Source organism: Cryptosporangium sp. NPDC048952 (assembly GCF_043197895.1).
Lineage (GTDB): Bacteria > Actinomycetota > Actinomycetes > Mycobacteriales > Cryptosporangiaceae > Cryptosporangium.
On record NZ_JBICTY010000001.1, the window covers coordinates 793,423 to 900,010 of the forward strand.

112 protein-coding genes, 2 tRNA genes and 1 pseudogene (1 of these 115 cut by a window edge) are annotated in these 106,588 nt (G+C 68.9%); 56 read left to right on the plus strand and 59 right to left on the minus strand.

Annotation, left to right across the window (positions count from 1 at the left end; genetic code table 11):
- Positions 1-670, plus strand: partial view of a diguanylate cyclase domain-containing protein gene (locus ACGFY5_RS03670; protein WP_392716932.1) — the 3' portion only. The gene continues 836 nt to the left of window position 1, outside the view; 670 of the gene's 1,506 nt are visible here — the last part of the coding sequence; its start codon lies beyond the left edge, outside the window; the stop codon is at positions 668-670.
- Between the two features lie 166 nt (positions 671-836).
- Here the strand turns inward: ACGFY5_RS03670 and ACGFY5_RS03675 are convergent, their stop codons facing one another.
- On the minus strand, positions 837-1,247 hold the full coding sequence (locus ACGFY5_RS03675) for a VOC family protein (RefSeq protein WP_392716934.1): 411 nt from the start codon (positions 1,245-1,247) through the stop codon (positions 837-839).
- 5 nt (positions 1,248-1,252) lie between these two features.
- The gene (locus ACGFY5_RS03680; protein WP_392716936.1) at positions 1,253-1,690 is read right to left on the minus strand and encodes a helix-turn-helix transcriptional regulator; all 438 of its coding nucleotides are present in this window, start codon (positions 1,688-1,690) and stop codon (positions 1,253-1,255) included.
- A 201-nt stretch (positions 1,691-1,891) separates the two neighbouring features.
- On the opposite strand from ACGFY5_RS03680, the gene ACGFY5_RS03685 reads away from it, so the two are divergent.
- Positions 1,892-2,581 (plus strand): SDR family NAD(P)-dependent oxidoreductase, encoded by a 690-nt coding sequence (locus ACGFY5_RS03685; protein WP_392716938.1) that lies wholly within the window; start codon positions 1,892-1,894, stop codon positions 2,579-2,581.
- Here ACGFY5_RS03685 and ACGFY5_RS03690 read toward each other — a convergent pair.
- The gene (locus ACGFY5_RS03690; protein ID WP_392716940.1) at positions 2,578-2,829 is read right to left on the minus strand and encodes an FAD-dependent oxidoreductase; all 252 of its coding nucleotides are present in this window, start codon (positions 2,827-2,829) and stop codon (positions 2,578-2,580) included. The genes ACGFY5_RS03685 and ACGFY5_RS03690 overlap by 4 nt on opposite strands.
- A gap of 88 nt (positions 2,830-2,917) precedes the next feature.
- Here ACGFY5_RS03690 and ACGFY5_RS03695 point away from each other — a divergent pair, with 88 nt between their 5' ends.
- The 5 genes from ACGFY5_RS03695 (at position 2,918) to ACGFY5_RS03715 (ending at position 8,136) form a co-directional block, all read left to right on the plus strand.
- Positions 2,918-3,565 (plus strand): TetR/AcrR family transcriptional regulator, encoded by a 648-nt coding sequence (locus ACGFY5_RS03695; protein WP_392716942.1) that lies wholly within the window; start codon positions 2,918-2,920, stop codon positions 3,563-3,565.
- A 218-nt stretch (positions 3,566-3,783) separates the two neighbouring features.
- Positions 3,784-4,017, plus strand: coding sequence for an SRPBCC family protein (locus ACGFY5_RS03700; RefSeq protein ID WP_392716944.1), 234 nt, complete (start codon positions 3,784-3,786; stop codon positions 4,015-4,017).
- Between the two features lie 109 nt (positions 4,018-4,126).
- Positions 4,127-5,173 (plus strand): glycine betaine/L-proline ABC transporter ATP-binding protein, encoded by a 1,047-nt coding sequence (locus ACGFY5_RS03705; RefSeq protein ID WP_392716946.1) that lies wholly within the window; start codon positions 4,127-4,129, stop codon positions 5,171-5,173.
- Between the two features lie 13 nt (positions 5,174-5,186).
- Positions 5,187-7,142 carry an ABC transporter permease gene (locus ACGFY5_RS03710; RefSeq protein ID WP_392716948.1) on the plus strand — a complete coding sequence of 652 codons (1,956 nt, stop codon included), beginning with the start codon at positions 5,187-5,189 and terminating at the stop codon, positions 7,140-7,142.
- Positions 7,143-7,167: 25 nt separating this feature from the next.
- Positions 7,168-8,136 carry an ABC transporter substrate-binding protein gene (locus ACGFY5_RS03715; RefSeq protein WP_392716950.1) on the plus strand — a complete coding sequence of 323 codons (969 nt, stop codon included), beginning with the start codon at positions 7,168-7,170 and terminating at the stop codon, positions 8,134-8,136.
- A 19-nt stretch (positions 8,137-8,155) separates the two neighbouring features.
- Here the strand turns inward: ACGFY5_RS03715 and ACGFY5_RS03720 are convergent, their stop codons facing one another.
- Complete coding sequence (locus ACGFY5_RS03720) at positions 8,156-8,722, minus strand: hypothetical protein (RefSeq protein WP_392716952.1); 567 nt, start codon at positions 8,720-8,722, stop codon at positions 8,156-8,158.
- On the minus strand, positions 8,719-9,165 hold the full coding sequence (locus tag ACGFY5_RS03725; protein ID WP_392716954.1) for a MarR family winged helix-turn-helix transcriptional regulator: 447 nt from the start codon (positions 9,163-9,165) through the stop codon (positions 8,719-8,721). The genes ACGFY5_RS03720 and ACGFY5_RS03725 overlap by 4 nt, the downstream gene beginning before the upstream one ends.
- 73 nt (positions 9,166-9,238) lie before the next feature.
- Here ACGFY5_RS03725 and ACGFY5_RS03730 point away from each other — a divergent pair, with 73 nt between their 5' ends.
- The gene (locus tag ACGFY5_RS03730) at positions 9,239-10,078 is read left to right on the plus strand and encodes an SDR family oxidoreductase (protein ID WP_392716956.1); all 840 of its coding nucleotides are present in this window, start codon (positions 9,239-9,241) and stop codon (positions 10,076-10,078) included.
- On the opposite strand, the gene ACGFY5_RS03735 is transcribed toward ACGFY5_RS03730, so the two are convergent.
- Entirely contained in the window at positions 10,027-11,214 is a 1,188-nt protein-coding gene (locus ACGFY5_RS03735; RefSeq protein WP_392716958.1) for an amidohydrolase family protein, read from the minus strand. The genes ACGFY5_RS03730 and ACGFY5_RS03735 overlap by 52 nt on opposite strands.
- A gap of 76 nt (positions 11,215-11,290) precedes the next feature.
- Here ACGFY5_RS03735 and ACGFY5_RS03740 point away from each other — a divergent pair, with 76 nt between their 5' ends.
- Entirely contained in the window at positions 11,291-11,788 is a 498-nt protein-coding gene (locus tag ACGFY5_RS03740; protein WP_392716960.1) for a MarR family winged helix-turn-helix transcriptional regulator, read from the plus strand.
- Here ACGFY5_RS03740 and ACGFY5_RS03745 read toward each other — a convergent pair.
- The 3 genes from ACGFY5_RS03745 to ACGFY5_RS03755 all read right to left on the minus strand — a co-directional run bounded on the left by ACGFY5_RS03745 (position 11,785) and on the right by ACGFY5_RS03755 (position 14,481).
- Positions 11,785-12,540, minus strand: coding sequence for an SDR family NAD(P)-dependent oxidoreductase (locus tag ACGFY5_RS03745; RefSeq protein WP_392716962.1), 756 nt, complete (start codon positions 12,538-12,540; stop codon positions 11,785-11,787). The two genes, ACGFY5_RS03740 and ACGFY5_RS03745, sit on opposite strands and share 4 nt — an antisense overlap.
- 44 nt (positions 12,541-12,584) lie before the next feature.
- Complete coding sequence (locus tag ACGFY5_RS03750; RefSeq protein ID WP_392716964.1) at positions 12,585-13,424, minus strand: helix-turn-helix transcriptional regulator; 840 nt, start codon at positions 13,422-13,424, stop codon at positions 12,585-12,587.
- An 85-nt stretch (positions 13,425-13,509) separates the two neighbouring features.
- Positions 13,510-14,481 (minus strand): AraC family transcriptional regulator, encoded by a 972-nt coding sequence (locus ACGFY5_RS03755; protein ID WP_392716966.1) that lies wholly within the window; start codon positions 14,479-14,481, stop codon positions 13,510-13,512.
- Between the two features lie 185 nt (positions 14,482-14,666).
- On the opposite strand from ACGFY5_RS03755, the gene sigK reads away from it, so the two are divergent.
- Together sigK and ACGFY5_RS03765 are read left to right on the plus strand one after the other, a co-directional pair.
- Positions 14,667-15,272, plus strand: coding sequence for an ECF RNA polymerase sigma factor SigK (sigK, locus tag ACGFY5_RS03760; protein WP_392716968.1), 606 nt, complete (start codon positions 14,667-14,669; stop codon positions 15,270-15,272).
- On the plus strand, positions 15,269-15,991 hold the full coding sequence (locus ACGFY5_RS03765; RefSeq protein WP_392716969.1) for an anti-sigma factor domain-containing protein: 723 nt from the start codon (positions 15,269-15,271) through the stop codon (positions 15,989-15,991). The genes sigK and ACGFY5_RS03765 overlap by 4 nt, the downstream gene beginning before the upstream one ends.
- Here the strand turns inward: ACGFY5_RS03765 and ACGFY5_RS03770 are convergent, their stop codons facing one another.
- Positions 15,992-16,678 (minus strand): TetR/AcrR family transcriptional regulator, encoded by a 687-nt coding sequence (locus ACGFY5_RS03770; RefSeq protein WP_392716971.1) that lies wholly within the window; start codon positions 16,676-16,678, stop codon positions 15,992-15,994.
- Between the two features lie 62 nt (positions 16,679-16,740).
- Between ACGFY5_RS03770 and ACGFY5_RS03775 the strand changes: the two genes are divergently transcribed.
- Positions 16,741-17,595 carry an SDR family NAD(P)-dependent oxidoreductase gene (locus ACGFY5_RS03775; protein WP_392716973.1) on the plus strand — a complete coding sequence of 285 codons (855 nt, stop codon included), beginning with the start codon at positions 16,741-16,743 and terminating at the stop codon, positions 17,593-17,595.
- Between the two features lie 40 nt (positions 17,596-17,635).
- Here the strand turns inward: ACGFY5_RS03775 and ACGFY5_RS03780 are convergent, their stop codons facing one another.
- Genes ACGFY5_RS03780 through ACGFY5_RS03800 form a run of 5 tightly spaced genes read right to left on the minus strand, consistent with a single transcriptional unit; the run spans position 17,636 to position 23,109 of the window.
- The gene (locus ACGFY5_RS03780) at positions 17,636-19,735 is read right to left on the minus strand and encodes a molybdopterin cofactor-binding domain-containing protein (RefSeq protein ID WP_392716975.1); all 2,100 of its coding nucleotides are present in this window, start codon (positions 19,733-19,735) and stop codon (positions 17,636-17,638) included.
- The gene (locus ACGFY5_RS03785) at positions 19,732-20,775 is read right to left on the minus strand and encodes an FAD binding domain-containing protein (protein WP_392716977.1); all 1,044 of its coding nucleotides are present in this window, start codon (positions 20,773-20,775) and stop codon (positions 19,732-19,734) included. The genes ACGFY5_RS03780 and ACGFY5_RS03785 overlap by 4 nt, the downstream gene beginning before the upstream one ends.
- Entirely contained in the window at positions 20,772-21,278 is a 507-nt protein-coding gene (locus ACGFY5_RS03790) for a 2Fe-2S iron-sulfur cluster-binding protein (protein ID WP_392716979.1), read from the minus strand. The genes ACGFY5_RS03785 and ACGFY5_RS03790 overlap by 4 nt, the downstream gene beginning before the upstream one ends.
- A 27-nt stretch (positions 21,279-21,305) precedes the next feature.
- Positions 21,306-22,139, minus strand: coding sequence for a polyphosphate kinase 2 (gene ppk2, locus ACGFY5_RS03795; RefSeq protein WP_392716981.1), 834 nt, complete (start codon positions 22,137-22,139; stop codon positions 21,306-21,308).
- A 4-nt stretch (positions 22,140-22,143) separates the two neighbouring features.
- A complete protein-coding gene (locus ACGFY5_RS03800; RefSeq protein ID WP_392716983.1) occupies positions 22,144-23,109 on the minus strand; it encodes a 2-hydroxyacid dehydrogenase in 966 nt (321 codons plus the stop codon).
- 54 nt (positions 23,110-23,163) lie between these two features.
- Here ACGFY5_RS03800 and ACGFY5_RS03805 point away from each other — a divergent pair, with 54 nt between their 5' ends.
- Positions 23,164-23,589: a Fur family transcriptional regulator gene (locus ACGFY5_RS03805; RefSeq protein ID WP_392716985.1), complete on the plus strand. Its 426-nt coding sequence runs from the start codon at positions 23,164-23,166 to the stop codon at positions 23,587-23,589.
- Between the two features lie 55 nt (positions 23,590-23,644).
- Entirely contained in the window at positions 23,645-24,064 is a 420-nt protein-coding gene (locus ACGFY5_RS03810; RefSeq protein WP_392716987.1) for a hypothetical protein, read from the plus strand.
- A 43-nt stretch (positions 24,065-24,107) separates the two neighbouring features.
- Here ACGFY5_RS03810 and ACGFY5_RS03815 read toward each other — a convergent pair whose 3' ends face one another.
- Complete coding sequence (locus ACGFY5_RS03815; RefSeq protein WP_392716989.1) at positions 24,108-24,662, minus strand: TIGR03086 family metal-binding protein; 555 nt, start codon at positions 24,660-24,662, stop codon at positions 24,108-24,110.
- Between the two features lie 48 nt (positions 24,663-24,710).
- On the opposite strand from ACGFY5_RS03815, the gene ACGFY5_RS03820 reads away from it, so the two are divergent.
- The gene (locus ACGFY5_RS03820; RefSeq protein WP_392716991.1) at positions 24,711-25,526 is read left to right on the plus strand and encodes a DUF6597 domain-containing transcriptional factor; all 816 of its coding nucleotides are present in this window, start codon (positions 24,711-24,713) and stop codon (positions 25,524-25,526) included.
- Between the two features lie 36 nt (positions 25,527-25,562).
- On the opposite strand, the gene ACGFY5_RS03825 is transcribed toward ACGFY5_RS03820, so the two are convergent.
- A complete protein-coding gene (locus ACGFY5_RS03825; RefSeq protein WP_392716993.1) occupies positions 25,563-26,102 on the minus strand; it encodes a flavoprotein in 540 nt (179 codons plus the stop codon).
- 18 nt (positions 26,103-26,120) lie between these two features.
- Here ACGFY5_RS03825 and ACGFY5_RS03830 point away from each other — a divergent pair, with 18 nt between their 5' ends.
- Complete coding sequence (locus tag ACGFY5_RS03830; RefSeq protein WP_392716995.1) at positions 26,121-26,597, plus strand: hypothetical protein; 477 nt, start codon at positions 26,121-26,123, stop codon at positions 26,595-26,597.
- A gap of 182 nt (positions 26,598-26,779) precedes the next feature.
- Here the strand turns inward: ACGFY5_RS03830 and ACGFY5_RS03835 are convergent, their stop codons facing one another.
- The 10 genes from ACGFY5_RS03835 to ACGFY5_RS03880 all read right to left on the minus strand — a co-directional run bounded on the left by ACGFY5_RS03835 (position 26,780) and on the right by ACGFY5_RS03880 (position 35,046).
- Positions 26,780-27,901: an NAD(P)/FAD-dependent oxidoreductase gene (locus tag ACGFY5_RS03835; protein WP_392716997.1), complete on the minus strand. Its 1,122-nt coding sequence runs from the start codon at positions 27,899-27,901 to the stop codon at positions 26,780-26,782.
- Between the two features lie 14 nt (positions 27,902-27,915).
- A complete protein-coding gene (locus ACGFY5_RS03840; protein WP_392716999.1) occupies positions 27,916-28,692 on the minus strand; it encodes an amino acid ABC transporter ATP-binding protein in 777 nt (258 codons plus the stop codon).
- Complete coding sequence (locus tag ACGFY5_RS03845; protein ID WP_392717001.1) at positions 28,689-29,495, minus strand: amino acid ABC transporter permease; 807 nt, start codon at positions 29,493-29,495, stop codon at positions 28,689-28,691. The genes ACGFY5_RS03840 and ACGFY5_RS03845 overlap by 4 nt, the downstream gene beginning before the upstream one ends.
- Positions 29,496-29,582: 87 nt before the next feature.
- Positions 29,583-30,494, minus strand: a complete 912-nt coding sequence (locus tag ACGFY5_RS03850; RefSeq protein ID WP_392717003.1) for an ABC transporter substrate-binding protein — start codon at positions 30,492-30,494, stop codon at positions 29,583-29,585.
- Between the two features lie 30 nt (positions 30,495-30,524).
- Positions 30,525-31,238 carry a GntR family transcriptional regulator gene (locus ACGFY5_RS03855; protein ID WP_392717005.1) on the minus strand — a complete coding sequence of 238 codons (714 nt, stop codon included), beginning with the start codon at positions 31,236-31,238 and terminating at the stop codon, positions 30,525-30,527.
- A 110-nt stretch (positions 31,239-31,348) separates the two neighbouring features.
- A complete protein-coding gene (locus tag ACGFY5_RS03860; RefSeq protein WP_392717007.1) occupies positions 31,349-32,950 on the minus strand; it encodes a phospholipase D family protein in 1,602 nt (533 codons plus the stop codon).
- A gap of 46 nt (positions 32,951-32,996) precedes the next feature.
- Entirely contained in the window at positions 32,997-33,479 is a 483-nt protein-coding gene (locus tag ACGFY5_RS03865) for a MarR family winged helix-turn-helix transcriptional regulator (protein WP_392717009.1), read from the minus strand.
- Positions 33,480-33,588: 109 nt separating this feature from the next.
- Complete coding sequence (locus ACGFY5_RS03870) at positions 33,589-34,071, minus strand: DUF421 domain-containing protein (RefSeq protein ID WP_392717011.1); 483 nt, start codon at positions 34,069-34,071, stop codon at positions 33,589-33,591.
- 10 nt (positions 34,072-34,081) lie between these two features.
- Positions 34,082-34,600 (minus strand): hypothetical protein, encoded by a 519-nt coding sequence (locus ACGFY5_RS03875; protein ID WP_392717013.1) that lies wholly within the window; start codon positions 34,598-34,600, stop codon positions 34,082-34,084.
- Positions 34,601-34,608: 8 nt separating this feature from the next.
- Positions 34,609-35,046 (minus strand): MarR family winged helix-turn-helix transcriptional regulator, encoded by a 438-nt coding sequence (locus tag ACGFY5_RS03880; RefSeq protein WP_392717015.1) that lies wholly within the window; start codon positions 35,044-35,046, stop codon positions 34,609-34,611.
- A gap of 87 nt (positions 35,047-35,133) precedes the next feature.
- Here ACGFY5_RS03880 and ACGFY5_RS03885 point away from each other — a divergent pair, with 87 nt between their 5' ends.
- The 4 genes from ACGFY5_RS03885 (at position 35,134) to ACGFY5_RS03900 (ending at position 38,527) form a co-directional block, all read left to right on the plus strand.
- On the plus strand, positions 35,134-36,381 hold the full coding sequence (locus tag ACGFY5_RS03885; protein WP_392717017.1) for a multidrug effflux MFS transporter: 1,248 nt from the start codon (positions 35,134-35,136) through the stop codon (positions 36,379-36,381).
- Between the two features lie 79 nt (positions 36,382-36,460).
- Positions 36,461-36,533 (plus strand) — tRNA-Arg (locus ACGFY5_RS03890).
- Between the two features lie 76 nt (positions 36,534-36,609).
- A complete protein-coding gene (locus ACGFY5_RS03895) occupies positions 36,610-37,728 on the plus strand; it encodes a glycosyltransferase (RefSeq protein WP_392717019.1) in 1,119 nt (372 codons plus the stop codon).
- Positions 37,729-37,753: 25 nt separating this feature from the next.
- Entirely contained in the window at positions 37,754-38,527 is a 774-nt protein-coding gene (locus ACGFY5_RS03900; protein WP_392717021.1) for a class I SAM-dependent methyltransferase, read from the plus strand.
- A gap of 244 nt (positions 38,528-38,771) precedes the next feature.
- Here the strand turns inward: ACGFY5_RS03900 and ACGFY5_RS03905 are convergent, their stop codons facing one another.
- The 5 genes from ACGFY5_RS03905 to ACGFY5_RS03925 all read right to left on the minus strand — a co-directional run bounded on the left by ACGFY5_RS03905 (position 38,772) and on the right by ACGFY5_RS03925 (position 43,878).
- Positions 38,772-39,809: a YbhN family protein gene (locus ACGFY5_RS03905; protein WP_392717023.1), complete on the minus strand. Its 1,038-nt coding sequence runs from the start codon at positions 39,807-39,809 to the stop codon at positions 38,772-38,774.
- On the minus strand, positions 39,806-40,813 hold the full coding sequence (locus tag ACGFY5_RS03910; RefSeq protein ID WP_051569737.1) for a glycosyltransferase family 2 protein: 1,008 nt from the start codon (positions 40,811-40,813) through the stop codon (positions 39,806-39,808). Before ACGFY5_RS03910 ends, ACGFY5_RS03905 begins: the two co-directional genes overlap by 4 nt.
- Before the next feature lie 199 nt (positions 40,814-41,012).
- Positions 41,013-41,285 (minus strand): hypothetical protein, encoded by a 273-nt coding sequence (locus ACGFY5_RS03915; RefSeq protein ID WP_392717026.1) that lies wholly within the window; start codon positions 41,283-41,285, stop codon positions 41,013-41,015.
- A gap of 63 nt (positions 41,286-41,348) precedes the next feature.
- On the minus strand, positions 41,349-42,659 hold the full coding sequence (locus tag ACGFY5_RS03920) for a D-arabinono-1,4-lactone oxidase (protein WP_392717028.1): 1,311 nt from the start codon (positions 42,657-42,659) through the stop codon (positions 41,349-41,351).
- A 28-nt stretch (positions 42,660-42,687) separates the two neighbouring features.
- Entirely contained in the window at positions 42,688-43,878 is a 1,191-nt protein-coding gene (locus ACGFY5_RS03925) for an amino acid deaminase/aldolase (protein ID WP_392717030.1), read from the minus strand.
- 530 nt (positions 43,879-44,408) lie between these two features.
- Between ACGFY5_RS03925 and ACGFY5_RS03930 the strand changes: the two genes are divergently transcribed.
- Positions 44,409-45,089, plus strand: a complete 681-nt coding sequence (locus ACGFY5_RS03930; protein WP_392717032.1) for a TetR/AcrR family transcriptional regulator — start codon at positions 44,409-44,411, stop codon at positions 45,087-45,089.
- Between the two features lie 124 nt (positions 45,090-45,213).
- Here the strand turns inward: ACGFY5_RS03930 and ACGFY5_RS03935 are convergent, their stop codons facing one another.
- Entirely contained in the window at positions 45,214-46,215 is a 1,002-nt protein-coding gene (locus tag ACGFY5_RS03935; RefSeq protein ID WP_392717034.1) for an MBL fold metallo-hydrolase, read from the minus strand.
- Between the two features lie 198 nt (positions 46,216-46,413).
- Between ACGFY5_RS03935 and ACGFY5_RS03940 the strand changes: the two genes are divergently transcribed.
- Together ACGFY5_RS03940 and ACGFY5_RS03945 are read left to right on the plus strand one after the other, a co-directional pair.
- Positions 46,414-49,038: a penicillin acylase family protein gene (locus ACGFY5_RS03940; protein WP_392717036.1), complete on the plus strand. Its 2,625-nt coding sequence runs from the start codon at positions 46,414-46,416 to the stop codon at positions 49,036-49,038.
- 80 nt (positions 49,039-49,118) lie between these two features.
- Positions 49,119-49,286 carry a hypothetical protein gene (locus ACGFY5_RS03945; protein WP_392717038.1) on the plus strand — a complete coding sequence of 56 codons (168 nt, stop codon included), beginning with the start codon at positions 49,119-49,121 and terminating at the stop codon, positions 49,284-49,286.
- A 49-nt stretch (positions 49,287-49,335) separates the two neighbouring features.
- Here ACGFY5_RS03945 and mscL read toward each other — a convergent pair whose 3' ends face one another.
- The 4 genes from mscL to ACGFY5_RS03965 form a co-directional block, all read right to left on the minus strand.
- On the minus strand, positions 49,336-49,728 hold the full coding sequence (gene mscL / locus ACGFY5_RS03950; RefSeq protein ID WP_392717040.1) for a large conductance mechanosensitive channel protein MscL: 393 nt from the start codon (positions 49,726-49,728) through the stop codon (positions 49,336-49,338).
- Positions 49,729-49,808: 80 nt separating this feature from the next.
- Positions 49,809-50,312 (minus strand): hypothetical protein, encoded by a 504-nt coding sequence (locus tag ACGFY5_RS03955; RefSeq protein WP_392717042.1) that lies wholly within the window; start codon positions 50,310-50,312, stop codon positions 49,809-49,811.
- Positions 50,313-50,455: 143 nt separating this feature from the next.
- Positions 50,456-50,794 carry an FmdB family zinc ribbon protein gene (locus ACGFY5_RS03960; protein WP_392717044.1) on the minus strand — a complete coding sequence of 113 codons (339 nt, stop codon included), beginning with the start codon at positions 50,792-50,794 and terminating at the stop codon, positions 50,456-50,458.
- A gap of 114 nt (positions 50,795-50,908) precedes the next feature.
- The gene (locus ACGFY5_RS03965; protein WP_392717046.1) at positions 50,909-51,595 is read right to left on the minus strand and encodes a 5-formyltetrahydrofolate cyclo-ligase; all 687 of its coding nucleotides are present in this window, start codon (positions 51,593-51,595) and stop codon (positions 50,909-50,911) included.
- A 33-nt stretch (positions 51,596-51,628) separates the two neighbouring features.
- On the opposite strand from ACGFY5_RS03965, the gene ACGFY5_RS03970 reads away from it, so the two are divergent.
- The 6 genes from ACGFY5_RS03970 (at position 51,629) to ACGFY5_RS03995 (ending at position 57,435) form a co-directional block, all read left to right on the plus strand.
- On the plus strand, positions 51,629-53,050 hold the full coding sequence (locus ACGFY5_RS03970) for a HAMP domain-containing protein (RefSeq protein ID WP_392717048.1): 1,422 nt from the start codon (positions 51,629-51,631) through the stop codon (positions 53,048-53,050).
- Between the two features lie 60 nt (positions 53,051-53,110).
- Complete coding sequence (gene galU, locus ACGFY5_RS03975) at positions 53,111-54,037, plus strand: UTP--glucose-1-phosphate uridylyltransferase GalU (RefSeq protein WP_392717050.1); 927 nt, start codon at positions 53,111-53,113, stop codon at positions 54,035-54,037.
- Positions 54,034-55,329 (plus strand): gephyrin-like molybdotransferase Glp, encoded by a 1,296-nt coding sequence (glp, locus tag ACGFY5_RS03980; protein ID WP_392717052.1) that lies wholly within the window; start codon positions 54,034-54,036, stop codon positions 55,327-55,329. The genes galU and glp overlap by 4 nt, the downstream gene beginning before the upstream one ends.
- 91 nt (positions 55,330-55,420) lie before the next feature.
- Positions 55,421-56,059 (plus strand): GNAT family N-acetyltransferase, encoded by a 639-nt coding sequence (locus tag ACGFY5_RS03985; RefSeq protein ID WP_392717054.1) that lies wholly within the window; start codon positions 55,421-55,423, stop codon positions 56,057-56,059.
- A gap of 204 nt (positions 56,060-56,263) precedes the next feature.
- Positions 56,264-57,283, plus strand: a complete 1,020-nt coding sequence (locus ACGFY5_RS03990) for a hypothetical protein (protein ID WP_392717056.1) — start codon at positions 56,264-56,266, stop codon at positions 57,281-57,283.
- A gap of 75 nt (positions 57,284-57,358) precedes the next feature.
- A tRNA-Ala gene (locus ACGFY5_RS03995) sits at positions 57,359-57,435 on the plus strand.
- 390 nt (positions 57,436-57,825) lie between these two features.
- Here ACGFY5_RS03995 and ACGFY5_RS04000 read toward each other — a convergent pair.
- Positions 57,826-58,698, minus strand: coding sequence for a hypothetical protein (locus ACGFY5_RS04000; protein ID WP_392717058.1), 873 nt, complete (start codon positions 58,696-58,698; stop codon positions 57,826-57,828).
- A 327-nt stretch (positions 58,699-59,025) separates the two neighbouring features.
- Here ACGFY5_RS04000 and ACGFY5_RS04005 point away from each other — a divergent pair, with 327 nt between their 5' ends.
- The 7 genes and pseudogenes from ACGFY5_RS04005 (at position 59,026) to ACGFY5_RS04035 (ending at position 64,307) form a co-directional block, all read left to right on the plus strand.
- Positions 59,026-59,427, plus strand: coding sequence for a hypothetical protein (locus ACGFY5_RS04005; RefSeq protein WP_392717060.1), 402 nt, complete (start codon positions 59,026-59,028; stop codon positions 59,425-59,427).
- 415 nt (positions 59,428-59,842) lie between these two features.
- Positions 59,843-60,037: pseudogene (locus tag ACGFY5_RS04010) on the plus strand (helix-turn-helix domain-containing protein); the annotation flags it as partial.
- A gap of 617 nt (positions 60,038-60,654) precedes the next feature.
- A complete protein-coding gene (locus ACGFY5_RS04015; protein WP_392718698.1) occupies positions 60,655-61,203 on the plus strand; it encodes a hypothetical protein in 549 nt (182 codons plus the stop codon).
- On the plus strand, positions 61,200-61,829 hold the full coding sequence (locus ACGFY5_RS04020) for an HAD-IA family hydrolase (RefSeq protein ID WP_392717062.1): 630 nt from the start codon (positions 61,200-61,202) through the stop codon (positions 61,827-61,829). The genes ACGFY5_RS04015 and ACGFY5_RS04020 overlap by 4 nt, the downstream gene beginning before the upstream one ends.
- 314 nt (positions 61,830-62,143) lie before the next feature.
- Positions 62,144-62,944: a TIGR04255 family protein gene (locus ACGFY5_RS04025; protein WP_392717064.1), complete on the plus strand. Its 801-nt coding sequence runs from the start codon at positions 62,144-62,146 to the stop codon at positions 62,942-62,944.
- Positions 62,934-63,605 carry a hypothetical protein gene (locus ACGFY5_RS04030; RefSeq protein WP_392717066.1) on the plus strand — a complete coding sequence of 224 codons (672 nt, stop codon included), beginning with the start codon at positions 62,934-62,936 and terminating at the stop codon, positions 63,603-63,605. The genes ACGFY5_RS04025 and ACGFY5_RS04030 overlap by 11 nt, the downstream gene beginning before the upstream one ends.
- Before the next feature lie 3 nt (positions 63,606-63,608).
- Complete coding sequence (locus ACGFY5_RS04035) at positions 63,609-64,307, plus strand: hypothetical protein (protein WP_392717068.1); 699 nt, start codon at positions 63,609-63,611, stop codon at positions 64,305-64,307.
- Positions 64,308-64,986: 679 nt separating this feature from the next.
- On the opposite strand, the gene ACGFY5_RS04040 is transcribed toward ACGFY5_RS04035, so the two are convergent.
- From ACGFY5_RS04040 to ACGFY5_RS04050, 3 genes are all read right to left on the minus strand, one after another.
- Positions 64,987-65,496 carry a DUF6221 family protein gene (locus ACGFY5_RS04040; protein WP_392717070.1) on the minus strand — a complete coding sequence of 170 codons (510 nt, stop codon included), beginning with the start codon at positions 65,494-65,496 and terminating at the stop codon, positions 64,987-64,989.
- A gap of 204 nt (positions 65,497-65,700) precedes the next feature.
- Positions 65,701-66,189 carry an SAM-dependent methyltransferase gene (locus ACGFY5_RS04045; protein ID WP_392717072.1) on the minus strand — a complete coding sequence of 163 codons (489 nt, stop codon included), beginning with the start codon at positions 66,187-66,189 and terminating at the stop codon, positions 65,701-65,703.
- 66 nt (positions 66,190-66,255) lie between these two features.
- Positions 66,256-67,311, minus strand: coding sequence for a Tat pathway signal protein (locus ACGFY5_RS04050; RefSeq protein ID WP_392717074.1), 1,056 nt, complete (start codon positions 67,309-67,311; stop codon positions 66,256-66,258).
- Positions 67,312-67,503: 192 nt separating this feature from the next.
- Here ACGFY5_RS04050 and ACGFY5_RS04055 point away from each other — a divergent pair, with 192 nt between their 5' ends.
- The 6 genes from ACGFY5_RS04055 (at position 67,504) to ACGFY5_RS04080 (ending at position 73,946) form a co-directional block, all read left to right on the plus strand.
- The gene (locus ACGFY5_RS04055) at positions 67,504-68,733 is read left to right on the plus strand and encodes a helix-turn-helix domain-containing protein (protein ID WP_392717076.1); all 1,230 of its coding nucleotides are present in this window, start codon (positions 67,504-67,506) and stop codon (positions 68,731-68,733) included.
- Positions 68,734-68,983: 250 nt separating this feature from the next.
- Positions 68,984-70,153: a glycosyltransferase gene (locus ACGFY5_RS04060; protein ID WP_392717078.1), complete on the plus strand. Its 1,170-nt coding sequence runs from the start codon at positions 68,984-68,986 to the stop codon at positions 70,151-70,153.
- On the plus strand, positions 70,150-70,863 hold the full coding sequence (locus ACGFY5_RS04065) for a hypothetical protein (RefSeq protein WP_392717080.1): 714 nt from the start codon (positions 70,150-70,152) through the stop codon (positions 70,861-70,863). The genes ACGFY5_RS04060 and ACGFY5_RS04065 overlap by 4 nt, the downstream gene beginning before the upstream one ends.
- Positions 70,860-72,116, plus strand: a complete 1,257-nt coding sequence (locus ACGFY5_RS04070) for a hypothetical protein (protein WP_392717082.1) — start codon at positions 70,860-70,862, stop codon at positions 72,114-72,116. Before ACGFY5_RS04065 ends, ACGFY5_RS04070 begins: the two co-directional genes overlap by 4 nt.
- 22 nt (positions 72,117-72,138) lie before the next feature.
- Positions 72,139-73,011 (plus strand): hypothetical protein, encoded by an 873-nt coding sequence (locus ACGFY5_RS04075; protein WP_392717084.1) that lies wholly within the window; start codon positions 72,139-72,141, stop codon positions 73,009-73,011.
- Positions 73,012-73,142: 131 nt separating this feature from the next.
- The gene (locus ACGFY5_RS04080) at positions 73,143-73,946 is read left to right on the plus strand and encodes an FkbM family methyltransferase (protein WP_392717086.1); all 804 of its coding nucleotides are present in this window, start codon (positions 73,143-73,145) and stop codon (positions 73,944-73,946) included.
- Positions 73,947-73,949: 3 nt separating this feature from the next.
- Here ACGFY5_RS04080 and ACGFY5_RS04085 read toward each other — a convergent pair whose 3' ends face one another.
- The 10 genes from ACGFY5_RS04085 to ACGFY5_RS04130 all read right to left on the minus strand — a co-directional run bounded on the left by ACGFY5_RS04085 (position 73,950) and on the right by ACGFY5_RS04130 (position 80,947).
- The gene (locus ACGFY5_RS04085) at positions 73,950-74,447 is read right to left on the minus strand and encodes an AAA family ATPase (RefSeq protein WP_392717088.1); all 498 of its coding nucleotides are present in this window, start codon (positions 74,445-74,447) and stop codon (positions 73,950-73,952) included.
- Positions 74,448-74,696: 249 nt separating this feature from the next.
- On the minus strand, positions 74,697-74,933 hold the full coding sequence (locus ACGFY5_RS04090; RefSeq protein WP_392717090.1) for a hypothetical protein: 237 nt from the start codon (positions 74,931-74,933) through the stop codon (positions 74,697-74,699).
- Positions 74,934-74,964: 31 nt separating this feature from the next.
- Complete coding sequence (locus ACGFY5_RS04095) at positions 74,965-75,834, minus strand: SAM-dependent methyltransferase (protein ID WP_392717092.1); 870 nt, start codon at positions 75,832-75,834, stop codon at positions 74,965-74,967.
- A complete protein-coding gene (locus ACGFY5_RS04100) occupies positions 75,831-76,589 on the minus strand; it encodes a GNAT family N-acetyltransferase (protein ID WP_392717094.1) in 759 nt (252 codons plus the stop codon). The genes ACGFY5_RS04095 and ACGFY5_RS04100 overlap by 4 nt, the downstream gene beginning before the upstream one ends.
- On the minus strand, positions 76,586-77,788 hold the full coding sequence (locus tag ACGFY5_RS04105; RefSeq protein ID WP_392717096.1) for a nitric oxide synthase oxygenase: 1,203 nt from the start codon (positions 77,786-77,788) through the stop codon (positions 76,586-76,588). The genes ACGFY5_RS04100 and ACGFY5_RS04105 overlap by 4 nt, the downstream gene beginning before the upstream one ends.
- Positions 77,785-78,486 carry a globin domain-containing protein gene (locus ACGFY5_RS04110; protein ID WP_392717098.1) on the minus strand — a complete coding sequence of 234 codons (702 nt, stop codon included), beginning with the start codon at positions 78,484-78,486 and terminating at the stop codon, positions 77,785-77,787. The genes ACGFY5_RS04105 and ACGFY5_RS04110 overlap by 4 nt, the downstream gene beginning before the upstream one ends.
- A 590-nt stretch (positions 78,487-79,076) precedes the next feature.
- Positions 79,077-79,403, minus strand: coding sequence for a DUF6879 family protein (locus tag ACGFY5_RS04115; protein ID WP_392717100.1), 327 nt, complete (start codon positions 79,401-79,403; stop codon positions 79,077-79,079).
- A complete protein-coding gene (locus ACGFY5_RS04120; protein WP_392717102.1) occupies positions 79,400-80,275 on the minus strand; it encodes an SAM-dependent methyltransferase in 876 nt (291 codons plus the stop codon). The genes ACGFY5_RS04115 and ACGFY5_RS04120 overlap by 4 nt, the downstream gene beginning before the upstream one ends.
- 85 nt (positions 80,276-80,360) lie before the next feature.
- A complete protein-coding gene (locus ACGFY5_RS04125; protein WP_392717104.1) occupies positions 80,361-80,576 on the minus strand; it encodes a hypothetical protein in 216 nt (71 codons plus the stop codon).
- The gene (locus tag ACGFY5_RS04130) at positions 80,573-80,947 is read right to left on the minus strand and encodes a hypothetical protein (RefSeq protein ID WP_392717106.1); all 375 of its coding nucleotides are present in this window, start codon (positions 80,945-80,947) and stop codon (positions 80,573-80,575) included. Before ACGFY5_RS04130 ends, ACGFY5_RS04125 begins: the two co-directional genes overlap by 4 nt.
- A gap of 275 nt (positions 80,948-81,222) precedes the next feature.
- On the opposite strand from ACGFY5_RS04130, the gene ACGFY5_RS04135 reads away from it, so the two are divergent.
- Complete coding sequence (locus ACGFY5_RS04135; protein WP_392717108.1) at positions 81,223-82,116, plus strand: DUF5753 domain-containing protein; 894 nt, start codon at positions 81,223-81,225, stop codon at positions 82,114-82,116.
- 13 nt (positions 82,117-82,129) lie between these two features.
- Positions 82,130-82,330, plus strand: coding sequence for a DUF397 domain-containing protein (locus tag ACGFY5_RS04140; RefSeq protein WP_392717110.1), 201 nt, complete (start codon positions 82,130-82,132; stop codon positions 82,328-82,330).
- Positions 82,331-82,467: 137 nt separating this feature from the next.
- Here ACGFY5_RS04140 and mobF read toward each other — a convergent pair whose 3' ends face one another.
- Positions 82,468-87,126, minus strand: coding sequence for a MobF family relaxase (gene mobF / locus ACGFY5_RS04145; RefSeq protein WP_392717112.1), 4,659 nt, complete (start codon positions 87,124-87,126; stop codon positions 82,468-82,470).
- 372 nt (positions 87,127-87,498) lie between these two features.
- Here mobF and ACGFY5_RS04150 point away from each other — a divergent pair, with 372 nt between their 5' ends.
- Both ACGFY5_RS04150 and ACGFY5_RS04155 read left to right on the plus strand, forming a co-directional pair.
- Positions 87,499-87,771, plus strand: coding sequence for a hypothetical protein (locus ACGFY5_RS04150; protein WP_392717114.1), 273 nt, complete (start codon positions 87,499-87,501; stop codon positions 87,769-87,771).
- Positions 87,772-88,229: 458 nt separating this feature from the next.
- Positions 88,230-88,535 (plus strand): hypothetical protein, encoded by a 306-nt coding sequence (locus ACGFY5_RS04155; protein WP_392717116.1) that lies wholly within the window; start codon positions 88,230-88,232, stop codon positions 88,533-88,535.
- On the opposite strand, the gene ACGFY5_RS04160 is transcribed toward ACGFY5_RS04155, so the two are convergent.
- Positions 88,532-89,134: a helix-turn-helix domain-containing protein gene (locus ACGFY5_RS04160; protein WP_392717118.1), complete on the minus strand. Its 603-nt coding sequence runs from the start codon at positions 89,132-89,134 to the stop codon at positions 88,532-88,534. The genes ACGFY5_RS04155 and ACGFY5_RS04160 overlap by 4 nt on opposite strands.
- 268 nt (positions 89,135-89,402) lie before the next feature.
- Here ACGFY5_RS04160 and ACGFY5_RS04165 point away from each other — a divergent pair, with 268 nt between their 5' ends.
- Positions 89,403-89,624: a helix-turn-helix domain-containing protein gene (locus ACGFY5_RS04165; RefSeq protein WP_392717120.1), complete on the plus strand. Its 222-nt coding sequence runs from the start codon at positions 89,403-89,405 to the stop codon at positions 89,622-89,624.
- A gap of 95 nt (positions 89,625-89,719) precedes the next feature.
- Here ACGFY5_RS04165 and ACGFY5_RS04170 read toward each other — a convergent pair whose 3' ends face one another.
- From ACGFY5_RS04170 to ACGFY5_RS04185, 4 genes are all read right to left on the minus strand, one after another.
- Positions 89,720-91,075, minus strand: coding sequence for a tyrosine-type recombinase/integrase (locus tag ACGFY5_RS04170; protein ID WP_392717122.1), 1,356 nt, complete (start codon positions 91,073-91,075; stop codon positions 89,720-89,722).
- 241 nt (positions 91,076-91,316) lie between these two features.
- Positions 91,317-92,324: a hypothetical protein gene (locus ACGFY5_RS04175; RefSeq protein ID WP_392717124.1), complete on the minus strand. Its 1,008-nt coding sequence runs from the start codon at positions 92,322-92,324 to the stop codon at positions 91,317-91,319.
- A gap of 22 nt (positions 92,325-92,346) precedes the next feature.
- Positions 92,347-94,008 (minus strand): SCO2525 family SAM-dependent methyltransferase, encoded by a 1,662-nt coding sequence (locus ACGFY5_RS04180; RefSeq protein ID WP_392717126.1) that lies wholly within the window; start codon positions 94,006-94,008, stop codon positions 92,347-92,349.
- A 23-nt stretch (positions 94,009-94,031) separates the two neighbouring features.
- Positions 94,032-94,514 carry a GNAT family N-acetyltransferase gene (locus ACGFY5_RS04185; protein WP_392717128.1) on the minus strand — a complete coding sequence of 161 codons (483 nt, stop codon included), beginning with the start codon at positions 94,512-94,514 and terminating at the stop codon, positions 94,032-94,034.
- Between the two features lie 391 nt (positions 94,515-94,905).
- On the opposite strand from ACGFY5_RS04185, the gene ACGFY5_RS04190 reads away from it, so the two are divergent.
- The 5 genes from ACGFY5_RS04190 to ACGFY5_RS04210 all read left to right on the plus strand — a co-directional run bounded on the left by ACGFY5_RS04190 (position 94,906) and on the right by ACGFY5_RS04210 (position 100,142).
- Positions 94,906-96,741 carry an SCO2524 family protein gene (locus tag ACGFY5_RS04190; RefSeq protein WP_392718643.1) on the plus strand — a complete coding sequence of 612 codons (1,836 nt, stop codon included), beginning with the start codon at positions 94,906-94,908 and terminating at the stop codon, positions 96,739-96,741.
- Positions 96,742-96,747: 6 nt separating this feature from the next.
- On the plus strand, positions 96,748-97,659 hold the full coding sequence (locus tag ACGFY5_RS04195; RefSeq protein WP_392717130.1) for an SCO2523 family variant P-loop protein: 912 nt from the start codon (positions 96,748-96,750) through the stop codon (positions 97,657-97,659).
- On the plus strand, positions 97,656-98,624 hold the full coding sequence (locus ACGFY5_RS04200) for an SCO2522 family protein (protein WP_392717132.1): 969 nt from the start codon (positions 97,656-97,658) through the stop codon (positions 98,622-98,624). Before ACGFY5_RS04195 ends, ACGFY5_RS04200 begins: the two co-directional genes overlap by 4 nt.
- Positions 98,625-98,659: 35 nt before the next feature.
- Positions 98,660-99,574, plus strand: a complete 915-nt coding sequence (locus ACGFY5_RS04205) for an SCO2521 family protein (RefSeq protein ID WP_392717134.1) — start codon at positions 98,660-98,662, stop codon at positions 99,572-99,574.
- Between the two features lie 232 nt (positions 99,575-99,806).
- Positions 99,807-100,142, plus strand: coding sequence for a hypothetical protein (locus ACGFY5_RS04210; RefSeq protein ID WP_392717136.1), 336 nt, complete (start codon positions 99,807-99,809; stop codon positions 100,140-100,142).
- A 75-nt stretch (positions 100,143-100,217) separates the two neighbouring features.
- Here ACGFY5_RS04210 and ACGFY5_RS04215 read toward each other — a convergent pair whose 3' ends face one another.
- Positions 100,218-100,685, minus strand: coding sequence for a MarR family winged helix-turn-helix transcriptional regulator (locus ACGFY5_RS04215; protein ID WP_392717138.1), 468 nt, complete (start codon positions 100,683-100,685; stop codon positions 100,218-100,220).
- Positions 100,686-100,740: 55 nt separating this feature from the next.
- Here ACGFY5_RS04215 and ACGFY5_RS04220 point away from each other — a divergent pair, with 55 nt between their 5' ends.
- Together ACGFY5_RS04220 and rsmI are read left to right on the plus strand one after the other, a co-directional pair.
- Positions 100,741-101,922: an FAD-dependent monooxygenase gene (locus tag ACGFY5_RS04220; RefSeq protein ID WP_392717140.1), complete on the plus strand. Its 1,182-nt coding sequence runs from the start codon at positions 100,741-100,743 to the stop codon at positions 101,920-101,922.
- Positions 101,919-102,770: a 16S rRNA (cytidine(1402)-2'-O)-methyltransferase gene (gene rsmI, locus ACGFY5_RS04225; RefSeq protein ID WP_392717142.1), complete on the plus strand. Its 852-nt coding sequence runs from the start codon at positions 101,919-101,921 to the stop codon at positions 102,768-102,770. Before ACGFY5_RS04220 ends, rsmI begins: the two co-directional genes overlap by 4 nt.
- 284 nt (positions 102,771-103,054) lie before the next feature.
- On the opposite strand, the gene ACGFY5_RS04230 is transcribed toward rsmI, so the two are convergent.
- Positions 103,055-103,732, minus strand: coding sequence for a hypothetical protein (locus ACGFY5_RS04230; RefSeq protein ID WP_392717144.1), 678 nt, complete (start codon positions 103,730-103,732; stop codon positions 103,055-103,057).
- A gap of 106 nt (positions 103,733-103,838) precedes the next feature.
- Here ACGFY5_RS04230 and metG point away from each other — a divergent pair, with 106 nt between their 5' ends.
- Together metG and ACGFY5_RS04240 are read left to right on the plus strand one after the other, a co-directional pair.
- The gene (gene metG, locus ACGFY5_RS04235; protein ID WP_392717146.1) at positions 103,839-105,629 is read left to right on the plus strand and encodes a methionine--tRNA ligase; all 1,791 of its coding nucleotides are present in this window, start codon (positions 103,839-103,841) and stop codon (positions 105,627-105,629) included.
- A complete protein-coding gene (locus ACGFY5_RS04240; protein ID WP_392717148.1) occupies positions 105,626-106,456 on the plus strand; it encodes a TatD family hydrolase in 831 nt (276 codons plus the stop codon). The genes metG and ACGFY5_RS04240 overlap by 4 nt, the downstream gene beginning before the upstream one ends.
- Positions 106,457-106,588 lie beyond the last annotated feature (132 nt).

Genomic DNA, 106,588 nt, shown 5'->3' on the forward strand with positions numbered 1-106,588 from the left:
CGTCGGTGTAGTGCAGCTGCTGCTGTTCGGCGCGTTCGCCATCGACCAAGAGCTGACCATGCGCTGCTGGGGGATGCTGATCGCGATGTGCCTGGTCACCGGGCTGGTCGTCGTCCGCCAGCTGTTGGCGTTCGGCGAGAACGCGCGTCTGATCGGGCAGCTGGACCACGCGAACCAGCAGCTGCGCTACCAGGCTGATCACGACGTGCTGACGCAGCTGGCGAACCGGCGGCTGTTCACCGAGCGCCTGGACGCGACCACCGACCACGACTCGGACTCCGTCGCGCTGCTCGCGATCGACCTCGACGGCTTCAAACCGATCAACGACCGCTACGGCCACCACATCGGCGACGCCGTGCTGGTCGCGGTGGCCGAGCGGATCCGCCGGTGCGTGCGGCCGACCGACACCGCGGCGCGCCTGGGCGGCGACGAGTTCGCGGTGCTGATGCCCCGCACGACGCACGAAGACGCCGGGCAGCTCGTCGCCAGGCTCGAACGGGTGCTGTGCGAGCCGATCGGGATCGGTGACCTCCGATTGAACATCGGTGCGAGCATCGGGGTGACGGTCGGCAGCGCGGACGACCCCGAGGCGCTGCTGCGGGCCGCCGACGCGGCGATGTATGCGGAAAAACATCGGCGGCGACCGCGGGATCTGATGCAACACCGGTAGCTCACCCGGCGACGGACGAGGTGTGACGATCTCCGACGAACGGACCGCGTGGCGCCGCCGGGACGAGGTACGACTGGCCCGTGGGTCGGCGCTGCCCTGGCACGATCGGCGGCGACGTGATGGCCCACAACGGCCTCACGAACTGCGTGCCGGCGGTGGCGTGGCCCTAGACCGTCTGGTTGATCCGCACCATGTTGCCGGCGGGGTCGCGGAACGCGCAGTCCCGGACGCCGTACGGCTGATCCATGGGCTCCTGGATGACCTCGGCGCCACTCTTGGCCACCTGCTCGAACGTGGCGCCGAGGTCGGTGCTGGAGAGCACGATGCTCGCGTAGCTGCCCTTGGCCATGAGCTCGGCAATCGTGCGGCGCTCGTCCTCGGTGATGCCCGGGTCGGCGGCCGGGGGGTGCAGCACGATCGACGTCTGCGGCTGGTTGGGCGGGCCGACGGTGATCCAGCGCATCTCGCCGTAACCGACGTCCAGGCGGACCTCGAAGCCGAGGGCGTCCCGGTAGAACTCGAGCGACTTCTCGGGGTCGTCGGCGGGAAGGAACGTGTTGGCAATCGTGATGTCCATGTCGATCACGGTAGGTGACCGCGGGTGGCCTGAGCTTCTCGATTCCTGACCGGTCGCACGACTTGTTTCGCGACGCAGCGCGGGATGCCTTCGGCGTGCGCGCCCTTCAGCCGGCGGTACGCGCTCGGGGACATTCCGACGAGCTCGGAGAACCGGGTGCTGAACGTGCCGAGCGACGAACAGCCGACCGCGAAGCACACCTCGGTGACCGACATGTCCCCGCGCTGCAGCAGTGACATCGCCCGCTCGATGCGCCGCGTCATCAGGTAGCTGTAGGGCGATTCGCCGTACGCGGCCCGGAAGGCCCGGCTCAGGTGGCCCGCCGAGAGGTGGACGCCCTTGGCCAGCGCCTCGACGTCCAGCGGCTCGGCGTACTCACGGTCGATCCGGTCGCGGACACGGCGCAGCAGCGCGAGCTCGCGGAGGCGCGGGTCGGTAGGCACGATTCCCAGGGTGCCTCATGGCATAGGCCCTGTCCGGCGAATCTCGCTCGCAGCGAGGCACCGCTCAGCCGTCGTCAGGCAAGGCGGAGGGCTTTCCGGATACCGCTGTTGTATCCGGGAAGCTCGACAACGCGGACTGGCGGCGGCTGAGCGGAGCCGCAGCCGAGCACGGATTCGTAGGACAGGGCCTAACGTGAGCGCATGGACATCGCGGGGAAGGTCGTTCTGGTCACGGGGGCGTCGGCGGGGATCGGTGCGGCGACCGCGCGGCTCGCGGCGAAGGCCGGTGCCCGGCTCGTGCTGGCCGCTCGCCGCGCCGACCGGATCGAAGCGCTCGCCGACGAGCTGCCGGACGCGATCGCGATCACCACCGACGTCACCGACTCGGGCCAGATCCCGACCGCGGTGCAGGTGGCGCTGGACGCGTACGGCCGGGTCGACGTGCTGGTCAACAACGCCGGGCAGGGGTTGCACGTGCCGTTGGAGCAGGTTGACCCCGACGACTTCCGGGCCGTGTTGGAGCTGAACGTCGTCGCACCGCTGATCGCGATGCAGGCGGTGATCCCCACGATGCGGAAGCAGGGCGGCGGCGCGATCGTGAACGTCAGTTCGGGCACGTCCCGGATGGTGCTCCCCGGCCTCGGCGCCTACGCCGCGACCAAGTCCGCGCTCAACATGCTGTCGGCGGTCGCGCGCAAGGAACTGGCCGCCGACGGCATCGTCGTCTCCACCGTCTACCCGGTGATCACGGCCACCGAGTTCCACGACGTGCTCCGAGCCGGTGCGCTCACCGCGCGCCCGGGGAGGCCGCCGGCGCAGTCGCCGGAGCAGGTGGCCGAGGTGATCCTCGACCTGATCCGCTCCGGCGACGAAGAAGCAGTCCTCACCTAGACAAGACCCGACAGTCCGCGCTTGGCCAGCTGGCCGATCGTCGACGGCATCAGGCTCATCACGTAGGAGAGCCGCGTGACCTGGTAGTTCGGCGCCTCCGGCCACGGCGTTTCGGTGATGGCCGCGCCGCCGGTGGAGTTGCGCGCTTCGAGGACGATGGTGCGAGCTCCGGCGCGGGCGAGATCGGCCGCGGCGACGAGACCGTTGTGGCCGCCACCCACGATGATTGCGTCGTACTGAGCTGTCATGGCACGGCTCCGACCAGCGGGAACCTGTTGACTGAACGTTCAGTCCAAGTCGCTGGTAGAAAGTGGACAAGAGCGACGATGGAGTCAAATGGCCAACCCGGTACCCGATCAACGCCGCGAGCAGATGCTGCGGGCCGCTGTCGAGGTGATCTGCGAGCGCGGGTTCTCCGACACCCGCATCGCGGACGTCGCGAAGCGCACCGGGGCGAGCCCGGCGCTGGTCATCTATTACTTCGGGACGAAGGACGGGCTGCTCACGGCGGCGTTCCGGTTCTCCGAGGAGCAGTTCTCCGGGCGTACCGCCGAGATCTTGGAAGGGCTCGACACTGCGGCCGCGCGGTTGGAGACGCTGGTGCGGCTGACCTGTGTTCGGGAGGGGGCCGGTGAGGACCCCGGGGCCTGGGGGCTGTGGTTCGACCTGCGGGCGCAGGCGTTCCGGCACCCCGAGGTCGCGCGTGACCGGGTGGAGTCCGACCAGCGGTGGCGCGACACGATCGCGCGGGTCGTGCGCGAGGGTCAGCGGACGGGGGAGTTCGCCGAGGTCGACGTGCTCGATTTCGCGATCACGTTCTCGGCACTGCTCGACGGCCTGTCGATCCAGGTCGCGCTGTCGGATCCCGAGGTCGACTCCGACCGGGCGATCGCGATCGGCATGCGCTTCGCCGCCGACCGCCTGGCGTTCGACTGGTCCCCACCCACCAAACGCGCCCGCCGCCGCGCCACCACCCGCCACTAGCCGCCCCGGCCGCTCCGAGCCCACGCAGCGACGAGCCACGCGGCGGTACGTGCGGTCGACGCTCAGCGCCGTGCCGCGGCGCGCGGTGTCGGTCACGCCGACCGAAGGTGTGCTGCTCACCAAAGCGCGGGACGGGCGGTTACGCGCGTTCGTCAACGCGTGTCGGCACCGGGGGCACGAGCTCCTGCCGTCTGGCGGCAGCGCCAACGGACGGCTGGATGGACCTGCGCGAGAACGCCACGACGATGTCCCTGGACGGTCGCAGCGGCGGCGCTCCGATCCCCGGCCTCGACGACCATCGTCTACGCACGGGGCGGCAGGACTGGGCCGCCTGCGAGTCGGTGCAGCGCGGCATGGCGTCGGTCCGGTACGTGCCCGGCCCCCTCGCGCCCGACGAGGACGGCGTCCACCGGTTCGTCATGATGGTCGCGCGAAAGTACCTCGGGCGTTAATTCTGCGAGAGAGGGTTGACACTCCGGGTCGCGCACAAGACTCTGTGTTGCACTCACTGCGCTTCATTGCATGATGCGCAACTTGGCGCCCGTGTGAGGAGCCTTCGAAGTGACGGCAACCCCAGCAGTCGCGACCCGCGAAGCCGACATCAGTGTCCGGAATCTGTGGAAGGTATTCGGCCCCAAAGCGGAACGCGTACCGGGCGACCCTGAACTGGCCGCGCTGCCACGTGCCGAGCTCAAGGAGAAGACCGGCTGCCTGGCGGCCGTCTGCGACCTGAGTTTCGACGTCGAGCCAGGTCAGGTCTTCGTCGTGATGGGACTGTCGGGCTCCGGCAAGTCGACGCTCGTCCGGTGCCTCACCCGCTTGATCGAGCCGACCGCGGGCGAACTGCTCATCCAGGGCAAGGACATTCGCAAGGCTGACGACAAGGCGCTGCGCGAGTTACGTCGGCATTCTGTTTCGATGGTGTTTCAGCACTTCGGTCTGTTGCCCCACCGCCGGGTCGTCGACAACGTGGCCTACGGGCTGGAGATCCGCGGCGAGAAGAAGGCCGACCGTCTCGCCAGGGCCCACGAGGTCATCGAACTCGTCGGGCTGAAGGGCTTCGAGAACTCGCTGCCGAGCCAGCTCTCCGGCGGCATGCAGCAGCGCGTCGGTCTGGCCCGCGCGCTGGCCGGCGACCCGAGCGTCCTGCTGTTCGACGAGCCGTTCTCCGCGCTCGACCCGCTCATCCGCCGCGACATGCAGAACGAGGTCATCCGGCTGCACCGCGAGGTCGGCAAGACGATGGTCTTCATCACGCACGACCTGTCCGAGGCGCTGAAGCTCGGCGATCAGATCCTGATCATGCGCGACGGCCGTCAGGTGCAGTGCGGCACCGGAGCGGAACTGGTGGGTGAGCCGGCCGACGACTACGTGCGCGACTTCGTCCAGGAAGTGCCGAAGGCCAACGTCCTGACGCTGCGCTGGATCATGCGGCCACCGGCTGAAGGCGACGCGCTCGACGGCCCCGAACTTGGCCCCGACGTGCTCGTCAAGGACGCGGTCCGCGCCGTGCTGGAGGCGAACGCCCCGCTGAAGGTCGTCGAGGACGGCGAGCTCATCGGCGTCGTCGGCGACCCGGAAGTTCTCGGCGTAGTAGCGGAGTCGTGAAAGGGGCATCGGTATGAGCATCGCGCTGCCCCGAGCCGGGGTACTGACCAAACCCAACCGCGGCTGGAGCATCGTCGGCATCCTGGCCGTCTGGCTGGTCGGCTACGCCGTGTTCCACGGGAAGCAGACCCTCGCGCTGGCCCCGGCCGACATCAACGGGTTCCACCAGTCGCTCAACGACCTGAACGAATCGGTCGGTGCGAACCGGAACTCCAACCCGCTGTTCCTGTACTTCTTCAACGAGATCAAGGTCGGCATCGACCAGATCGTCGTCTTCCTGCAGCAGTTGATCTCCCAGCCGGTCGGCGACCGGCCGCTGCCGTACATCGGCTGGCTCGGCGTCGTGGCGCTGGCGACGTGGGCCGCGTGGGCGTTCGGCAACTGGCGCGTCTCGCTCCTGACGCTGGCCGGCCTGCTGTTCATCGGCGCGCAGGGGCTGTGGCAGGAAAGCATGGACACGCTCGCGTTGACGATCACCGCGGTGCTGCTCTCGCTGCTGATCGGCATCCCGCTCGGCATCTGGGCCGGGGTGTCCAACCGGTTCAACGGCCTGGTGACGCCGGTGCTCGACCTGATGCAGACGATGCCGACGTTCGTCTACCTCGCCCCGCTCACGCTGCTGTTCCTGATCGGACCGGCAGCCGCGACGATCGCCACGCTGATCTACGCGGTGCCCCCGGTGATCCGGCTGACCGCGCACGGCATCCGCGAGGTGCCCACCGACAGCGTCGAGGCGGGGGAGTCGCTGGGCTCCACGAAGTCGCAGCTGCTGCGCAAGGTGCTCATCCCGATGGCGAAGCCCAGCATCGTCGTCGGCATCAACCAGACGATCATGGCCGCGCTCTCGATGGTGACGATCGCGGCGCTGATCGATGCGCCCGGCCTCGGCCAGGTCGTCATCCGGGCACTGCAGACCCTCGACGTCGGCACCGCGTTCAACGCCGGCTTGTCGATCGTCGTCCTGGCAATTGTTCTGGACCGGGTCACGACGGCGGCGAGCGTGCGGGTGGAGCGGGAGGAAGGTCCGTCGAAGACCCGGCGCTACGGCGTCATCGGAGGCGGAGTAGCGGCGGTCGTCGCCGTCTATCTGTCCTACACCTACCTTTGGGCGGCCGATTTCCCGGACAGCCCGAACGTCGGGTCGCCGATCGTGAAGGCCGCGACGTCGGTGAGCGACTGGTGCCAGCTTCGCTTAGCCGGAACGACTGGTGCCGTGAAAGACGGCTTCACCGCGGCAGTGCTCAACCCGCTCGAGTCGCTGCTGTCGGGTTCGCCCTGGTGGCTGGTCGTCGCCGCGATCACTGCTCTGGCATACGTCCTCGGCACGTGGCGGACGGCGGTTCTGTCGCTCGTGCTGCTCGCGTTGATCATCGGTACCGGTGTCTGGTCCGACGCCATGGTGACGCTCGCCGCGACGCTGGTCGCCACGGTTTTCGTCACCCTGTTGGGCCTGGCGGTGGGCATCTGGATGGGCCGCAGCGACAGTGCCGACGCGATCATCCGGCCGGTGCTCGACGCCGCCCAGACCATGCCGGCGTTCGTGTACCTGGTGCCGTTCCTCGCGCTGTTCGAGCCGAGCCGCTTCACCGCGATCGTCGCCGCCGTCGTCTACGCGGCCCCGGTCTGCATCAAGATCATCGCCGACGCCATTCGCGGCGTCTCGCCGACGACTGTGGAAGCGGCCACCGCCGTCGGCTCGAACTCCTGGCAGATCATCACGAAGGTCCAGGTGCCGATGGCCCGGCACGGCATCACGCTCGCGGTCAACCAGGGCCTGATCTACGTGCTCGCGATGGTCGTCGTCGGTGGGCTGGTCGGCGCCGGTGCGCTGGGCTACGACGTCATCGCCGGGTTCGTGCAGCTCAGCCTGTTCGGCAAGGGCCTGGCCGCCGGTGTCGCGATCGTCCTTCTCGGCATTCTGCTCGACCGCATCACCCGGGCCGCGGCGCAAGAGCGCGTGCCCGGTTAGTTCCCCAACCCCCTTAGGGAGCAGCATGTTTTCCAAGGTCAGACTCACTGCTGCGGTGGCCGCGCTCCTGCTGGCCGCGACGGCCTGCGGTGGCGCGAAGGTCGGCGAGGAGTCCGGCGGTAGCGACGCCGGGAGCAAGGGCAAGTGCGGCACCGTCAACCTCGCGATCAACCCGTGGGTCGGCTACGAGGCGAACGCGGCTGTCGTCGCGTACGTCGCGGAAAAAGAACTCGGCTGCAAGGTCGTCAAGAAGAACATCCTCGAGCAGGTCGCCTGGCAGGGCTTCTCGACCGGCGTCGTCGACGTGATCATCGAGAACTGGGGCCACGACGACCTGGTGAAGAAGTACATCACCGACGACAAGGTGGCGGTGGACGCCGGCTCGACCGGGGTGCCGGGCAAGATCGGCTGGTTCGTGCCGCCGTGGCTGGCCAAGGAACACCCGGACGTTCTGGACTGGAAGAACCTGAACAAGTACGCGGCCCAGTTCAAGACGTCGGAGTCCGGCGGCAAGGGTCAGTTGCTCGACGGAGACCCGTCGTACGTCACGAACGACGCGGCCCTGGTGCAGAACCTGAAGCTGAACTTCAAGGTCGTGTACTCGGGCTCGGAGACCGCGCTGATCACCGCGATGCGTCAGGCCGAGCAGCAGAAGAAGTGGCTGATCATGTACTTCTACACGCCGCAGTGGTTCCTCAACGAGGTGCCGGCCGTGAACGTGAAGCTGCCCGAGTACACGGCGGGCTGCGACGCCGACGCGAAGAAGATCGCGTGTGACTACCCCGACTACGACCTGAACAAGATCGTCAGCAAGAAGTTCGCGGACTCCGGCAGCCCGGGGTACACGCTGGTGAAGAACTTCAAGTGGTCGGCCGAGGACCAGAACGCTGTCGCGAAGTCCATCGCTGTCGACAAGTTGTCGGCCGAGGACGCGGCGAAGAAGTGGGTCGAGGCCAACAAGACCAAGGTCGACGCCTGGCTCCAGGGCACGTGAGTTCCTTCCCGGCGGTCCCCTAGGGGACCGCCGGGGCCTTCGCGCGAGCGACGAGGTTCTTCGGATCGTCGGCGTAGAAGCTCACCGCGGTGACCTCGCGGTCCCGGACGACGATCGGCTCGGTGAGCACGACGCGGACGTTCACCTCGTTGTTCACCGCCACGAACAGTTCGTCGTCGCTGAACCGCAGGGTCTTGATCGACGACTCGAGGTCTTTGCGCCGGTGGGTGACGCTCTCGATGGTGTCCCAGGTCAGTTTCAGGTCGGTGTTGCCGCCGTGGCGGACCCGAAGGGCTTCGGGCGTCACCAGGTGCGGGTAGACGCGCATCCCGGCCAGGAAGCCGACCATCCAGAGCAGACCCCAGACACCGATGACGTCGAGGACCAGCCGGGGGCCTTCCCAGGGCACGATGAAGTGCACGACCACGGTCTCGACCGCGGAGCCGAAGATCCAGAGGCACAGCACGGGTGTGACGAGCTGGGCGTACCCGAACGGCTCGCCGCTTCTGACGTCGGGCCTGCGCGCGATCCAGCGCACGATGTTGCGGTAGATCCGGAGCTCGAACAGCACTGCTCGGCGAATCACGGGTGTCCTCCTTCAGCGATCGCTGCACGTAGGCGCTCCACCACGCCGGTGAGGCCGGAGACGAGCTGATCCAGTTCCTTGGGCGGCATCGGCCCGAAAAGCTGTTCCGCGAGCTCTTTTTGGCCGGCCTGGAGCGTGGCGACCATTTCCGCGCCCCGCTGGGTGACGGTGACGAGCGTCGCGCGTCTGTCGTCGGGGTGTGGTTCGCGGGTGACGAAGCCGGTCTGCTCCAGGCCGTCGACGAGCCCGGTGACGTTCCGCGCGCTGACGTTCAGGGCCTCTGCCAGCGCTTTCTGGGTGCTGGGGCCCAGCGCGCCCAGTGCCCACAGCAGGTGGACGCGCGACTCGGTGAGGTTGTCGCGGGCGAGGCTCTGCCGCATGTCCTCACCGAGCAGCACGGTGATCTCGAGGACGAGGTCGAGGGCGTCTACTGAATTAGGCACATAGTGAATGTACTTCATTATTACGTGACTTCACAGAGTGTTTATCGGTCGATTCGTCGGGAAGCCGAGCCGCATGACTCAGCCCGCGCAGCAACAGGACGTTCCCGGTACCCAGTCGGCGATGACGCCCCGCCCGGATTGTGGTGAGACCAGCTATCGGGGCTCGGGCCGGCTGGTCGGTAAGGCGGCGATCATCACCGGCGGCGACAGCGGCATCGGCCGCGCCGCCGCGATCGCCTACGCGCGAGAGGGAGCCGACGTTCTCATCTCGTACCTGAACGAGCACGACGACGCGAAAGAGACAGCGAGGTACGTCGAGGACGCCGGGCGGAAGGCCGTGCTGGTCGCGGGGGACGTGTCGTCGTCACAGCACTGCAAGGACATCGTGGCCAAGGCCGTGGAGGAGTTCGGCAAGGTCGACATCCTGGTCAACAACGCCGCGTTCCAGATGTCCCACGAGTCGCTGGACGAGATCCCGGACGACGAGTGGGAGTACACGTTCGCGACGAACATCTCCGCGTTCTTCTACCTGGCCAAGGCCGCCGTTCCGCACATGCAGCCCGGTTCGTCGATCATCGGTAGCTCGTCGGTGAACTCGGACATGCCGTCGCCGACGCTCGCGCCGTACGCCGCGACGAAAGCGGCGATCGCCAACTTCTGCGCGAGCCTGGCGCAGATGCTGGGGGAGAAGGGAATCCGGGTGAACAGCGTCGCGCCGGGCCCGATCTGGACGCCGCTGATCCCGGCGACGATGCCGCCGGAGAAGGTCGAGAAGTTCGGTCAGGACACACCGCTCGGACGACCGGGTCAGCCGGCCGAACTGGCACCGGTCTACGTGCTGCTCGCCTCCGACGAGGGCAGCTACATCTCCGGTGCGCGGGTGGCGGTGACCGGCGGCCGGCCCATCCTCTGAGTGGTCGCGCGAAGGGCCGCCAGGTCGTGGTCGACCAGGCGGCCGTCGCGTTTCACGACCCGGCCGTCGACGAGCACGGTCCGGACGTTGTCGACCCCCGTCGACGTGACGACAGCGCTCGCCCGGTCGCCGGTGAGGTGCGCGAGGCCGTCGATCAGCAGTACGTCGGCGCGCTTGCCGACGCTCAGCGTGCCGATCCGGTCGGCCAGCCCGATCGCCCGGGCGCTGTCGACGGTGGCCGCCGACAGCAGGCTCGCGGCCGGGACGACCTCGCCGGTCCGCACCCGTTCGGACCAGAGCAGCGCCCGGAGCGGCTCGAACAGCCCGGGCACCCCGTTGATCACCGTGTCGGTGGCCAGCCCCGCGCGGCCGCCGGCGGCGAGGAACCGACCGTACGGAGTGGCGACGGCCCGGATCCCGGCCTCGCACGTCGGCGCCATCGTGACGCCGACACCCGCGGCGGCCAGCCACCGGGCGTCCTGCTCGGTCATCGCGTTGAGGTGGGCGATGTTCAGGTCGGGGCCGAGGAGCCCGTCGTCGTGCAGGCGGGCGACGGAGGACCCCTGCGCGTGGAACGAGATCTGGACGCCCGACTCGCGGCCGAGTCGGATCTGGCGGACGGCGACGTCGTAGTCGTCGATCTCCGGACCCATGATCGCCAGCGCTTCGCGGTGCTTGCTTCCGCGGATCGCGGGCGCCCCGACCAGCGCGCGGATCCCGGTCGCCAGGAGTGCGTCGTCGGCGGCGTCGGAGTGTTCGGGCGCGAGTGCGGCGTGCCGCCAGTCGAAGACCGTGGTGATGCCGGCGTTCAGTGACTCCGCAGCGCCGAGCAGCGTGGCCGCGTGCAGGTCGTCCGGGCTGAACGAGGGCAGCAGGGGAAGCACGGTCCGGGCGTACTCGCCGATCGACATGTCCGCACCGGACCCCCGCAGAGCCGTCTGCCACATGTGCTGGTGGCCGTCGACCATGCCCGGAACCGCGGTCAGGCCGGTCGCGTCCAGCACCTCCGCATCGTCCGCCTGGACGTCCCCACCGATTTCGACGAGTTCCCCGTCCTCGATCAGCAGCGTGGCGTCCGGAATCTCCGGACCGCCGTCACCGGGGACGACGTGGACATGGATGATCGCTGTGCGCATAATGCCTCCCTAGAAAGCTTTCTTAAAAGCTATTGCGAAAGCTTTTTGGGCGCAAGAGCGGAGCTACGATGACGGGGTGAAGCAAGACCGCACCGATGGGGCGTTCGAGATCTGGGGTGCCGAACTGCCCGGCGCGGTCGGGGACGAGTGGGCGCTGGCCAAGCGGGCCGGTCGGCTCTCGGCGCTGATGGCCCGCCAGGTGGACGTCGAGCTCGCCAAACTCGGTCTGACCAAGGCCGAGAACGACATCCTGTCGGTGCTTCGCGCCTCGGGGGCGCCGTACCGGCTCCGCCCGTCCGACCTCGCCCAGCGGCTCATGTTGTCGTCTGGCGGCATGAGCAACCTGCTGCGACGCCTGGCCGCCGGCGGGCTGGTCGAGCGTGATCCCGACCCGTCCGACGCCCGCAGTTCGTGGGTCTTCCTGACCGATCGCGGCGTGAAGACCGCGGAGGAGTCGGTGCGGGCAGCGGCCGCGGCCCAGGCCGCTTACCTGCGGGAAGTCCCGCCGGAAACGACCCGGGCCGCGCTCGACGCCCTGCGCGAGGTGTTGATCGCGCTGGGCGACACCCCCTAGAGGTTCTGGCCTCCGGACGCTTCGATGCGCTGGCCGGTGATCCAGCCGGTGCGGTCGCTGAGCAGCGAGGCCGCCACGTTGCCGATGTCGTCCGGCACGCCGACCCGGCCCCGCGCGATCGTCTGCGCGAGCATCTCCTGGAGTCCGGCGTTGTCCCGCACGGCGCCGCCGGCGAAGTCGGACGCGACCACGCCCGGGGCCAGCGTGTTCACGGAGATCCCGCGGCTGCCCAGCTCCGCGGCCAGGTACCGGGTGAAGACCTCGATCGCGCCCTTCATTGCTGCGTACGCGGCGTAGCCGGGGCTGGTGAAGCGGGCCAGGCCGGTGGACAGGTTGAGGATCCGGCCGCCGTCGGCGATCAGTGGCAGGAGCCGCTGGGTGAGGAAGAACGCGCCGCGGAAGTGCACGTCCAGCAGCGAGTCGAACTGCTCGACAGTGGTGTCGGCGATCGACGCGTGGATACCGGTGCCGGCGTTGTTGACCAGGTAGTCGAACGTGTCCCGGCCCCAGTGCTCGGCGAGCGCGGCCCGCACCTCGGAAACGAACGCCTCGTGGGAGTCGAGCACGCCGACGTCGAGCCGGATCGCCACGGCCGTGCGGCCGAGCTTCGTCACCTCGTCGACGACCTCCTGCGCCTCGTCGGCGTTCGAGCGGTACGTCAGGATCAGATCGACGCCGTCCTCGGCGAGACGCAGGGCGGTGTTGCGGCCGAGACCGCGGTTCGCGCCGGTGATCAGGGCGATTTTGGACATGGATGTCTCCAATGAACGTTGCAATTGAGGTTTTTTAGGGAGATTCAGACGTCGACGCGGTCGCCGATCACCGAGAGCAGCTGCAACTTCTCGTGGCTCTCGGTGCCGGGAACTGCGGTGAAGACCAGCAGGGTCTGCGACTGGTCCGGGTCGAGCAGCGTCTGGCACTGCACTTCGAGGACGCCGAGCTCGGGGTGGCTGATCCGCTTGAACGTCGGGTAACCGTCGCCGAGGTCGTGTTCGGTCCAGGTCGCGGCGAACTCCTGGCTCTCCGCGAGCAGGGTGTTCACCAGTGCCTCGGACCGCGACCCCTTGCCTTCGAGCAGGTAGGCGTCCCGCAGTCTCGCGATGTACTCCCGCCCGTGGCGCGGGTGATCGTCCTCCGGGTAGATCCGGCGCGCAGTGGGGTCGGTGAACCAGCGGTAGACCGAGCTGCGCGCCAACCCGCTGTGCCGCGTCTGGTCACCGAGCAGAGCCCTGGCCATCGGGGTCTGCAGCAGGATCTCGCCGGTACGCGACGTCACCATGGCCGGCGTGTCACCCAGCCGGTCGAAGATCCGCATCATTCCCGGGTTGATGTGATCCGAGCGGAACGACCGTTGCGGTGCCGTGTGACCGGCGATCCGGAACAGGTGGTCCCGTTCGTCGAGCGTGAGGTGCAGACCTCGCGCTATCGCCGCCAGCATCTGTTCGGACGGGTTCGGGCCGCGCTGCTGCTCGATCCGGCTGTAATAGTCGGTCGACATGCCGCTGAGCGCGGCGACCTCCTCGCGACGGAGCCCGCCCGTGCGTCGGCGGGGGCCGCGGGGAAGCCCGACGTCTTCCGGCTGCAGGGCCTCCCGCCGCGAGCGAAGAAACTCTGCCAACTGCTCCCGGTCCGCCATCGTGCCTCCCTTCGTCACCTGCCGACAGGCTCAAGCATCGCTCGCGGCGCGACGAACAGGTAGGACGCGTTCATCCAGGGATCTTTCATCCGTGCCTGAGGGTGCGGCTGGGCAACTCGCCGAACATGGCGTGGTACGCGGCGGCGAACCGCCCGCGGTCGGCGAACCCCCAGCGGGACGCGACCCCCGCCACCGTGACGCCGCCCTCGGCCGGTGCGTCGAGCAGTTCCTCGTGTGCCCGGGCCAGGCGGACCCGGTAGAGGTAACCCAGTGGCGTGGTCTCCAGGTGCCTGGCGAACGCGGTGTGCAGGGCCCGCGTGCCGATCCCGGCGGCCGCCGCGATGTCCTCCAGCGTGATCGCTTCGGCCGCGTGCGCCTCGATGAACTCGGCAGCGCGCCGCACGACCACCGGCGCCGCCCAGCCCGACCCCGGCACGTAGTCCATGGTCATCGTCGTGTTCGGGAACGTGGCGAGGACCGCCGTGACGGCAGCCTCCTGCACGGCGGAGAGCAGCAGCGGGTGGATCTCGAGCGGGTCGGGCCCGTCGAAAACGCCAGCGATGTAGGAGGTCGTCGCACGCCAGTGCTGGTTCATCGCCTCGGAGATCGGCGTCATGCTCTCGAAGCGGAAGTCCGCCGGGTCGATGCCGAGCCGGGCCGCCGCCCGCGTCGTCAGGTCACCGGGCAGCTGGAGCACCTCGTACGCCACCTCGTCCATGACGAAGTCCAGCGGGATGTTGCGCGGGTAGAGCACGCACTCCCCGGGACCCGCGACCAGGCGCGAGCGCCCGGCGGTGATGTCGAACAGTCCTTCGCGGACCCGCAGGACCAACGTGGTCTCGAACGGGTCGGCGTTGATCACGATGTTCGCCCGGTACGTCGCCCGGTCGAACGTCATCCCTGCCGCCCACACGGACCGGGACGCGAACCAGAACGTCCGCGCGCCACCGGATATCCGGGGCTGATGTTCCACGTACCGATGGCTGATCAGGTCGTGGACCTCACCCATGTCCCGCGACTCGAATTCACTGCGTTCGACGTCGACCGCACTCCCCATGGCGCGAATCCCCCTTCCCCGCCGCGCATTGAGGCTGAACCTCTCCGGCGCGGGAATCAACCCCGTCGCCTGTGGTAACGGTGGTTTGATGCCGTCTACGAAGATGTGCGATGCGGCACCCATCCGCCGACCGGGCGGTTACGAATGAGATGCGGGACCCACCGACCACGAGGAGGCCCGCAGGCATGGACCGCTGGAGGCGCGCTCGCGCCACCGCATCGCCGCCCGACGTCGCGGACACCCCCGACGTCGATGTGCTGGGGGCACTGCTCATCCGAGTCGGCCGGGGTGACGACGACGCGTTCGCCCGCCTCTACGACGAGGTGTCGTCGCGTGTCTACGGCGTGATCCTGCGGGTGGTCCGCGATTCGTCCCAGGCGGAAGAAGTCGCCCAGGAGGTGTTCGTCGAGATCTGGCGGACCGCCACCCGGTTCGACGCGGCGCGCGGCACGGCGTCCGGATGGGTTCTGACGTTGGCGCACCGGCGCGCGGTGGACCGGGTACGCGCGGCGCAGGCCGCAACCGACCGCGAGAAGCGGGCGTCGGTGCCGGAAGCGACGGCGTACGACGTGGTGGTCGACGAGGTCGCCGGGCGGTTGGAGCAGCAGCAGGTGCGGCGATGCCTGCGGAATTTGACCGACGTGCAGCGGGAAGCCATCACGCTGGCCTACTACGGAGGACAGACCTATCGAGAAGTGGCGGTGACGCTGGACCTGGCGTTGCCGACCGTGAAGACCCGGATGCGGGACGGCCTGATCCGGTTGCGCGACTGCCTCGGAGTAGGCCGATGAACGATCACCCGGAATTGCTGAACGGCGCGTACGCCTTGGACGCGCTGGACGACGTGGAGCGTGCCGCCGTCGAGCGTCACCTGCGGGACTGCGCGACGTGCGCGGCCGAGGTGGCGGAGTTCGCGGAGGTCGCGGCTCGGCTCGGAGGGGCTTCGGCGGCGGTGCCGCCGGCGGAACTGCGTGGGCGGGTACTTGCCGCGGCGCGAGCCACGCGGCAAACGCCCTTGCGCGTCACGCCCGTGCGAGCGCCGCGAGTACGCCGGTTGGCTGCGGTGGCGGCCGCGGTTGCGGTGCTGGCCGGTTCCGTCGGGACGACCTGGTGGGTGCAGGAGGCGCGGGTCGGCGACGAGCGGGATCGGGTGGTGGCCGCCCAGGAGGAGAACGCCCGGACGCGGGCCGTGCTCGCCGCGCCCGACGCGATCCTGCGGGTCTCGCCCGACGCTCCGTCCGGGCGCTTCACCGCCGTGTACTCGGCATCGAGGGGTGCGGCCGTGCTGACGTTCGACGGGCTCGGCGACGTGCCGGGCGGCAAGACGTACCAGCTCTGGCGGGTGGTTGCGGGCGACGCCCGGCCGCTGGAGGTGCTGTCGCAGGGGACGCGCGCCGGGTCGCGCGTGGTCGAGGATCTGGGCCCGGCCGACGCGCTCGCGGTGAGCGTCGAGGACGAGGGCGGGGCTTTGCAGCCGACCCAGGTGTACGCCACGGTGGCGATGTCGTAGTCAGGGTTCGAATCCGCGGAGGACCGCGGTGAGTACGCGGGTCAGGCGTGGGCCCACCTCCACGATGGCGTGGCCGAGTTTCGGGTCGCTGCGGTAGAGCGCCTCGGTCTCGGGGCCCGGCGTCGCCATCTGCCAGAGCGCGCCGGCCATCGACGTGGCCGTCGCGATCAGGTCGACGCCCTGCTCCTCGGTGAGCCCCGGCCGCAGGCGCCGGAACTCCGCGACGATCGCGTCGACCTGCTCCAACGTCACCAGCTTGAACTCTCGCACCGACTCGAGCGACACGTTGCGCTCGAGGTTCAACGGTGCCTGCGCCAACAAATCACAAAACATCGGCCTACCGACGAGCGAGTCCGCGATGACCTCCGCCATGCGCTCCGCCATCGCCGCGCGGGCGTCGTCCGCCGCCTCCGCGGCGCGGTGTGCGACGGGCTGGGGCGCCAAGTCCGCTAGGCGGGCGCAGAGGGACGGGCCCCAGTCGCGCCAGCCCTCGGCGGTGAGGAGCAGGAAGATCTGCTCGCGCGTCTCGAAGTAGCGCAACAGTGCCGACTTGTGCATGCCGACCGCGTCGGCGATGTCGGTGAGCGTGACCTGCCGAATCCCCCGTGCGGTGGCCAGATCTCGGGCGGCGGCCAGGATGTCCTGCTCCCGCTGCTGCTTCGCCTCGACCGACCGTGCCCGCTGCATGCCTCAATACTATGTTACGCAACACCGTTGCGGTATTAACGAAACTGCGTTTTACTAGAGCCATGTCCGTTTGGTTCATCACTGGCTCGTCCCGCGGCTTCGGCCGCTCCCTCGTCCGCGCTGCTCTGAACGCCGGCCACCAGGTCGTCGCCACCGCACGCAACCCCGAGACCGTCTCGGACTTCGGCCCCGACGTCCTCCCCGTCGCCCTCGACGTCACCGACCCGGCCGCCGTCCGCGCCGCCCTTGCCGCGGGCGTCGAACGCTTCGGTCGCCTCGACGTCATCGTCAACAACGCCGGCTACGCCAACATCGCCCCGATCGAAACCGGCGACGAAGCCGACTTCCGCACGCAGTTCGAGACCAACTTCTGGGGCGTCTACCACGTCTCGCGGGCGGTGATCCCGCAGCTCCGCGCCCAGGGCGGCGGCACGATCGTGCAGTTCTCGTCGATCGGCGGACGCGTCGGCGGCTCGCCGGGCATCGCGTCCTACCAGGCCGCGAAGTTCGCCGTCGACGGGTTCAGCCGGGTGCTCGCCGTCGAGACCGCCCCGTTCGGCGTCCGCGTGATGGTCGTCGAGCCCAGCGGGTTCGCCACCGACTGGGCCGGGTCGTCGATGACCATCCACGACGTCCCGGCCGAGTACGACGCCACGATCGGCGAGATGCAGCGCCGGGTCCGCGCCAACGACGCCGGCGCGGCGGGCGACCCCGACCGCGCCGCCGAGATCATCGTCAGTGCGGCAGCGCGCGAGCACCCACCCACGCACCTGCCGCTAGGGGTGAACGCCGTCGACATGGCCCGCGCCTACTCCGAACGCCAACTCGACGAGGCTGCGAAATGGGCCGCAGTGGGCCGCAGCGCCGACTTTGCGGAGACTTACCCGGCCGAACCCCCGGCCGACCAAAATTTGTAGATTCGGCGGCCCCGAATCTACAAATTTTGGTCGGCACCACTCAGAACGCGGGAGCCGTCAGGAGCTTGTCCAAGCGCACCGGCAGATCCCGCACCCGCACCCCCGTCGCGTGCCAGATCGCGTTCACGATCGCAGCCGGCGACCCGACGATCCCGATCTCGCCGATACCCTTCGCGCCGAGCGGATTCACCGACAGGTCCTCCTCGTCGAGCCACGCCGCGTCGATCTCCTCGACGTCGGCGTGGGCCGGCACGTGGTACTCGGCCAGGTCGTGGTTGACCCAGTCGCCGGTCGCCACGTCCAGCACGCTCTCCTCGTGCAGGGCCATCCCCATGCCCATCGTCATCCCACCGATGAACTGGCTGCGTGCGGTGCTCGGGTTCAGCACCCGTCCCACCGCGTACTGACCGAACAACCGCGAAACCCGCACCTCGCCGGTGTCCGCGTCCACCCGCACCTCGGCGAAGTGCGCCCCGAACGCGTGCTTCCCGGCGTTCTCGCGGGTCTTCACGTCCGGCGTCGTGTCGAACGAGGCCGAGAGCCCTTCCGCGGGCACCGGTCCGGTCATCGTCGCGAGCTGCTCACGCAACGCGCGACACGCCCCGTCGACCGCCCACCCCCACGACGCGGACCCGGACGACCCACCGGCGATCGACGCCTTCGGCAACGAACTGTCCCCGATCCGCACCGTCACGTTCTCCAGCGGCACGCCCAGCGAATCCGCCGCGATCTGGTGCAGCACCGTGCGCGACCCGGTCCCGATGTCCACCGCCGCGACAGTCACCTCGACTTTCCGCGTCGGATCGATCCGCACGGTCGCCGTCGACGGCATCACCATCGACGGGTACGTGGCCCCGGCGACACCGGTGCCCACCCACCAACGACCTTCCCGCCGCTGCCGGGGCTGGAGCGGCCGCGTCTCCCAGCCGAACCGCGAGGCCCCGACCCGCAGGCACTCCACGTAGTGCCGGCTGCTGAACGGCGTCCCGTCCTCCGGCTCCACCGTCGGCTCGTTGCGCACCCGCAGCTCGATCGGATCCATCCCCAGCGACGCCGCCAGCTCGTCGATCGCACACTCCAGCGCCACCATCCCGGGCGCCTCGCCCGGCGCGCGCATCCACCGCGGCGTCGGCACGTCCAGCCGCGCCAGCTTGTGCGACGTCTGCCGATGCGGCGCCGCGTACATGTGCCGCGTCACCACCGCGGTCTGCTCGGCGAACTCGAACAGCTGCGACGTGTGCTCGACGACGTCGTGCGCGATCGCGGTCAGCACACCGTCCGACGACGCCCCGAGCCGCACCCGCTGGATCGTCGGCGTGCGGTGCCCGACCATCGTGAACAGCGCTTGCCGCGGCAGCGCCAGCCGCACCGGGTAGCCCACCACGCGCGCGGCCATCGCGGCCAGGATGGCGTTCGGACGGGCGCTGCCCTTCGACCCGAACCCACCGCCGACGTGCTCGGCGACCACGTGCACCTGACTGGCGTCGAGCTCGAAGATCTTCGCCACCTGCGAACCGATCGCCGACGGCCCCTGGTTCGAGTCGTACAGCACCAGGTCGTCGCCGACCCAGAGCGCGGTCGTGGCGTGCGGCTCCATCGGGTTGTTGTGCAGCGCCGGCGTCTCGTAGGTGACGTCGACGGTTGCGGCCGCGTCCGCCAGCGCCGCTTCGACGTCGCCCGCCGACGTGTCCGACGGGAACGCCGGGTTGACCTTCTCCGGTGTGTAGAGACCCGGGTGGTCGGGCGTGAGGAGCACGTCGTGCTCCTGCTCCTCGATGCTCAGTTCGACGCTCAGCGCAGCGCCCCGTGCGGCTTCCAGCGTTTTTGCGACGACCAGCGCCACGACCTGACCCCGGTAGCTGATCGTCGGCGACTGGAGTACCCGCAGCTCCGGGTCGTCGGCCTCGCCCAGCTTCGGCGCATTGGCGTGCCAGAGCGTGGTCAGCACATCGGCGCCCTCGGGCGTCTCGACGTTCGTGAGCGTGCCGCGGGCCACCGGCGACCGCACGACCCACGCGTACACGACGTTCTCCACCGGGTACTCGACCGCGTACCGCGCCGTACCGGTGACCTTGAGCGGCCCCTCGACCCGCGCCACCGGCGTCCCGATCGCGCTGGGTCGGGTAGGACTGAGCGTCATCGGACGCCTCCCGTGGAGTCGTTGCGGTCCGCGCGGTCGCGATCAGCGGCCGCGTTGCGGCCGCTGGCTCCCGGTGCTCGCTCCGTGAGTTCGGTCAAGACCGCGGCCACGAGGTTGCGGATCAGGGGCACCTTGAAGCCGTTGTCGCGCAGCGGCTGCGCTGCAGCCAACTCCGCGTCAGCGGCGCGCTCGAACTCCGCCCGTGTCGCGGGGCGGCCGCGCAACGCTCGTTCGGCGGCACGGGCGCGCCAGGGTTTGTGCGCCACGGCTCCGAACGCGAGCCTCAGATCGTCGACAGTGCCGTTGTCGTTCACCTGCAGGGCTGCAGCGACGGAACCGACAGCGAACGCATAGGAGGCACGGTCACGAGCCTTGCGGTACGTGCTGGGCAGCCCGAGCGGCGGCAGATCCACCGCGGTGATCAGCTCCCCCGGCTCCAGAACCGCGTCGCGTTCCGGCTGGTCACCGGGGAGACGGTGGAGCTCCTCGATGGGAATCGTGCGCTCACCGCCCGGCCCGGCGACGCGCGCGACGGCGTCGAGAGCCACGAGCGCGACCGCCATGTCCGACGGATGCGTGGCGACGCAGTGCTCGGAGGCGCCGAGGATCGCGAGGTTGCGGTGGTCACCATCGCGGGCGGGACAGCCGCTGCCGGGTTCGCGTTTGTTGCAGGGCTTCGTGGCGTCCATGAAGTACCGGCAGCGGGTGCGCTGCAGCAGGTTCCCGCCGGTCGTGGCCATGTTGCGGAGCTGCCCCGACGCGCCCGCGAGCAGCGCCTGGCTCAGCACGGGGTAGTGGCGTCGCACGACCGGATGCGCGGCGAGCTCGCTGTTGCGCACCCCCGCGCCGATCCGCAGACCCCCGTCGGGCCGCCGGACGACGTCGTGCAGCGGCAGTTGGTTGATGTCGACGAGCGTGTCCGGGGCGGCGACGCCGAGCTTCATCAGGTCGACGAGGTTCGTGCCGCCCGCGAGGTACGTGCCGTTCGCGGCGATCGCCTCGTCGATCCCGGTCGTCGAACGGTAGGCGAACGTCTTCACCGGGCCGCCTCCAGGATCGCGTCGACGATGTTCGGGTAGGCGCCGCAGCGACAGAGGTTTCCGCTCATACGTTCGCGGACTTCTTCGCGACTGAGCTCCGGAGTGTCTTCGGTGACCGCGCTGGGCCAGCCGTCGTTCACTTCGGCGAGCATGCCGACGGCGCTGCAGACCTGTCCCGGCGTGCAGTAACCGCACTGGAAACCGTCGTGCTCGAGCATCTCCCGCTGCACGGGGTGCAGATCCTCAGGCGTGCCGAGGCCCTCGATCGTCGTGATCTGCGCGTTCTGCTGCGAGATCGCCAGAATCAGACAGCTGTTGACGCGACGACCGTCGAGCAGCACCGTGCAGGCACCGCACTGGCCGTGATCGCATCCCTTCTTGGCACCGGTCAGGCTCAGGTGCTCGCGGAGCGCGTCGAGAAGGGTCGTGCGGGGGTCGACGGTGAGGTGGTGCGTGACACCGTTGACTCTCAGGGGGAAGGTCTCGCGGGCAGAATCGGGCATAACGCCGATCTACCCGTTGGGCCTGGTTTAACTCACGAGCGTCGACGCATGGTCCGGCACGAACCGCTGCGAGTCCCGCGGCGGGCGCTGATAACCCGATGACTTCGGCCGCTTGGGTAGCTTGATCTTCGGCTCGCTGACGTGCTGGTACGGCACCGTCGACAGCAGGTGCGCGATCATGTTCAGCCGCGCCGAGCGCTTGTCGTCGCTCTCGACGACGTACCAGGGCGCTTCCGGGACGTCGGTGTGCACGAACATCTCGTCCTTGGCGCGGGAATAGTCCTCCCAGCGCGCGATCGACTCCACGTCCATCGGCGAGAGCTTCCAGCGGCGCAGGGGGTCGTCCAGCCGGGCTTCGAAGCGGCGCTGCTGCTCGGCGTCGCTCACCGAGAACCAGTACTTGCGCAGCAGGATGCCGTCCTCGACGAGCATCCGCTCGAAGAGCGGGCACTGGTGCAGGAAGCGGCGGTACTCGTCCTCCGTGCAGAAGTTCATCACGCGCTCGACGCCCGCGCGGTTGTACCAGGAGCGGTCGAACAGCACGGCTTCGCCCTGCGTGGGCAGGTGCTGGATGTAGCGCTGGAAGTACCACTGGCCGTGCTCGCGGTCGGTCGGCGCCGGGAGTGCCACCGTGCGCGCGTAGCGGGGGTTGAGGTACTGGCTGACGCGGCTGATCGTGCCGCCCTTGCCGGCGGCGTCGCGTCCTTCGAAGATCACGAGCAGCCGGTTGCCGGACTCACGTAGCCAGGCCTGCATCGTCACCAGCTCGGTCTGCAGCCGGAGCAGTTCGGCCTCGTAGGCCTTCTTCCCGACTCGCGCCGGTTTGGCCTCTTCATCGACATCAGGCTTGCGCTTTGCCATTTGTTCACCCTACGGGTGTCAACGGCGGCTCACCCGCGAGGACGGCAAGGATGTTGTCCACGGCCAGCGACGCCATGGCCAGCCGGGTCTTCGCGGTGGCGCTGCCGATGTGGGGTGTGAGCACGGTCTTGGTGCCCGCCGCCAGGAGGTCGGGGTGGACGTCGGGCTCGTTCTCGAACACGTCGAGTCCCGCGCCGGCGATCGTGTTGTCGAGCAGCGCTTCGGCCAGGTCCTTCTCGTTGACGAGCGGACCGCGCCCGGTGTTGATCAGGATCGCGTTGGGCTTCATGAGCTTCAGGGTGTCCCGGTTGATCAGGTGCCGGGTCTCGTCGTTGAGCGGGGCGTGCAGGCTCACGACGTCGGACTGAGCAAGCAGTTGCCCGAGGGGCAGGCGCACCGCGCCGAACCGGTCCTCCGCGGCCGGGTGCTGCGACCTCGCCGTGTACAGGATCTTCATGCCGAAGCCGAAGTGCGCGCGGTGGGCGAGCGCCTCGCCGATCCGGCCCAGGCCGACGATGCCGAGCGTCGCGCCGGAGATGTCGATGCCCATCGGCTCGCGGAGCAGCTGGAACGGGCCGGTCCCGTGCTCGCGGGTGCTGGCGTCGGACTCCGGAATCTGCCGGGCGACCGACAGCATCAGCGTCATCGCGAGGTCGGCGGTGGCGTCGGTGAGGACGTCGGGGGTGCGCGTGACGGTCGTCTTGGCCTTCTGGGCCGCGGCGACGTCGATGTTGTCGTAGCCGGTGGCTATCGTCGCGACGATTGTGAGGGTGGTGTTCGCGAAGACGTCTGCGGTGAGCTTGTCGGTGAGCTGGCTGAGGAGCGCATCAGCGTCTTTCGTGTGCTCGATCAGTTCCTCCGGGCTGAGCCCGTGGGGGGAGTCGAGCGCGACCACCTCGTGCCCCGCGTCGCGGAGGCGCTGGAGCTGTTCTGCGTGTACCGGCTGGGTGACGACGATCTTCGCGGCCATGTCGTCTGGATATCAGATGGCCAGAACTTGATTCGTTCCAGTTACCCTGGATGGGTGGCCGATGACAACACCCGCGCTCAGCTGCGCGACGCCGGGCTGCGGGTCACCGCGCAGCGGGCGTCCGTGCTGGATGCGCTGCGCATTCAGCCGCACGTGACCGCCGACGCCGTCGCCCGGTGGGTGCGGGAGCACGGTGTCACGATCTCGACGCAGGGTGTCTACGACGTGTTGGACGCGCTCACCGCGGTGGGGCTGACGAGGCGGATCGAACCGGCTGGTTCCGCTGCGGTCTACGAGGCGCGAGTCGGTGACAACCATCACCACCTCGTGTGCCGCACCTGCGGGGCGATCGTCGACGTGGACTGCGTGGTCGGGTCGGCGTCCTGTCTGGTGCCGACGGACTCGCACGGGTTCGCCGTGGACGAGGCTGAAGTGGTGTTCTGGGGCGTGTGCCCGGAGTGCCTGCGACTTTCGTCGTAATGGGATTCGCCTTCGGGGCGATGACTGGGTTCTGGTGTCGGCTGACACTCGGGGCATGGCTGTTCTGACGAAGCATCGACGGACGTACACACTCGGGGACTCGACGGTTCAGTTGGGTCGGTCGCCGCGGCACGGGTCTATCTCGCTGGCTGGTCGCACGTGGCCGGTCTCGGTGTCGAGTTTTCGGCGCCTGGCCGTCTCCGCTGGAGCGGTGCAGCTGGGTCCGTCCGGGGCCGTGCTGCCGGACGGGCCGGCGGGCTGGGAGGTCACTCGGCGGTCGGTGAGCGTCGTTCGGAACGGCGCGCGGATCGACGTCCGCGAAGAAGGCTTTCTGCGGAAGTCGACGTCGGTCGAGGTGACGGGGGAGTGGGCGCACCGGGACCTGGTTGCGATGACGGCGGCGTTCGCGTTGCTGGCGCGGCAGCGCCGCCGCCGGATGATCATGATCATGGCGGCGGCGAACAGCCACGGTTGAGTGTTTCGCGCCGGCTGGTCGCGGCCGCCAGCCGCGGGTGCGGTCAGGCGGGTGACCACGTGGGGTTTCGGCCGGTGAGGCCGAGGAGGCGGTCCAGGGGTGGGGCGTCGGTGGGGACGGGCACCTCAGGGCCGTAGACGCCCATTTCGCGGCCCATCTCGGCGGTGGCTCGGACGCCCTCGAGGATGGGGATCACTGTGGTGTCGGACCAGGTCGGCGACTGACCGGTGGCTCGGGCCAGGTCCCAGCCGTGGAGAACGACCTCACCGAGCACCATCCCGCCGATCATCGGCGCGGGCATCTCCACCGGGGCGCCCATGCGGGTCGTCCCCTGCCAGGCCTCGGGCGCGCTCCACACCTCGACGAGCTCGTCGAAGTGGGCGTCCAGCGCCTTCCGCCAGTCCGCGTCCGGCTCAACCGGGGCCACCTCCTGCTTGCGCGCGGCACCGACGAGCGGCGGCCCCCACTGAAGCAGATGGTTCACCAGCGCCCGGACGTCGTACTCGCTGCACGGCGTGGGCGCGCTGAGCTGGTCGTCGCGGAGGTTCCGGATGACGTCGCGCGTGGGGCCGGCGGTTTCGGCGATCAGGGTGTGCATGCTTCCCACGCTACGAATGGTGTCTTGAAAAAATGCGACGCTGTCGACGTGGACACGCGGGGCCAGCGAGGTCGGTGGGCTGAGTTCCAGACCCACTGGTACGGGTCGCCGTCGGCTGATCTGGTGCCGTTCGTTGCCCACTATTGGGCGGTGGAGTGGGATCTGCGAGGGCAGGAGCCGTTTCGGCAGTTGCTGCCCCCGCACGTGAACGTGCACCTGTCGTTCGTGGGGTCGTCGCCGGGCGTGGTGCGCGGGCCTGCCCGCCGTTTCTCCCACCGTTCGCTCTCGGGCACGGGCCGGGTGTTCGGCGTGGCCTTCCGTCCCGGCGCCTTCCGCCCTTTCCTGACCGTCCCGGTCTCGAGGTTGACCGACCAGTCCGTACCAGCGGCGTCCATCTTCACCCACGACCTAGCTCTCACCGTCGCCTCTGCGGCGGCCGATGCTGAGGCGTTGGCCGTATCGGCCGGTGCGGATGCTGTTGCAGTGGAGGGGCTTCTGCGCGGTGCGCTACCGGTGATGGATGACGCGGCCGCCGCCGCTCGGGACGCCGTCGAACTGATCGCGGCGGAGCCGGAGCTCATGCGGGTCGAGGCGCTCGCGACCCGGCTCGACGTGGGCGTGCGCTACCTCCAACGCCTCTTCGCCGAACACGTCGGCCTCGGCCCGAAATGGTGCATCCGGCGCTACCGACTCGCCGAGATCACGTCCCGCCTGGAAGCAGGCACGCCCATCGACTGGGCGTCCCTGGCCTTCGAACTCGGCTACGCCGACCAGGCCCACCTCAGCCGAGACTTCACAGCAATCCTCGGCGAACCCCCGAGCCGCTACGCCCTGCGCTACCCGTCCCAGCCCCGGCCGCGCTAGCCCCGGTCGCGCTGGACGCGGTCGCGCTGGAGGCGGTCAGGCTGGACGCGTCGGGACTGCCCAGGCCGGGTCGAACGCGGCGGCGATGGCTTCGCCGGTGCCGGCATCCGTAGGGCGGGGATCGTCGCGGCGACCGGTCTGCGGATCGACGAAAGTGACGCCCGCACCCCTCAACACGGCGAGATGAGGCTCGAACGCCGGATGCCCCCACAACGCGTCACTGACCATCGGAACAACAGTGATCGGCGTGCCACTAGCCAACGCCTCACACACCAGCCCAGCCGCATAGTTGTCCATGATCCCGCTGGCCAACTTGTTGACCGAGTTGAACGTCGCCGGACACACGACGACATGCCCGGGCGTAGGAAACCGCTTCGGCTCCCCGGGCCGCCGCTGCTCGACCAGCGGAGCGTGCCCCGTGACCCGCTGCACCTCTCCGGCGTCTACCCAGTTCAGTGCGCTTGCCGTGGCGACCACCCGCACGCGCCATCCGCTGTCTTGCGCCGCTTCGGCAACTTCGTGCACGCGGGCTGCCAGCGGGGCGCCGCACGCGACCAGCGCGAGGTACTCACTCACGTCCGGGACACTAATACGGTGGCTGCGGTAACTCTGGAAAACCTCGGTGCGTGGATGCTCAAGGGCAACGCGGACCGCGTCGATCTCACCGGCCGTTTCGCCGTCGATCCGCACGTCGACCAGTGGTGCGTCCGCCCGGGCTACCGCACCCGCCTCATGCGGGCGGGCCAGCCGGTCGTCTTCTGGGCCAGCGGATCGCGGGCGGGAGTCTGGGGCATCGGCCACCTGACCGCCGAGCCGTTCCTCGGCGAAGACGAATCCTGGCACGTTCCGCTCGACCTGACGATCGCACCGCCGTCCGAGCGGGTGCCACGATCCGAACTCCGCGCCGACCCTCGCCTCGCCGACCTCGAGGTCTTCCGCCAGCCCCAGGGCTCCAACCCGTCGTTCCTCACCGTCGAACAATTCACGGTGGTGCGGAGCTACGCGGTCTCCCAGGCGAACCCGTTCGGGTCGGTGAACGAACCCGCCTCGGCGACGATCGCGAGGCGGTGAGAACCGCTGCCCTCGACGCGATCGACACCGCTTCGTCGCACCGACGTTCTCGACGCCGATCAGCACGAGTGACACCGTGAACCCTCGGAATCCACTCGTCGGGGAGTCCGAGGAACGGACCTCGACGAGCCCGTCCAGGCCGATGGCTCGGACGCTTCTCGATTTCTGACCGCTTGGAAGCGCTACGCCTTCGCGAATCGGGACAGCCCGAAGTCGCTGAGGGATTCGTCCCGTCGACCGGTGAGTACTTCCTGTGCGACGACCTCGGCGAGATGAGCCGCGAGCGTGACGCCGCTGTGGGTCGCGACGGCATAGGTTCGGCGTTCCGGGTCGACCCAGTCGGCGATCGTGAGCCCGTCCACGGGAAGCACGCGAGTGCCCAGGCTCACGGTCTGCGTCGGGGTGTCCTTCAGAGCGGGGAACAGTTGCCGGACCCGATCGAGCAGCAGCGCGGGTACCGTCCAGATACGCGGGTCGTCGACCTCCCATTCCCCACCGGTGGGGTGGTCGGCATAGGTGATGCCGCCGTTCCGGGCCGGCCGAAGAGCGATTCCGTCGGCCCGGACCATGTGCGTGATGCCCGCGTCGACGGGTGCGGTGGTGCTGATGATTCCAACGCTCGCGCGTGGAGTACCGATGGAGCCGACGTTCGTGGTCGGATCCACTATCGGGAAGTCGATTCCGTCGCGGCCCAGAATCGCTCGGGAGCCGTTGCCCGCGGCGAGAATGACGGTGTCGGCGCGGAGGTCACGTCGACTGGTGACGACCTGTCCGGCTCGCACGTCGTCGACGCGGTGGTGAGGAAGGAAAACAGCTCCTGCGGCGACGGCCCGCTGCAGCAGAGTCAGGCACATGGTCGGGACGTCGATCCAGCCCTCCCGGGCGTAGCGGGCGCCTCCGACGAGGCCGTGGGCCGACAGGGACGGTTCGAGTTCGAGCACTTCGGCTGGGGTGAGCAGTTCAGCGGCGTAATCGTCGTCGACGAACCGCCCCACCTTCTGCCTCAGGGCGTCCATCTGCTCGGGGGTGTGGGCGAGCTGGACAGTGCCTGACTGGTGGAACCAGCGCTGACCGCCGCGCGTGCGGGCAGCACGCTCGTGCGCCTCGATGCCCAGAACGTTGAGCCGTCGGTAGGACTCGGGTGTCTTGTTGTTCGAGTTGATCCAGGCGAAGGTTGCCGCGCTGGTCCCTGATCCGGCTTCGGCCGCGTCGACGAGGGTGACCGCGGCCCCTCGCCGGGTGAGCTCGTCCGCGAGAGCACAGCCGAGGACGCCGGCTCCGACGATGATGACTTCGTGCCGCACGGTGCGAGAACCTTTCACGACGAGAGCGTTCCGACGCTGGCGAAGAACTTCTTGGCTCGCGACGCTGTGGGGCTGTGCAGGACGTCAGTGGGGCGCCCGCGCTCGACGACTCTCCCCGCATCCATCATGACGAGCTCGTCGGCAACCTCCTCAGCGAAGCGCATCTCGTGGGTGACGATGAGCATCGTGGATCCGTGCTCGGCCAGGCCCCGCATGACGGCCAGCACCTCGTTGACCAATTCGGGGTCCAGGGCAGACGTCGGCTCGTCGAACAAGAGGATCTCCGGTTCCATCGCCAGTGCGCGGGCGATGGCTACGCGCTGCTGTTGCCCGCCGGAGAGCTCGCTCGGGTAGTGGTCTTTGCGTTCCGACAGGCCGACCTGTTCCAACATTCGCAGCGCGGTTTCGCGGGCCTCGGCCTTGGTGGCTCTGCGTGTGAGCACCGGCGCGATGGTCACGTTCTCCAGCGCGGTGTAGTGCGGAAAGAGGTTGAAGTGCTGGAACACCATTCCGAAGTGGAGCGTCTGGCGTCTGGCAGTGCCCTTGGAGACGGGGACCCGGTGACCGCCGCGGAGTTCGTGGCCGATCATTTCGCCTTTGAACAGGATCGCGCCGGAGTCGATGTCCTCGAGCATGTTGACCGTCCGGAGCAAGGTGCTCTTGCCGGATCCCGAAGGCCCGACGATGCACGTGACCGATCCGGTGTCGATGTCCAGGCTGACCCGGTCGACCGCCTTCAACGACCCGAAGTGCTTGCTTACCTCGATCAGTTGCAGCAGCGGCGGTGTCACTGGGATCCCTTCGCGTGGGCGATGGTGCGACGTGTGAACCCGCGCGCGTATCGCTTTTCGAGTCGGGCCTGGCCGAACATTGCGATGCTGGTGAGAACCAGGTACCAGAAGACTGCGACTGTCAGCAGCGGGATGGTTTGGAAATTGCGGGCGTAGATCGTCTGGACCGTCGTCAGCAACTCGGCGTACCCGATGACCGACACCAGCGAGGTGCTTTTGAAGATCGTGATGACCTCATTGGCAAGAGACGGTGTGATCACTCGGATCAGCTGAGGACCGAGGATCTTCTGATAGGCCAGAACGGGCGGTAGCCCGAGAGATTTGCACGCCTCGAACTGGCCGGCGTGCAGTGCCAGGACTCCGGTGCGCAGAATCTCGGCCGAGTACGCGCCGAGATAGATCGCGAGCCCGATGATCGCCGCACTGAAGCGACTGATCAGGTCGTTCGCAGGGATGTGAGCGAAGCTGGGCCCGAAGGGAATGCCGATGTCGATCGTAGGGACGAGGGCGCCGAAGAAGAAGACGACGAGCAGCATGACGAGGGGCGGCATCGCCCGCATCGCCCAGATGTACAAGAGGGCGAAGGTCCGCAGTACGGCCAGTGACGACATGCGGCAGATCGTCGTCAAAACCCCCAGGACCAGTCCGAGGACGGTCGTGAGCACCGTCAGGTAGATCGTGTGGAGCAGGTCGTCGATCACCACCTGGCTGAACAGGTACGAGGCGACGACGTCCCATTGCCAGTTGTCGTTGAAAACGAAGAAGCGGAAGGCCACCAGCGCGACGTAGATCGCGAAAGCCATGCTGACCCAGTGCGCGATCCGGGGACGAGGCCTGATGGGCAGGGACGCGAGAGTGGCGGGGTCCGGTCGGGTCGTCGTCGTCATCGGTCAGCGCTTCGCCAAGCTGTTCTTGCTGTTGACGGGCATCTCGGGGATGCCGAAACCCACTAACTTCCACTGCTTCAGGAGGGCCTCGTAGACGCCGTCATCGACCAGCTTCAACAGCGCGCCGCGCAGGGCGTCGCGTAGTTGGGGGTCGTCTTTACGGATGCCGATCCCCACCACGCTGCCCTTTTCCTGGAAGATGATTTTGAAGAGCTCAGGGCTGGTCTGCGTGTTGTAGGCCATCTGTGGGAGATCGCCCCAGAAGGCGTCGGCCTCTCCGCTCTTGACCGAAAGGATTCCGGCCGCCGAATCCTGGTAGCCGTTGATCTTCAGCTCGGGCAGCCGACGTGCGACGCAGTCTCGTGAAATCGTCTCCAGGCTTCCTTGCTGCGAGGTTCCACGGGCGTAGCCGACACTCAAGCCACACATCTTCTCGCGGGTGACGCTGTCCTGCTCGAAGCCTTTGGCGGCGATGACGGCGGTGCCGTTCTGCAGGTAGTCGATGAAGTCGATCTTGGTCTGCCGCTCGACGAAGTCCGCGATCGAGGCGATGGCGTCGTAACGCTTGGACTCCAGCCCGGGAACCATGGCGTCGAAGGTGCCCTGCTGGAATCGGACCTCCACTCCCATGATCTTTCCAGCGGCCCTGAGCAGGTCGGGGTTCAGGCCGGCGATCTTGCCTTCGTCGTCGACGAACTTGATGGGTGTGACGTCGGGGTTGATGGAGACGGTGAAGTGGCCCTGATTTTTGATCCGCTCTGGCACCAGTGCGGCGATGGCCTCGTCCTTCTTGACGGAGCCAACGATGTCGGCAGCTCCGGCCTGTTGCTGCGAGCCTGTTGTCGGATTGGCACAGGCGCTGAGCGTGCCAATGGCAATCACGCAGGCCACGGCCCAACTCGCGGCACGCTTCACTGTTGCCTCCTCGGGGTGAATGGAACCGCGTCAGTCGTTGTGGTCGGTGTATTCGATGTAGAACTCCAGCGCGCCGGGCCTGAGGTAGTAGGCGGTGGATTCGGCGAGCTGGCCGTTCGGTTGCCACATCAGTCGGCGCCGGAGCAGAGCGGCTTGACCTGGCTCGATTTCCAGCAATCCGGCGTATTCGTCGTCGAGCAGGACCGGCTCGAAGTACATTCGCGACTTCGCGATCGGCACGTCGGTGTCGGCGAAGTAGGCGCGTACGGACACGGTCTCGAGATTCTCGTCGAGCAGGCGCGGTACGAGCCGGAACGGGATCGCGGCCACTTCGACGACGATGGGGCTCCCGTCCAGGTCTCGCCGGACCCGCACGAGCTGGGTCACGGCCTCACTCGCCGGTACGCCCGGCAACTTCACGCGTGCCTGCTCGGCGGGGAGGACGCCGGCTGATACGACCGACATCTGTCCGGGTAGCCCCGCGCTGTCCAGCCGCGGATCCACCGATCGCATCAGGTTGATCTGGCGGGCGCCGTCTGCGACGTGTGTGCCCAGGCGCTTGCGGCGTACGACCAACCCATCGCGAGCCAGGTCGTTGAGCACCCGCTGGGCCACGGACCGACTGACGCGGTGCTCGGCCTGGAGCTCGGCCTCCGTGGGGACCTTTGCTCCTGGCTCGAGGTCTCCGGACATGATCCGGGCCTCGAGCTGCGCACGGATCACCTGGTGGATGGACTTGGTCATGCAAATGACCGTACAAATAAACTAAAGACCGGTCAATAGAAAACTGACACGGTTCGTAGCGCCCGAGAACTCGTCAGGGGCGACGCTGCCGCTGGCTTCGAGCGGGCGGGTCAGAAGTCGTCGTTGCGGCGGAGTTTGCGGGGGCGGCCGTCCGGGTCGAGGAGGTACTTGTACAGGGGGTCGGCCCAGAAGCCGGACAGGGGCTTGAGTTTCGCCGGGGTGTAGGGACGCAATCGTCCCTGCGGGCGCGAACCCGACTTTCCGTTCTTGTGCCACTCGTCCAGAGCTTCGGCCGACTCCTTGAACGCGCGGAACGCCGCCACCGGGTCGCTCAAAGCGTCGACCTGGTGCTTTTGCAGTTCCAGGTGCTCGGCCGCGAGCAGGAGCCGCAGGTCGCGGGCGTACACCCGTGCGCCGTCGCCCAGCCCCGCGGGGTCTTGCGGCTCGCGCTGGTCACGTTCCTCGTCGATCACCGCGCAGGTGAGTTCGGAGTCGTAGGTCCAGGAGCGGCGGTTGAGGTTGTCGGAGCCCACGACCGCCCAGATGTCGTCGATCACGCAGACCTTCGCGTGGACGTAGACCGGCGTGCCGTCGCGGTTCTCCGGCCCATAGACGGCGACGCGGTCGGGCGCGACGGCGCGGAACTTCTCGAGCGCACGGTTGCGGCCGAGGTTCTCGCCGGTCGTGGAAAGCCCGGTCTGGTCGGGAAAGGACGGAACGACGGCGATCAGGTGCAGATCAGGGTTGTTGTTCAGCGCTTCGGCGAAGCACGCGGCGACGTCCTCGGACCACAGGTACTGGTCCTCGAGGTAGATCAGTTTGCGGGCCCGCTTGAGCGCTTTGAGGTAGGCGCGGGCGATGCTGCGCTCACCGCCGGGCGCGAACGGGTAGCTGTTGCGCCGTCGGTGCGGGTAGGTGCGCAGGATCTGCACGGCCTGTGTGCCGCGCGGCTCGGGGTCCGGCGGCTGCTCGGGCAGCGGGTCGGGCGTGATGTCCCGGTGGCTGAGGCGGTCACGCGCGACGCGCATCAGGTTGTTGGAGAGCGGGCTGGGGTCTTCCCAGCGCTCTCGGAAGACGGTGTCGACGTCTCCGACGGCCGGGCCACGCATCGCGACCTGGACGTCGTGCCAGGGCGGCCGCTCCCCGTAGACGTCGGGCATCGGCTGGGCCTGAGGGTCGCCCTGGTGGTCGGCGTCGTCGCGCCGGCTGTGGCCGAGGTCGATGCCGCCGACGTAGGCGATGTCCTGTTCCGGGTCGCCGGGGTGCCGGATGACGACGAACTTCTGGTGGTGGGAGCCGCCGGTGCGCACGCGCATGTCGAGCAGCACCTCGCCGCCGGCTTCCTCGATCTCAACGCCGAGGTGGCGATTCTCTTCGGCGCTGAACTGCAGTTTGTCGAGGTGCGAGCGCCAGACGAGGCCCTTGACGACGACGCCCCTCTCGGCGGCCTCCGAGAGCACGGAGCGGACCGTGCGGTCGGGCTCGGCCAGGATTTCGTCCGGGTCGCCGCGCCAGTCGGTGAAGAAGAGGATGTCGCCCTTCTGGGCTGCGTCGATCGCCGTCAGCAGGTCGGCGAAGTACGTGGATCCGTGGACGAGCGGACGAACCTCGTTGCCGGTCGTCCAGGCGATGCCGTCGGGGTGCCGGGAATCGAGCCGCGTCGAGGGGTTGCCGCGCTCGTCCGCGGTGAGGAACCAGTCGTCGAGGGGCATGCTGTGCTGTTACCCCCTTGGGGCGTCTCGGCACACGCCGGGTGGGTCACACCGCGATCGGCGGCGCGGCGGTCAGGCGCGGCGGGGTCACGGCGTCGGCGACCGAATCGGCGAAACGGCGCAGGCCCGCCGCGAAGCGGACGACATCGTCGTCGGACCAGTCGTCGAGCCCTCGCGAGATCAACTCGACCATCTGCGTGCGGTGAGCGCGCAGCGTCGCCAGACCGGCGTCGGTGATCGCGAGCCGGTGCACACGGCGGTCGGTCGGGTCGGTCGCGCGGGCGACGAGCCCCGCCTCGATCAGCGCAGCCACCTGGCGGCTGATCACCGACAGGTCCACCCGCAGTCGTTCGGCCAGGTCGCTCGCGCGCTGCTCGCCCTCGGCGGCGAGGATTCCGAGCATGGGGATCGCTCCGGCCGCGCCGACGTTGTTCCCGACCGCCGGTACGACCCGGTGGAACTGACGCTTGATCTCGCCGATCGCGGGCAGCTGGTCGAGCAGCTGAGCGCAGGCCTCCTGCGACGCCATCGTCGCCTCCTCAATAGTTGCTCTAACCAACCATACTGCGGGATGGCGGCAAGGACCATGTGCAACAGCACACTTTTGCCGCGAAGCATCACACAAGGGAGGCGCGGGTTCAGCCAACCGCGGGCGGGTCGTCGGCACCGTTCTTACCGCTCCCGTCGCGGCCGAAGAACGAGATCCGGCCGTTGGTCTCCAGCACGGCCATCTTGATGTCCGCGAACCGCTCGTAGCCCTCCTGCCGGGCGGCGCCGATCAGGTCGTCGATGCTCAGGCGTTCCATCCGCATCGTCTCCAGCACCGGCTCCCCGTTCTCGATGACGACGTAGGGCACGCCGTGAACGATCGGGCGGCTACGCCGGAAGCGCCGCTGGACCCACCCCAGCGTGATCGTGAGCAGTGCGAACACGCTGATCGCGAGGATCCCGGACGTCACCGAGTAGTCCTGCTGCGTGACGGCCTGCTGGATCAGGTCGCCCATCGTCACGTACAGCAGGAGTTCGAACGTGCTCAGCTCGCCGAGCGTCGTCCGGCCGACCGCACGAGTGATCAGCCAGAGGAAGAAGAACATCACCAATGCGCGGTAGACGATCTCCATCAGCGTTCCTTCACGGCAGGAGCCAGGTACGGAAGTCGACGTGGGTCTGCGGCTTGCCGCCGATCACGAGTTGCACCCGCCCGTCGGCTCCGCGCTGCGCGGACGGCTGGACGTAGGCGTCGTAGCTCAGCCGGAAGTCGGTGCCGGCTGGGCGATCGAACGTCAGGTAGCGAGTCGCCCCGTCCGCGGTCTCGCTGGACGGCTCGGGCACGAAGCCCTGCGTCTCGAAGATCTCGAAGTAGTCCGCGGTGACGGCGAGCTCGACGTCGTCGGAGAAGCCGTTGGGGTTGTGGACGGTGACGCGCCACGGAGCATCGAGGCCTGCCCGCGCCACCTGGGCGTACTCGACGGTGAGCGTGTAACCGTTCGCGGTCGCGCGGACCGTGCGGGAGTGGACCCCCAGGAACCCGAGCGCACCGAGCAGCACCACGATGCTCAGGATCACGGTCACGGTCCGGCGGAAGGCGAGCTTGCGCCGGGCGCGCTTGGCGTCGGGTCGGACCGCGTCAGTGAGCAGAGATTCGTCCACCCGATCTCCTAGGGGTCGCGCAACACCTGTACCAACGCTCGCAAAGCGGGCACCGAACTCTCTAGTTGTCTCCTGTACCCCGGCTCGACGCGGCTAAGCGCTGCGTCGAGGTGGGTGTTCCAGGCGCGCTGAAGGCGTTCGAGGTTGTCGTACGCCTGCTCGGTGAGGGTCAGCCGGGCGATCCGACGGTCGCTGGGATCGGCGTCGCGGGTCATCAGCTCGCGGGCGACGAGGCTCCGGACCGCAGCGCTCACGTTACTGCTCTTCATGTGCAGTTCGCGGGCCACCGTGCTCACGCTGACGCCCGGGTGCCGGCCGACGAAGCGGAGCACGTCGCGCTCGGAGTCGGGCAGCGGGACGAGGTTCACCTCGGCGTGCGCGGCTGCTCTGAGCTGGCGCGACACGTCGTGCAGCAAAGCCGCGAGTTCGCCTGAGAGGAGCGCCACAGCCGCGGGCTCTATCGACTCCCCGGACACGAGTCGATACTAGCTTATGTATGAACTCATAAGCTTTGCGAAACGAGCGCTGCGCTGATGCCCTCACTTTCCACCCCGCCCTCTCGGACGGAGACCCGTCCCGGTAGAACGGCGACCCGTTCGCTGCCGGTGCTCGCGGTGTTGGTGCTGGCGCTGCTGTCGGCGATCGCGCCGCTCGCGACCGACATGTACCTGCCGGGCTTCCCGACGATGGCCGACGAGCTGGGCACCGACGCCGCGAGCGTCCAGCTCACGCTGACGACGTTCATGGCCGGGCTCGCGATCGGCCAGTTGGTGATCGGCCCGCTCTCCGACCGCTGGGGTCGACGCCGCCCACTGCTCATCGGTGCCGCGGTGTGCGTCATCGCGTCGGCATTGTGCGCGGTAGCGCCGAACGTGGGTGCACTGATCGCGTTCCGGTTCCTGCAGGGGTTTGCCGGCGCAGCCGGCGTGGTGCTCGGACGCGCGATCGTGGCCGACACCGTGCGCGGAGCGGCGGCGGCGCGGATCTTCTCGGTGCTGATGACGATCGGCGGCATCGCGCCCGTGGTGGCGCCGCTGCTCGGTGGGGCGCTGCTGGGGCCGGTCGGGTGGCGCGGTGTGTTCGTCGTGCTGACCGTGCTGGCGCTGGTGATGCTGGCCGGGTCGTTCTTCGTGCTGCGCGAGTCGCTGCCGGCTTCCGCGCGCCAGGGCGGCGGGCTCGCGGCGACGTTCCGCGGGGCGCGGACCGTACTGAGCAACCGGCAGTTCCTGGGCTACACGCTGGCGTTCGTCTTCTCGTTCGGGACGCTGTTCGGGTACATCTCGGCGTCGCCGTTCGTGCTGCAGACGGTGTTCGGGCTGTCGTCGGGCTGGTTCTCGGTGGCGTTCGCGGCGAACGCGGCCGGCGTGACGGTGGCAAGCCTGCTGAACGCGCGGCTGGTGGGGCGTTTCGGACCGCGTCGGCTGCTGGTGCTCGGCCTCGGATCGCTGGCCACGTGGTCGTTCCTGCTCTTCGTGTTGGCGGTGACGGGAACGCTGGCGCTCTGGTCGGTGCTGGTGCTGCTGTGGCTGACGATCTTCTCGCTGGGGTTCGTGATGGGGAACGCGACGTCGCTGGCGATCGCGCAGACGCCGTCCGCTGCCGGAACGGGGTCGGCGGTGATCGGTGCGGGTCAGTTCGCGCTGGCCGCGGTGGTGTCGCCGCTGGTGGGACTGGGTGGTGAGGGCACGGCGGTGCCGATGGCAATTGTGATGGTCGTGTCGGCGGTGGTGTCCGTGCTGGCGCTGGCGTTCCTGACCCGGGGCGCAACCAGCCGCGATTGACCGGATACTCGGAACGCCGAGGGTCGCCTTACCGATAGGCTGTGGGCGGATCTACGCGGTCGGCGGCGGCGCCGGCCACGCCCTCGTAGCTCAGGGGATAGAGCACCGCTCTCCTAAAGCGGGTGTCGGCAGTTCGAATCTGCCCGAGGGCACTGGTTTGGCTTCCTCTGAGGACCCGCGGAGGCACGGGATTCGGGGTTCGGAGGCCCGGCCCGGTAGCCTGGCGCGGTGCGCTGGCTGGCTTTCGGCACTTACGACGTGCAACGGCACCCCCGGGTAGCCGTGCTCCTCGACGGGCTGCGCGAGTCCGGGGAAGAAGTCGTCGAAGTCAACGACCCACTGCCGCTCGACACCGCCGGTCGGGTGCAGATGCTGCGCCAACCCTGGCGGCTGCCGATCCTGGCGTGGCAGCTCGGCCGCTGTTGGTCCCGCCTGATCAGCGGCGCGCGTCGCGCCCGCCGGTCCGGCGACGTCGACGCGGTGCTCGTCGGTTACCTGGGCCACTTCGACGTCCGGCTTGCCCGGTTCCTGTTCCGGAAGACGCCGATCGTCCTCGATCACCTCGTGTCCGCCTCGGGTACCGCTACCGACCGCGGCCTGGCCGGTTCCGGCGGGTTCAAGCAGAAACTGCTCCGCTGGATCGATCGCAAGGCCCTCGGTAGCGCCGACGTCGTGCTGGTGGACACGCCCGAACATCTCGACGCTCTGCCTGCCGACGTGCAGCCGCGGGGGATCGTCACGCCGGTCGGTGCGACGAAGCCGTGGTTCGAGCAGTACGGCGCCGCTCCTTCCTCGGGAGAGCAGCTCAGCGTCGTCTTCGTCGGCCTGTTCACGCCGCTGCACGGCACCGCCTACATCGGCGACGCGCTGGCCGAACTCGCCGACGACCCGCGCATCGCGGTGACGATGGTGGGCAAGGGCCAGGACCACGACGACTGTCGGCGGCGGGCCGCGTCCAACCCGAACGTCACCTGGGTCGACTGGGTGCAGGGTGGTGAGCTTCCCGCGTTCGTCGCCCGGCACGACGTCAGCCTGGGCATCTTCGGAACCACCGCGAAGGCGCAGAACGTCGTCCCGACGAAGGTGTACCAGGGCGCGGCCGCGGGCTGCGCGGTGCTGACGTCGGACACCGCGCCGCAGCGGGCGATGCTCGGCGACACCGCGGTGTTCGTTCCGCCGGGCGACGCTCCGGCGCTGGCCGCCGCGCTGCGGACGCTCGCCGACGACCGGGATCTGCTCGACCGCTACCGCAAGCAGGCGCACGAGCGGGCGCTCGAACACTTCACCGCGGTCGGCGTCGTCGCCGGCCTGCTCGACCGGGTGCGGCAGCCGGCGCCCGCCCGATGATCTCCGAGACAAGGACAGTAACTCCATGAGTGCTCAGAGCGTGGCCGACGCGACCGCACCGCCGCTGGCTCCCGGCGCCAACCTGCGCTGGTCGGTGGTTCGCCCGACGGTCGAGCGGCTCAAGCCGGCCACGATTCTCGAGCTCGGGTGCGGGGGCGGCGGCTTCGGTGCCCGGCTGGCCACGATGACGCCGCGCTACATCGCCGCGGAGCCGGACCCGGTGTCGTACGCGCTCGCCAGCTCCCGGATCACGCCGGTCGGCGGCGAGGTCATCAACGGTGACCACACCCAGTTGCCGGCGGGGGAGACCTACGACCTGGTCTGCGCGTTCGAGGTGCTCGAGCACATCGACGACGACCGGGTTGCGCTCGCCGGGTGGGCGCCGCTGGTGAAGCCGGGTGGCAACATCCTGCTGTCGACGCCGGCCGGGCCGGAGCGGATGGGGGCCTGGGACGAGGCGGTCGGGCACTTCCGTCGGTACTCGGCCGAGCAGATGACCGAGTTGCTCACCGAAGCCGGGTTCGTCGACGTCAAGGTGCGTCTGTACGGCTGGCCGCTCGGGTACATCCTGGAGGGCGCCCGGAACCGGATCGCGACCCGTCGCCAGGGTAAGTCGGTGTCGGAGGGCGCCGAGGAGAGCATCGAGGAGCGCACCGCCAGCTCCGGCCGTCAGCTGCAGCCGAAGGGCTCGCTGGCCGGCAACGTCGTGAAGCTCGGTACCGCGCCGTTCATCTTCGTGCAGCGCTTGGCCCCGACCCGCGGCACCGCCCTGGTGGCAGTGGGTCGCCGCCCGGCTTAGCCCGTCGCTCGCCGGGCCGCCGCCGCCCGCGCCGAGCCGGGCCGCCCGCGCCGGGCCGGGCCGCCGTCGCCCGCGCCGAGCGGTCCCGTTCCGGCGGGTGTGGGCTTGCCCTCGCGGGCCCGCTTGGGAGCGCCCTTGAAGCGGTCCCGTTCAGGCGTGCCATCACTAGGCGCATTGGGACCGCTCGAGCGTCGCGCCCACATGAGAAGGGCGCCGTCCGTCAGGACGGCGCCCTTCTCGTGGGTCACGCGGGTGTGTTGGCCGGTTCGGGGAGATCGTCTGTTGGGGGCGCGACGCGCCGGGCGGTGACCAGATACTGGCCGCCGGCCAGACCTACGTCCACCGCGGCGAGGATCACCCGCGACACCAGGGCGACCAGGGCCGCCTGCTCCACCGTCACGACCGCGGAGAACGCGGCCACCAGGGCGATGTCGCGGACACCCGCGCCGGCCGGCACGGGGATCGCGAGCATGCCCAGCGAGTACGCCAGCGAGTAGCCGCCGATAGCGACCGCCAACGCCCGAAGCGGCGGCGCACCGAAGCCGACCAGCAGCAGCCAGGCGTGCACGCCGAAGAAGAACCAGACGCCTGCCTGCCACGCCGCCGCGATCGTGATGCCCTTGCCGGTCGGACGCTTGGGCAGCGGCGGCCGGCGGAGAACCTTGAACGCGAAGTCGGCCAGCGGGCCGAGGATCGCCGGGTGCAGCGCCGCGAGTACGAATGGCACCGCGAGCATGCCCCACCAGTACCGACCCAGGACGTCGGGCGCACCGAGCGGGAGCAGCACCGCCGAGATCGGGAAACCGACAGCGACGACCAGCGCGAGCCCCAGGATGCCGACCGACAGGCTGACCCGGCGCGGCACCTTGTGTTGGTAACCGAGCTCGATCTGCGTCGCGATCGACCACACCGAGCCCGGCAGGTATTTACCCAGCTGGCTGACGAAGAAGATCCGCGCCGCCACCAGCACCGGCAGGCGGGATCCCAAATCAGCTAGGAGCGACCGCCAGACGAACATCCCGCACACCATCGCCAGCACCGCCGGCACGATCGACGCGACCGCCAGCGCCGTCGAAAGCTGCCGGAGGGCTCGGGAGACCTCCGGCCAGTTGTCGACCAGGTAGTAACCCGCGAACGCGAGCATCGCCAGCAAGAGCACGATCTTGACGGCGTTGAACAGTGCCGCACGTCCGCGGCGCGGCGCCGGAGCGGATGCTCCGGCGCTGTCGGGCTCCGACTGGGGGCCCGACTCGAGCGGGGCGTCCGGCTCCGGCCGGGTCAATCCGCCCTCGAGCGCACGATCAGGTCTGCGAGCAGCGCCACCGACGCGATCAACAGGCCCGTGACGATCAGCAGCAGCGAGTTCGTCGTGATGCGGAAGAAGTAGATGATGACGTCGACGATCGCCTTGGTGACGCCGACACCGAGCAGGACCAGCGCCAGCGGCATCAGGACCTTGATCGGGTTGAAGTACATCACCATCCGCAGCACCTGCAGGATGTAGCGGTACGCGTCCCGGACGAAGTGGAACTTCGACGTGCCGGCGCGCTTCGCGTAGTCGATCGGCAGGTAGTCGACGGTGTGCTGATTGCTCAGGAACGAGAGCGTGATCGTCGTCACGCAGCTGAAGCCGGGGGGCAGCAGCCGCAGGTAGGGCAGCGAGACGTCGCGGCGGAAGGCACGCAGACCCGAGTTGAGGTCGGGGATCTTCGTGCCGGCCAGCGTCTCGGCGACCTTCCGGATGACCCACTTGGCCGGCACCCGGAGGACCTTGTGCGTGCCCTGCTCGGTGGTGCGGGCGCCGACGACCTGGTCGGTCTCCGGGTGGTCGATCAGGTACTGGATGAACTCGGGGATGCGCTCGTTCGGGTACGTCATGTCCGAGTCGGTCCAGACGACGATGCGTCCGTAGGCCTCGGCGCTACCGATCCGGCGAGCGGTACCCGAACCGCCGTTGCGCTGGAACGGCATCAACCGCATGCGCGGGAACCGGGGCAGCGCCTCCTGGAGCACCTGCAGCGTGTTGTCGGTCGACTTGTCGTCGATGACGAGCAACTCGTAGCGGAAGCCGCTCGCGTCCATCGCCTTGGTGATGCGCTCGAGCTCCAGCAGAACGTGTGGGCCCTCGTTGTAGCAGGGCAGCACGATCGTGGCGTCGAGCGTGTTCGGCCCGTGGTCGAGCTCGTTGAGCGACGCCTGCGGGTCGGCGGGGTCACCACCGCTGATGCTGGCGTGACGGGCGTGCGGGGCGGCCTCGGGGAGAGTGGTCGTCGGGTCGGCGTTCATGGCCTCTCGCGGGGGTTCGATGCGGCTGCCGGGCATCACGGCTGGTCCGGCGCTGCGGTGCGACTGGTCCGGGTCGGACGAGCGTCAGGTTAGTCGGAGCGTGCGACAGCTTAACCGGTCACCATGGGTCGCCAAGAAAACACGAGGTCAAGGAAGCGAAAAACGACCACTCGGTGGATGTGTCGGGGTAGCGCGAGCGTCACGCGGCGTGGCTACGCTGGCGGGGGACCTGTCGAGCCCCGAAGCCGGTGCCGGCGCAGCTCGTGCATTCGACCTCGACGTCGCCGTCCGGTGCCGAGTCGAGCAGCTCGGCGAGATCGAACTCGTCGAGTGACCCGTGCTCCGAGGCCCAGGCCGACTCGGCGTCGTCCCGCCGGGCGAACCACTCGTCCCACTGGTCGGCCCCGATCAGGCCACCCCGGCAGTGAGGGCAAGGCTCGGCCGACTGGTGCAATCTTTTGGCGGTTCGCATCTCCACCTCCGAGGGTGCGTGGCTACTTACATCGATGTAACCACTACCCCCCGACAAAATTGCTTAGGCACCCAGCACCTGCCGCAGATGGGTGTTGTCGAAGGCTCGGTCGGGGTCTGCTCGGTCGCGTACCGCTAGGAAGTCCTGGAACCTGGGGTAGCGGCCGCTCAGCTCGGTGACGTCCAAGTAGTGCAGTTTTCCCCAGTGGGGACGCCCCTCCAGGGCGAGCATGACGTCCTGGACCGCCCGGAAGTAGTCCTCGTGCGGCGTGCGGTGGTACTGGTGCACCGCGACGTAGGCGGAGTCCCGTCCGTGGGCGGTGGAGAGCCACAGGTCGTCGGCGGCCGACATCCGCACCTCGACGGGAAACGAGATGCGCCACCCACGCCGTTCGATCAGCCGCCGGATCTCGGTGAGCGCCTCCCCGAGCGCCGCCCGGGGGATCGACCACTCCGACTCCCGGAACCGCACCCGCCGCTGCGTGGCGAAGACCGCGGCCGACCGGTCGACGTACTCGCGCGCCCCGAGCGCCCGCGCCGACACCGCCGCGATCGGCCGGATCGCCCGCGGAGCCGCCCGGCCGAGCTCGCACGCCCAGGCGAAGACCGTGTTCGAGAGGAACTCGTCGTCCCACCACGCGCGCCCACGTGACAGCGGCTTGCGCAGGGCGTCGCCCGGAAGGCGGTTGTTCTGTTTGTAGAGCGTGCCGGTCGTGTGCGGGAACCAGAAGAACTCGACGTGGTCGTGCTCGTCGACGCGCTCGTGCACGGTGGCGAGCATCTCGTCCAACGGCACCGGCTTCTCCACCGCGTGCAGCAGGAACGCGGGCTCGCACTGCAGCGTCACGGCGGCGATGACGCCGATCGCTCCGAGACCGAGCCGGGCGGCCTCGAACAACGCCGGATCGGTGGACGCGTCGCAGTCGACGATCGACCCGTCGGCCAGCACCAGCGTCAACCCGCGGACCTGCGTCGACAGCCCGCCGAAGCGGCCACCGGTGCCGTGCGTGCCGGTGGAGATCGCGCCGGCGATCGACTGGGAGTCGATGTCGCCGAGGTTGGTCATCGCGAGCCCGTACGGCGCCAGGAGCCGTGGGATGTCCCGCAGGCGCGTTCCGCCGCGCAGCGTCACCAGACCGGTTTCCGCGTCGCCGCGGACGACGCCTCCCAGCGCGTCGAGGCTGACCTGGACGCCGTCGGTCGCGGCGATCGGGGTGAACGAGTGGGCCGCGCCGATCGGCTTGATCCGCAGGCCACGCTCGCGGGCCTCGCGGATGGTCGCGGCCAGGTCGTCGACACTCGCGGGAGTGGCGACCTCGGCCGGGGCCCAGTGCTCGTTGCCCGCCCAGTTGGTCGCGGGCGACAACACTGTCATCGGCAACTCCGTGAGCTCGTCGGGACTGTCAGAATGCCTTGCCTTCACCCCGGTAGGTGGGAACGACGTCCACCACCCGGTCACCGTCGACGACGTGCAGCACGTCGACGTGTTCGCAGAGTTCGCCGGCCTTGGCGTGGCGGAACCAGACCCGGTCGCCGAGCTTCAGGTACGCGGTGGCTTCTCCGGTGAGTGGGGTCTGCACCTCGCCGGCGCCCTCGGTCGGCGACAGCGTCAGACCCGGGGGGTAGACCGGGGTGGGCGCGCGGTCGGAACCGGGCGCGCCCGAGGCCACCCAGCCGCCGCCGGCGACGGTCACCCAGCCGCGGGCCGGCCGGCGCACCACCTGGGTCGCGAACATCGCCGCCGGTCGGGGCGTGAACGTGCGGTAGGTGTCGAACAGTGCCGGGCCGTAGAGCCCGGATCCGGCGGCGACCTCGGTCACCGCCGGGTCCGCCGCGCTCTTCTCGATGCTCCCGGTGCCGCCGGCGTTGACGAACCGCAGTGGGGGCTCGCCGACCTGCTCGAGCGTGCTCCGCACCGCGACGACGATCTTCGCGCGGCGTTCGAGCAACTCGGCCCAGGAGCGGCGTTGCATCCAGCGCACCGCGAGCGCGCGGAAGAACCGGCCGGGGTTGTCGCCCACCCCCGCGATCTGCGCCTCGTACGACATCAAGCCGGTGATGCGAAAGCCCTTGCGAAGCGCCACGCGACGCGAGAGCACGGCCGCGTCGGCCGCTGTATGCACCGGAGACCGCCGTACACCGAGGTGGAAGCGACCGAGCTTCAGCGAGGCGTCGAGGTCGAGGCAGACCTGGATCTCCGGCCGTCGGCCCGGAGGTGCGATCTGGTCGATGAGGTCGAGCTGGTCGATCGAGTCGACCATCAGCGTGACCCGTTCGGCCAGCCGCGCGGACCGGGTGAGCTCGGCGAGCGCCGCCCGGTTCGCGGTCGGGTACGCCACGACCACGTCGGTGAACGCGGTTGCACCGTCGCCCTCGGCCAGCCAGAGTGCCTCGGGTAGTGCGTAGGCCAGCACTCCGGCGAAGCCGTCCAGAGAGAGCGTCTCGATCAGCGCGGTGCGACAGCGCAGCGACTTGCTCGCCACCCGGATCGGGGTGCCGGCGGCGCGGCGGGTGAGTGCTACGGCGTTCGCCCGGAACGCCGTGCGGTCGAGGACCGCGAACGGTGGTTCGAGGTGGGCGGTGGCGGCTTCCAACCGCGCGAAGATCGCGTCGGGAGTGGTGGAGCGGGGGGCCGGCTCGGTTACGGCGTCCTGGCCGGGGGTATACGGAGCGTGACCGGGACGGGCCCGAGGTGTGACGTGGACTCCGGTTTCGGCCTGCTCCGGCGTGCCGAATTCGTGGCGCGCCGGGTCTCCGCGTCGCTGCGGTATCGGAGCAGATGTCGGGTCCGCGAGGGGCTGTGCGGCGTCCAATGGCACGGTTGGGGCATCGTGCGAATCCGGATTGGCCTCCTGACCAGGCAATTCGCCAGGTGGGTTGCCGGGCCGTGCCATCCGGCGCCTCCAGTGCTCGTTCGCAGGTCCGGATCGGGCCGAGGGACAGCCTAAGTCCGGCTGTGCACCTCCGAAGCGACTTCTCAGTAGATACTCAGTGTGTGACCACAGTCCGACAGACGTCGCAGATCCCCGGAAAGCCGTCAAGGCCACTCGGAGCCCGCGCCGGGGCTCGGCCCGGGACAAGACGTGGGCCCGGTGGCGGTCCGGGACGTGATGCGGGTCAGTCCGTGGCCGAGGTCTGGCTCGCCGAACATTCGGCGTCGGAGCCGCTGCGTCGGTTGCCCAGCCAGCAGCGCAGCCGCCAGCGCGTCGAGCGGATTCTCGACGCCGCCGGCGACCTGGTGGCCGAGCGCGGGTACGAGGCGACGACGACGAGCCTCATCGCGCGCCGGGCCCGGGTCTCGCCGGGGTCCTTCTACCAGTTCTTCGCCGACAAGCGGGCGGCCGTGAAGGCGCTCTCGGCGCGGAACCTCGCGGTGTTCGCGGAGCGGTTGGACGAGGCGCTCGTCGACGACCAGTTCGCGCACTGGTGGGACACCGTCGACGTGGCGTTCGACATCTACGTGGACCTGTGTCGCCACCACCCCGGGTTCCGCGCGGTGCGGTTCGGGGACATCGTCGACACGCACCTGCTCGACCCGACGCAGGACAACGACTCGGTCGTCGCCAGCCGGATCGCGAGCCTGTTGCACGCCCGGTTCGGGGTGGTGGACACCCCGGCGTTGCGGCTCGCGCTGCTCACGACGACGAAGGTGGCCGACGCGCTGATCAAGTTCGCGTTCAGCCGTTCGCCGGAGGGGGACGAGGAGGTGCTCCTGCAGGGGCGCCGGATGCTCCGGATCCACCTCGAGGGGTACGTGCAACTGGCCGGCGACACCAACCCGGCCGCCGGGAGCGACCCGAGCTAGCGGTAGCGGTCCCGTTCAGGCGCGCCCTGGGTCGACCCAACGGGACCGCTCGCGCCGGCCCGGCGGTAGCGGTCCCGTTTCGGGACGCTGTGACGCGCCCGACGGGGACCGCTTGCGGCGGGGATCAGCGAGGAAGCTCGCGTGACTCGCCGATCGCGAGGTCCCAGAGGTGTTCGCGCGGGCGGTCGGCGGCCGCCCAGGCCTGCTGAGCCTTCTCGCGCGGCTCGGTCAGCGGCTCCCCGGTGAGCACGAACGTGCCCCAGTGCATCGTCGCCATCCGCGTCGCGCCCAGGTCCGTGCACGCGCGCACGGCCTCATCGGGGTCCATGTGCACCGGCTGCATGAACCAGCGCGGGTAGTAGGCGCCGATCGGCAGCAGCGCCAGATCGATGCCCGGGTACCGCGTGCCGATCTCGGCGAACCAGTGGCCGTAGCCGGTGTCACCGGCGAAGTAGATGCGCCGACCGGCGTCGTCGGTGAGCACCCACCCGCCCCAGAGCGTCTTGCACGTGTCGGTGAGCGACCGCCGGCTCCAGTGGTGGGCGGGCACGAAGTCGAACGTGACCCCGGCCAGCACCGTGGACTCCCACCAGTCGAACTCGGTGACAGCGGTGAACCCGCGCCGGGTGAACCACTCGCCGAGCGCGGCCGGGACGAAGACCGGTGTGTCCCGCGGGAGACGGCGGATCGTCGGTGCGTCGAGGTGGTCGTAGTGGTTGTGGCTGATCACCACCGCGTCGATCGGCGGCAGCTCGGACCAGGCCACTCCGGGCGGCGTCACCCGGCGGCTGACGCCCGGCATGGCGTCGGACCAGATCGGGTCGGTGAGCACGGTGAGGCCACCGATCTGCACGACGTAACTGGCGTGCCCGACCCAGGTGACGACGGCCTGGTCCTGCCCGGTGGCCCGGACGAACCCGGACCGGTCGATCGGGATGCGGGCGGCGTCGGTGCGGTCGACCCGGGGACGGCCGCGCCGCAGGAGCTGGAACTGCTCCCGCGGACCGGGGAGCGGACTGGTGAGACGGTCGGCGAAGGATTCGGGCCAGACACGCTGGCCATTCAGTCGGGTGCTACGAGCCAGTCGCGTGCGACGAGCTCTGGCCAGTCGATCGGCGTCCAACATGAGCCAACCCCTTCCCGCGAGCGCCCCGGCGGTGACCGGGGCGCGCGCCGGCGACGCTGTCGGCGCGAAGGATCCAGTACATCCAGGCTAACCGCGCCGGGCGAACCCTCCACGGTTGTCCACAGGCTCGCTGGGTATCGGATCAGTCGTGTTCACTTTCAGGGACTCCGGCCCTCCCAGGGCTTAAGGTCGCCGTCTGTGAACGTGGCTAAGGTTCTGCGCCGGATCGGCCTGTCTTTCCTCGTCGTCCTGGTCGTCCTGGCTTGTGTTGTGGCGGGCACGCTGTACTTCACGATCCGCGCGTCGCTGCCCGACTACACCGGCACCGTGAAGGTGCCCGGCCTCGATTCCACCGTCGACGTGTACCGCGACGCCCAGGGCATCCCGCAGGTCTACGCGCAGAACGCCGACGACCTGTTCCGCGCCGAGGGATACCTGCACGCCGTCGACCGGTTCTGGGAGATGGACTTCCGGCGGCACGTCACGTCCGGGCGTCTCGCCGAGCTCTTCGGCCCGTCCCAGGTCTCCACCGACAAGTACATCCGCACGATGGGCTGGCGGCGGGTCGCCGAACAGGAGCTGCCGCTGCTGTCCGCCGACAGTCGCCGCTGGCTCTCGGCCTACGCCGAGGGCGTCAACGCCTGGATCGACGAACACTCCGGTCGCTCGGCGAGCCTGGAGTACGCGGTGCTGGGGCTGCAGAACTCCGGCTACGAGATCGAGCGTTGGACGCCGGTCGACAGCCTGGCCTGGCTCAAGGCGATGGCCTGGGACCTGCGCAGCAACATGGGCGACGAGCTCGAGCGGGCCCAGCTGCTCGCGTCGGGCCTCGACTGGGAGCAGATCAACGAGCTCTACCCCGAGTACCCGTACGAGCAGAACCCGCCGATCGTGACGTCCGGCGCGGTCGTCGACGGGACGTTCCAACCGAAGGCCGTCGTGCCGCAGGACACGGGCAGCACCCCGCCGGCGCGCCGCACCGCCGGGGGTGGCGGCGGCTCACCGGAGACCGGTGACGAGGCCGCGGTCCGGGCCGCTCTCAGCGGCCTGAGCGGTCAGCTCGACGCGCTCGGCACCGGCCTGGGGAGCCTCCCCGCACTGCTCGGAACCGGCGACGGCATCGGGTCGAACTCGTGGGTCGTCGGCGGCAGCAAGACGGCCACCGGCAAGCCCCTGTTGGCCAACGACCCGCACCTGGGCCCGGCCATGCCGTCGGTGTGGTACCAGGTCGGCCTGCACTGCAGCACGGTCAGCGCCGCGTGCCCGTTCGACGTGTCGGGGTTCAGCTTCTCGGGCGTCCCGGGTGTGGTGATCGGGCACAACGCCCGCGTCGCCTGGGGCTTCACGAACCTCGGGCCCGACGTCACCGACCTGTTCCTGGAGCGCGTCAGCGGGGACACCTACGAGCGCGACGGCGAGCAGGTGCCGCTGGTGACCCGCACCGAACGGATCAAGGTCGCCGGGAGCGACGACGTCACGATCACCGTCCGGTCCACGGTCCACGGCCCGCTGCTGTCCGATCAGGATGCCGACCTGCGCGCGGTCGGGGCCAAACCCGGCGTCGACGCCCAGGGTGTTCCCACCCAGGAGCCGCAGACGGCCAACCCCGCCTATGCGGTGGCCCTGAGCTGGACGGCGCTCACGCCGAGCCGTACCGCGGACGCATTGTTCGCACTGAACCGCGTCGCCGATTTCACCCAGTTCCGCGCCGCGGCGAAGCTGTTCGCCGTGCCGGCGCAGAACATGGTCTACGCCGACGTCGACGGCAACATCGGCTACCAGGCACCGGGAACGATCCCGGTCCGCGGCAGCGGCGACGGGCTGTTCCCGGCGCCGGGCTGGAACCCGAGCTACGACTGGGTCGGCACGGTGCCGTTCGATCAGCTGCCGTACACGTACAACCCACCGGCCGGCTACATCGTGACCGCGAACCAGGCGCCGGTCCGCGAGGGCGCGGGTCCGGTACTCGGTTACGACTGGGACACCGGCTACCGCAGCGCCCGCATCGACGCGCTGCTGCGCGCGAAGTTCGCGGCGGGCAAGGTCGACGCCGCCGACATGAACGCGATCCAGATGGACAACTGGAGTGCGGTCGCGTCCGCATTGGTACCGGTGCTCACCCAGGTGGACGGCGCGCCGCCGCGCGTCCGCGAGTTGTTGAGCCGGTGGGACCTCCACCAGACACAGAGCTCCGCCGGTGCGGCGTACTTCAACGCGGTCTGGCGGCACCTGCTGCTCCGCACGTTCGACGAACTGCCGGGCGACATCACGCCGGACGGCGGTGGCCGCTACTTCCTGGTGGTCAGCAAACTGGTGAAGGAGCCGGACTCGCCGTGGTGGGACGACCGCGGCACTCCCGTGGTCGAGAAGCGCGACGACATCCTCCGGAAGGCTCTGGTCGACGCCTCGGACGAACTGACCGAGCGACTCGGGAACGACCCCTCCGACTGGCGGTGGGGCGACCTGCACACCCTGACGATCCGTAACCAGTCGCTGGGCACGTCCGGCATCGGGTTCATCGAGGCGCTGTTCAACCGCGGGCCGTATCCGGTGGCCGGCGGGAGCAGCATCGTCGACGCCACCGGGTGGACACCGGCCGAGGGCTACGAGGTGTCGTGGGTGCCGTCGATGCGGATGGTCGTGAACCTCGCGGACCTCGACGAGTCACGCTGGGTGAACCTCACCGGGGAGTCGGGTCATGCGTTCTCCGACCACTACACCGACCAGGTGGAACTCTGGCGGAACGGTGGGACAACACCGATGAGATGGGACCGGGAGGGCATCCGGCAAGGGGCTCGGTATGTCCAGAAGCTGACGCCCTGAGCGGGATCCGGCGGTGTCGCGGGCCGCGTAGGGTTGGTCGTAGCTGAGTTGGGTCGTTGCAGCAGAAGGAGACGACGAGCATGGCGTGGGACGACGAGCGTGAGGTCCCGATGATCGACGACACCGACATCGTCGTACTTCCCGATCAGACCGCCGATGACACCGACAGCACCGACTGGCGCGAGGGTGCGGCGCACAAACTCCGCGACCTCGAGCTCCTCGAAAACCGCCCACCGCACTGGGAGTGAGCGGCCCGCTGAGGGCGTCGCCCCCAGCGGGCTCCACCGCCGTTGTTGATCAAAAGCGGCGGCTGCTGCCTTCGCGAAGGGCATCCCTGATCTCGGTGAGGAGGACGACCTCCTCGCTGGGGGCCTCGGGCTCGGGCTCCTGGCCGCGGCGGCGCAGCTCGTTGAGCCGGTTCATCGGCGCGACGACGATGAAGTACAGCGCGGCGGCGGTCAGGGCGAAGACGATCAGTGCGGTGATGAACGCTCCGTAGTCGAACCTCGCGCCGTTGATCTCGAAGTAACCGCCGACTTTCTCGCCGCCGGTAATCACCTGGATCAATGGCTTGAGGAACGAATTTCCGAACTGGGTCACCAGACCGGTGAACGCGGCGCCGATCACCACACCGACGGCCAGATCGACGACGTTGCCGCGGCGGATGAAGTCGCGGAATCCCTTGAGCATCGCGCTGTGTCCTCTTGCTCTCGTCCTTCAGGGGGCTGTTGCTCTATGCCTCGCCGAAGGCGGATCGAAGCATCCGGCAGTCAAGGCGACCGCACTGTAACGGAGAGCCGGGCGCCGGGACCGATCGCCGCCAGCGCCGCGGCCTGGGCGGGGGAGACCGCGAGATAGAGCACTCCGTCGGGCTCGCCGGCGGCGCCGACGCCGCACAGCACGGCAAGGTCGGCCGCGACGACGTCAGCCGTGCCAGTGTCGCCGTCGGGGCGTACGAGCACGTCGACGTGCTGCCCGGCGCGGATCACCGCGAGCACGGCCGGATCCGGGAGCCGCAGCGGGAAGCCCACGGCCCCGTGCGGTGGTACGAATTCGCGCGAACGGCACGCCGCAACCGCGCGCCTGTCCCCGGCCGCGGCCGAAACGGTCGGTGTGGCTCGGACGGTGCCTTGATCGGCGTCGACATCGGGGAGGAGCAGGACCGCGACGGCGGCCGCCACCAGCGTGGCTACGCACACCGCACGCACCCACCCGCGCCGGCTGCCACGCGGCAGCCAGACCCGGGGCGCCTCCAACCGTTCCGCGCGCCGCATCACACCTCCCGCGGCGACGCTAGGCGCGCGGCACGGAGCGGCCCGGGCCCGAACGCCGACCTGCGGACGACCGGCGACCCGGTGGAAAAAACGATCAGCCGGCCCTCACCTGGTAAGGACCGGCTGACGAACCGCGAAAGCGTCTAGACCGAGGCCTTCGACGACGAGGTGCCCGAGCTGCTCGAGCTGCCGCCCGAAGATGACGACGAGCTGTCCGACTTCGTCGAAGTAGACGAAGTAGACGAGGACGAAGAAGACGAGTCAGCAGAAGAGCTGCTCTTCGCCGGCTCCGAGCTGGTCGACCCCGACCGCGAGTCGGTGCGGTAGAAGCCCGAACCCTTGAACACCACACCCACGGACGAGAACAGCTTCCGCAGCTCGCCCTGGCACTCCGGGCACACGCTCAGCGGAGCGTCGGAGAACGACTGAACCGCGTCGAGTCGGTGGCCGCAGGCCGTGCACTTGTATTGGTAGGTCGGCACGGCCGCCTCCTGGAGATGGAACCTTGTTGGCACTCAGATCGAACGAGTGCTAAGTGTGCGGTATTCCGCGCTTTCGCGCCAGCGGGTCAGGATTGTCGATCTGCTCACAGTGGGTTATTCGGGGCTCAATCGCACCCAGCCGCCAGTCGGCGTGATCACATCCGTGATGCGTCGGTCGTGCTCCTCGGTGGGCACCGAGTCGAGCACCTCGTCGTCGTAGACCAGCGCTACCAGCGGTGTTTCCGACGACACCCGGGCCAGCGCGCGGTCGTAGCAGCCGGCGCCGCGCCCGAGCCGCGACCCGTCCCGGCCGACCACCAACGCCGGCACCACGACGAGATCCACCGAGCGCACCGCGTCGACGCCCAGGGCCGCGCCCGGATCGGGCTCCCAGAGGTCGTGGGGACCGCGCACGAGTGATTCGCGGTTCTCGTACCCGGCCCAGTCGAGGTCGCGGTCCGGACGCATCAGCGGCAGCAGCACGCCGATCCCGGCTTCCCGGAGCGCGTCGGGGAGGCCCACCCGGGGTGCGCCCGACAGCAGCGGGGGCCCCGGAATGACCCCCGGTTCGGAGCCGATCGGTGCGTATGCCGCGACCGACCACACCCCGCGCTCGTTGAGACCCGCGAGGAGATGGGCCACCAGACGGCGGCTTTCGGTCGCGATCCGGGCCGGAGGGAGGCCGGCGAGGCGCTGTGCACGAGCTGCCTTGCGGTGCGCACGCAGCTCCGCCTTCGCCGCGCGGGCCGACACCTGCCGCTCGGGGGCGGGTCCCGACCCTCGGGCGTCCGGCGCGCTCATTCCTGCTCCTTCTCCTGAGTTCGGGAGGTACCGATGACCCTACGCAGGCGACTCGCCGCGGTCCTGCTCTCGGTGGTGCTGGGGCCGTTGCTGCTCGGCGCGGTGGCGGTCGGGGTCACGGCCACGCGGTTGGCCGAGGAACGCGCCACCGAGCGCCTGGGGGCGGCTGCGACCGTCGTCAGCACGGCGGTGAACACGGTCTGCCAGCGTGCCCGGTCGGCGGCGGAGGCCCTCGCGGCCGGGATCGCCCGCGGCGAGCGGCCGGCCGCCGCGGCGGGCCTCGTCGCGACGCGAGGCCTGGCCGAGACGGCGCGGGTCGAGAACACCGTCGGCACCGCGCTCGGCGTCGCCGGTGACCTGTCCGTGCCGGTCGCGCAGTGGGGCGACTGCACGCGCGGGACGCCGCCGACGAACGTGGGTCGGTCCGTGATCGCCGCGGAGGTCGCGCTCCACCGTGCCGACGGCTCACCGGCCGGTCGGGCGCGCGCCGCGTTCACGGTCACCGCCGACGACCTGGACGCGCTGGTCTCGATCCCTGGCGTCGAGGTCACCACCGTGCTCGGCGCCCTGCCGGGCGTCGACAGCAGCAGGAAGACGGAAACCGACGTACGGTCGGCGACCCTCCGGATGCGGGTGCTCGAACCGGTGGCCGGCCGACCCGTGCGCACGGTCCTGCGCACCCCCGCGCCGGACACGAGCGCGCTCTACGGCGCACTCTCCGTAGTCGTGCTCACCGCGGCCGGAGCTGCGCTCGTCGCAGCGAACCTCCTGGCCAAGGCGCTCACCAAGCCCTTGGCGGAAGTGGCGGCCGCAGCGCAGCTCGTCGCCGAGGGCGATCTGGCGGCCCGCGCGCCCGTCCGCGTGCTCGACGAGGTCGGGCAGCTCGCCGCCACGTTCAACCGGATGACGCGGAGCATGCAGGCCTACGTCGCTGCGCTGACCGCCGGACGCGACCAGCTCCGCGGCACGCTCGCGCTGCTCGGCGACACGATGTCGAGCACCAACGACGTCGATCGGATCCTGGAAGTCGTACTGGAGAGCGTCGTCGCGACGACCGCGGCGGAGAGCGGCATCGTGCTGCTAACCGACGGATCGACGCTGGTCGGACGACGAGCGCTCGGCCGGCCGCACGACGTCCGGATCGTGATCGGGGAGGGGCTGCTCGGTGGCGTCGCGACGACCGGCGAGGCCCGCCACGGCAGGGAGAACTGCCGGACGTTCATCGCGGTGCCGATCGTCGGGCCGCCGCACCCGCCCGCGATCCCCGACGGACGCCTGCTGGGCGTCCTCGCGCTCTACGACCGGCTCGGCGGGGACGACTTCGACGACGGTGACCTGCTGACCGTCCGATCGTTCGCGGGCCAGGTGGCCGTCGCGCTGGAAAACGCGCTGCTGCACCGCCCTCCGCCATGGCGAATGCCCCGACTGGTTACGGAATGGAGCTCCTGTGGTTAACCCGGGTCGACACCTGTGGCCGACGAAGACGCGTCCGAGTTTGTTGGCTAGTCTCCCGACATGGTCGAGACTTCCGCCGCAAAGCCCCGCACCACGCGCAAGGCCGTCATTCCGGCCGCCGGCCTGGGAACCCGCTTCCTGCCGGCCACCAAGGCCGTCCCGAAGGAGCTGCTGCCGGTCGTCGACAAACCGGCGTTGGAGTACATCGTCGAAGAGTCGGCCGCCGCAGGCCTCGACGACGTCCTGCTCGTCACCGGTCGCGGCAAGAGCGCGATGGTCGACCACTTCGACCGGCGCCCCGACCTGGAGAAGTCGCTCGAGGAGAAGGGCAAGACGGCGGAGCTGAACGCGGTCCGCCGGTCGTCGGAGATCGCCTCGATCAACACCTGCCGCCAGGGTGAGCCGAAGGGTCTCGGCCACGCCGTGCTCTGCGCCGCCTCGCACGTCGGCAACGAGCCGTTCGCGGTGATGCTCGGTGACGACCTGATCGACGCGCGCGACCCGATCCTCCCGGCGATGCTCGACGTCCAGGAGGAGCACGGCGGCATCGTGCTCGCGTTGCTCGAGGTGCCGCGGGAGCACATCAAGCGCTACGGCATCGTGGCGGTGGAGGAGACCGGGCGCACCGGTGAGGGGCACCTCGGCAACATCGTGCGCGTCACCGACATGGTCGAGAAGCCCGACCCGGAGGACGCTCCGAGCAACCTCGCGATCATCGGTCGCTACGTGCTGCCCGCCGAGATTTTCGATGCGATCCGCGACACGAAGCCCGGCGCCGGCGGCGAGATCCAGCTCACCGACGCGATGGCCGACCTGCTGAAGGCGGGCACCCCGGTGCACGGCGTCGTGTTCAAGGGCCGCCGCTACGACACCGGCGCGAAGATCGACTACCTGAAGGCCACCGTCCTGCTCGGCGTCGACCACGACGAGCTCGGGTCGGAGTTCCGCGAGTGGCTCACCGACTACGTGAAAACGTCGCTGGCGTGATCATCTCGGGGGGGATGACCACGGATCTGCTGGGAATGGGGACCCAGCGCTTCGTGGACACGGCGCTGGCCGATCTCGAGCAGCTCCGTCCGTTGCCGATGGCGCTGCTGGAGTCGCTCGGCGTCCTGCTGGCCGAAGACGTCGTGGCGCCGGGCCCCGTCCCGGCGTTCGACGTCGCCGCGGTGGACGGCTACGCCGTCCGGGCACACGACACCCTGGGTGACGCCCAGTGGTCCGGTGATCCGTCACTGCATCTTGCTGACGTCAGACTGGCGGTCATCGGGGACCTCACCGCAGCGTCCTGGGAGCCGGCCACCGTGTCGGCCGGTGCCAGTTACACGGTCACGGTCGGAACACCGCTGCCGGTCGGTGCCGACGCCGTCGTGGCCGGTGAGGTCACCGACGGTGGCCTGGCCAACGTCCGGATCGGGCGCATTCCGCAGCCGGGCGACGGCATCCGGCGGCGCGGGAGCACGGTCGCGGCCGGAGCTGTGCTGGCGCCGGCGGGCTCGCGGGTCACCGCGGCGACGATCGCGCTACTGGCCTCGGCCGGGGTCGAGTCGGTACTGGTGTCACCGCCGCCCCGCGTGCTGGTAGCGGCGACGGGGGACGAGTTGGTGGATTCGTCGCGGCCGGGGTTCTTGGGTTCGACGCCTGGTCGGGTCGTGGACGTGGACTCGCTCGGGGTGGCGGCGGCCGCCCGCGAGGCCGGTGCCCACGCGCACCGCGTCGGCATCGTGCCCGACGAGGACGAGGCCCTGCGCCGCCTCGTGGAGGACCACGCGCACCGCGCGGATTTGCTCGTCACCACCGGAGGCACCGGCGCGGGCCACACCGACGTCCTGCGCCGGCTGTTCGGGCTCGACGACGTCGTCCACTTCGAGGCGTTGCCGCTGGAGCCGTCGCTCGTCGTCGGCTACGGGCGGGTGGGGCCGTCCCGGATGCCGGTGCTGTGCCTGCCGGGTGACCCCGCGGGAGCGCTGCTCGGGTTCGAGCTCGTGTTGCGTCCGATGTTGCGTCGGCTGGCCGGAGCGTCGTCGGTGTACCGGCCGACCGTGTTGGCCGAACTCACCTCGCCGATCCGATCGGTGCCGGGGGTCCGGGAATTCCGCCCGGCGCGGGTCGCCCGGTCGGAGGACGGCGGGTACCTGGCGTCGCCGCTCACCGGGGGTGAGGCATTTCTCACCGGCTACGCCTCGGCCAACGCGTTGCTGGCCGTGCCGGAGGCGGCGTCCGACGTCGCAACCGGAGTGGACCTGCCGGCGTTCCTGCTGGAAGGCGTCCCGGAGTGAATTTCGACTGAACGGATCCGTTGACCGCCCGTGCGCGTTGGCACCGGAGGTGTCTAAGCTTCCGGCACCAGTTACCGCCGCGAGGACGCCGATGACCGCACTGCCCGGCTGGCCGGCCACCCTGGCGGAGGGCCCGGTCGGCCTCCGCCCCCACCGGATCCGTGATGCCCGCGCCTGGTCCGAGGTGAGATTGGCGAACGAGGAATGGCTGGCCCGCTGGGAGCCCACCTCGATGCGTCCGTGGGCCGATCGGCACCGCACCAGTGATTACTACGAGCTGTACCGCTCCCTTCGGCGTGGAGTCCGGCTCGGGCAGATCATGCCGTTCGTCGTCACGTACGAGGACGAGTTCGTCGGACAGTTGACGCTCGGGAACATCGTGCGTGGCGCGTTCTGTTCGGCGTACGCCGGTTACTGGGTCGACAACCGGGTGGCCGGTCGGGGAGTGATCCCGACGGCGTTGGCGATGGCGGTGGACTTCTCGTTCGCACACGCGGCGCTGCACCGCATCGAGGTCAACATCCGGCCGGAAAACACGTCGAGTCGGCGTGTCGTCGAGAAATTGGGCTTCCGTCAGGAAGGCTTCCACCCACGCTACCTGCACATCGACGGTGGCTGGCGCGACCACGTCGGGTACGCGCTGACCGTCGAAGACGTGGCGCCGGCCGGATTGCTGGCGCGGTGGCGGACGGTGCGGACGGGTTCGTCGACGGATCCTGCGGCGCGCTGAGACTGCCCGGGCCAGCGGGACAATTGTCCCGATCGGGTGGCTGGAAATTCGATAGTGCCCTCCTCTTTTGAGCGGTTCGGTGAGTGGGCGGCGAGAAGGTCTGGAAGCAGACACGCCCATTGAGTTCCGCAATGTCCTGGACTACCCCTCGTAGCCTCGAACTACGAACGTGTAATTCACCCGGAACCGGGGGAGGGAGGGTCTATGCCGTCGTCTGTGCTGCTTGCGTTGGTCGTTGCCGCTGGGGTGCTGATCCTGATGCCGGCTCTGGCCCACCGCTACGACACCGCGCTGCGGGGTCAGGCGGAGCTGCGTGCTTCGTCGATGCGGGTACTTCCCCGTGAGCGTCGGCGGCGCACGGTGCCGTCCGGCGGCCCGGTGCGCCCGCCGACGTCGCTCGTGGTTCCCGCCGCGGTGAAGACGGCTCAGGGCGTCTCCGCCGATGGTCGTGACCTGACCGCTGTCCGCGCTTCACTGGTGCGTGAGGCTCTCTCGGAGAGTGGCGCTCCCCGTGCGCGGGTACGGGTTCGTCGGCCGGCGAACGGCAACAGCGCTGTTCCGGTGAGCGCGGTTCCGGTCAGTGCGCCTGTGGGTCGGCCGGTGAGTGTCGTGCCGGCGCCGCGGACGGCTCCGACCGTGGTACCCGCCGCGGCCGTGCGTCGGGCAGCGGAGGTGCAGCGTACCCGTCGGCGTCGGCTGGTGCTGGTCCTGGCGACGCTCGTCGCCGGCCAGGCCGTCGCCGGGCTGTTCTTCGGTTGGGCGTTCTGGATCGGAGCCGTGACGTCGGCCGCGGTCGCGGTCGGGCTGCTGGGTCGCCTGCGGGCTCTGGCCGCGCGGCGTCAGCAGCGCGAGGCGCAGGAGCGGCAGGCCCGGGTGCTCATCGCCCGGGCCCGTCAGCACCGTGCCGAGGCGTTCGTCCGGCGCGCGCTGCGTCAGGTGCCCGCGGGCGCCGACCGCGAGGCGTGGCTGGGCCCGGAGGCGGTCCGTCAGGCCGCCGGCTGGCTGTCCCTGTCGCGCACCGAGCGCGAGCGCCCGGCCCGTGACGTCGTGCGGGTGCTGGCCGCCGCCGGGCGCGAGGTGTACCTCGCCGCTGACGGTTCGTGGGCGGTGCGGCCGGTGTCGCGCCCGGCTGCCCGCACCCGCGATGCGGCCGGTGCGACGACCGCTGCGCGGCGTCAGGCGCGTGCTGCCGGTGCCGCGCTGCCGAAGGTCGTCAACGGCTGAGATCCGGCTCCGGGGTGATGCCCCGGGCCGGATGCAAAAGCCTGCCGAGCGTCCTGGTAAGGTACCTACGGGCTTGGGGATGTAGCGCAGCCCGGTAGCGCACCTCGTTCGCATCGAGGGGGTCAGGGGTTCGAATCCCCTCATCTCCACCAAGTCTTGGCAGGTCAGAGGCCAGTTTCTGAAGTTGAGAAGCTGGCCTCCTTGCTGTCTTGACCGTCGTTTGACCGTGGATAGGGACGTCATGAACGGCAGCGGGCGGCACGGATGTGAGCGAGTTGACACGGATCGCTGACGTGCCGAACGACATTCGGCCGCGCTCTCTTGGCGGAGCAACAGCGTGCCCAGGCCGGCTAGTCGCGCTTTGGTCAAGTCTCCCAGGCCGCAGGTCAGCACCATGGCCGGCTCCGCCGGGCCGTTGTGCAGCACAGCGCCGATCGGCGGGCGCCTGCCTGCGCGTCGGAGCGTGCGCCGTGCGGCGAGCATAAGCAAGGGGCGCGGTCGGGCGCTCGGGCCAGATGCGTCAGCGGTCAGCGGGCTGGCCGTCAGCTTCGTGACCGATTGACGTCCATGTGAGGACACGCGGCGCTGGTTGGCGCGGTGAAGGGTGTGCGGTGGCGTCGACGCATTGCGCGCCAGAATCCGACCGCCCCGCCGAATTGTGTAGTGGTGTGCCAGGTATAGCCGTCGGCGGGCGGTCCGTCGGTGACAGCGGCGTCGACCAGCATCGTGCCGAGTCCGAGGCCACCGTGGGGCGGGTAGGCGTCGACTTTGTACACCAGTCCGCGGTGGCAGTCGGGGCAGACGGCGTAGCGGATGCGGCCGACTGCCGTGGTCCCGGTGAGGGCGGTGACGGTCGAGAGATGCGCGGGCCGGTCCGGAGGGGATCGGTCGAGCCGAAGGTTTCTGGTGAGGGCGCGACGCCGACGATGCCAGCCCGGTGTGAGTCGGCGGGGGCGGCGTAACCAGCGCGTGTTATCCAGCGCGGTCGCCAGCCGGGTGGACCAGGATGGTGGCCTGATCAAAGTGAGCTCTGCGTCGAGTTTATGGAGCAGGCGGTCACGTGCACGGCTGCGTCCGGCGCCGGAGGCGCGGAGGACGTCCAGGGCCACCATGCCGAGGCGGACAGCCTCGGGGTACCCATTGTCCGGGGCGACGCCCTGGCCGTTGGGTTCAGCGCGGATGCGGCATGCGGCGATTGCGGCTTCGAGGCGAGCGGGATCAGCGCCCATGTGCCGGAGGACGAATGGTGTGTAGATCCGTTCCTGCTGGGTTCGGTGGGCGAGGAGTTGGTGTCGCTGCTCCTCGGTGAGGCCGGACTCGTCCGCGTTGTCGTCGAGGTAACAGTTCACCGCATAGACCCAGAGTTCGGACGCGTCGCTGATCTCAGGAGCGTCAGGTTCCTCCGCACTGTCCATCCAATTACGTTAGGCGACTGCATCGTCACGCGGATGCAGAACGGGGCGTGCTAGCGGGCAGGTGGGTTCCCCTGTAAACGGAACGGCCAGGAGCGTCGCTGTAGGCGGCTCTGCCGCAGCCAATGCGGGCTGCAGATGGTGGTTGGGCGGCCACAAAGCCCGGGGTCACGGCGACCCCGGATACTCACCCAGCTCCGGCGTAGTACCTGTTCGAGAAGTCTGCACCGGGAAGTTCTGGCCGATCCCCTGGCACGACCCGTTTGGTGTCGTGTCTGCGATTTTTCCTCATATCTTGTCTACTGGTATCTACGATCGTAGGGTATATCCATGTCTAAGTTGGAACTGCCACCTCAGTACTTGCGGGATCTGACCCTCATCGCACACGCCAGGGATGAGTCGCTCGCGGAGACGGTTGGGTTTCTCCTGGAGTACTTCCGCCTGGGAGCTGCCGGGATGACTCCGAAGGCCGCCCCCGCCGAGCCGCAGGGCGTGCCGGTGTACGCGATCTATCAGGGTCAGCGGATCGAAGGCACTTACGACCCCATGAGCAACTCCCTGACGGTGACCTCCGGCGCCCTGGCGGGAGAGCGGTTCAACACTCCCAGCGGCGCGGCTAAGGCGGCGGTCGCTGGCATTAAGCCCGGTGTCGCACCGAATCGCAGTGGCTTCGATTTTTGGTTCGTCACGAGCACCGGGGAAACGCTGCGATCCATCCGCAAGGCGAGGTGAGCCGAGACGGAGCATCAGAGGAGTTGCGTCCGAGTGGACCCCCGCTATGCGCTAGTGATCGGCCTGACGCTCTGTGCCCTCCGGGGAGCCCTCCTCACAACGGCGTGTCTCACGGCGCTGTTCAGCCGCATCCCCAGCCGACGGCGGGTGGCGCTGGAACTTGTCCGCCTCATGCTGGTGCCGGTTTGGCGACGTGGCGCCCGAGAGCGGGCGATCGAGCGTCAACGGCGATGAGTGACCGACGTGTAGGCCCCCTGCGAGACCGGGGAGGCGGCGAACGACCTGGCGGGGACCGAGCTGAGTGATCGGGATTTGAGGCTTGAGTAGGCCGCAGCGATGTTGCGGATTCCGGCTGTCGGTTCCGCCCGCCCGCCGGTACGGTTGCTTCCGTAATTGATCGATCACTGAAGCAGGGATGTGGCCTGTGGGGTGGATCGACGAGGCGGTGGGCGCCCGGATCGAGAAGGGACGCCGTCGTAAGGGCTGGCATCAGAAGGATCTGGCAGAACGGATCGGCCGCTCGGAGTGGTGGGTCTCGCAGGTCGAGCGGGGGGTGATCGCGCTCGATAGCGTGAGCATGACCGAGCGGATCGCCGCGCTGCTGGGGGTGAGCGTCGATCATCTCTTGGTTTTTGATCTTCGCTACACCGAAGATGCGGGGACGCTGCCTTCCGCGGCGCATCGTCGGTCGTCCTCGACGGGTCGGGCTTCTGCGGACGTGTCAGGGGCGGATCGGGACGACACTGACATCCTGCTGCGACGTACTTTCACTCTCGGTTCGCTCGCCGGCTTGACCGCGGCGGTCGTTGGTCTGTCTCCGGACACCCGCGCTCAGGTGCAGCAGCGCGGGAGCGTCATGGACCGCAGGGCGGTGGAGGAACTGCGGTCCATCGGTGCGTCCTATCGGCGGTCCTACCGGTCGTTTCCGGCCTCGACGCTGCTTCCGGTCGCTCACCACCAGCTGGAACTGGTGACCTCGCTGCGTCCGAAGTCGCCGCCGGCGGCGCTGCGCACGTCCTTGTTGGCGCACATGGCGGAGATGGCATCGCTGGCGGCGGTGTTGCTGTCGCTGGATCTGGGTGATCACGAGCAGGCCGACACCTGCATGACCTGGGTTACGAGATCGCCAAGGAGATCGGCAACGTCGAGTTGTGCGCGCTCATCCTGGCCGGAAGGGCATTCCGCGCCTCCTACGCCGGTGACCCGGACAGCGGTCTGGATTACGCCTTGGCGGCCGTGGATATGGCCGGCCGTGGCGGCTCGGTGCGCATGCAGGCGTGGACGAATGCTGTCGCGTCGGAGATGTACTGCTTCACCGGTGAGGAGTACGGCTTCCGCGCTTCGCTGGAGGAGGCCCGCACCCTGCTGTCGGGCACGGCCGAGGACGAGCCGTGGGGCGGGATCGCCTGGTTCGATCTGGCGAAGGCGGATGCTTACGAGGGCAGTGACCTGGTCCGGCTAGGCCGGTTCGAGGAGGCGCTGCCGTCGCTGGACCTGGCCATCGATCGATTGTCACCGGACATGCTGCGGCATCGCTGTACGGCGTTCGTCTCGCGCGCCGAAGCGCACGCGGGCGCGGGAAACGTGGATGGGGCGTGCGCGGACGGGCACGTCGCGCTGGACCTGGTCGCGAGAGTGCAGCACCGTGAGACGCTGCGCCGGGTCACAGAGCTGCACCGCCGGCTGCGAAGGCACCGCACAACCGGAACGCGGAGCCTGGGCGAACACGTACTGGACGCCCGCACGGCGTTGCCGGCGGCGGGGAGTCGCGCGTGAGCCGCCGCACGGGCTTGATCCTCGACTTCGGCGGGGTGCTGACGACCAGTGTCCCGGCCTGCGCATTCGGCTTCGACCGCCGTGCGGGGCTGCCGGAGGGAACCTTCCTCTCAGTGATCGCGAAAGACCCGGTCGGGTCCGCGCTCTACGCGGACCTGGAACGCGGAGCGATCACCCAGACCGAATGGAACGCACAGACCGCCGCGTTGCTCGGCATCGACGGCACCAACCTGCTCGGCCGGGTTCTGGAAGATCTTCATCCGGAACCGGCCATGATCGCGGCGGCTCAGGCCGCCCGCGCGGCCGGCATCCGGCTCGGCATCTTCTCCAACAGCCTCGGTTCGGGGCCGCATGACGTCTACGCCGGCTATGACCTGACGACGACGTACGACGCGGTGCTGATCTCGGAGCGCTACCGGATGCGCAAGCCTGATCCGGAGATCTACGACATCATGCTCGACCTGATGGGACTCCCCGGCGAGGCGTGCGTGTTCGTGGACGACACGGCCCGCAACCTGCCACCCGCGCAGGAACTCGGGGTCACCACGATTCTGGCGACCGATCCGGCGACGACGATCGCACAGGTCGAAGCCGCCCTGGGCCTGCACCTAACCCAGCGCACCTAGACCGGTCGCAGCCAGGTTGCGGGCACGCACCTGGTCGTCCCGTACCGTCCCGGACGGCCGGGCAAGTCGCCGGGACGAGCGATTTGGCATGCGGGTGCTTGCCAGGCACATGGATGTTCCGGCCCCCTGGTGGTCCTGGGCGGCCGGGCCCGATCGGCGAGGACGGCAGGTCGACCTGGTTGTCCCGGAGGCTTGGGGTTGATCCAGTGGTCGCTATCGTGGGAGCTGTGGGTGACGACGTCGATCCTTAGAGCGAGACAAGCGTGGTTGTCGTCTTGGTTGTTGTTTTAGTTTTTGCACGTTAGCTTGCTGGTATGGGGACCCGCGAGATCTACACCAACCCACCGTTGGCCCTGACGGTCGTCGAGCTTCGCCATCCAACTTCGGTGCCTCTGCACGACGCCGACCAAGCCGCTCTAAAAACGCTCTTGAACAACAGCTTCCCGATCTTCAAGCCTGCCCGTCAGGTGATCTGGGCCGTGACCATGCCCCCGGCTTCGGAGAGCCCGGAGCAGACCCAGACGATAATTCCGCGGTATATGAACCGCGACCGCACGGCGGCAATCACGTTCCGGGCCGAGGCGATCGCGATCGAGACCACTTCCTACCAGCGGCGTAGCGTGCTACGGGAGATCCTGCGGGAGGCTGTGCAGGCACGCCAAAAGGTTGCTCCCGTGGATGGTGTCGAACGCCTGGGTATCCGCTATATCAATGAGGTGCGCGCTCCGGTCGACAGCCCAGCCGACTGGGCCCAGTGGATCGCGCCAGCGCTCGCCGGGATGACCGGTCTCGGCGGCAACCACGGCGGCGTGCAGACCTGGCAGGGCATGGCGAGTTTCGGCACACCGCTGACGGGCACGGTGGTGCGTCACGGCAACTTCGAGGGCCATGCAGTCGATCCTTCCGGCGATCTACGCCGTGCGAGCACTCCGCCACCAGGCCCGTTCTACCTCATGGATCTGGACAGCTATTGGACTCCGGAGGACAACACTCCGCCTCTGGATTGGGAGCTTGTTGAACCTCGCTTTAACGAAGCGGCGCTCTGTGCCTACGACCTGTTCCAAGACCTGATTACCGATCGGTACCGGCTGGAGGTGCTGGACCGTGCCCAGTGACACGCGGCCTGCCTCATACTCGCCCACTGCCCCCACGGCCCAGCTGATTGAACAGCCCGAGCCGGTCTCCACTGCTGCCTCTCAGATGGTCGATCTCGCCGAATCCGCCGGCTCGCTTCGCACGCAGGTCAGGTTCATACAGGAGGACATCCGCTTCATACAGGAAGACATCACCGCGCTTCACCACCGCGCGCTGTTCGTCGCTTGGGAGAAACGCACCGCGCTTCGAGGCAAGGACGCCCCCGCGAACTTGCTCGAATCGCTCGGCGACCTCGGCTTCGCCTGGCGCGACATTGCTCGGATGCTCCGCGTCAGCGTGCCGGCCGTGCAGAAGTGGCGTCGGGCCGGCGGCGTCACCGGCGAGAACCGCCGCAGGATAGCTGCTCTGCTGGCCCTGTGTGACGAAATCGCCGATCGGTACCACATCCAGGAGATCGCTTCCTGGTTCGAGATGCCCATCACTTCAACTGCGCCGGTCACGCCGATCGACCTCTACAGCGCGGGCAAGATCGACCTCGTCTTCGACCACGCTAGCGGCCAGGTCGACAGCGAGCAGATCCTCACAGCCTACGATCCGCAGTGGCGCGAGGACTTCCGCTCGGACTTCGAGGTCTACCTCGAAACCGACGGGGAGATGTCTATCCGCCCCAGGGGCGTGTGACGCGTGACCAACCAGATGGAGAAGCCCAGTCGCCCGCGCGACTTGTACCGAGCGCTCGGCGACGATGTCTCCCCGGTACGTCCGATCATCACCGGCGACGTCTTCGCCGACACCGAGATCACCGAGCCCGACGGAACATGCGTCAAGCGAATGGTCATGATCCTCGATCACCCATGCTCGCTGCGCACGGACGGGATCACCCTGGCGCCCCGGCTGACGGTGGCAGAGGTCGTAAGCGGCGCCCCCGGCAGTTGGCGGGGCAACTACAGCAAGATGTTCCTGCCAAGCCTCCTACCAGAAGGGTCAGAGGCGCAGGACTTCCACGTCCTCTTCGACAGTAGCTACCACGTCAGCCCCACCCAGATCACGGTCGCACATCGGATTGCTTGTCTGAGTACCGTCGGCATCAATCTCCTCCTCCAGCGGCGCGTCCACCACTTCAGCCGCGTCGTCGTGCCCACCTTCGAGTTCCAGAAAGCCAACGTCGGCGTCTACGACGAAGTCGATCTCGTCGAGGACTGGTGCATGGAGCGTGAGGATCACGACGTGAAAGCAGCGGAAGCCGCAGCAGAATGCATGGCCTGGCTCCGTAGCGAGGTCGACGGAGTCCGGAGACAAGACCTCCTCAAAGATGAGCAAAGGCGCAGTACCGTCCGACAACAGATGCGTGAGCACCTCAAGACGCTGCGGTCATCAGCCTGAATCCAGTGGTTGGCCGTGAGATGCCTGGCCCACCGCACCGCTGGCGCCGATTGACCTTCGCCGCGCTCCTCGACGACCACCCGACCTGGTAGGCGGCACAGTCAGGCTCCGAGAGTCACCCGGTGGAGGCGCCCATCCGGAAACTATGTGAGTCCCTCTGCCGTCGCCTACCGTGACGGGACTTCGGTGACCATCGCCGCAATTGGCCAGGCGGTCTTAGAGATGGTTTCAGAATGACACCGACGGGTTGTCGTTGTCGTCGAGCGGGTGGCGAGTCCTCGACTTCAGACGGGAGGCGGCGACATGGCGAACTGGCTGCAAGGGAGCCTTTGTTCGGGACAGCGACGCAAGCATCCGGTGAGCCGTTCGTGTCATGGGTCTGAAGGGTGTCCGAAGGGCACCGTATTGTCGCGGACCCTTACGGACCGAACGACTTTCTCGGCGCGCCGAAGCTCGATCCGGAGTGACGGGAACGTGGAAAGGTCGTAGCTGCTGCCAGTTGGCGACGGAGGTCCCCAATGAGGTGCGGGAGCTTTGGCTGCTGACTGGACCCATCAGCCCGGTTTCGGATTGCCGGGCGAGCCAGAGGCCCGTTCCGCGTTACCGCATCGGAGGTCAGCCGCGACGTCGTCGTCTGGTAGCGGCCCGGCCCGCTACCAGATAGGGGGACGCGATGGGTCTAGGGGCGCCAGACCACGTCGTAGTCCTTGTGGTCGTCGAAGGGCAGTGCGAGCGCACGGAGCGTATGGGTGTGGGCCAACGCGGAGCCGGCGAGCAGGTCTTTGCCGTTGCCGCAGAGCGTGCTGAAGGTGATGGCTTCCACGGCGCGGTCCATGATTCGGCGTTTGGCGTCGAGGTCGCGCAGGACGTTGGCGGGGTTGTGCCGGGCCATGTGAGGGCAGGGGTCCATCCCGTCCTCGGGCGCGTTCGGGTGGTTGGGATTTGTCTCGACCCAGGCCCACGCGCCGGGATCGTCGTCCTCGGGAGACTCCCCGGTCGCGCATACGGTCCAGATCTCATGTTTGCCGTAACCACCGGCGACCTGGGCGATCTCCTCGATTTCGTCGAAGCGCGCCCGGAGGAACGCGACTAGCTGGGAGGTGCGGGTGGCCTGGCCGGCTCTGGCCGGGGTGAGTGGATCATCGAGCCAGAGGCCGTCGATGTACTCCACCATCTGCTCAGTACTCATGCGTCTCATGATCGAGGAAGGTCAACTTTTGACCCCTTCGACACGCTTTCAAAGGCTTCGAGCGACGCCCTTGGACCGGACGGACAGGTGAACCATGTTTCCTGATTCTGTGCCTGTTCTAGGAGGTAGACGATCAACGAGGCTCGGCTAGCAGCGCCGCGTCCCGGTCGTGCCCCGTTCGGTGGTCGCGTCCAGGAACGATGGCTAGTCCTCCGGAGACGGCGCGAAGTAGCTGCCGAGCATTTCGCTGGTCCAGGCTGCTTGGTGGATTTCGCCGCGGGGGCCGAATTCGGTGAACCACGGTTTGATGTCGAGTACGGGTGTGCCGTCGACTGCGTCGAGGTCTTCGACGTGCAGGTCGAGGCCGTCGACCTTGATCAGGCGGCAGCGGGAGACGCCGAGCCAGTTGATGCGGCGCATGTTGCGGTGGCCGAAGATCCCGACCTCTGGCCAGTTGGGGTTGTCGCGGGGGCGGCGTGCGCCGAGGTTGAGGTCGGTGGGGTCGGTGAGGTGGAACCGGAACACGATCTCCAGGTGGGAGAACTCGTCCAGGCCGGCGGTGGCGTCTGCGGTGAAGCGGGTGCCGTCGATGCGGATGATGCTGCGGGTGCCGCCCCAGTAGTCGTCGGTGGGCTCGACGCGTCCTCCGATGACGTGAGCGACGGGCTCTACCTGAAACGACTCGCCGGGCATGGGTGGTCTCTCCTCGTGTGGGCGGTGAACTGGGAGTCCGCGGCTACGGCACGGATGCGGGACGGGTTAGGTGCTTGCGGCCAGATAGCCGGCGGCGCGGGCGTCGAGGTCGGCGACCCGGCGCATGCCGCGGGCGCGGAGCGGGGAGAGCACCGATCGCATGGTGGCGACCGCTTGGCGGGTACGTCCGGACTGGACGCCGTCCATCGCGTCGAGCGCGGTTGACCAGGTCGCGCAGGCCTCGTCGATGGCGCCTTGGCGGGCTTGGACGGTGCCGAGGTAGCCGAGGGTCACCGCGTGGGTCCGGGTGAAGCTGGCGGCTTTGCGGGTGCGGACGCTGCGGCGGAATTCGCGGACGGCGCCGGGTAGGTCGCCGCTGTCGCGCAGCGCGCAGGCGGTTTCGTGGGCGAGGCTGGCTTCGCCGAAGAAGAACACCCGGTTGGGTTCTTCGTCTCCGGCGGTCGCGGCGGCCAGGTCGTCCTCGGCGCGCAGGAGTGTGCGGGCGGCGGCCTGGGGTTGCCCGGTCGCGACGAGGGTTCGGCCGTAGACGACCCCGAACAGCGCCCGTTCACGCGGGCTGGCCAGGGTGTAACGGTCGCCGTCCATGGATGCGGCGGCGAGTTCGACGGCCTTCTGGCTGTGTCCCAGCTCCAGCGCTTGGTGTGCCATGGCGCGCAGGGTGTGCCCGGCCAGGGCGGGATCGTCGGCTTCGGCCGCGAGTTTCACCGCGGCGGCGAAGTAGTGCTGGCCGATGGCGTGCTCGGCGTCGTCGAAGGCCATCCAGCCGCATAGGTAGGCCAGCTCGCTGGCGGCGGAGAACATGTCGCGCCGCACCTGATGGTTCGGGAACCGGCCGCTGAGTGCACCGGCGACGTCGGTGGTCAAGTATTGGGCCACCGCTGTGCGTCCGTGTCCGCCGCCGCGCCGCTGGTCGATCCGGGAGAACAGGGAAACCATGTCGCGGACCGCGTCCACGTCGCTGCGTCCGACCGCCCGGCCGGTGGAACTGCCGCGGGAGCTGCCCTGAACGGAAAGTTTCTCCCACCAGGAGGAGCCGGGTACCACGAGTGCGGGCACGGAGTATGCGGCGGCCCGCAGCAAGCGCCGACGATCTGCGTCCACGTCGTGTCTCCCGAGATCGGCCAGTGCGACAGCGTATCGACACTCCACGTGGCCAACCCATGACCTACTGGAACGCTGGTCGACTCCAGGGAGTTTGCCTCAGTGCTGCTGGGGCCAGCTCTGCGTCGGTACCGTCGTCGTAGCAGCACATGCCTGCAGGCCGGTGTCGTCGTGTGCGCGGGAGGGCGGCAAATGCTCGAGGATCGGGAGTCGATCGGCAAGCGGATCCGACGTGCGCGCCTTCGGCTGGGGATGACCCAGGCTGATTTGGCGGCGGTGATCGGCCGGACTCAGGGGTGGGTCTCGAAGGTCGAGCAGGGGCGCATCGAACTCGACCGCACCGGCCTCATCAACCAGCTCGCGGCAGCTCTGCATTGCCATCCGAACGATCTGATGGAACGGCCGTACATCGCTGGCAAGGCGTCCGAGAACCAGTGGCAGGTCTCCGCCGCGTCCATCCTGCGGGAGCTTCGCCGCTACGATCTGACGCCGGTTTTCGACGGTCCGCCTCGTTCGGCAGCCGAGCTGTGGCGTGATACCGAGCGCCTGCACCGGCTACGGGACGCGGCGGCCAACGTGGCGATCATGACGGCGCTGCCGGACATGCTGCGGGAGTCCCGAGCCCTGGCGGAGGTGTCCGCCGGGCGTGAACGCGAAGAGGCGTACGGCGTCTACGCGGTCGAGTGCAAGTTCGCGCACACCGCCGCTCACATGCTGGGTCACGCGGAGCTGATCGCCATGGCCTGCGAGCGGGCCTCGTGGTCGGCGCGTCTGTCCGGTGACCCGGTGATGGAAGCGGTGGCGGACTGGATGCGTGTGTGGGACATGTGGGCGACGGCCGACTGGGACGACTCGCTCGCACTGTCTGATAAGGCGCTGCGGGCGATCGAGGAACAGGTCAGAGCCAGTGACCCACTGGCGGTTCGCGCGTGGGGGGCGATTCACCTCCGGGCCGCAGTGGCGGCTGCCCGTGCCGGCCGCGTGCTCGAAGCCGAGGACAGAATCAGGCACGCCAAGACGGCAGCAGACCGGGTGGACGCTAGCGGTGCGCCACTCTTCGACCGTCACTCCCTGACCTTCTCTAGCGGGAACGTCCAGATCCACGCGGTATCCGTTCAGTTGGAGATGGGTGATCACGGCAAAGCCCTCGTCCTCAATGAACGCGCCGACCCGACCACGATCGCGGCTCTGCCAGGCTCCCGGCGCGGGTACCACCACATGGACCTCGCGCGGGCATGGTTGTGGGACGGCAAACGCGATAAGGCGCTCAAGGAACTGGAGACGGCAGAGAAGGTCGCCCCGCAACTGGTGCGCAATCACCCGATCGGCCGGGCAACCCTGCGCAAGATCGTGTACGCGGAGCGATCGGTAACCCGGGAGAAGCTGCGCCGGATGTCTGACCGCTTCCACCTGGACGGATAGAGCAGTATTCCGCCGATTCATATTCGGCAGTATCCGGTCGCTTACCGTCCGTGGATACGAGCGGATGACAAGCCACCCACAAGGACGCGCCTACCCCGCAGGCAGCTGGACGCCTGGGCTGAAGGTCTGGCCGGCGCCAGCTCTGCTGACAAGACGGGCGTCGTCGTACCCGTGCCCGTGGGGCCGATCATGTCCTTGTTCTTTGGATAGGCCGAGTTGTCCGCGCACCCCGCTATCCAGAGGAGTGCCCGTGGGCGACACCGTGCTCTACCTGTTAAATGTCTCCAACCCCGACCGGCTGTCGGCCGACTCGGGCTGGCTGTTCGCCGACATCCTGGCCCCCGCCCTGGTCGACCTGGGCACACGGGTGACCATCGGTTGCCCTGTCCCTGTGAGCGATCCGCGGGTCGAGCACGTGCCGATGCCTGTCGTCTCGAGCAAGTACCGGGTTCGCTTCACCGCCGATGTCGCGGCGCTGGCTGCGCTCATCGAGCACGTCGAGCCCAGCGTGGTGGTCGCCAACCAGGTCGAGCACGCCGGGGCGATCCGTGCCGCCGTTCTGGAGGCCAGCAGCCGCGCCCGGGTGGTCGGATACTGCCATTACCTGCCGTTCCACGTCGATGAGCAAGGACTCCAGCCGGACGCCGCGTTCGTCGACGGCGGTCTCGGCCTGGCGGTGCGGATGCAGTTCTTCACCGGGCTCGCGGCCTGCGACCGGATCATGGTTCACTCACCGACCGCCGCGACCTGGGTAGCGGCCGGGATGGCCGTCCTCGGCGTGGACGATCTGGCCGAGCGGATCCGGGTCGTGCCGCCGCCCCGCGACCCCCGCCTGGTGGCCGACGGGCCACGTACCCCGCCGCCGCTCACCGCAGGCCGCACGGTCCAGATCCTGTACAACCACCGCCTGTACGAGCACTACGGCACCGGCCGGTTCCTGGAACTGGCCAGCCAGCTGACCGCCAACCCCGCCGTGCGGCTCACGGTGATGGACCTGTTCGGCGACCGGGCCGGCGGCCGGCGGTCGCTGGATGCCAGCCCGGAACGGCACCGGGCGGCCCTCGCGGAGATGCCGGGTGTCCAGGTCGTCTCCGACGGTGGCGACCGGGCGTTCTACCGCGAGCTGCTGGCGGGCGCGGATCTGGCCCTGGCTCCGTTCCGTGCCGGCTGCACCTGGTCGATGTCGCTCATCGACTGCCAGGCGATGGGTGTGCCGGTCCTCGCTCCCCGGCTGGGCTGGCTCGCCGGAGCTGTCGAGGAAGGACTGGCGTTCGACGAGCCCCACGAGGCCGTCAAAATCGCCGAGGGGCTGCTGGCCGACCCGGCCGCCTGGACGGCTGCGTCCGCCCGCGCCGCCGAGACCACGCGCGCACTGGCCCCGGAACTGGTCGCCGCCCGGTATCTGGCGGCGTTCGCATGACCCGCCCCGGCATCGCTGGCCGGTTCGACGGCGTGTTCCTGTCGCTGGACGAGCCCCGGGCCGATGACTTGTTCGCTCGGCTCTGCCAGTCGCTCGGTCCGGTCAAGCGACTGCATGGGGTGCGGCCGATGCGGCGCGCGTACCAGCTGTGCGCCGAGCTGGCTGACACCGAGCAGTTCTTCCTGGCTGACGGCGACTTTGACATCGACCCTGGATTCGACCCCGATTCAGTGGAGCCGCTGGCGCCGGGAACCGCGATGCGGGTGTGGCAGGCCCACAACCCCGTGAACGGCCTGACCTACGGCTACGGCGGCCTGAAATTGATCCGCTCCGCCGCGCTGCGCGACCTCGGTGAGGCCGTCGACGTGCTCGCTGCTCTCCCCGGAGAGATCGAATTCGTCGGGACTCCCGCTGGGACCACCCGCATCGACCAATCCGCCTACCACGCGTGGAAGGCCGGCTTCCGGGAGTGCGCGATGCTCGCCCGAGGCTGCGAATACGGCGCGACCTCAACGACCTCACAGCAGCGGCGGATCACCGCTTGGACCAGCGGCGGCACCGGCCCGCACGCCGACGAAGCCGCCTTCGGCGCGAGGGAAGGCCTCACCTTCGCCGCCGCATCGGCCGACGACCCGATCGCCTGGGCCCAGCTCAACGACCCGGCATGGCTGCGTGCCCGGTTCGCCGAATCCACGGGGCAGGTCCGGTGATCACTCCCGGTCACGGCGAGGACCGGCCCGCGGGCCTGGTGCTAATCGAACCCCACGCGCATCGGGCCGGCGGACACTGGCGTCACGCTCTGCCCGCTTTGGCTGGCTCGGGCGTCCCGGTCGTCGCCGTCGTCCTGAACGGAATCAGCCCCGGCAATCGGACCGCCCTGTTCGCCGCAGGCGCCACGGTCACTACGCACCCGCCAGCGCGGTGCACCAGCGGCTGGGCGCTGCTAGCGGCCGGCCGCGCCGTCGACCGGTGCGCGCGAATCCTGCTGGCGGCGACCCGCCGCAACCCCCGGTGGCCGGTCCGCCTGCGGCGGTTTCCGCACCAGATAACCATGGTGAGCCGCTGTCTGGTGGAGGCCGCGTCCCTGCGGACCGGTCGTATGCTGGCGCCCGCAGCGCCCCAGATCGTGCTTACCGCCAGCGAGACCCTGCACAGCCTGGCCGCCGCGTGGGGTAACGCGGCACACGTGCGGATTGTGCACGAGCTCTACACCACCGAGGACTTCCTACTGCGCGCACTCGGCGCGACCGTCCGCCGGCACCGCGACCGGGTAGCGCTGCTGTGCCCCACCCCTGGCGTCCGCGACGCGTTCATTACTGCGTTCCCTGGCATGACCAGCATGGTGATGCCGTTCGCGCTCACCGCCCCCACCGACTATATGTCCGACAACGAACGGCGGGCGGCCCGCGCCGCGCTGCCGGGCGAGACGCCAGTCGCCGTGCTCATCGGAGGCTGGTGGCCGCATAAGGATCCCGCCACGGTGATCGACGCCTTCAGGAAGACGGACCGTCCCTGGCAGGTCATCGTCGCCGGCACGCCCGTCGACCCGACGCTGCTAGCGCACTGGGACCACATGACCCATCTGACGGTCACCGTGCATGCCCGCGACGTCGAGAGCGACGAGTTGCGGCGCCTCTACGCCGCAGCCGACGTCACCATAGTCAGCCGTGTCCGCGGTGCCACCGCCACCAAGGAGTCGGGGCTGCTCATGGACGCCGTCCGCTATGGAGTTCCGGTCCTTATCTCCGACCACGACCCGGCGCTGACCAGCCGTCTGCGCGCCGAACCGTGGGTGCGGATCTTCGGAACCGGCGACAGCGGCGACTTGGCCGGAGCCCTGCGTTCGGTGGCCGACGCGCCGCTACCCCGCCCCCAACCCGGCGACGCCGCGCGGCTCGGCCTGTCCACCCCGGCCCACGCTGCCGTCCGGTTCGCCGAAATCCACGACTCACTCGCCCCCTGACACAGGAGACGACGACATGGTCATGCCCTCCCTGATTAGCGTGCTCGGTCCCGTCGAGGTGGAGCTGTTGGTCGCGTTCCACGCCCACTACCGAGCGCTGGGCGTCACCGACTTCCGCCTTGCGTTTCACTTCACCGACCACGCCGACCCCGGCACGATTGATGAACTACTGACCGCCTGCCGCGATCTCATCGGACCGCCAGCGATCATCAGCCGCGGCCCGTGGCACGAAACCCTGCACAGCCAACTGCGCGACCAGCTACGCGCCGCCGCGACCGCCGAGCACGGGCCGGGCTGGCACCTCCTCGCCGACAGCGACGAGTTCCAAGTCCACCCGCTCACAATGCCCGAGCAGATCGCCGCCGCCGAAACCGACCAGCGCCTCGTCGTCGGCGGACTCCTGCTAGACCGCGTCACCGCCGACGGACAGCTCACCGGCTGGAACCCTGCCGACGGGCTGGACGCCACCTACCCCCTGGGTGGGTTCCTCACCCATCGCCTCCTGCGCGCGGACCCCCGCAAGATCGTCCTGGCGCACTCCAGCGCCCCGCTCGCGCTCGGCAGCCATCGCAGCCCTGGACACCGCTACCGCAACAGCCCGCTGGTCGCCGTGCACCACTTCAAATGGAGGTCCCCGGTCATCGCTGATCTTCAGGGCCGGGTCCGCCACCACGCCAGCGGCGCCTGGAAAGAGGAAACCCCCGCCATCCGCACCGAGGCCGCCCGACTCCTGGCCCACCTCGATACCCACGACGGCCGGATCGACACCACCGACCCCGCCCTGGACTGGCGGCCGGTCTCCCTGACCGAGATCCCGCCTTGGTGGCCTGATCTCGCTGCCCAGATCACAACGCAGTTCCGGCCACCCACACCGTCCCCGGCGACCCAACCGTGATCGGCCGCCGCAGCGACTCCTCCCACCGGCCCTGGCTCGCGTGCGGCGTGTGGTACCTGCACCGCCGTCCATACCTGCCCGGTCAATCACTGCTGGCCGGCGCCGTGGACCGCCGCCTCCAAAGTCGCGCGGTGACGGCCACCGCTCGCACCCGGTTCGGGTCAGCCATCCCCGTCACGACGACCGACCTCATCCAGCGGTACCTCTACCTGTTCGGCAGCTGGGAGCCCAACCTCACCCACTGGATCTCGACCCGGATACGGCCCGGTGACACCGTCATCGACGTCGGTGCCCACATCGGCTACTTCACCCTGCTGGCCGCCCACCTCACTGGCCCCACCGGTCAGATCGTCGCAATCGAAGCAGCCCCGCACTTCCACGAGGCGCTGACTCAGGCCCTCGTAGCCAACGACGTCGGCAATGTCCGCGCCGTCCAGGCGGCGGTCTCCGACCGGCCTGGCCACGTCACCTTGTACCTGCCCGACCCGGCCAATCTCGGCAACACCACCATGGTCGCCCCCAGCGCCCCGCCGCACTCCTGGTTTGAGACCGACGCCCAGACGCTCCCAAACCTGCTCACGGACCAGGAGTTAACGACCGCCCGCATCATCAAAATCGACGTCGAGGGCGCCGAAGCCGCGACCATCACCGGCCTGGCCCCGGACCTTCACCGGCTCCACCCGGCCGCCGAACTAGCCATCGAAATCAGCCCGCGACTCCTGCGCAAACAGGGCCACTGCGTCAACGACGTCCTAGAACCCCTGCTCGCCAGCGGTTTCCACGCCTACCTGTTGGCCAACGACTATCAGGCCCGCAGCTACCCCGGCGCACTCCGGAAACCCAACCCGCCCGTCCGGCTTCACCCGCCCTACAACGGCCTGAAGGACCCCAGCGATCTCGTGCTCTCCCGCACCGACGCCGGCCATCTGCCGTAACGATTACAGCGTTTCGCTGAGAAGTTCTTCGCCCTCGCCGGACGGAACCTCGAACCGGGCGATGAAGTCGTCCAACGCCTCCGGCGTCACCAGGAGCGCGTTCGCATCCTCCCGCCGGTTACGTTCTGCCAGCCGCCGCAGCAGCTCATCCCGGCTCACATCGAAGTAAATCAACCGCCACGTGCCGCCCGCTGCCTCGACCAGTTCTTTGACCTTGTCCCGCTCAGTGCGCCGCCACAAGGCCGCGTCCAGCACCACGTCCCGGTCCGCCTCTACCAACCCGACCAGACGCCGGTAGATCTCTTCCACGACCGGTGCCTCCTTCTTGGGCCACTCCGATTCGTGGTAATCAATCCCATACCGGCCGTGCTGGGCGAAGACCTCCTCGTCCACGCTCAATCGGACGACCCCACGGGCCACCAACCTGCTCGCGAACGTCGTCTTGCCCGACCCCGTCAACCCCACCAGCAGCCACACCGTCACCTGACCAGCCTCACACATCGGCTGTCCCAACGAGGGCCCCACCCGCCCGCGCACTCAATGGCCGCATACGGGCAGTGCGGGTGGGCCAGGCTATCCACAACCGGAACGCGCGGGCTCGCAAGTCGCCCGCGAGAACGAACGGGAAGGGCCACCGGATTCGCCCGGCGGGCAATCTCCCTGCCGGAGCTGTGAATCAGCGTGCTCCTGTCAACGCTTCCGGCGATAGGGCGGCGGCTCGGCGAACGTCACCGAACAGCGCGGATGAGGTTAGCGGCCGGCGCGGTCGATGATGCCGCGGATGACGATGCTGATCGTGGCCTGCCCGCAGATCCACAGGGCGCCGGTGACCGCGGCGACCAGGACGGCGGGCAGTAGCCCGCCGTACTGGTATTGGCCGTAGCCGAACCACCCGCCGATGAGCAGGGCGAAGGCCCAGTCGATCCAGTGCAGGTCGCCGACGGCCGCGTCGAGGTGCCGCACGAGCACGGGTAATGATCGGAGCATCGGGGACTGGGTCCTTTCGCCGGGTCGGGGGTTAGGTGTCGGCGGAGTTGGAGGCGATGGCGGCCCACATCGATACGTCCTCGGTGCTCGACCAGGGCTGGGGGTGGTCGTCGGGGCGCCAGTCGGTGACGGAGACCACCCCGGGTTGCAGGAGTCGCTGGCCTTGGAGCAGGCCGGCGAGTTGTTCGCGGGTGCGCAACTGGAAGTCGGCGCCGCCGCGGGTGAGTGCCTGGGTGATTTTGCGGGCGTCGGTGGGTGTCATGTGGTCGCCGGTGGCGTGGGTGAGGACGAGGTGGCTGCCGGGTGGCAGGGGGTTGAGGTAGCTCCTGATCAGTTCCGCGGCGGTGCGGTCGGGGTCGCCGTCGAGGGCGTTGGGGGTGGCGGGGATGAAGTGCAGGATCGCGTTCATGAGCACCGCGATGGGCCGGTCGAAGTCCAAGCCTGCGATCAGCTGGGGGTTGTGCATGATGTCGTGGGGGTCGCGCAGGTCGGCGCGGAGGAACGTCGTGCGTCCCCGGGGGTGGCGGGTGAGCAGCGCGCGGGCGTGGACGCCGACGATCGAGTCGTTGTCCACGTAGACGACCCGGGACTCCGGGGCGATGGCCTGAGCGACTTCGTGGGTGTTGGGACTGATCGGGATCCCGCACCCGAGATCGATGAATTGGCGGATCCCGACCTCGGTGACCAGCCAGCGCACGGCGCGCTGTGCGAACGCCCGGTTTTCCAGGGCGGCGGTGCGGATCGTCGGGAACACCTGCGCGATGGCGTCGCCGGATTCCCGGTCGGCGGCGAAGTTGTTCTTCCCACCGAGCCAGTACTCGTAGCGCCGCGCGGGGTGCGCGATTGAGGTGTCGATCGCGGCCGTGCCGGTGTGTTTGCCGGTGGGGGTGCCATTGCTCATCGTAAGGTCCTCGGCTGATCAGCGGACAGGGACGGGGCGGCGGGCGTGGACACGGCGGGCATGGCCCAGTGGTTGCCGGAACTGGCCGCCGGGGCGGCCGGTGGCTGCGCCTTTGCCCGTGGCGGGCGGTGCATCGGCCACAGGTGGTGGGGCGCGTCGGTGACCCGGTAGGCCTTGCCGGCGGGCTGGTAGCCGTGGCGCTCGAAGTAGTCCTGGAGCATCCGGTCGGGCACGTCCACGGCCACCGACTCGCCCCGGGCGTCGAGTTTGGAGTGGTAGTGCGCAAGCAGCGCGCTGCCGAGGCCGTGCCACTGGTGGCGGGGATGGACGGCGAGGAAGACCAGCCGGTGACTACCGCCGGAGAGTCGGCGGGCCGTGGTGTGCCGCCGGGCGAGGATGTGGTCGAGGTTCCGGAACTGGTTGGCCCACGGGCCGGTGACCCGGTGGAGCTGGTCGTCGTGGTCTGGTGGCAGGTCGGGTGCGTCGGGGCGCAGCCATCCGGCGACGGCGCGGAGGTGTCCGGTGCCGTAGGCGTAGACGGTGCCGTGGCGCATCGTGTGAGTCAGGTGGGTGTGGTGGTAGCCGGTGAGGATCTGACCGCGGGTGGCTAGCCGGGGTGCGAGCCACTGGTAGAGCGGCAGGGGCGTGTGCGCGGCGGCGATCAGTCTGGCGATCGCGTCAGCCTCTTCCGGGGTCGCGATCCGGATGACGTCGGGCAGCAACGGCATGCGTGGCTGGCGCGCGAAGTCGGTCATGGATCGGTCCGGGCTCGGTAGGCAGGCAGCGTGGGGACGACGGGCAGCGGTAGGTAGCGGTGGAAGACCGCCGTGCTGGCGGGGGCGTGTGGGGGCACGATCCAGGACCAGTCCTCCCGCACCACGCGCCCGGCCTCGTGTTCACGCTGGACCCAGCGCTGGTAGTGGCCGGCTTCGGTGATCGGGTCGGAGATTCGTACCCCGGCGGCGTCGAAGCTGTGCAGGACGGCTTGGTGGAGGACGAGTTGGGCGTGGGCGTGCCAGTCGCTGCGCGGGCTGCTCGTGTCCAGGGCGAGGAGTTCCGCGACGGCTGGGAGCAGGTCGTACCGGTCGGTGTCGGCCAGGTCCCGGCACGCGATCTCGGTGGACAGGTAGTGCCCGGAGATCACCACCGGGTAGGCGACGGTGTCAGTGAGCACGAGGTCGTGGCTGGTGAGGGCGGGGACGGTGTACCAGCGCAGCCCGAGGGTGGCGAGGCCGGGATGGTCGGGGTGGTGCAGCTCGACCTGTCGTACGGCGCTGGCCGGTAGCTCACGCAGCACGGGAGGTTGCCCGGGTGCGGATCCGGGGGCGGTGAACAGCAGTGGCAGGACATCGAACTGGGTGCGGCGTTCCCAGTCGGCCAGCGTGGGGCGGTGTCCGCCCGACCAACCGGCGTCTAGCGCGCGGCTGGTGACTTCGGTGTGGCGTGGGTCGCCGAGGATGCCGCCGCCGGGCAGGCGGTAGCCGGCGTAACCGATCAACTGCTCGTTGCGGATTTCCACGTCGGGGTGCAGGACGGTGACGACGGGTTTGATCTGCCCGTCTCGCGTGGCCTCGCGCAGGTGTGCGACGAGGTCGATGGCCAGGTCGTCCGGGTCGGTCAGCTGCCTGCGGTCCCGGACCGTGAGGGCATTCCAGCGCCAGCGGCCGATACAGCGGGGTTCGTCGCGCCAGGCCCGGTGAGCAGCCCACCGGAGTTCGTCCAGGGTGGGTGTCCACCGCCGGGCCGGGTTCGTGCTGGCTTCGGCGGTCGCGGTCCGTACCCGGGCGCGTAACGCCAGCCCGTCGCGGGGTGTCGTGTCGTCGGTGTAGCAGGCGGTGAGGACGTCGATCAGCTGTGTCAGCGGGCGCCAGCTTTCGGGGAGCAGCTGCTGCCACCATGACCCCTGGCGGGTGCGGGCCGGGATCGGGCACCCGGTGCGGACGTCTGCGGTCACCGCCGCCCTCCGACAGAGACCAGGAGCGTCAGCGGGGCTAGCGGGAGCTGCGAGTCGGTCCAGGGCGCGACCGGCGCGTGATCCGGCGGTGGGAAGCCCCCGTGCCGGACACGGTCGCGAGGCAGCGCGGCGCCCGGATCGTCGGGCGGCAGCGGCAGCGGTGGCAGCGGGCGGGTGACGTCGTGTAGGCCCGCTCCACCGTGAGGGGCCGCGCCGTAGAGCGGGCGTGGTGGCCTGGTGGTGGTCGCTGCGGCTACGGCCCGGTGCAGGGACGGCGGGATCGGCCTGGTGTCACCGGCTTCGGCGGCGCCGCGGATCATGTGCCCTGCCAGCCACTCGTAGACCGCGACCCACGCCGAGGACGTGCGGGTCGACCACACCGGCCCGGCCACGTCCCGGGCGGCCTGCACCAGTGCGTCGCCGACCAGCGGGTAATACTCGGCGCGGACCCCGTAGCGGGTGGCGTGGCGGGCGCCCATCCGCGCCAGCGTGTCCTCGAATCCCGCCAGTGCCTGCGGATCGGCGGAGGTGGCGGTGCCCATCGCGGTCATCAGCGCGCCGGTCAGCCGTTCCCGCTGAACGCTCAGATCATCGGGAAACAAGGGTCGCAGCCGCGGGGTACGTTCGAACAGACGCCGGTAGAAGCATTCGGCGAAGAGCACTTCCCGGTCCTTCACGGCGTCCAGCGATGCGCGCACCAGGTCCAGTACTTCCCGGGCCGGTCGACCGCACACCCCCGGGACCGGTGCCTCCGGTACGAACTGCCCGGCAGGTGACCTGCGCGAGGCCGCATCAGGCGCCGCCGGAGGCGGTCGGCGGGGATCGTGGTGTGCAGGATGGGCCGGTAAGCGGCCGGCGTGCGGGGACATGAAAGGACTCCCGGAACGAGATGGACAGGACACGGAATCGGCGGATCGGAAGCAATGCGGCCTGCCGGTGGGCAGGGCGGATCAGCGGGCCGCCCCGAGTGGGGCGTCCGCGCAGTGCAGAACGGGAAGTAGCGGAAGAGCGGTTTAGCCGGAGCGGAATGCTGGGCGCATGTCGACGGCCGGTGGCCGCACGGACGCACCGGACCTGCGCGTATTGCTCTTGGGGACAACGGCGGTGGGCGCCTCGGCACGTGCGGCGAGGGTGAGGTGATCCGCGGGCGTGGTGGACGTTTCGTCGAAACGGCGGATCCAGAAGGCGCACTCGGCGTCGGGGGGGGGGGGGCTCTTGGGCGCGTATGCGTGTCCCGGTGTTGTCGTAGGTCAGCCACAACGCGCGAGTCCGGCCGAGGACCCAGACGTCACGCTGGTAGGGCCGCCGGGAACCGGGGCAGCACCCGGATCTGTTCGTCGCCTGCCCAGCCGGAGGCGAACACGCCCGGTTCCCAGGCCTCGTAGCCGGTCAGTGGTTCCGACACGAGCCGTAACCGGCGGAGCCGCGTGCCGGCGGCGGTCGCGTCCGCGTCGATGCGCGGCCAGTCATGGTCCGGCGGCACAATCTTCCCGGTCGCCTGATGGTGGGCCAGCGCCTTCTGCTCGGCCGGATCGTCGTAGACCGGGTTGCCTTCCAGCCAGAACGCCTCCCGGCAGCCCGCGAACAGTGCGGCGAAGTCGATGATGTCGGTCACAGCCGGACTCCCGTCGCCGATGTTGTCGCGGTGAGGGGTGGCATTGCTCGCGGGGCGGCACCGCGCACGGAAGACGCCACGTCCGCCGCGCCGTCCGGGGCGGGCAGGAGACCGACGCCGCCATAGACGGTCCGGGTCTGGATCTCCGGCTCCAGCGGGTCCGGACGCCACTGCGACACCGGAACCACCTCCGCGGGTGCGCCGTCGGCGGGCGGCAGCAGGGTGAAGCCGGTGAACAACTCGGCGACCTGCATCGGGGTGCGCAACGTGAGCGGGGTATCGGTGTCCGCATAGACGGCCGCCGCGGTGGCGACCTGATCACGGTCGAGGGTGTGACCGGTCGCGTGGGAGATCACCAGATGGCTGCCGGGAACCAGCGCTTCGGCGTAGCCACCCAGGATGCTGACCGGGTCGTCGCAACGGGCGACGAAATGCAGCACCGCGACCGCCAGCAAACCGATCGGCCGGGAGAAGTCCAGCAGGTCCCGGACCTCGCTGCTATTCAGCACCTCGCCGACGTCGCGCAGGTCGGATTCCAGGACCGCGACGCCGTCGATGTCCTCCAGCAGATCGCGGGCGTGTTCGACCGCGACCGGGTCACAGTCGACATACACCACCCGCGCGCCCGGATCGCGGGCGTGCGCGACCTCGTGGACGTTGCCGACCGTCGGCAGTCCTGAGCCCAGGTCCAGGAACTGCGTCACGCCCTGGTCGAGGAGATAGGCCACGGCGCGGCCGAGGAACGACCGGTTGGCCCACACATCGCGCTGCGCACTGGGCAGCGCGCGCTGGAGCGCGGCGGCGGCTTCCCGATCCGGACGGAAATTCGTCGAACCACCGAGCAGGTAGTCATAGACCCGGGCCGCGCTCACCGGGGTACTGGCGCTCCCGCGCGACCGGCGGGGTATTCGGGCATGGGGCATCGAGGGCACTCCGGTGGTGTTCGGGCGCAGGGGATTACTTGCCGGCGGGGTCGTACAGGCAGTTGAGGGCGTCGCGGTGGCACAGGTACTCCGGACAAGGCCACGGCAGACCGCACCGAACACAGACCGCGATCGCGTCGCCGTCGTCGGGGACGTGGGCGTTGGTCGCTGCGCATGCGGCCTCCGCGTACTCCACCTCCGACACGACGACAGCGATGCCGTGGGTGGCGTCGAGCAGCGAGGTGCTCACCGGGCACTCACTGCGTGGAGAACGGGTCCTTCGGTGAGCTGACCGCGACGCGCGGCTAGCCGCACCCGGGTCGCCCATTGGGCGCACGGGCACGGATACGGGACGCTCGCCGGGTGCGGACCGCCGCAGGCGAGGGGATTGCCCGCACGCATGACGTGTTCACGGTCCAGGCGCCGGGCCGTCTCGACGTCCCCGGCGTAATAGGGGCCGTTGGGGCGCTGGTACCAGGGGTTGACCTCGTTGCTCGCGGGCGCGGAGACAGCGCGCCCGGGAAGAGCCGCCGCCTCCGCGCCTTGGTCTCCCACCGGATCGCCGGGTGACCGGTAGGAGCGTGGGGACGGAGCCGCGGTGCCGTAGAGCGAGGGGTTCACGGTTGCGCTCCCATCCGTCGAGGGAGGGCACAGCGATGTGTCGTTGGGGGGTCGCCGTGTCCTTGGCTGCACCCGCCGCCACCGTTGCAGGCCGCTGGCGGCGGGGACTCGCTGAGCGACCGGTTAGAACGTTGCGTGACCGGCGCTGTACCGACAGCATGTGGCGTATCGCATGATGAGTGCAAGCCCATCGTGAGCCTGGCTCGCTCACTTTCGCACCCCATGCTGACCGGTCATGATGGACGACGGATCGTGAGCCCTGGAGGGCGAAGAGAGTGACTGAAGAGACGAACACGGACGCGACCGAGATCGCCGATCCGGTGCTGGCCCGATTCCTCGTTGGGGCCACGATCCGCCAGCTCGTCCAGCGTGACGGAAGAGGGCCGAACGCCCTAGCGAAGGCCGCCGGGGTGTCCATCGCGACCTGGAAGCGGTGGGTGGCAGGCACGATCAAGGAGTGGGGCTCGCCGCAGGTGTATGCCCTGATGGCCGCGCTTGGATACGGGCACAAGGATCCCGCGACCCTCGACCTCCTCCAACTCGCGACCGACGCTCGGCGCCACAACGTGACCTCACGTCCTGAATGGGTCCGCTCCCGAGCGTTCGATCTCCTCATGGCCGTGGAAAGCGTGTCCGAGCGGATTCGGACGTATGAGCTGACCGTCATCCCGGGCCTTCTCCAGACCGAGGCGTACGCCCGCGCGCACCTCGCGCTCGCGGGAATCGCAGGCGACCTGGAGGAGCGGGTGCAGCTCCGGATGACCCGCCAGGCGATCCTCGACCCCGACCGCACGCCCGCACCCGTGAAATACTCCGCGATCCTGGACGAGGCCCTCCTTCATCGGCCGCCCGCTGATCCGGCCGTGATGCGAGGCCAGCTCGCGCACCTACTGGACCTCACCGAACAGCGGCATATCTCGCTACGGGTGATTCCGTTCGCCGCAGGGCCGTACCCCACGGACGGCAACGGACCGTTCCTCCTGCTGGAGAGTGCCCGCGTGGGTGGGGACATCGTCCACCTCGAAACGTCGAGACACTCGACGTACCTGGAGACTTCCGAGGCGACCGCGCCCTACCTCGGGGCGTGGGAGCGGTTGGCCGCTCGCGCCGAGGACGAAGAGGAGTCAGCGAAGCGAATTCGCCGGCTTCAGAGCGCCGCCCCCCGATAGAGAGGCCCTACTCATGTCCACCGACCACAGCGAGGCCGACCCGTTCCGCAAGTCGAGCTACTCGACGCAGGACAACTGCGTGGAGGTCGCCCTCGGCGTCGAAGTCGTCCGGGTGCGCGACACGAAGGACCGCGACGGTGGCACGCTCGCCGTTCCGAGCGGATCCTGGCGGACGTTCGCCGACGCCTGCAAAGCGGGAGAGTTCGGCCGGTAAGTCGCGAGTACAACGAGGGCGGCCGGCCCCACCTCACCTGGGGTCGGCCGCCCTTCGCGTTCCCGGGCACCCTGTGTATAGCCCGTCCGTTGCTCTTAGCGCTGGCCGAATGGGGTCATCTACCCAACATCGCGTCTCTAGAGCCGTGGTCGAGGTTGAACGCCGTTGGGCTGCTGATGACGGGGTGGTTCGAGGACCGGGTCGGGTCGGCGGGTGGGGCGCGGTGACGGCGGCTGTGCGGTCGTCCGCCGGTCAGCGCGGGGGCTGCGCTGGGGCCGCGGTGAACGGCGAGTGCCCTCGGGTGCCTGGTCAGCCGGAGTCGTGGTGGTGGGGCGGTGCGGTGTGGTGTGGTCGAGGTGTCCGGCGTCGGTGAGGGCGCGGCGCAGCTGCTGGGCGTAGGCGGGTTGGGTGACGCCGGTGTCGAGGTCGTCGGGGTGACCGTGCCAGAAGTCTCCGAGCCGGCCGACCATGGCCGTGGCGACGGCATCCCGGTCAGTCTGGGGTAGTGCCAGGTAGGTGTCGACGGCGACGCGGTGTGCGGCGTCGGCGACCTGTGCGTCGGCCGGGCGTGGGCGGAGACTGAGTCCGGTCGCGGCGGCGCGGCGGGCGGTGACCAAGGCGTTCGCGGCGTGCCAGTACTTGGTGCTCCCGGGTTGTCCGGGTGAGATGTAGGGGCCGAGTGGGTGAGCGGGATCGTCGTCGCTGATCTGGTGCTGGTCGCGATAGGCCGCGACCACAGCGAGGGCATGGCGCCAGGTGGCGCGCTGGTCGGCTGCGGCAGGCGGCGCGTCCAGAGCACGGGCCCAGACCGGCCGGTCGCGGGTGGCGTCGTCGGTGAGCCGCGCGACGCGGGCGCTGATCTGCTCACGGCGATCGTGAAGGTAGCTCGCCCCCGTCGAACCGGCGGGGATCGCCGGGGTCCAGGGCGGCGCACCCGTCGCGGAACCTCTCGGAGGAGCCGCGTTCGTGCGGGTGTGGGCGTTGATGTGCCGGAGCACGTCGTCCATCGGCTGGCCCCGACCGGCGGGTACGGGGAGCAGCTCGGGGGGGTCACCCCCAGTGTCTTCGTGAGCGGCGAGAGCCCAGGCCAGCGTCGACCACCCGTCCGCGGGCACGGCGGCGGGGGTGGTGTTGGTGTGGTGGTGGAGGTCTTCGGCGAGGACTTGCGCCAGCCGCACGCCCGGCCCGTTCGCGGTGTGCCGGGTGTGGGCGACGCGGAGGAGTTCGGTCGTGTCGTGGCCGGCGCGGTACGCCCGGTTCAGCGCCGACCGGAGCGCGGGCCACGCGGGTTCTCCGGTGATCTGTTCGGCGGGTTCACTGCCGAGCACGGCGGCAAGGACATCGCGTGGCACGAAGGGCGCGGTGGTCTCGGTGCGCAGCGCGGGCGGCGTATCCAGGGCGTCACTGGGGTCGGGGCGCTGGCCGGTGAGCTGACTGATGAGGTCGGCGTAGCGCTCGGCTTGCCCGCTGGTGGGGCAGGTGAGCCACGGGCCAGGTGCGCCGTCGGCGGTGATGTCGGTGATCCGCCGGGCCAGGACCCGGGCGGGTTCCTCGGCCTGGTCGAGGGGGCCGTGGCGGAGGGCCGCGGCGAGGGCTTGTTCGGGTTGCCAGCCGTGGCCCTCCGCGTCATGCAACGCGGCAGCGAGGCTTTCCCACGAGGGGTCGCTGACCAGCGCCTCCGCGCTCCGGGAGTCAAGCATGACCCCGAGCAGGTCCCGGTAGCGGGTGTCGGCGGCCTGCCGGACGGCGTAGGCGAAGCGCGGCATCAGGGTGGCCAGGGACGCGGCCTGTTCCTGATTCACGCGGATCGTTTCGGTCGCCGATAGTTCGGCGGCTTCGCGGGCGAGGATGCGGTCGAGGATCTCGCGGGCGGCGTAGGCGTCGGGGTCGTGGGCGGCCCGGTCGAGGCGGTCGTCCTCGTCGAGCGCCAGTACCTCGTGCGTGGTCACGTAGAGGCGGGTGGCGTGCCGGGCGCGGGTCGCGGCCACGTAGAGGTGTTCGCGGGCCATGGACTCGTCGGCGAGGACGTGGGCGGTGTCCACCGTGGAGCCCTGCGCGCGGTGCGCGGTCGTGGCATACAGCAGCTGCACCTGCTCGGCGACGTACCCGGCGGGCAGCCGCACGGTGCCGCCGTGGTCGTGGTGCCGGACGGTCAATGACCCGTCCCGGTGGCGGCGGGTGACGGTCCACGCGTCACCGTTGCGCACGAAGTCCCGCCCACCATGGCAGGACAGGCGCCGCTGGTTGTGACGGGTCACGATCCAGTCCCCGGCCCCGGCCCGGTTGCCGTCGGCTAACCGGACGCCGCCGGGTTCGACCAGGCCGGCGGCGACCCTGTCCGCGCGTGCCCGCGCGGACAGGGCGGTGACGTCGGTGTTGGTCGCGGCGACCATCAGACTCACGCGTCCGGCGGTCATGTCGGTGTGCCAGGCGGTGTACGCGGCGTCGGTCATCGCGTCTCGTGACCCGCCGCTGATGCGGTCGCGTTGCTGGTAGAAGTCCAGGGCCGTGCTGTCACCGAGGCGCATCCCGAGGGTCGCGTGTGCTTCGGCGGGGTCGGTGAAGCGGTGCAGGACGGACAGTTCGACGGCCCCGGCGTCGGCGGCGATCAGCCGCAGCGCCCCACCGGATTCCACGGCGGCCAGTTGCCGGTAGTCCCCGAGGCTCCGGACCGTGGCGCCGTGCGCGGCGGCCAGCGCGACGATCCGGTCGAAGTTGGGGGTGCCGGCCATCCCGGCCTCATCCACGAGAACCACGTCCCCCGGCGCGACGGCGAACACGGCGTGGGAAGCGGGAACCGGTTTCCCGGCGGCGAGCGCGGCGGCATGCGGGCCACGCGCATGCTCGTGGAGGAACTTGTGCACGTTCTCCGCCGGAACCCCCAGCTCCCCCGCGAGGACCGCGGCGGAGGCGGCGGAGGTGGCGAGCGGGATCAGCCGTCGCCCAGCAGCCTGGAGGACGTGGAGGTAGGCGCGGGTCGCGGTCGTCTTCCCGGTCCCGGCGGCGCCGATCCCGACCACGAGTTGCCTCGGGTCGGTGGCGAAGGCGGTCACCAGTGCCCGCTGCCCGGCGTCGAGGGGGTGCGGGGCGCGGGCCTCGTAGTTCTCGAGCGCGGCCACGACCACGCTCGGGGCGATCCCGCCGTCGGTGACGGTGTGCGCGGCGGCCACGAGACGCGCTTCCGCGTTCAGGACGGCGGCGCTGGTGTAGCGGTGCGCGGCATGCTCGGTGAACACCGACGCCCTGTCCGCGCGGCGCAGCGCGGCGGGTTCGTCGGTGACCGCCGGTGCCTCGACCAAGATGCTGTGCCCGGGAGAGATGGCGCGCTCGACGATCTTCTCGGCTAAGGCGCGGACCTGGCCGGGGTCGACAGCCCAGTCCTTCGCGCGGAGGAGGCGTTCGGTTTCCGCGCGCAGGTTCCACACCGTCCACGTCGAACGCTGCTCACCGACTGCCACGACCACCCGGGCCGCCAGCTCCTCCACGACGGCGTCCATCCGCTGACCAGCGTGCGGCGCAGTCACAGCCCGCACCGTGGCAGGCGCGGCCGGCGCGGAGACCCCGGTCACCTGCGGCGGTCCGGGGACGGCGGCGGCCAGCCGCCTGACCGCGTCAGTACCGAATGCCTCGGCGAGCTCCTGCCGCCAGGCCGCCCGCATGCCGCCCAGGGACCGGGGTGCCTTCTTGCCCTGCCGGGTGTCGAGGTTGGCTTGGCGGGCCAGTTTGTGCGCGACCGCCGGCGCCGGGTCGCGGCCGTGGACGGCCCGGTACTCGCCGACCAGCTGCGCGTACCGGCCCTCAATGGCCGCGCGGCGGCGGGAGAAGTGCGCGACGAACGCGGCCGGCACCCCGGCGACCTCATACACCGGTTCCTTACCGCCCGGGGTCCTGCGCTCTGTCCAGGTGACGCCGAGCCGCCGGGTGAGGGCGGCTTGGAACACGGTGTTGTAGTGCTCGGACACCGCCACCGTCATCCGGTAGAGGGCACGGGCGTCGAGCGACCGCCACACCCCGTCCACGCCCTGGACTTTGTTCGCGATGGCGACGTGGGTGTGCAGGTTCGGGTCACCGTCGCGGGAGTCGCGGTGATCGAACGCCGCCGCGACCAGACCGTGGGTGTCGATCTGCGCGACGCCACCGGCCCCGGCCCGGGTGAACGCGGCGTGTTCCTCCAGCAGCTCCAGCGCCGAGTTACGGGCCTGCGCGTGCGCGTCCTCAACCGCGTCGCGGACCCACGGGCGTTCGTCGAGCGCCCAGAGCAGCGCGGCGGATTTCACCGGGGCGAACGCCAAGTCGTATCCGGCGACCGCGGCACGTTGGCGCCGCGCTTCCTCCCGCCGGACACCCGCGACCTCTGCCGTGGTGGGAGCGCGACCGGTCTCGGCCGAGAGCGCGGCTAACCGGTCGTTGACACGGTCGTCGAACGGGTCCAGAGGCGTGAAGACCGGAAACGGGCGGCCCAGCGTCGCAGCCTTCGCAGCATTCTCGACCACGCGCTGGACCTGCGCCTCGGACATCCCCGCCCGGACGTGCGCGGCCCGATAAGCCGCGACGATGCGGTCGGCGTCCGGGTGCATCCCGTGCCCGAACAGGGCGCGCATCTGCGCCTCGGTGACCGGTTGTCCGGCCACGCCGAGCAGCGGCGCGCCCCGGCCGATCCACCGGCCGGCCGGGTTGCCCTCGGCCGTGTAGTACGCGGCCGGGTCCTGCCCGCGGGTCCGGTCGACGTCACCACCGGCGATGTGGCGGGTCAGGTAGGTGTAACCGTCCCCGGCAGTGAGCTTGTGCATGGTCATGACCAACGACGATTAACCTCCCTTCCCGAGACGATTCCCAGCCGCAATGTCGCATTTATTAGAAACGACCCGGCGCAGCCCTGTGGGCTATTCCTTCAATTATCCTCGGGGTGCCCCAAAGAGTGCAAGAGGTGTCCTGCTCAATCTTGGTTTGTCATCGAGTCTTGCGTCTGGGCTGTTCAGATGGTGCTTCCTGCTGATGTTCAGGATATTTAGATGATCTCTAATGGTGGGTCATGGCTCCTACTGTTGATTGATGTCATTCTTTTGTGAGGCCTTTTCGGGTGACGCCCGAGTGAATAGATTTGGGGTATGGGACAGCACCGGCAATGGGCGTTAGTGCGTGGGCGGGGGGCTAGAGATCGACGAGCGGTGAGGCTTCTTCTGCGGGAGCGGGACATCGAGGCCGCGGTGGCCACATGCGTCGGGTTCACCGAGGCGGCGAACGCGGAGCGGGGACGCGCGGCGCGCGCGTGCCGTGCGCGTGCGGCTGGTGCGGTGCGTGAACTGGCGGTGCTGGGAGTGGCCCAGGCGCGGATCGCCGCGCTGACCGGGTGGAGCCGCGCGGACGTGCGCGAGGCGCTCGCGTCCGACCGGCCCGACGCGACGGACGGGGCAGCGCAGGGCGAAAGTGGCCTCGGTTGAGGGGCCGGCCGGTCTCACCGGAGACGGCCCGGCGGCAGGCTGCCGCCCGGTCGGCGTACGTGCGCAGCGTCGCGCGGGGCGCGCCGTTGACCGGGCGCTCGCTGGGTGCGGCCTTCAACCGGTCGGAGCGATGGGGGCGCGCCCGGATCGCCGAGAGTCGGAGCGCATCGGCCTTTGAGATGCATGCTGGTCGCGACGGGGGGAAAACCGTGCCGGTTGCGGCAATTAAATCGGCAGGCGCGACCGGGGAACCGGCACACGGGGCCGGCGGCTCGGTGTGGTCCCGGCCGGGGCTTTGCGCAGGGCGTCGTGGTTCCGGCCGAGTGGTCGGTGCATTGCTCGCGGCGACGACGGGGATGTCCGCCGCCAACGTCGCTGCGAAGTGGTCGCCAGGTGGGTGGCGCGGCGCGTCCGGACCGGAATGGGCGACTGCCGCCGCGACGGGATGCTGGCCGATCGTGGCGGCGGCGGCTGTGATGGTGGCAAGTCTGGTGAAGTGGCCGCCGGGGCCGGGATGGTCGCTGGCCCGTTGGAGCGGCGCGGCGGTCGCTATCGTGCCGGCCGTCGCGGTCAGCTATCCGCGGGCGGTACTGCTTCTGGTCGGCTACGGCGAACCGACTGCCGCCGCCTACCTGGGGCCGGTGGCACTGATGGTGTTCTGGGTGATGAGCGCGATGGCGTTCGCCGCGACGAGATCCTCCGGCCAAGCCCGGCAGCACCGCCGGCCGGAGGACAGTGGCGCCAGGTCCGGCGGGGGGGACTAGCGAGGGTCGGTGCGGTCGGTCGAGGACTCCAGCCTTCGCTGGACGGCCTCGACGGAGCGCAGAAGTTCGGTACTGCTCGCGCCTTGGTCGGCTTGAGCGACGATTCCGTCGAGAGCCTCGGCGAACCGTCCTCTGACCTTGGCCACTGTGTCGTCGAGCTCGGCAGTGAACTGACTCAGGAGTCGTCCGGCCTTAGCTTGGAACTCTTGGGTCGTCATGCCGCCGGTGACCCTGGTGCGGCCGAAGGGCATTTGCTCGGCGGTGTGGCTGATGTAGAGGCGCTCGTCGGTGGGGGGAAGCGGCTGGTGCCCGCAGATCCAGTCCGACAGCGCGTCTCGGTCAGTGACGGTGACCTGGTCGGTAACCGCGACGGTGAGCGGCCGGTCGTGGGCGGGTGTCAGCAGACTGGCCGGCGGCACGTCCAGCGCGAGAGCGAACGCGAGGAGCTCGTCGACAGAGACGTCCCGGCGGCCAGTCTCGATGTTGGCCAGCATGTTGGCCGTCATCCCGACGAACCCCTGAGCGGTGCAGCGGTCCACTAACTGCTGTGCAGTCATCCCGCGGCGCTGACGAATTGCTCGTACCTGGAGGGCCACCACGGTGCTGGCAGGTACGGGCTCGTCCGGCCCGGTCCGGCTGATCTGCCCACGTCGGCTTGTCATAACAACAAACTACCCGATCCTATTGACGTTCGTCGAATGGTTGGGTCACCCTTGAGGCTATGAACAGCCAAAACAGCTCCAGTTTAAGTGTCGAAACGACAGATTGGCCGAAGCAACGACTGGTCATCGGCTCCCAAAACACGATGATTTCGGGTCATAACGGGCGTCAGGTGCTCCGTCGATCGTGGGCGGGAGGCGGTGGCCGATGACCGTCGGAGCCAGTAGCCGGAAAGCCTGGACGCGCGAAGACATCCTGGGCCTCGGCATGACCACCGACTTGGAGACGGCCGCGGAGATCATCGGGATCGGCCGCAGCAAGGCCTACCAGTTAGCCAAACAGTCCGAGTTCCCGGTGCGGGTGCGGCGGATCGGCCGCCGCTACGTAGTGCCGGTACTGCCGCTGCTGACCTATCTCGAAGAGACGTGACGCGCACGGCAGGTTCCGGATCAGTACGCACGACCAGGGAGCCCGGACCGATATCGGTCCGGGCTCCCTCGGTGTCAGCGGATGCGGCGGTGCGCTCAGGCCGAGCGCCGTCCTCGGATCTTGTCCAGGGCGCCGATCGCGGCGTCTTGCGCGTCCGGAAAGGTGTGGAGGTACCGCTCGGTCGTGGTGAGGCTGCCGTGCCCGAGCCGTTCCTTGACCACGACCAGGTCTGCGCCGCCGGCGACCAACCAGGAAGCGTGGGCATGCCGCAGGCCGTGCGGGGTGATCCGCACGCGCAGCTTGGAGGCTTTGAGCGCTGTCTGCCACACGCTGCGGCGGAACCAGTAGCGGCTGATGTGCCCGTCGGAGTCTGTATCTACCTTCTTCGGCACGCGCGGCGCGTCTTTGCCGGCCGCTCGGCGAGCTGCCCGATAGGCGGCGACGGCGTCTTTGCAGTGCCGGCACCGGCATCGCCCGGCCCCGTAGCCGGAGGGGGTGCCGTGTTTATAGGTGCGGCCCTTCTCGTTGGGTTCGGTCCGGCCGAGGGTGTCCGGGTCGGGCAGGACATCCGGGATCCGGCGGCGCGCTTCGGTGGGGACCTCGTACCAGAACAGCAGGTCGTTGTCGCCGAGCTTGTTCACCGCGATGTGATGGCGCAACTTGTCGGTCAGATGCCGCGCCAGCCGGACTTCGCGGTGCTCCTGGTCTTTGGGGTACTCCTTGACCAGGAACCGCTTCCCCTCCGGGTGGAACTCGGGGACCAGTTCCACGACTACGCGGGCGACGGTCAGCACGCCTTCGGGTCGGTCGAGGTCGAGATCCTTAACCCGAGCTTCGGTGAGCTCGCCCCAGCGCAGCCCGGTCTCAATGTCCGTCTCAGCCAGCAGTCGCATGCGGTGGTCGTCAATGGCGTTGTAGAACGCGTCGAACTGCTCGGGCGTGATGATCTTGCGGGGCTTCGTGGCTACCGGGGGCGTCTTCACCCCTCGGCCGGGGTGCAGGTAGGTGACCTGGTCATTGAGCGCGGTGGTGAAGATCGCGTCCACGACCACCTTGCAGGCCCGGATCGTCGGTGCCGGGACCTTGTCGCTTTCCAGCTTCAACACCCACTGCCGGACGTGCACGGGGAGGATCTCGACCATCCGCATCGTCCCCAGCTCCGGCAGGATGTAGCGGTTGAGCCAGTAGGTGTAGTTCTGGCGGACGGAAGCCTCGATGGCGTGGTTGGGGAACCACTCCTTCTCGACGTAGCGGCGCAGCGTCTGGCGCCCGCGCCGACGATCGCCGACCTTGCCCGCCGCAATCTCAACTTCGGCCTTCTGCCACGCCTTGTCGGCTTCCTTCTCACTACCGAACGTGCCGGCCGATCGTTCCTTGCCCTTGATGTCCACGAAGTACGCCGTGTAGCGAGGCTTGCCCTTGCCGCTGAACCGCTTTCGCGAGTACCCCATACCGCCTTCCTCTTGACCGTCGTTTGACCGTGGACTGGGAGTCACTGACGGTCAGAGAATGATATGCATCAACATGAATGTATAGCCTCTGACCTGCATAATAGTCGCTGAGGCGGCTTCTGACCAGAGCCGATTAGAACGGTCAAACCTCGTTCGCATCGAGGGGGTCAGGGGTTCGAATCCCCTCATCTCCACCAGGCCGAAGGCTGGCTCTCATCGAGAGCCAGCCTTTTTCGGCTTGCTAGGCGCTGTATGGCCTGGCCGACTCCCACAGCTCCTCGAACTCACGACGTAGTCCGTGCAACTGGGCGGCGTCGGTGCGCAGTACCGTGTTCGTGATGTTGGACTTCATGTCCGTGCGGATTCGATGACCAACACTGACTTCATAGCTCAACTCGTCGTCGAAGAGGATGAAGTCCCGCACCGACGAGACGTTCCCGCCGGGAACCGTCTCCGGAATCAGAAATCGCACCTGGATCAATTGGTCAGATTGACTCTTACAGATGCGGTGAAATGTCTGATCCTCCTGCAGCCGAGCGTCGTCGAGGATGAAGATGCGCCGCACCTTGACCTCTCGCTGGATGGCCTGCCTGAGCTCCCGCAGGTATCGGACGCCCAGCCAGCTGTCCCAGAAACCAGCGTCGAATCCCACCAGCCCGCCATCCGCGCTAGGTGTGCTCGTCGCGTCGATCGATGTCGCGGCGTTCTCGGTCAACGCGAGGAGCCAGTCACTGTCCTCACCGTCGTAGCTGACCCGACTCTGGGCGAGCTCCCGCAGGAGAGTGCCGAGGTGGTCGAGCTCCGTCCTAGCCAGTTTGCCGGCCATTGAGTCCTTGGACCCATCCAGTTCGGCCGCTCGAGAGAGCAGGACCCCGAACATGGGCGCTGCATCCTTCATAGCCGAGTTCCGTATCGCCTGGAAGAGCGTCGTCGCCTCGTTGGCGTTCGCGATCGCTTCCTCGAACTGCTCGCCGAGAATTTGCATGCGCTCCTTCTCGCGACGGCTTGCTCGGTCGATTCGACGCTCGATGTCGAGTAGAAATTGCACCACCAGTGTGACGCCAGCCAGGAAGACGGAGAGCGTGAGCGACCAGATGATGGGCTGCTTGGTCAAATTCGTGAGAAGGAAGCTGAGCCCGCCGGTGAGCCCGGAGATCAGAATCCGGGCCGTGAGATGAATCTGGTCCCGGTCATGCTCAGGGGTACTGGGTTGCTGGGTCATTAATGATCTTTGCAGACGGTCGCTCATCGTCTTCCCCCCAATAAGTGGCTCAGAAATCGGTGGATATCGCGTAGGAGATGCGGTCGAGCGGCCAGTTCGACTTCTCTGGGTCTCTCCGGAGGGCCGGCAGTGTCAGCGCCAATCGTTCGAGTAGAACCTGCGCCTCTTCTTCGACCCCTGCATATGCCGTGCTGAGCAGCGAGAGAGTCCGATCCGCTATGAAAGGGGCAGCATCCGTGCGAAGCCGGACCACCGGTGGAAGCTCCCACCAGTACCGCGGCAGCGGTCTCCCGCACCAATCGATCGGTTGGCCGACGCCTGCACCGAGGTCGCCTAGAGCGCCGAGTCTGAGAAGCTGCCAGATCGCCGCCAAAAAGGGACACGACCAACTGAAGGTCCAGTCTGTGCGGCGACGAGTGCGGGTTCGGCCGTGACGTTTCGTTGAACTACGGCGCGCTTTCGGATCGCGTAGCTTCTCGGCTTCCGCGGCCGAAGCCGCCAAGAGTTCCTCCAGCAGCCTCGCGATCGGAACCGAACCGCTTCGCGCGCAGCCGGATTCGCGCGCGATGTAGTCGATCTCGACGCCGCTCTCGTCTGCTGCTCGGAGCAGCATGGGAATCACCGTTGAGGGTGAACCGACATTCAAGAAATAGTCGTCGATGAGTAGGCACGTGCTGATCACCGGTGCGCCGGTCGAACAATCCTGCAGGGACAGGCTTTCTGAACTCATCTTGATACGAGCCGGTGAATGCCGGAGCTTGATGGCCATCGCCGCCACACCTCCCCGAAAATCGATCTCGCTGAAATGTGCTAGTTCCACCGAGAGGTCCGCGCGTAGCGGCGGAGGTGGTTCGACGACTCCGGTCAGAGCAATCGGAGTAGTATCAACGCGAGCACTTGTCCGAAATCTTCCTTCGGTGACACCGAACGGCTGTGCGGGGTCAATGCTGGTGGAATGGACGTCCTCCCATGTGGAAGGAGGAGCTGCGTCAGTTCTCGTGCGTCCCAGAGTCAACAGCATCCCCGAGTAACCCGCGCGGAGCGGTTCGCCATGGATATCTATGCGAATGGTATTGCAGTCTGCCAAGTTCGAGAGGTAAGCAGACACCTCGTCGTGGCCAACGGGGCAGGCAGGGTAATCGCGATGACCGACGCGGTAGCCAACCGAGTTCTCCATGAACCCGATCGAGAAGGGTGCGCCCGGTTGTAAGGAACGGAGGAACCGGTTGACGGCGACGTAGAACTCGTAGTGCAGGGGCGTTACGGACTCAGCGACGAAGAACATCGTCCCGATGTCCCACTTTTGCTCCGGGAGTTCGAATACCGTTCCTTCGGTGACCTGGACTGACCCGGCCATCCGAGCCCAAGGTGGATCATACCGCTGGTAGGCGGAATTCTCGCGCAACACCGACCAGCAGTCGCCCCATCGGGAAGCGGGAGTTCCGAGCTCTTGTTTCAACCACTGCCGTGCCGAGCTGGACGGTTCAATGAGTTCTACTGAATCACAAAAGGGCAGCATCGCGAGGGCGGGGTAGAGATTAGATCCGGGTCCGATGTCGACACCATGCCGGCGGTCGACGTTCGCATTGGCGAAGAATTCACGCAGAGTCGCGAGAATATGACGGTCTTCGACGCGAAGGATCCGATAATTGTGCTCGAAATAAGAGTCGGGATCAAAATCCTGCCACGGAAAATCAGAGTTGCGTCGCATGAACTCTCCCGGAGCCTGGAATGCTATTTCAGCCGAGCCGCAAGTAGCAAACGATGTTCGCCCGGGCCGAAGTAGTCGGACATGCTCGATGACTGGAGGTATCCGCGACGCCGGAAAAGGCATTGTGATGGAATATTTCCCGGTCGCACGGTGGTGCGTGCCTCCGTGCATCCGCGACTCCGTAAGTGTTCCTCGGCGACTGCGAGGAGCTGATTTCCGATGCCGATCCGGCGGTGCTCGGGAAGTACTGCGATCGACAAGATCCAACCGCATGCGACCCGGTTGCCGTCGGGCACGGCTATCGCATATCCGACGACCGCGGTACCACGACCAGCGATGAGAAAGCTATTCGTAAAGATCTCGCCCAATTGGATGATGAGAAACAGTGGATATCGATCACCGTCGAAGCACTCTTGCTCGATTTTGTGTACCGCAGGTGCATCTTCGATTCGATAGCCGCGAATGAAGTGGTCGGCTTCCCCGAACCCGTCGTCGCCGTAGATCACAGGTCCTCCCGTGCTGCCCGGATGTTCGGACCATAGCGGCTCGGAGATTGCGATTGGGACGGTCTGGGTGTTTTACGGATGTGGTGGGTGTGAAGAGATCTTCCTTCTGTGAGGCTGATAGCCGCTCAATGCACGCCTCGCCAGGGTGCGCACGCACCTCACGGCGACGGGCAGCGCGCAGGAGCGGTTGTCGCCTACGCTCAGCCGCATGGAAAGTTCGACCGTCCCGCCTCCATGGCTTTCAGTGTCGGAGTGATGCACTAAAGTCGGCCGATGTCCACTCGGTCACTGATTATGATCGCTGTGCTGGTTGTTGGCACGCCCTATGTCCACATCTCTTGCAGTAGCGTGCAGACGATATGGCGAGGAAGGCGGCGATGTCTCGGTGAGAATGCAGCCCAGGCAGCAAATGCTGGACATCTGGCGGGCGGTGGCGCGCTTGGGTGATGATTGGGAATGGGGCGGCCGGGACGGGCGCAATTCGGTCTCCGATGCCGAACAATTGCTCTGCCTGATGTATCCGGCGTCGCTCGTCGACGGATTCCAACTCGATCGGCCCGACGACACCCACCCCGATGTCCTCGCTGCGCTCCGCACCATGGGCGACAGCATCGAGATTCCGCGGAAGCTCATCCGCGTCCTGATCCAGTACATGCGCACCTACACCGACGAGGAGGGTGCTCCCGATTTCTCCGGGGGTTCCTATTTCCGCGCCGAGGATCCGGACGAGAAGGTCACCGACGAGCAAGGCAAGCTGCACGTCGTCGACTCGTACTCGATGTCGGTCACCCTCACTCTGGCCACCCTGGGTTTCCTCCGTGTCTTCCGTACCCGAGTGACCCGCGCAGATCTGCGATCGCAGGTCGACGAACTGGAGAAGCTCGCCAGCATCCGGCTGAGCGCGGCGATGATCGGTCTGCTCCGCAGCTTCACGGTCAACGCGTTCGGCCAGGGAACGCCGCCCTGGCGGACTCTGGTCACCACGGTGAGGCGGCGCGGGCAGTCCGACGACCGGGTGGTCTCCGAGCTGCAGGAACGCCTGCAGGAAGTGCGTGCCGGGCTGCGCGACCTGTCGATCGGGTCCGGCCTCATCGAGCTCGACAACCCGAACCTGCTGTTCGAGTGCGGCTGGACCTGGGGCACCGTGCTCGACGCGCCCACGATCGACACCACCGAGCCGGTCGGCGCCCAGGGGAGCGGTCTGGCCGAGCGGCGACCGCTGCTCTACTTCACGACGATCGCCCTCGCCGGAATCGTCGACCTGACGTCCGAACGCACCCGCGTCCTGCGCATCCTCAACGAAGAGCAGCAGCGGCTGGCGGCCGCGCTCCAGCTTCGGTACGACCTCACGCGGTCCTACTGGGCGACGGTCGCCAGTTCGGAGGCCAGTTCCGACGGCGGACCCCTCGGTGACCGCTGGCCGCTGGAGGAACTGCCGTGGCGCACCAGTGACGGCGAGGAGTCCGACTACTTCAGCCTCCTGGTGACGTCGCTGGTCACCCATGACCTCTCGAAGCGCAACGCTCCCGACAGCGATCTGCGTCGCGTGCTGTCGGTGCTGGAGGAATTGAGCAGCCGGGGCCGCGTCACCCGGCGGGCCCTGGCGAACGACGCCGCGCTGCAGCTGCACACGCCCGGTGTGCCGCTGCTGCTCGGCGGTAGCGAGGGCGAGACGAACCCCCGCCTTACCTGGGTGGTCTCGGACTTCTCGGTCATGCTCCTCAAGCGGGTGGTGACGCTGGCCCTCCAGGCGCGCAGCCCGGAGTTGCGCAGTCAGCTCACCAACCTCGCCGACCAGGTATGGGACCACTTGAACAGCCGGCGGCTCGACGACGGCGGTGCGGGCGCGCTTTGGGACCAGCCGGCGGCGTCCTTCGGGACCGGAGCCGAGTTCACCTCGCCGTCCTGGTACCACACCGAGCGCGTCATGGAATGCCTCGTGCTCCTCGCCGACCTGGTGTTGGCGCCGCCCACCCGGAGCCAACGGCTGTTCGAGACCGCCAGGGACAAGATCGCCGAGGCCGAGCAGCTGTTCGATCGGGAGATCTTCGCCGGCTCGCTGGACGCGGGCCCGTCGATGCGCGGAAGCATGCAGGAGCTGCGTGCCCGCTTGCGGCGGGCGCAGCGGGTGCTCACCGAGAAGCCCGGCACGGCGGACGCGCTCGCCTCGGAAGTGCTGCGGCGGCTGGACGAGTTGGCCGCAGCCCAGCAGAGCGCGATGGAGTGAGATGCCGTGATCGTCTTCGCGACGTCTGACAAGGGCGGCACGGGCCGCTCGGTGACGCTGAGCAACCTCGCATACCGACAGGCGCTACGAGGCGCGGACGTCTGCTACGTCGACTTCGATTTCGGCTCGCCGACCGCGGGCGTGATGTTCACGATCAACGAGGTCGCCCGCGGGACGACGTCCGGCGGCACCCATTCGTACCTCGGAGGGGCAATCACCGATCCGACCCGGCGGGACGTGTGGACGGCGACCGACCGGGACGAGCTCCGGGAGCGGCCACGGGGCGCCGGTCGGCTCGTCCTTCTGCCGGGGGACAGCGGCGGCGGCGAGTTCTCCCGCCAGCCCGACGACACCGAACGGTGCGCGCGGCTCTTCCGCAAACTGAACGAGCAGTTCGACTTCTGCCTGGTCGACCTGAGCGCGGGTCGGTCGTACGCCACCGAGCTGGTGCTGCGTGCGCTGCTGATGCCCGAGCTCGCCACGGCCGAGAGCCGCTGGCTGGTGTTCCACCGCTGGACCAGGCAGCACATCATCGCCGCGGCGGGGCTGGTGTTCGGCGAGCACGGCCTGCTGGCGAACGGGGCGGGTGATGCCGACGGCCGGCTCGGCGACGTCATCCGCTTCGTGCGCACGGCCGTCGTCGACCCGGACTCGCAGCATCTGGCCGGGCTGCGTCCGGCTCAGGTCGCCTGGCTGCGCTACTGCAACCGGGAGCTGGCGGAACTGGCCGGTCGGCACAAGCTCGGCCGCACCAACACGCTGGGCAGCATTCCGCTCGATCCGGTGCTCCAGTGGCGGGAGCAGCTGATTCTCGACGACGACGTGTTCGCCAGGCAGGTCGCGAACCGGGCGACGATCGACGCGTTCGAAGAACTCGCCGACCGGCTCGCGGACAAGGAGAGCTGGGAGGGCCTATGAGTACGGTCGAGGCCTCGTACGGGGAGGCGACCGCGCGACAGAAAGTGCGATCGGTACCGCTGTCGCACCTGTCGATCGAGCTGGGTCACCTCTACCGCGAGAACTCCGACCTGGAAGGTCCAGGGCTGGCCCGGCACTTCGCGCGGGTCGCACCGCAGGTGGAAGCCGCGAAGCTCCTCTACGCGCCGGCGAGCGGCAAGCCGGTGCGGATGAGCACCTGCTATCTCATCGACGACTACTTCACCGAGTTCCAGTCACCGGCAATCGTCATCCCGGCCCTGCAGGAGGCGGCCGCGTCCGCCGGGCTCCAGATCGACTACCTGGCCCGCGAGGCGGGCTGCGCGTTCGCCGACGGCATCGATCTGGCGTCGTTGGTGGAGCGTCGGCTGGTTCCCGAACCGTCGGCGGGTGCGGACGGCTCCCGGCCACCGGTCACCCAGACCGGTTGGCTGAGCAACGGCCGCCGTTCGCCGGTCGGTGGCGAGGCCATGGGGCGGGTGCCGCGGTGGGGTCCGCCGGAGGAGAGCTCTGCGCGTCGGCATTCGATTTTCGTCGACGTCGAGCTGTGGAGCGAAAAGGACGGCCACCGTACGTGGTCGTCCCCATTCCTGGCTGCGGTCTGGCAGCTGCTGCGGTTGGGAATGCTGCGGTTCCACGGTTCTCCTGTGGCTCAGCCGCAGCCGGTCGACCTGAGCCTGATTCGGGAATGGGACGAACTCCCCGCGGTCATTCAACTGACGCCGGAACCTGCAGCGTTCAGCGCGTACCAGACGTTCTCCGTGTTGTCCGGCCGCTTCCTCTCCGTCGAACACGCGGTGCGCGTGATTCTCGAGCAGGTGAGTGTGGACGATGCGGTGATCAACGAGATAGCAGAGCGTAGTCAGCGTGAGGGATTCGTTCTTCCGCCCGAAATCGTGCGGCGTATCAACTACTTCCTGGATGGGAGTATCGCCGGTGATCCGTGAGCCGGCCTGATCTCGGACCGGGGGCGGAAGTGTTGATGTTCGGCGAAGTGCACACAGAGCTTCTGCGGAATTCGGCTTCGGTATCGAATGCGTCGGCCAAGCGCATTTTGTCGTTCCGGCTGGGCGACGACATCCGGACATCGACCCGACCGACGTCCTATGCGGTCTCATCCGACCTCTACGACGGGCTGGATTGCCGAGTCGGCGGCGCCACGCGGCAGCGCGGTGTGGGCACCGCCGTCTCGTTCGCGTCGATCACCGGTGGTCAAATCGCTCAAGCAGTAACGATGACGTCGATCTCGCATGGAAAGAACAATCGGCGGATGCCGTGGTCCTACTACCTTTCCAGGCCCGGACAGGTGGAGACCATGGGAAACGAACCTGTCTGGGCGCAGATAGCGGACGGATGGGCAACCGCCGACAAAGTCGGCCCGAATCTCGGGGCGATCAGTGACCGGCTGCTCGACACCGTGCAGATGTCTCCACAGCTGTCCGGCGCCGCGGCGGTACGTCGAACCGGGCGCGCCCGCCTGAGGTGGGTGTACACGGGGACCGCGCAGCCGCTGCGGCTGAGCTTCTCGCTGGAATCTGACGACCTCCGGTTGCTGCGGCTGTCGGGCGGAAACCTGAGCCCACGCGCGGCCGCTGACTTCTGTGCTGATCTCGCGCTGCACGACTGGCTGCTCACCGCGCTGATGGAGGCGATCGAGCGCAGCAGGCTGGAATCCGACGACGGGACTGCGGCCGTGCAGAAGCTCCGGCCGGTGATCGTCCACCTGCTGCACCACTGGATGCCGGCTGCGCGTCTCGACGCCGAGGGCAAAGAGCTGTGGTGCGGGCTCGACGAAGCGGCTGGCCTGAGTCGGCAGTGGGAGAGCCTCGTCGCCCGGGTCCGCGACCAGCTGGCGATCGGCCTCCTCGGCGCCGTCGCGCAGCCGGATAGAGCATGAGTCGGGACGCAGTTGAGAGCTCGGGCGCGTCCAATGTCCGGATCGCCCGCCGAATTCTTGTCTCCCTCGCGAGGGTGAGGACCGCGACTGGCTGATCGGGCTGACCGACTGCACGCGGTCACACATCGACGCCACCAGCTTCGCCACCGTCGACGCGGGTGGCGACAGCTTCAGCGACGGCTCCTGGCGGACACCGCTCGGTCGCCGCTGCCTCAAGGCATAGAGCGACGCCGTGCACGACCGTGGCGTCGTCGTGCGCCGGATCTTCATATTCGATAAGCCGGACCTCCACACGGATTCCGATTTCTGCGATATCTGCGCGATGCAGGTCGAGGCCGGAATCGACGTCCGGGTGTTGGAGCACGGCAAGATCACCCAGTCGCTCACCGGCCTGAGCGACTTCATTCTTTTCGACGGTGGCGTCAGCTACGAGACGGTGGCTTCGGCGAGTCAGCGCGCGTTCGCGCTGCCGTCCATCCTCAACACGAAACTGGCGCTCGACATCGGACAGATCCGCAAGCGAGTCGCTGATTTCGAGTATTTGTGGTCGCTTGGCGATCCGGTTTGAGGGGCGAGGCGCATTGCTTTGCGTGACCACGATGGCCTCGCGATCACGGTCGTCGTTCGGGAGCTCCCACGCAACCTACTGATCGGGCGATGGGATCCGCGTCGCGGCGTCCTGTTGGATCTGCGACGCTTCGCGAAGGAAGCGCGCGATCGCCTGCATCTCCTCGACGCTGAACGTCTCGTACAACTGGTGCAGCTGCCTGCCCAAATCGAGGAAATGCGGCCCCATCACCGCCATCTGCTCGTAGACCAGCTCCACCAGCACGCTGCGCCGATCGTTCGGATTCGGCACGCGTCGCGCCAGCCCTTTGCGCTCGAGCCGGGCCAGCAAGCCGGTCACCGACGCCGGCGCCAACCCTGACCGTTCCGCCAACTCGCCGGCGGTCAGCGGGCCGAAGCGCTCGATCAGGTCGAGAGCGCGCTGGTCGGAGGCGCTCAGCCCGGACAGCGCCGCCACCGCCGTGTGGAAGAGCACGGCGGCAGTGGCCAGCGCACGCCCACCGTTGTCCAGCTCCCGCACGAGAGCCTCTCGCTCCGTTGACATGACCGTCATACTAACTTTTACTTAGTTCGGCCGAACGAAATAAACGGAGGCGGTCATGAAGGTGTTGGTCATCGGCGGCGGCGTCGCGGGGTCCGCGACGGCGATCGCGCTGCACTGCGCGGGCATCGAGGCGGAGGTATACGAGCGGCATCCGGACGTCGCCGACGAGGTCGGGCTCTTCCTCACGTTCGCCGGGAACGGCATCGACGCGCTCACGGTGCTCGGCGCCGCCGACCCGGTCGAGGAGGCCGCGTTCCGCACGCCGCAGATGGTGATGCAGAGCGGCACCGGACGCCTGCTCGGCTCGATGTCGAACGGTGACGCGAGCCGGACGATCCGCCGTGCGGACCTGTACCGCGCGCTGCGCGACGAGGTGGTGCGGCGCGGCATCCCGATCCACTACGGAAAAGCTCTGGTCGACGTCGATCAAGCCGCCAACGGCGTGCGGGTGCGGTTCGCCGACGGCACCGACGCGAGTGGGGACTTACTCGTCGGCGCCGACGGGCTCCACTCGCCCACGCGCACGGCGATCGACCCCGCGGCCCCGGCACCGCGGTACGTCCCGGTGCTCAACACCGGCGGCTACGCCCGCGGGGTGCACGTCGATTCCGAGCCGGGGACGTTCACGATGGTGTTCGGCAAGCGTGCGTTCTTCGGGTACGTCCCCGCACCGAACGGCGAGGTCTGGTGGTTCGCCAACCCGCCGTACCCAACTCCGCCGTCGGCGTCGGAGCTCGCCGACATGAACGCTGGTGACGCGTGGCGTCGACGTCTGCTCGAGCTCTACGCCGACGACCACACGCCGGCCGTCGCGCTGATCGAGGCGAGCACGAACCCGATGACCGGATGGGCCACGTACGACCTGCCGGCCGTGCCGCACTGGTACCGCGGCCGGGTGGTGCTGGCCGGGGACGCGGCGCACGCCACGTCGCCGTCGTCCGGGCAGGGGGCGTCGATGGCGATCGAGGACGCCGTCGTGCTCGCCAAGTGCCTGCGTGACGTGCCGGACGTGTCGTCGGCGCTCGCGGCGTACGTGGACATCCGTCGGCCGCGGGTGGAGCGGATCGTGAAAGTCGGGGCGCGGACGAGTTCGATGAAGGTGGCCGGGCCGGTCGGGCGGGTGATGCGTGACGCGATGATGCCGGTGTTCCTGCGGATGGCGTCGCGGATGATGAACACCGAGTGGATGCACCGCTATCACATCGACTGGGAGGAGCCCGTCACACTGGGCGGGTGAGTGATCAGGGACGGATCGTGCTGGCCGGGGTGCCGCTCGGAAATGTCGGCGACGCCACCGAACGGCTGCGGGACGCGCTGGCCACCGCGGACGTCATCGCGGCCGAGGACACCCGCCGAGCGCGGCGACTCGCGTCCGACCTCGGGGTGGCGCCGGTCGGCCAGATCGTCCGCTACGACGACGTCACCGAGGTGCGGCACACCGACGGCCTCCGTGACCGGGCGGCCGCCGGGGCCACCGTGCTGCTGGTCACCGACGGTGGCATGCCGAGCGTCTCGGACCCCGGCTACCGGCTGGTCGCCGCCGCCATCGCGGCCGACGTCCCGGTGAGCGTGCTGCCCGGGCCTTCGGCGGTCACCACGGCGCTCGCGTTGTCGGGGCTGCCGAGCGCCCGGTTCTGCTTCGAGGGGTTCCCGCCGAGGGAGCCGGGAAAGCGGCGCAGCACGTACGCGGCGCTCGCGCAGGAGCCCCGCACGCTGGTGTTCTTCGAGTCGCCGAAGCGCATCGGTAAGTCGCTCGAGGACGCGGCCGCGGCATTCGGCGCCGACCGCCCGGCAGCGGTGTGCCGGGAGCTCACGAAGACGCACGAAGAGGTGCGCCGCGGAACGCTGGGCGCGTTGGCGGAATGGGCCGCGGGTGGGCTGCTCGGTGAGATCACGGTCGTGGTCGGGGGAGCGCCGCCCCCAAGGGCCGACGACGTGCCGGAGCCGGCGGAACTCGCGCGTCGGGTCTCGCTCGCGGAGGCGGGCGGGCTGGGGCACACGGACGCGATGCGGTTCGTCGCCAACGCGGTCGGCGTTTCGAAGAACGTCGTCTACGACGCGGTGGTAGCTGCTAAGCGTAACTAAGAGTGATATGCACTGGGCTGCTGACCCGTGGCAGCTCGACTGGGCGCTGACGGCGGCCGACGTCGCTGGTGGCGTAGTTCGCGCCGGTGTTCGCGGCCTGGCTCGGGGTCGGGTACTCGTCCGGTTTGGCGCACATGCTGCTCGCCTATACCGCCGTGACCACGGCGCGCCGTCCGGAGAACCGGGTGGTGGCCGGTCTCCTGATCGCCGCCGCGATCCTGCAGATCGCGCTCGCGTGGTGGTCGCCGCTGGTGAGTGTTCCCGGGTGGCCTTGGAGCGGAGCTTCAGAACAGGGCGGCGACGACGGGGAGCAGGGCGAGGAGGGCGGGGCCGCCGAGAGAGACGGCCCAGAGCGTCGTGACGCGCTGCTTCCCCTCGCGACGCAGGCGCGGAACACCGGTCGCCGCGCCGACCCCGAAGCCGCACAGCAGCACCAGGACGAATCCGAGCGCCCAGCGCAGGTTCAGCCCGGCGACCGAGCCGGCATAGGCGACGTCGTCGCCGTCCAGCATCCGCGCCTCGACGGTCGTCCCCGGCTTCCGGTCGGACGGGTCGACGTCGGCCAGCCGCACGACGTCGGTGCCGACCCGGCCCTCGCAGCTGGTGTCACAGCGCACCACGGTGACGGTCGTCTTGACCCCGACACCCTGCGCGAGCCAGAACGGCGCCGCGCTGACCCATCCGAAGAACGCGGCGACCAGCCCGAGCGCCAACGCCGCCGCGAGTCCCGCGGCAGGTGGGCGCGGGTCCGGGGCGTTCGGTGCGGGGAAGCTTTCGCCGGAGACGACGGGCCGGGGCTCCGGGGCGGCGGGCCGTTCCGCGTCGAGGCGGTTCCGCAACACCAGTGCCAGGCCCTCGTCGACGTAGCGGTCCGAGCCCTGCGGTGGGCCGGGTGTGGTTTCGTTCGCGGGTGTGGCGAGCGTCGGCACCTCGGTCGACAGCGCCTCGTTGCTGATACTCACGGAACAATTGGAACCCGATCCGCGCCCGTAATGCCGGATAGCTCCGGTATTCGGCGTGGCGGCCCGTGCGGGAAAAGCTGTCCTACCGACGCCCTAGGCTTAGGGCATGACCCGTCACATCCTCACCGCGGTCGCGTGGCCCTATGCCAATGGTCCGCGGCACATCGGCCACGTCTCCGGATTCGGCGTCCCGTCCGACGTCTTCAGCCGGTACCAGCGCATGGCGGGCAACAAGGTTCTGATGGTCTCGGGCACCGACGAGCACGGGACGCCGATCCTGGTACAGGCCGAGCAGGAGGGCGTCACCGCCCGCGAGCTCGCCGACCGGTACAACCGCGTGATCGTCGACGACCTGCAGGGCCTCGGGCTCTCGTACGACCTCTTCACCCGCACCACCACGCGGAACCACTACGCGGTGGCGCAGGAGCTCTTCAAGACCCTGTACCGCAACGGCTACATGATCGAGAAGACGACGAAGGGCGCGATCAGCCCGTCCACCGGGCGCACGCTGCCCGACCGGTACATCGAGGGCACCTGCCCGATCTGCGGTTATGCGGGCGCCCGCGGCGACCAGTGCGACAACTGCGGCAACCAGCTCGACCCCACCGACCTGATCGAGCCTCGCTCGCGGATCAACGGGGAGGTGCCGCAGTTCATCGAGACCGAGCACTTTTTCCTCGACCTGCCGGCGCTGGCCGAGGCGCTCGGCTCCTGGCTGCAGACGCGCACCGACTGGCGGCCGAACGTCCTGAAGTTCTCGCTGAACCTGCTCGACGACCTCAAGCCGCGCGCGATGACCCGCGACATCGACTGGGGTGTCCCGGTGCCGCTGCCCGGGTGGGAGGAGAACCCGAACAAGCGGCTCTATGTCTGGTTCGACGCGGTCATCGGGTACCTGTCGGCGTCGGTGGAGTGGGCACGGCGGTCGGGCGAGCCCGACGCGTGGAAGGCATGGTGGTGCAACCCCGAGGCGTCCTCGTTCTACTTCATGGGCAAGGACAACATCACGTTCCACTCGCAGATCTGGCCCGCCGAGCTGCTCGGGTACAACGGGCTCGGAGCGCACGGTGGTTCGCCGGGGGAGTTCGGCAAGCTCGAACTGCCCACCGAGGTCGTCTCCAGCGAGTTCCTGACGATGGAGGGCAAGAAGTTCTCGTCCTCCCGCCGGGTCGTCATCTACGTGAACGACTTCCTGGAGCGCTACGACGCCGATGCGCTGCGGTACTTCATCGCGGCGGCCGGCCCGGAGAACCAGGACACCGACTTCACGTGGACGGAGTTCCGCCGGCGCAACAACGACGAGCTGGTCGCCGGCTGGGGCAACCTGGTGAACCGGTCGATCAACCTCGCGGCGAAGAACGTCGGTGCGGTGCCCACACCCGGCACGCTCACCGAGGCCGACGCGGCGCTGCTCGACACGTCGAAGGCCGCGTTCGCGTCGGTCGGTGCGCTGCTCGAGCGGTCGCGGTTCAAGGCGGCGATCGGCGAGGCGATGCGTGTCGTCGGCGAGGCGAACAAGTACCTATCCGATCAGGCGCCGTGGGCTCTGAAGGACCCGTCGACGCACGAGCGGCGCGACACGGTTCTGCACACCGCGCTGCAGGTCGTCGACGACTGCAAGGCTTTGTTGACGCCGTTCCTGCCGCACTCGGCGCAGAAGGTGCACGAGCTGCTCGGGGATACCGGCGTGTGGTCGGGGTCGCCGGAGGTTCGGCAGGTGTCCGAAGAGGGCGGTCCGGACTACCCCGTCATCCAGGGTGACTACGCGGCGGCGTCCGCGCGGTGGGCGTCGCGGCCGATTGAGGTCGGGCGTCCGTTGGCGCCGCCGAAGCCGGTGTTCAAGAAGCTCGACGAGTCGATCGTGGACGAGGAGCTGGCGCGGCTGGGGGGCGAGTGAGCGGCCGCTCCGGGGAAGCTCCTCCCTCGCCGGAGCCGCTCGCGGTGCCGGTGCTCGACAGCCACACCCATCTGGACATCCAGGGTGGTGACCCCGCCGCGGCCCTTGCCCGGGCCGCGGCGGTCGGGGTCGCCCGGGTCGTGCAGGTGGGGTGCGATGTGCCGTCGTCGGTGTGGGCGGCGGATCTTGCCGCTGCGCATCCGTCGGTGGCGGCCACCGTCGCACTGCATCCGAACGACGCGCCGTCGCCGGTCGGGGCGGCTGATCTCGATGCTGCACTCGCGGAGATCGAGAAGCTGGCCGCTCGGCCGGAGGTGCGGGGGATCGGTGAGACCGGGCTGGACTTCTACCGCACCGGTCCCGAAGGGGTGGCGGCGCAGGAGAAGTCGTTCCGTGCGCACATCCAGTTGGCCAAGCAGTACGACAAGGCGCTGGTGATCCACGATCGGGACGCGCACCACGACGTGTTTCGGGTGCTTTCGTCGGAGGGTGCGCCGTCGCGGGTGGTGTTCCACTGCTACTCCGGGGACGCCGAGATGGCGCGGCGGTGCGCGGACGCCGGGTACGTGATGAGCTTTGCCGGCAACATCACGTTCAAGAACGCGCAGAACCTGCGGGATGCTGCGGCGGTGGCGCCGCGGGAGCTGCTGCTCGTCGAGACCGACGGGCCGTTCCTGACGCCGATGCCGTACCGGGGTCGGCCCAATGCGCCGTACCTGATTCCGCTGATCGTGCGGGCGCTGGCCGAGGTGCGCGGCGACGACGTCGACGAACTGGCCGCCGCCATCTGGTCCACCGGCACCAAAGTCTTCGGCCCACCCGCCTAACCCCCGCCAGCCAGGGCGCGCGCGCCCTGTGCGCCCCGCGCCCTGTGCGCCCCGCGCCCTGTGCGCCCCGCGCCCTGTGCGCCCCGCGCCCTGTGCGCCCCGCGCCCTGTGCGCCCCGCGCCCTGTGCGCCC

Excerpts from the sequence above, each read along its gene's own strand:
- ACGFY5_RS03675 (WP_392716934.1), bottom strand. The coding sequence starts at position 1,247 with ATGGACATCACGATTGCCAACACGTTCCTTCCCGCCGACGACCCCGAG.
- ACGFY5_RS03685 (WP_392716938.1), top strand. The coding sequence starts at position 1,892 with ATGGACATCGCGGGGAAGGTCGTTCTGGTCACGGGGGCGTCGGCGGGG.
- ACGFY5_RS03690 (WP_392716940.1), bottom strand. The coding sequence starts at position 2,829 with ATGACAGCTCAGTACGACGCAATCATCGTGGGTGGCGGCCACAACGGT.
- ACGFY5_RS03695 (WP_392716942.1), top strand. The coding sequence starts at position 2,918 with ATGGCCAACCCGGTACCCGATCAACGCCGCGAGCAGATGCTGCGGGCC.
- ACGFY5_RS03700 (WP_392716944.1), top strand. The coding sequence starts at position 3,784 with ATGGACCTGCGCGAGAACGCCACGACGATGTCCCTGGACGGTCGCAGC.
- ACGFY5_RS03710 (WP_392716948.1), top strand. The coding sequence starts at position 5,187 with ATGAGCATCGCGCTGCCCCGAGCCGGGGTACTGACCAAACCCAACCGC.
- ACGFY5_RS03715 (WP_392716950.1), top strand. The coding sequence starts at position 7,168 with ATGTTTTCCAAGGTCAGACTCACTGCTGCGGTGGCCGCGCTCCTGCTG.
- ACGFY5_RS03730 (WP_392716956.1), top strand. The coding sequence starts at position 9,239 with ATGACTCAGCCCGCGCAGCAACAGGACGTTCCCGGTACCCAGTCGGCG.
- ACGFY5_RS03735 (WP_392716958.1), bottom strand. The coding sequence starts at position 11,214 with ATGCGCACAGCGATCATCCATGTCCACGTCGTCCCCGGTGACGGCGGT.
- ACGFY5_RS03745 (WP_392716962.1), bottom strand. The coding sequence starts at position 12,540 with ATGTCCAAAATCGCCCTGATCACCGGCGCGAACCGCGGTCTCGGCCGC.
- ACGFY5_RS03750 (WP_392716964.1), bottom strand. The coding sequence starts at position 13,424 with ATGGCGGACCGGGAGCAGTTGGCAGAGTTTCTTCGCTCGCGGCGGGAG.
- ACGFY5_RS03755 (WP_392716966.1), bottom strand. The coding sequence starts at position 14,481 with ATGGGGAGTGCGGTCGACGTCGAACGCAGTGAATTCGAGTCGCGGGAC.
- sigK (WP_392716968.1), top strand. The coding sequence starts at position 14,667 with ATGGACCGCTGGAGGCGCGCTCGCGCCACCGCATCGCCGCCCGACGTC.
- ACGFY5_RS03765 (WP_392716969.1), top strand. The coding sequence starts at position 15,269 with ATGAACGATCACCCGGAATTGCTGAACGGCGCGTACGCCTTGGACGCG.
- ACGFY5_RS03770 (WP_392716971.1), bottom strand. The coding sequence starts at position 16,678 with ATGCAGCGGGCACGGTCGGTCGAGGCGAAGCAGCAGCGGGAGCAGGAC.
- ACGFY5_RS03775 (WP_392716973.1), top strand. The coding sequence starts at position 16,741 with ATGTCCGTTTGGTTCATCACTGGCTCGTCCCGCGGCTTCGGCCGCTCC.
- ACGFY5_RS03780 (WP_392716975.1), bottom strand. The coding sequence starts at position 19,735 with ATGACGCTCAGTCCTACCCGACCCAGCGCGATCGGGACGCCGGTGGCG.
- ACGFY5_RS03790 (WP_392716979.1), bottom strand. The coding sequence starts at position 21,278 with ATGCCCGATTCTGCCCGCGAGACCTTCCCCCTGAGAGTCAACGGTGTC.
- ppk2 (WP_392716981.1), bottom strand. The coding sequence starts at position 22,139 with ATGGCAAAGCGCAAGCCTGATGTCGATGAAGAGGCCAAACCGGCGCGA.
- ACGFY5_RS03800 (WP_392716983.1), bottom strand. The coding sequence starts at position 23,109 with ATGGCCGCGAAGATCGTCGTCACCCAGCCGGTACACGCAGAACAGCTC.
- ACGFY5_RS03810 (WP_392716987.1), top strand. The coding sequence starts at position 23,645 with ATGGCTGTTCTGACGAAGCATCGACGGACGTACACACTCGGGGACTCG.
- ACGFY5_RS03815 (WP_392716989.1), bottom strand. The coding sequence starts at position 24,662 with ATGCACACCCTGATCGCCGAAACCGCCGGCCCCACGCGCGACGTCATC.
- ACGFY5_RS03845 (WP_392717001.1), bottom strand. The coding sequence starts at position 29,495 with ATGGCTTTCGCGATCTACGTCGCGCTGGTGGCCTTCCGCTTCTTCGTT.
- ACGFY5_RS03855 (WP_392717005.1), bottom strand. The coding sequence starts at position 31,238 with ATGACCAAGTCCATCCACCAGGTGATCCGTGCGCAGCTCGAGGCCCGG.
- ACGFY5_RS03860 (WP_392717007.1), bottom strand. The coding sequence starts at position 32,950 with ATGCCCCTCGACGACTGGTTCCTCACCGCGGACGAGCGCGGCAACCCC.
- ACGFY5_RS03865 (WP_392717009.1), bottom strand. The coding sequence starts at position 33,479 with ATGGCGTCGCAGGAGGCCTGCGCTCAGCTGCTCGACCAGCTGCCCGCG.
- ACGFY5_RS03870 (WP_392717011.1), bottom strand. The coding sequence starts at position 34,071 with ATGGAGATCGTCTACCGCGCATTGGTGATGTTCTTCTTCCTCTGGCTG.
- ACGFY5_RS03885 (WP_392717017.1), top strand. The coding sequence starts at position 35,134 with ATGCCCTCACTTTCCACCCCGCCCTCTCGGACGGAGACCCGTCCCGGT.
- ACGFY5_RS03900 (WP_392717021.1), top strand. The coding sequence starts at position 37,754 with ATGAGTGCTCAGAGCGTGGCCGACGCGACCGCACCGCCGCTGGCTCCC.
- ACGFY5_RS03910 (WP_051569737.1), bottom strand. The coding sequence starts at position 40,813 with ATGAACGCCGACCCGACGACCACTCTCCCCGAGGCCGCCCCGCACGCC.
- ACGFY5_RS03915 (WP_392717026.1), bottom strand. The coding sequence starts at position 41,285 with ATGCGAACCGCCAAAAGATTGCACCAGTCGGCCGAGCCTTGCCCTCAC.
- ACGFY5_RS03920 (WP_392717028.1), bottom strand. The coding sequence starts at position 42,659 with ATGACAGTGTTGTCGCCCGCGACCAACTGGGCGGGCAACGAGCACTGG.
- ACGFY5_RS03935 (WP_392717034.1), bottom strand. The coding sequence starts at position 46,215 with ATGTTGGACGCCGATCGACTGGCCAGAGCTCGTCGCACGCGACTGGCT.
- ACGFY5_RS03945 (WP_392717038.1), top strand. The coding sequence starts at position 49,119 with ATGGCGTGGGACGACGAGCGTGAGGTCCCGATGATCGACGACACCGAC.
- mscL (WP_392717040.1), bottom strand. The coding sequence starts at position 49,728 with ATGCTCAAGGGATTCCGCGACTTCATCCGCCGCGGCAACGTCGTCGAT.
- ACGFY5_RS03955 (WP_392717042.1), bottom strand. The coding sequence starts at position 50,312 with ATGCGGCGCGCGGAACGGTTGGAGGCGCCCCGGGTCTGGCTGCCGCGT.
- ACGFY5_RS03965 (WP_392717046.1), bottom strand. The coding sequence starts at position 51,595 with ATGAGCGCGCCGGACGCCCGAGGGTCGGGACCCGCCCCCGAGCGGCAG.
- ACGFY5_RS03970 (WP_392717048.1), top strand. The coding sequence starts at position 51,629 with ATGACCCTACGCAGGCGACTCGCCGCGGTCCTGCTCTCGGTGGTGCTG.
- galU (WP_392717050.1), top strand. The coding sequence starts at position 53,111 with ATGGTCGAGACTTCCGCCGCAAAGCCCCGCACCACGCGCAAGGCCGTC.
- ACGFY5_RS03985 (WP_392717054.1), top strand. The coding sequence starts at position 55,421 with ATGACCGCACTGCCCGGCTGGCCGGCCACCCTGGCGGAGGGCCCGGTC.
- ACGFY5_RS03990 (WP_392717056.1), top strand. The coding sequence starts at position 56,264 with ATGCCGTCGTCTGTGCTGCTTGCGTTGGTCGTTGCCGCTGGGGTGCTG.
- ACGFY5_RS04000 (WP_392717058.1), bottom strand. The coding sequence starts at position 58,698 with ATGGACAGTGCGGAGGAACCTGACGCTCCTGAGATCAGCGACGCGTCC.
- ACGFY5_RS04005 (WP_392717060.1), top strand. The coding sequence starts at position 59,026 with ATGTCTAAGTTGGAACTGCCACCTCAGTACTTGCGGGATCTGACCCTC.
- ACGFY5_RS04025 (WP_392717064.1), top strand. The coding sequence starts at position 62,144 with ATGGGGACCCGCGAGATCTACACCAACCCACCGTTGGCCCTGACGGTC.
- ACGFY5_RS04040 (WP_392717070.1), bottom strand. The coding sequence starts at position 65,496 with ATGAGTACTGAGCAGATGGTGGAGTACATCGACGGCCTCTGGCTCGAT.
- ACGFY5_RS04045 (WP_392717072.1), bottom strand. The coding sequence starts at position 66,189 with ATGCCCGGCGAGTCGTTTCAGGTAGAGCCCGTCGCTCACGTCATCGGA.
- ACGFY5_RS04055 (WP_392717076.1), top strand. The coding sequence starts at position 67,504 with ATGCTCGAGGATCGGGAGTCGATCGGCAAGCGGATCCGACGTGCGCGC.
- ACGFY5_RS04065 (WP_392717080.1), top strand. The coding sequence starts at position 70,150 with ATGACCCGCCCCGGCATCGCTGGCCGGTTCGACGGCGTGTTCCTGTCG.
- ACGFY5_RS04075 (WP_392717084.1), top strand. The coding sequence starts at position 72,139 with ATGCCCTCCCTGATTAGCGTGCTCGGTCCCGTCGAGGTGGAGCTGTTG.
- ACGFY5_RS04085 (WP_392717088.1), bottom strand. The coding sequence starts at position 74,447 with ATGTGTGAGGCTGGTCAGGTGACGGTGTGGCTGCTGGTGGGGTTGACG.
- ACGFY5_RS04090 (WP_392717090.1), bottom strand. The coding sequence starts at position 74,933 with ATGCTCCGATCATTACCCGTGCTCGTGCGGCACCTCGACGCGGCCGTC.
- ACGFY5_RS04095 (WP_392717092.1), bottom strand. The coding sequence starts at position 75,834 with ATGAGCAATGGCACCCCCACCGGCAAACACACCGGCACGGCCGCGATC.
- ACGFY5_RS04100 (WP_392717094.1), bottom strand. The coding sequence starts at position 76,589 with ATGACCGACTTCGCGCGCCAGCCACGCATGCCGTTGCTGCCCGACGTC.
- ACGFY5_RS04140 (WP_392717110.1), top strand. The coding sequence starts at position 82,130 with ATGTCCACCGACCACAGCGAGGCCGACCCGTTCCGCAAGTCGAGCTAC.
- mobF (WP_392717112.1), bottom strand. The coding sequence starts at position 87,126 with ATGACCATGCACAAGCTCACTGCCGGGGACGGTTACACCTACCTGACC.
- ACGFY5_RS04165 (WP_392717120.1), top strand. The coding sequence starts at position 89,403 with ATGACCGTCGGAGCCAGTAGCCGGAAAGCCTGGACGCGCGAAGACATC.
- ACGFY5_RS04170 (WP_392717122.1), bottom strand. The coding sequence starts at position 91,075 with ATGGGGTACTCGCGAAAGCGGTTCAGCGGCAAGGGCAAGCCTCGCTAC.
- ACGFY5_RS04175 (WP_392717124.1), bottom strand. The coding sequence starts at position 92,324 with ATGAGCGACCGTCTGCAAAGATCATTAATGACCCAGCAACCCAGTACC.
- ACGFY5_RS04180 (WP_392717126.1), bottom strand. The coding sequence starts at position 94,008 with ATGCGACGCAACTCTGATTTTCCGTGGCAGGATTTTGATCCCGACTCT.
- ACGFY5_RS04190 (WP_392718643.1), top strand. The coding sequence starts at position 94,906 with ATGCAGCCCAGGCAGCAAATGCTGGACATCTGGCGGGCGGTGGCGCGC.
- ACGFY5_RS04200 (WP_392717132.1), top strand. The coding sequence starts at position 97,656 with ATGAGTACGGTCGAGGCCTCGTACGGGGAGGCGACCGCGCGACAGAAA.
- ACGFY5_RS04205 (WP_392717134.1), top strand. The coding sequence starts at position 98,660 with ATGTTCGGCGAAGTGCACACAGAGCTTCTGCGGAATTCGGCTTCGGTA.
- ACGFY5_RS04215 (WP_392717138.1), bottom strand. The coding sequence starts at position 100,685 with ATGTCAACGGAGCGAGAGGCTCTCGTGCGGGAGCTGGACAACGGTGGG.
- ACGFY5_RS04220 (WP_392717140.1), top strand. The coding sequence starts at position 100,741 with ATGAAGGTGTTGGTCATCGGCGGCGGCGTCGCGGGGTCCGCGACGGCG.
- metG (WP_392717146.1), top strand. The coding sequence starts at position 103,839 with ATGACCCGTCACATCCTCACCGCGGTCGCGTGGCCCTATGCCAATGGT.